This is a genomic window from Marinobacter sp. MBR-105, assembly GCF_053628895.1.
Genome location: NZ_JBRJHG010000015.1, coordinates 1 through 115,343 on the forward strand (window position 1 = coordinate 1; position 115,343 = coordinate 115,343).

The window sequence follows — 115,343 nt, forward strand, 5'->3', positions numbered from 1 at the left end:
TGATCGCAGATCTGAAAGAAACCCTGCTTGGTTGGAAAGCGTACTTCGACGCAGCCGAAGTACTGAGCCCGCTGCGGGACCTGGACAAGTGGATACGGCGGAGAATGAGAAGTTACGTGTGGAAGCAATGGGGCCGAAGGGGGTATCGTGAGCTGAGAAAGCGGGGTGTCTCGGTCAAATTGGCCTGGAACACCGCGAAATCGGCCCACGGCCCGTGGCGGCTGAGTCATTCGCCGGCACTGCGACAAGCCTTACCGGCCCGATTGTTCCGGAGTTATGGACTGCCGGAGCTGGCAGTACGGTAACGGGTTGAGTCAAGTCACTGAATCGCCGTGGTACGTGATCCGTATGCCCGGTGATGTGGGAGGAGGGGCATCGTGAGGTGCCTCCCTATCCCAATTAGCCAAAAAGAAACGGTAGAGATTTATGGAAGGTGATTTCGAAAAATATAAAGAGGAGATGACCGACGACATCGCCACTTGCCTCGATAGCATGGGCGTTCAGCCTATCTTATTCGTCGGTTCAGGAATGTCTCAGCGTTACTTTGGCGGCCCGAACTGGGATAATTTGCTCAAGGCCCTTGCTGAAGAGTGTCCTATTCTCGATAAAAGCTACGCATACTATAAACAAAAAAACAATTCGTTAATTGAGGTGGGAACCGAGTTCTCAGAAGCTTACCGAGAATGGGCCTGGGGTGACGGAAACGACCAGTTTCCAAAGGAGCTATTCACAGATTCGCAGCCACCTGATATCTATTTTAAGTACAAGGTTTCAGAATACTTTGAAGAGGTTATAAAGCCTGACTTTGACCAGGTTTTTGCAGGTGAATTTTCTGACGAAATAGAGGCCTTGAAGAGTGTCAGGCCACATGCCTTGATAACAACTAATTATGATCGCTTTTTTGAGCAGGTGTTTTCTGATTACTCAAGCATAATTGGGCAATCTATACTCAAAGCAAATTATACCGATGTTGGGGAAATACTCAAAATACACGGCTGCTCTTCAGAGCCTGAGAGCATAGTCATAACATCATCAGATTATGAAGACTTCAAGGCTAAGAAGAAGTATTTGAGTGCTAAGCTACTAACCTTTTTTGCTGAGCATCCCCTAGTCTTTCTTGGTTATAGCGCCGAAGACCCAAATATAAGGTCTATATTGTCCGACATCGATGAAATTCTTGCTCCCGATAACGACTTGATTCCAAATATATATCTTGTGGAATGGAACAAGAATGTTGCCAGCATGACGTCATACCCAAGAGAGAAGCTTATTACAATCGATCATGAGCGCAGTGTCCGTGTGAAAAGCATTGTAGCGGATGATTTTACGTGGGTTTATGAGGCATTTGGATCATCAGACGCTATTACAGCGATTAATCCAAAAATATTGAGAGCATTGCTTGCTAGGACTTACTCATTAGTAAGACATGATATCCCAAAGCGTACTGTAGAGGTTAACTATCAAACTCTGGAGCATGCTGTTTCTGAAGAGGGCGAATTAGCGAAACTTTACGGTATAACTACCCTCGATGACCCTACTGCAGTCAACGCAATGTATCCTTTCTCTTTAACTCAGGTGGCGAAAGCACTGGGCTATGCAAGCTGGCATCATGCAAATCAATTAATCATGAGAGTTGAGCAAGAAAAAGGAGTGAATATTAAACAGAGCGACAATAAATATCACGTCGCGATCATGGCAGGCCAAGTCATGCAAACTCACAAATATTCGCAGGCAGCCATAGATTTACTTGAGTTAGTCAAAAATGGAGAGGATTACGAGATCCAAGTGTAATGGCTAACCAGTGCGTCAACGGGACCGCTTTGTTCCGCTGCCGCTCCACAAATCGGCCCGTTACGCCGGCGTTAGCGAGAAAATGGCTTAATCCTAAATGGCAGGAGGCTGCGATTAACATAATGAGAAAACCAAGAATATTTATCGCATCTGCGGCCGAGAGCCTTGATGTTGCTGATGCGTTCAACGTCAATTTCGATCACCAGGCGGAAGTGACAGTCTGGAAGCACGGATTTGCGCTATCTCAAACGACTATCGAATCGCTCGTACAGATGGCAGATACGGTAGATTTTGCGATCTTTATTTTTACACCCGACGACGTCGCACGAATTCGAGACAAGGAAAAACAGGTTACTCGAGACAATGTAATCTATGAGCTTGGCCTATTCACCGGAACACTCGGGAAAGATAGGTGCTTCATCGTTAAGCCCCGCGATATTGATCTTCATTTGCCTACCGACCTACTGGGGCTCACCGCAGCAGATTATGATGGGAATCGCTCAGATAAAAACCTAGAAGCAGCAGTGAATCATCCGAGTGTCTTGATCAAAAAACGTGTTGCTGAACTGGGTTTAGTCTCCCAGGATCTTGATGTCCAAAAGAAGATCCGGCGGAAAATTGGATACAACTACAAGGTCGGAGAGACGGAACACCTCATCCTTACCAAAATATTGGAATCGTATGCTCGATCACCGGATGGAGTCGCGGCACATGTGGTCTTTAATGAAATCAGCGGAGTAAGTGACGGGCATCTCAGTCTTGCACTCATAAAGCTGGAGAGGCTCGGCTATTTGGATAAGAGCATTGTTGAAGATGGGGATTTCGAATACTACGGCTTCTCAATAACGGCTGATGGCATTGATTACCTATTAGAAAATGAAGACTCGTTGCCAAAAACGGAACCTGCTTCAGCACCAGCCAACACACCCGTCGATGATTTTGACGACGATATTCCATTTTAGTATCAGCGCTAACCAGGGGCTGCAGCGGACCGCTTTTCCGGCGCGGTGCGCCTCCAAATCGGCCGCTGAGCCCAGGCGTTAGGGCAATTGCAAGATGTTGAGACGTAGGCTCGTCTATTCCGGATTCACCGCTTCTGCGATTTACGGGGTCTTCTTGGCGGTGGTCGTTGTGGGAGCGGATTACTCCCTCAAGCCCTGGGTGGAAGCTCTTCCGGCAGCGCTTGCGGGCTTGGCCTTTGCTTTCGTTATTGGTGCGACACTTTTCGGATTTATTCCACATTACATGGGGATTTTCATGTCTGGTTCATCGAGCGTGCTCGATCTTATCAATAGGATCTCACTGGCAGTTGCCCTATGTTCAGTGCTGATTGGAGTCATTTCGGGTCTATTGCTGATCTTTGGCTCAAGCGATGCCATTAAACCATTGCTCGTTGCAATCACGCTTTTCTTAGGGGCGTCTGCGACAATGTGTTCTCTGAAGTTCTTCTACATCAATCGAGGCGCAGACTAAGCCCTAACAAATTGTTGTAGTTCGTTCGGGACTGCGGCCTCCGCCGGACGCCCTTTCCATAGCTCCTTCGGCGCCATGGAAAGGGCGCTGCCTTCAGGCGTTAGTTTTCAGGAGAAAGATTCATGGCGATCGAATCATGGATGGCGTTTGTCGTCGCATCGGTTGTTCTATTGGTGATTCCTGGCCCGACGATTCTGGCCGTCATCAGCTATTCAGTAACCCATGGTCGTCGAGCCAATGTTCCTCTGGTAGCGGCCGTTGCACTTGGTGACTCCACCGCGCTGTTTGCTTCGCTCGTGGGTTTAGGGGCGTTGCTTGTTGTATCTGCTTTTTGGTTCACAGCCGTAAAAGTAGCAGGTGGTATGTACCTGCTCTATCTTGGTATCAAATTGTTCAGGGCAGGATTTTCACCCACTGCAATGGCGGAGCCCACGTCTGACGCCTCGCACTTGAAGTTGTTCACCAACACGTATCTGGTAACTGCGCTCAATCCAAAGGGGATTGTTTTCTTCATGGCCTTTTTACCGCAATTCATTACGCCGGGCGAAAACGGGGTACTCCAAATGTGGTTGCTTGCAGTCACCTTTGTAGCTTTGGCGACAATCAATGCCACGCTCTATACGGTTTTCGCATCGTCTGCTCGCCGGCTGCTTGTATCGACCAAAGCGCAGCGTAGGTTTAATTTTGCTGGTGGAGCTCTGCTTTCGTCAGCTGGTGTGTGGGCGTTGCTAGCCAAGCGTCCAGCCGTGTAGACGCAAATAAATGGCTATTGTCGGACGCACCTTCGCTGGCTCTGCGGTATGTCTCAAAGCCCGGGCGATATGCGGAGTTTTTCGGGAACAAAGGAGCAGTGCAATGGAGTTTGAGATGCTGCCGCCATGGCTGAAATATCCTGAGATTCCTCTGGGGTCAATCGGCTGCCGAATGAGCCCAGCCTAAAGTGCCAAAGGAGCGATTGATGAAAGGTGAGTGTCTCTGCGGAAACGTGAAGTTCGCAATTGAGGAGGAGATTCGAAACTTCTATCAATGCCACTGCTCGTTATGCCGCAAAGCTACTGGATGGCGGGCCTGACAGCCTGGAATCACTTAACAAGTTATTGTAGTTCGTTCCGGACTGGAGCATACATCGGGTGCTCCTGTGGGGCGCGGTAAGGAGAGCAGATGAAAATTTACGGTGATGCCAAATCCGGCAACTGCTACAAAGTTCAGCTGGTGTGCAACCTCCTGAACATCGACCACGAGTGGATTGAGGTCGATATTCTGGCTGGCGACACCAGGTCCGACGAGTTCTTGCGAAAGAACCCCAATGGCAAAATACCTCTGCTGGAGCTCGATGAGGGCGAGACGCTTTCCGAGTCCAACGCCATTATCAACTTCCTGGCAGGCGGATCGGCGCTATACCCTGAGGGCGGGTTGGCTCAAGCGCTTATCCTGCAGTGGCAGTTTTTCGAACAATACAGCCATGAGCCTTATATCGCGGTAGCCCGCTTCATCAATAAGTACCTTGGGCTGCCTGATGACAGAGCTGCGGAATATGCGTCGAAGCAAGCCGGCGGCCACAAAGCGTTGCGAGTGATGGAGCAGCAGCTTCAGAAAACCCCTTATCTCACAGGGGAGCATGCGACCACGGCAGACATCTCGCTTTATGCCTACACCCACGTAGCTCACGAGGGCGGCTTTGAACTGGCAGACTATCCGGCGATTCTGGCATGGCTGAAACGGGTGGCTTCGTTGCCGAATTTCAAGCCGATGGCCTGAGGCCATTGGCTTTTCTGAGCTGTCCAATCCAGTGAACCGGATGCCCGCGTCGGGCGCTTAACAACAGCCTTGTATGAACCAAAGGGATTGTTTATGCATAAATCGATAGTGTTGGTTTTGTTGTCTTTCCTCCTGCTGACAGGCTGTGCCTCTCACCAGATACCTGTCAGGCACAAGGTTGCCCTGTCTTCTGACTCAGAACGAATCGCTTATGACGTGGTCGGGAGTGGAAAAACGGCTCTGGTGTTTATCCACGGCTGGAGTTGTGATGGACGCTACTGGCAGCAACAAATACCGGCGTTTGCCGGCGATTATCAGGTGATTACGGTTGATCTGGCGGGCCATGGGCACTCATCGGTTGGCCGCTCTGATTATTCGATGGTGGCTTTCGCTCACGATGTGAAGGCCATTGTCGATCAAGAGCGCATTGAACGTGCCATTCTTGTAGGGCATTCGATGGGCGGTGCGGTGATTGCCGAAGCAGCCAGATTGATGCCGGCCAGAGTTGTTGGTGTGATAGGGGTTGATACCTTACAGAACGTTGCGGAGCGAATTCCCCAAAGTGTCGTTGATGAAATGGCTCAGCCCTTTGAGGCTGACTTTACGACGGCGGTAAAGGATTTTGTCGCACCTATGTTTCCTGAAGGTGCCGATGAGCCATTGGTTTCCTGGGTGAAAGAAGATATGTCTTCTGCGCCAAAGGCCATTGCCTTGAACGCTTTCCGAAACTATCTCGGGCGATATGTCACTGGCGAAGCGGCCACTGCGTTTGATGAAGTCAGGGTGCCCGTCATCTCGATAAACGCCAGGTTATGGCCGACAGCGGTGGAAGAGAATAGAAAACACATTGATGATTACCAGCTTATGTACATTGAGGATGCTGGCCATTTCCCGATGTTGGAAAGGCCTGAGGCGTTCAATGAGCTTTTGAAACAGGCCATTGATTCGATCGAGGAAAAGGGCAGTAAACCCATTTAACTGCCGGGCAGGGCATGCTTGGTGGCACGCGGGAATTCTGAATGAGCAACCGCTCCAATAAACCATCCGAGTTGGCGCAAAGCTGGATAACGAATGCCGAACTCTGGACCTCGGCGGTCCGCGACGGCGATATAGAGAGTCGCCGCCTGGTGACTGACCAGGCCATGGTCAACGCCGTGCTCGCCCAACATCCGAGGCGGGTGCTTGACTTGGGGTGCGGAGAAGGTTGGCTGGTACGGGCGCTCGCCAGTCATGGTGTTGATTGCGTCGGGGTGGACGGCTCCCCCGGGTTGATTGAAGCGGCCCGGTCCCTTGGGGGAGGACGATTCCACGTCTGTACCTATTCTGAGCTTGTCGACGATGCCCGGAAGATAGGCCACGACTTTGATGTGGTGTCTGTGAACTTCGCGATCCTCCATGAAGACGTGGCCGGGTTATTGCGGGCTCTCCGGCCGTTGCTTGCTCCTCGGGGAAGAATGGTCATGCAGACGGTGCATCCCTGGTTGGTGAGCGGCCCCTATCTCGACGGTTGGCGCAATGAGGATTTTCGGGATTTCCCGGGAACATGGCAATCCATGCCCTGGTACTTTCGCACGCTCGGCTCCTGGGTAGCGTTGTTCCGGGACTGCGGTTACTCCATCATAGAACTAACCGAGCCTCGTCACCCATCCACGGAGCTGCCTTTGTCTCTTCTGGTCGTAGTGGAATAAAAAAGAAGAGCAACACCGCAATTTTATGAATAACTGAAGACTATGCTGTGAGTTCAGAACTGGGAGATGCCCCTCGTAATCAACGGGTTAAGCCGCATATGAAAAAGCTCATTGTCATCGCTTTTTTTTCGTTTTCTGCCTCGGCGGCGGAGCTGGCAACAGAGAGGTTCATCATCAATATAGAATCTCGCTGCGCTGAAGGCGAGGTTTCGTGCAACCAAATGACCTATCACGGTACAAGCAAGGCAACAGGAAATAGCATCATGCTGGAAGGGAGTTCCTGGCATACACTCTGTGCCGACGGCGATACTCCCTGCCGTTTTCTCGGGTATAAGTTTGAGAATGGAAATACCGCGTACTACGTGCATCAGGATGGATTGCTTGAAGTTATACGTAACCGGGATGAGGTATTAGTCCGGGAACGGGGTAGCTGGCGAAAGGAATGATCTATGAAAGGCGAATGTCTCTGTGGAAGTGTAAAGTTTGAAATCACAGAGGAAATCCGAAACCTTTATCAGTGCCACTGTTCGCTCTGCCGAAAAGCCACTGGAGCGGCGGCGAATGCCGCAACTTTTGTAAATGAGCATGCCTTTCGTTGGGTTTCCGGTGAGAGTGGTATACGCAGTTACAAGAAGCCCAGTGGGTTCAGAAGCGATTTTTGCTCGGTCTGTGGTAGTCCGGTTCCTAATAGTCTGAGGGACAGCGGGATGGTCTGGATTCCTGCTGGTTTGTTGGGAGAGACTCTTACGTCGAAGATATCTGTTCATCTTCACACAGAGTCTGCTGCATCCTGGGAAGAAGAATCGGCTCGGTGTGTGCGATTGGCCGGCGGGCCTGAAAGCTTGGAAACGCTTGATAGTATGTTGTAGCTCGTTCTAGCCTCCACTGAACTTTTTGATAGCAGCAACATCGATTTTTCCCATGGTCATCATGGTGTCGAAGGCAGGCTTGGCAACAGCGGGGTAGGTAATTGGTAATTCCATCTCCAGGTTCGGGGGGGCATTGAGCCGCTGAAGGTGTTCTCAGGGTTCTCCCGCCTGTAACTATTTGGATTCAAGGCAAACATGGAAGTCTTGGCTAAGATTGTAATCAGCGTGGTGGGTAGTTTTCTGACCTACTATATCGTCAGCAATGCGGCAAAGAGATCATCAACTGCTGAGACCGGCGGTAAGCTTTTCTTCGGTTGGTTCCTTATATTGACCAGCTTGGCGTCTACGCTGATTGCGGCAGGAATGCTCTGGTTGTTGTTTTTTGTTGACCATGGCGGTCAGGATATCCCCATCATCCTGATGTTGGAGATGTTTGGCGCCTTCGCGATTTATGGATGGGCCGAGGTGATCTGGACCAGAGGTTGCTTTGATGATGAGTCCCTGACGTTTCAAAGCCTTTGGCAGGGTAAACGGCGGTTTACGTGGAGCGAGTTAAGAAGCATAAGCTTTAACAAGCATCTGCATTGGTACGTTCTTCGTTTTCGCCATGGGAGGACGATTAGAATCTCAATCTATCTAAACGGCCATGGATTGCTGCTCGATAAGATCGAGAGCATGGGATATGACGTCTAGTAAAATCCACGTGGACGGGTTTAAAAAGGTTGTGCAGTGGCCGCTCAGGACTCCTGAATGACCATAAGCTCCTCGGGATTTCCAGGGAACTGCAGGAGGCAGTATGATTCGGGTTGTTTATCGTTGGAAAGTTAAGGAAGAGAACTTCGCGGACTTCAAGAAGGTTTGGGTTCGCACCACCAACCATATCCATGAAACCGTGCCCGGAGCCCTGGGTAGCTTTATGCTCCGCAGTCCTGAGGACAAAACCGAGGTGCTCACCGTCGCGAAATGGGATTCCGTGGAAAGCTGGAAAGCATTCTGGAGCGGGGAAAACCCTGCGCAGATGGTGGGCATGCGGGCACTGGGGGAGCGCGTTTCAGTGACGCACTATGAGGAAGTCGAAGACTTTACCCGTTAGCTCTGGCTGCAAAGCGTCAATCGACCAGCCAGTGGCGTTTCTTGCTCCCATCACTTGATCCAGGTGTGGCTCTCAGGGGCCAACCGCTGCCTCGATAGCAGCAATATCGATTTTTCCCATGGTCATCATGGCGTCGAAGGCACGCTTGGCAACACTGGGGTCCGGGTTATTGATCGCCTCAGTAAGGGCCACGGGGGTTATCTGCCACGAAAGTCCCCACTTGTCTTTGCACCATCCGCACGCACTTTCCTCGCCCCCGTTATCGACTATGGCATGCCAATAGCGATCTGTTTCTTCCTGATCCCAAGTCGCAATCTGGAAAGAAAAGGCCTCGTTATGCTGGAAGGCGGGGCCGCCGTTGAGCCCAAGACAGGGAACGCCAAGCACCGTAAATTCGACCGTTAAGACGTCGCCCCTGGATCCGGCGGGATAGTCCCCGGGTGCGCGCAATATCCTGCCAACTGAGGAATCGGGGAAGATGCTGGTATAAAACTGGGCGGCCTCCTCAGCCTGGCCGTTGAACCAGAGGCAAATGGTATTTTTCGGATGTGTCATTGCAATAACCCTCCTGGACGTTTGGTTTGTGTCTATGAGTCTAGTCGGTTGGGAATGGTCGAAATCGACAACGGCTATTGGCAACTATCCAGAAAGCGAGCGGCGTGCGCCTTTACCGAGTGTTTGAGCTCAGCAGGGGAATGGTGGGAAGTAAATCAAAGTTGTCGCTGGCTGAGGTTGGCGACTACGCTGACATTTGAATACATGGTTTACCATGATTTTCAGTCAGCGGAGGTGGCATGAGGTTTCCCTCAAGCACAGCATTCGCATTACTGGGCGCGGGGTTGATTGCGATCAGCTTCGGTCTTGCGCGCTTCGCCTTCGGTCTGTTTGTTCCGCCCATTCGTGCGGATCTGTCTTTGTCGCCCCATGTGATCGGTATCATCGGTGCACTCCCTCTGATCAGTTTTGCACTGACGTCGGTGGTGGCGCCCTGGTGTGCCGACCGTCTCGGCGCCCGGAATACGGCGATGGCCTCCGGCGTTTTTGGGGTAGTCGGACTGGCTTTGATCAGTCAGTCGGCCGGTGCCCTGTCACTGGGGCTGGGCGTATTTGCCTGTGGTATCTGCACGGGCCTGATGATGCCTGCCCTGACAGCGGCCATGCAGGCACTGGTGCGGCGCTCGATGCATGGCCGGGTCAGCTCGGTGATGAATGCTGGTACCAGCGTGGGGGTGATGGTCGCGGTGCCCACGGTTCTTTTTCTGGCCGGGGCGGCTGTCCATGGGGCCGGTGCTGCCATTCATGGCGGTGTCTCTGGGACAGGCAGCGGGCTCGCCTGTGGGCGGTATTCGATTATTGCTTCAGCCCCATTTCCTCAATCGAGATTTCCCGCATCTTGAACTTCTGGATCTTCCCGGTCACGGTCATCGGGAATGCATCCACAAACTTGTAGTTTTTGGGAATCTTGAAGTGGGCGATCTTGCCCTTGCAGAAGGCCTGCAGGTCCTCTGCGGTTACCGGGTCTGCATCGGGCCGCAGTTTCACCCAGGCAATCAGCTCTTCACCGTACTTCTCGTCCGGAATACCGGTTACCTGCACCTCTTCAATGGCCGGGTGAGTGTAGAGGAACTCTTCGATCTCTTTCGGGTAGATGTTTTCACCACCGCGGATCACCATGTCCTTGATGCGGCCCACGATCTGGATGTAACCATCCTCGTCCATGGTCGCCAGGTCGCCGGTGTGCATCCAGCCGGCATCGTCGATGGCTTCGCGGGTCTTTTCCTCGTTGTTCCAGTACTTCAGCATTACGCTGTAGCCGCGGGTACACAGTTCGCCAATCTCACCGCGGGGCATGACGTTGCCGGTGCCCGGGTCGACAATCTTGGTTTCCAGGTGCGGCTGGGTGCGGCCCACGGTGGTGACCTGCTTCTCGAACGGGTCGAGGGAACTGGTCTGGGTGGAAACCGGGCTGGTTTCCGTCATGCCGTAGGCAATCTGCACTTCTTTCATGTGCATTTTGCCGTTGACCTTCTTCATGACTTCGGCGGGGCAGATGGAACCTGCCATGATGCCGGTGCGCAGGGTGGAAAGGTCGTAGCTGTCGAACTCCGGGTCGGCCAGTTCGGCGATGAACATGGTGGGGACACCGTACAAGGCCGTGGCTTTTTCCTGGTGGACCGCCTGGAGTACGGTTTTCGGGTCAAAGCCTTCGCTCGGGTAGATCATGGCGGTGCCATGGGTGATGCAGCCCAGGTTGCCCATCACCATGCCGAAGCAATGGTAGAGCGGCACTGGAATCACCAGCCGGTCGTTCTCGGTCAGGCGCTGGCTTTCACCAACAAAATAGCCGTTGTTCAGAATGTTGTGGTGGGTGAGCGTGGCGCCTTTCGGGTTGCCGGTGGTACCGGAGGTGAACTGGATATTGATGGGGTCGTCGAACTGCAACTCATTCTGGCGCTTGGCAAGATCGGCTTCTGATACCTCGCCGGCAAAGCCCAGGAAATCCTGCCAGGTCCACATACCCTCGTGGTTATCCGGGTGTACGTTAATGACCGCCCGAAGATCGGGGACGTTGTCAGCTTTGAGTTTACCGGGTGCGCTGCGTTTCAGTTCCGGGGCCAGCTCGTAGATCATTTCCCGGTAGTTGGAGGTTTTGAAGCTGTCGGCGGTAACCAGAACGCTGATGCCGGCCAGATTCATGGCGTACTTCAGCTCGTGCACACCGTAGGCCGGGTTGATGTTTACCAGAATGGCGCCCACTTTCGCGGTCGCAAACTGGGTAACGGTCCATTCGTAACGGTTGGGTGACCAGATGCCCACGCGGTCGCCACGCTTGACGCCGATGGCCATGAACGCCCGGGCCGCCTCGTTCACCTTGTCGACGAACTCTTGGTAAGTCCAGCGAATGTCCTGGTGCAGGCACACCAGAGCCTCGTTGTCGGGAAACTGTTGGGCGGTGCGGTCCAGCATATCGCCGATGGTCATGCCCAGCAGTGGCTTTTCTGCGATACCACTGGTGTAACTTGGGAGAGTCTTGCTCATGTCTCTGCCTCCATTGTTTTTGTAGTTGAGGGCTGGAAAGTTACTGGCACAGGCCCCCGAGTGCCTGGCCCACTTTAGAGCCGTTATGACGTTTCAGTTGCGCGCAGATCCAGTCGCCGGTTTTCACCAGCTTGTTCAGATCCACGCCGGTATCGATGCCCAGGCCGTTAAGCAGGTATAGCACGTCTTCGGTGGCTACGTTGCCAGAGGCCCCTTTGGCATAAGGGCAGCCGCCCAGACCGGCTACAGAGGCGTCAATCACGCTTACACCCTCTTCCAGTACTGCGTACAGATTGGCCAGGGCCTGACCATAGGTGTCGTGGAAATGCGCCGCCAGTTTGTCCATGGGCACATGGGCAGCCACGGCTTCGAGCATGCGCTTGGCTTTCAGGGGCGTACCCACGCCGATGGTGTCGCCCAGGGAAATTTCGTGGCAGCCCATGTCGTACAGGGCCTTGGCCACGGTGGCCACCTGTGCCGGTTGGATATCGCCCTCGTACGGGCAGCCCATCACGGTAGACACGTAACCGCGCACGGGAATGCCGTGTTTGCGGGCTTCTTCAACCACCGGTGCAAAGCGCTCCAGGCTTTCAGCAATCGTGCAGTTGATGTTCTTTTGGGTGAAGGACTCCGATGCCGCACCGAATACCGCCACTTCGTCGGCCCCGGCCGCCAGGGCGCCCTCGAATCCTTTCAGGTTCGGGGTAAGGGCCGAGTAGCGAACGCCAGGTTTACGGGTGATGCCGGCCATCACTGCGGCCGCGTCGCCCATTTGCGGCACCCATTTGGGTGATACGAAGCTGGCGGCCTCGATGTGGCTGAGACCGCAATCGGCCAGCCGGTCGATCAGGCCGGTTTTGACCCCGGTGGCGATCACATCGCCGGGCTCATTCTGAAGCCCGTCCCTGGGGCTCATTTCCACCAACCGAGCCTGCTTCGGAAAGGCCATTATTCTGCCTCCCCGGTGTCGATGGCGATGAGTTCCGCACCCTCGGCCACCTGGTCACCCTCGGCGTAGAAAATCTCGGAAACCACACCATCGGCGGGTGCCTTGATGGCGTGTTCCATTTTCATGGCTTCCATGATCACCAGCGTCTGGCCGGCCGTTACCTTGTCGCCTACCTGGGCCTGAATCGCCACTACGGAGCCGTTCATGGGCGCCGCCAGGCTGCCTTCGCTGGCCATTTCCTCAAACCCGTAGGTTTCCCGGTATACGGTGCACTTGAAGGTATCGCCCTCGTAGAAGAGCACCAGTTCTTCGTTGTGCAGGTTGCCGTGCACGCTTAGCCGGTGGCCGTTGATCACCGCCTGCAGGTAATCGTCATTCAGTTTGGCGTTCAGGTGGTACACGCTGCCGCCCACGAAGACCTGGTAGCGGTCATCCCGTTCCAGGATCTTGAGCTCGTGTTTATCGTCGCCCACCTGAAGGGTGAGAGGCTGGGCGTATTCGGAGTTCATGCGCCAGCTGTTCTTGCGGCCGAACGGCGACCAGGGATCGCCGGTAACCGGTTCCGCTGATTTGCGTTGCTCCAGAATGAATCCAGCGGCAAGCACCAGTGCCTTGTCCAGATCCAGTCTGGATTTCGGGAACAGCAGGTCGTTGTGAGTGGCAATGAAGTTGGTGGTCAGCTCGGCTTCGCGGAATGGCTGCGCATCCACCGCCGCGTGCAGGAACCGGATATTGGTTTTCAGCCCGGCGATACGGTAGTGCTCCAGGGCCTGAACCATGCGGTTGACCGCCTGTTCGCGGGTCTCGTCCCATACGATCAGTTTGGCGATCATCGGGTCATAGTGGATGCTGATTTCATCGCCTTCGGTCACGCCGGTATCTACCCGCACGTGGGCGGATTCATCCGGAGTGCTCAGATAACGCAGAGTACCCGTAGCGGGCAGGAAGTCCTGATCCGGGTCTTCGGCGTAAATACGCGCCTCGATGGCGTGGCCTCGGGTTTTTACCTGGTCCTGGGTCAGCGGCAGGGGCTCACCCCAGGCCACTTTCAGTTGCCATTCCACCAGATCCTGGCCGGTGACCATTTCGGTGACCGGGTGTTCTACCTGCAGGCGGGTGTTCATTTCCATGAAGAAGAAGGAACCGTCCACGTCGTACAGAAACTCGACGGTGCCGGCGCCCACGTAGTTGATGGCCTGGGCCGCCCGCACCGCGGCTTCGCCCATGGCTTTGCGGGTGTCTTCACTGAGGCCGGGGGCGGGCGCTTCTTCCAGCACTTTCTGGTGCCGGCGCTGCACGGAGCAGTCCCGCTCGGCCAGATAGATGCCGTTGCCGGACTGATCGCAGAACACCTGGATTTCAACATGACGAGGCTGGGTCAGGTAGCGCTCGATCAGCATGTCCGGGTTGCCGAACGCATTTTTTGCCTCGCGCTGGGCCGCGGCCAGGGCATCGTCGAATTCGGCCATGTTTTCGACCACCCGCATGCCTTTGCCGCCACCGCCGGCAACCGCTTTCAGCAGCAGCGGGAAACCGCATTTTTCGGCTTCAGCCCGCAGCAAGTCCGGCGACTGGTCCTTGCCGTGGTAGCCCGGCACCAGCGGTACACCGGCGTCTTCCATGATCGCTTTTGCCGCGGACTTGGAGCCCATGGCGGCGATGGCGGAAGAGGGCGGGCCGATGAAGACGATACCGTTGGCTTCGCAGGCTTCTGCGAAGTCGGTGTTTTCAGACAGGAAGCCGTACCCCGGGTGGATGGCCTGGGCGCCGCTTTCTTTGGCAATCTCGATAATCTTGTCGGCCCGCAGGTAGCTCTCAGAGCTGGGGGCGGGGCCGATGTAGAAGGCCTCATCGGCCATGGCCACGTGCCGGGCGTTGGCGTCGGCTTCGGAATAGACCGCTACGCAGCGGATGCCCATTCGATGGGCCGTCTGGATGATCCGGCAGGCGATTTCGCCCCGGTTGGCTATCAGGATCTTGTTAAACATTATTGTGTCTCCGGAATCCAACTGGCCTTTCGTTTGTTCAGGAAAGCGCTGAGCCCTTCCTGGCCTTCTTCGCCCAAACGAATATCGGCGATGCGCTGCGCGGTTTCGTCAATCACTTCGGAGGTGATGGTCTTGTGGCTGACCGCAAAGACCAGTTCTTTGGCTGCTTTCATGGCTTGGGGACCGTTCAGCGCAAGTTGCAGTAGCAGCTCGTCGCAACGCTGGTGCATGGCCTGTTCGTCTTCGCACACCAGGTGAACCAGGCCGTAGTGCTGCGCCTCCTGAGCACTGAAGACTTCCGCCGACAGGAAGTAGCGCCGGGCCTGACGTTCGCCGATGGCTCGCACCACATAGGGGCTGATCACGGCCGGAATCAGGCCGAGTTTGACTTCGCTCAGGCAGAAGCTGGCTTTTTCAGTGGCCAGCACGATGTCGCAGCAGGCCGCTAGGCCGACCGCGCCGCCGAAGGCCGCTCCCTGCACCAGGCCGATCACGGGCTTGGACAGGTGGTTCAGGGTGTTCATCAGACGGGCCAGTTCCCGGGAGTCGTCCAGGTTTTCCTGGCGGGTGTTGTCCGCCATGCGGCGCATCCAGCCCAGGTCGGCACCGGCGGAAAAGTGTTTGCCCTCTGAGCGCAGGATAACAATCTGGGTTTGCTCATCCCGGTCCACGTGTTCCAGCGCCTGAATCAGCTGCTGGATGATCACGTCGTCGAAGGCATTGCGTTTGTCCGGGCGGTTCAACACCACTTCTGAGACGCCATCGCCCCGTTGGTGCAGCAGAACCGCTGTGTCTTGCTGTGACATGGCTGCGCTCCTTTACATGCGGAACACGCCGAAGCGCGTTGGCTTGGCGGGCCGGTTGAGGGTGGCAGACAGGCTCAGGGCAACCACTTCCCGGGTCTGGGCCGGGTCGATCACGCCGTCATCCCACAGGCGGGCGCTGGCGTAGTAGGGGTGGCCCTGGTGTTCGTAGGTTTCGGTAATGGGCTTCTTGAACTCGGCTTCTTCCTCGGCGCTCCAGCTCTGGCCTTTACGCTCCAGGCCTTCCCGGCGTACCTGCGCCAGCACGCCGGCTGCCTGTTCGCCGCCCATGACGGAGATCCGGGCATTCGGCCACATCCACAGGAAGTCCGGGCTGTAGGCGCGGCCACACATGCCGTAGTTGCCGGCACCGTAGCTACCGCCAATCAGAACGGTAATCTTGGGCACGTTGGCACAGGCCACGGCCATCACCATCTTGGCGCCATGTTTGGCGATGCCCTCGGCTTCGTATTTCTGGCCGACCATGAAGCCGGTAATGTTCTGCAGGAACAGCAGCGGTATGTTGCGCTGGCAACACAGTTCAATAAAGTGCGCGCCTTTCTGAGCGGATTCGCTGAACAGGATGCCGTTGTTGGCGATGATGCCCACGGGGTAGCCGTGGATGTGGGCGAACCCGGTCACCAGGGTGGAGCCGTAGTAGCGCTTGAATTCGTCGAATTCTGAGCCGTCGACGATGCGGGCGATGACGTCGCGCGCATCAAACTGCTTGCGCAGGTCGGTGCCGACGATGCCGTAGATTTCTTCCTGATCGTACAGCGGGGCGCGGGGCTTCTGGACCTCAACCGGTACCGGTTTGCGACGGTTCAGGTTGGCCACGCATCGGCGGGCGATTGCCAGGCCGTGGGCGTCGTTCTCGGCGTAATGGTCGGCGACACCGGAGATTTTACAGTGCACATCGGCGCCCCCCAGGTCTTCCGCGCTGACCACTTCACCTGTGGCGGCTTTTACCAGCGGAGGGCCGGCCAGGAATATGGTGCCCTGGTTACGGACGATGATGGATTCGTCGGCCATGGCGGGTACGTAGGCGCCCCCGGCGGTACACAGGCCCATGACGACGGCGATCTGGGGAATGTCGTCTGCGCTCATGCGGGCCTGGTTGTAGAAGATGCGGCCGAAGTGGTCGCGGTCGGGGAAGACTTCGTCCTGTTGGGGCAGGTTGGCGCCACCGGAATCCACCAGGTAGATGCAGGGCAGGCGGTTGGCCATGGCGATTTCCTGGGCCCGCAGGTGTTTTTTCACGGTCAGCGGGAAGTAGGTGCCGCCTTTGACAGTGGCGTCGTTGGCGATAATCATGCACTCGGTGCCGGAGACGCGGCCGATGCCGGCGATGACGCCAGCGGCGGGCACTTCTTCCTTATAGACGTTGTAGGCGGCGAACTGGCCGATTTCGAGGAAGGGGGAGCCTTCGTCGATGAGGGTGTTGATGCGCTCGCGGGGCAGGAGTTTGCCTCGGTCGGTGTGGCGCTTCTGGTAGTCGGGGCCGCCGCCCTGGTGGATCTTTTCGACTTTTTCCCGGAGGTCGGCGACGGCTTGTTGCATGGCCTGGTGGTTGGCCTGGAATTCGTCGGACCTTGGGTTGATTTTGCTTTGGAGCACGGTCATTGGTTCGTATCCCTCGGTTTGGGGGCGTCCGGGTCTGGCGGGGTGTGCTTTCCGGGAAATGCTACGAGCATTCCGCCAAGCCCTTGTCCAACCTCGTCAATTCATGTGTTGTTGCTGCGGGGCTGGAGGGGGAGCCTTCCGAAAACCGCTACAAGCACATCCATGTGCGCTTCTCTCCGGCCATCCATGGCCTCCGACATTTTCGGAAGGCTCCCCCTCCAGCCCCTTGTCGTACATTGGGAGCTGGAGTCCGCGCTTCGTTACTTGTTCAGGAACAGCTCGCGACCGATCAGCATCCGTCGGATTTCAGACGTTCCAGCGCCGATTTCGTAGAGTTTCGCGTCCCGCAGCAGGCGGCCGGTCGGGTATTCGTTGATGTAGCCGTTGCCGCCCAGCAGCTGGATGGCGTCCAGGGCCAGTTTGGTGGCCATTTCGGCGGAGTAGAGGATGGCGCCGGCGGCGTCTTTGCGGGTGGTTTCGCCGCGGTCGGCGGACTGGGCCACCATGTAGACGTAGGATTTCGCGGTGTTCATCCAGGTGTACATGTCGGCGACTTTGCCCTGTACCAGTTCGAATTCACCGATGGCCTGGCCGAATTGTTTGCGCTCGCGGATGTAGGGGACGACCACGTCCATAGCAGCCTGCATGATGCCCAGCGGGCCGCCGGAGAGGACGAGGCGTTCGTAGTCGAGGCCGCTCATGAGGACTTTGGCACCGTTGCCCACGCCGCCGAGGACGTTTTCTTTGGGAACTTTGCAGTCCTGGAACACCAGTTCACAGGTGTTGGAGCCGCGCATGCCGAGTTTGTCGAGTTTCTGGTGGCGACTGAAGCCCGGGTAGTCGCGCTCCACGATAAAGGCGGTGACGCCTTTGGAACCGCCTTTCGGGTCGGTCTTGGCGTAGATAACGTAAGTGTGTGCGTCCGGGCCGTTGGTGATCCACATTTTGTTGCCGTTGAGGACGTAGTGGTCGCCTTCGTCGCGGGCGTGGAGTTTCATGGAGATTACGTCGGAGCCGGCGTTGGGCTCGGACATGGCCAGGGCGCCGATGTGTTCACCGGTAACCAGCTTGGGCAGGTATTTCTGCTTTTGTTCTTCGGTGCCGTTGCGGTGAATCTGGTTCACGCACAGGTTGGAGTGGGCACCGTAAGAGAGGCCAACGGAGGCCGAGGCGCGGCTGATTTCTTCCATGGCGATGACGTGGGCCACATAGCCCATGTCGGAGCCGCCGTACTCTTCGCTGACGGTAATGCCCAGCAGGCCCATGTCGCCCAGTTTGCGCCACAGGTCCATGGGGAATTCGTTGTTTTTGTCGATTTCCTCGGCCCGCGGGGCGATTTCGGTGGCGGCGAAGTTATTCACCTGTTCCCGGAGCATGTCCAGGGTCTCGCCGAGGCCGAAATTGAGCTCTGAGTACTGTGATTTCATCGTTTGCTACCTTTTTGTTTTTAACGTCGGGTATCCGTTGGCTGCCAGGTTCTATTTGCTGACAGCGGTTTCTTTGGTGTTCGTCGTCAGGCCCTGCTCTTCCTTTTTCTTCTGCAGTTCGGTCAGGGCCTCGCGGCACCGTGCTTCGGCGGTGTCCATTTCCATCTCTGCCATGGCAATGTCTTCTTTCTGCTGTTCCAGCTGTTCCCGTCTTGCGCTGAGGATTTCCAGCATCTTCAGCAGCTGCTTTTCATTGCCGGTCAGCGTTTCGTCCCAGAGGTCGAACAGTTCTTTCGTTTCGGCCAGGGAAAAGCCCATGCGCTTGCCCCGGAGAATCAGCTTCAAGCGAACGCGGTCCTTGGTGCTGAAGATCCGGGTTTGCCCGCGCCGGGTGGGCTTGAGCAGCCCCTGGTCTTCATAGAACCGGATGCTCCGGGTGGTTACATCGAACTCCTGGGAAAGCTCGCTGATGCTGAAAGTTCGTTTTTCGCTCATGACGGATTTCCTTTTTTCACCAAGGTTAGTTAAAGTTTACGTAAACGTAAAGTTTTTTTGTGGTCCGAATGAATACCCGCGGATCAGACTTCGATCATTGTTAATAAGGAGTACCCGATGGAATTCCAGAATGTGCCGGCAATTGTAACAGGCGGTGCCTCCGGTCTGGGTGAGGGCTCTGCCCGTGCTCTGGCGGCGGCTGGCTGCAAGGTTGCGATTCTTGATGTGAACAAGGAGCAGGGCGAAAAGGTTGCGGCTGAGCTCGGCGGTATCTTCCTGCATTGCGATGTGACTTCGGCCGACAGTGCTGAGGCTGCTGTCAGTGCTGCGCGAGAGGCTCACGGCCCCTGCGGTGTCGCCGTGAACTGCGCGGGTATTGCGCCGGCGGCCAAGATTCTGGGCCGGGAAGGTGTGATGCCGCTGGAAAGCTTTAGCAAGGTGGTCCAGGTTAATCTGATCGGCACCTTCAATATCCTGCGGCTGGCGGCTGCCGATATGGCGCAACGGGAACCGAACGGTGACGGCGAGCGCGGTGTCATCATCAATACCGCTTCGGTTGCTGCCTACGAAGGCCAGATTGGCCAGGCGGCTTACAGCGCATCCAAAGGCGGTGTGGTGTCCCTGACCCTGCAGGCGGCCCGCGAACTGGCCCGTGAAGGGATTCGGGTGAATACCATTGCTCCTGGCCTGTTTATGACACCAATGCTGGCGGGTATGCCCCAGGAAGTGCAGGACAGCCTTGCAGCCACGTTGCCGTTCCCGAAACGTCTCGGTAAACCGGAAGAGTTCGGGATGATGGTGGACCAGATGGTGCGCAACCCGATTCTGAATGGCGAAGTCATCCGGCTTGATTGTGCCCTGCGGATGGCGCCAAAGTGACATTGGAATAACCTGCCAAAAGCAGGTTTCTGTAATGGTGTTCGCCAAAAGCGAACCGGTAACCACAGGTGAGTGATATGACTAACCCTGTCGATCAGGAAGAACTGGCTCTTTTCCGGGAGTCTGTGATCAAGGCTCTGGAAACCGAAGTGGCCCCGCATTACGAGGCCTGGGAGAAAAGCGGCATTGTGCCACGGGAGCTTTGGAACACTCTGGGCGATGCAGGCATGCTGTGCGTCGATGTGCCGGAAAACTGCGGCGGCTGCGGCGCACCCTTCCAGTACTCGGTCGTGGTGGGTGAGGAGCTTGCCCGGCTGGGATTTGGTGCGCTTTCCACCAACGTGATGGTGCATTCCGACATTGTCGCGCCCTATCTCAGCCATATCGGCAATGAACAGCAGAAACAGCAGTGGCTGCCGAAGATGGTATCAGGTGAGGCGGTGGGCGCCATTGCCATGACCGAACCGGGCGCCGGCAGCGACTTGCAGGCCATGCGCACCAGCGCTGTAAAAGACGGCGACGACTACATCCTCAATGGCTCCAAGACCTTCATCACCAACGGCCAACACGCCGATATGGTGATCGTCGCCGCCAAAACCGATCCCAAAGCCGGAGCCAAAGGGATCAGCCTGTTTCTGGTCGATACGTCGTTGCCAGGATTCAGCAAAGGCCGGAACCTGGACAAGATTGGCCAGCACTCTGGCGATACCTCCGAGCTGTTTTTCTCCGACATGCGCGTACCTGCCTCGGCGTTGCTGGGCGAGGAAGGGCAGGGTTTCGTTTACCTGATGCGCGAACTGCCCCGTGAGCGACTGGTGATCGGAGCGCTGGGGGTGGCAGCGGCCCGGGGCTCGCTGGACATGACGATCCAGTATGCCCAGGAGCGTGAGCTGTTTGGCCAGAAGCTCAGCCAGTTGCAGAACACACGCTTCGAAATTGCCCGCATGGAAACGGATTACCGCATCAACAAAGCGTTTGTGGACCAGTGCATTCGGGAATACGAAGAGGGCAAATTGGATGCCCCCACGGCGTCCATGGCCAAGTACAGCGCTACCGAGATGCAGTGTCGTGTTGCTGATGGCTGTTTGCAGCTGTTTGGCGGCTACGGCTACACCACGGAGTACCCGATTTCCAGGAACTTTATTGATGCCCGGGTGCAGCGGATTTATGGCGGCACGTCGGAAGTAATGAAGGAAATCATTGCCCGGTCGGTACTCGGAAGATAGTACCTCCTGAATCCAGCGCTAATTCTTTTTGAAGGCGACTGAAATGTATGGGGTTCGAGCAGGGGGGTACCTTTCCGGGACCGTCAAAAGCCATGGATGGCTTTTGTCGAGCGTACAGGGATGTATTCACAGCGTGTCTCGGAAAGGTATCCCCCTGATCGAACCTGACTCCCAACATGGAGACCAGATTCAATGAACAACAATGACATCGTTATAGCAGGCTCCGCCCGAACCCCCATGGGCGGAATGATGGGCTCCCTGAGCTCGGTACGTTCCCCGGACCTGGGCGCCGTCGCCATAAAGGCCGCCATTGAGCGCTCTGGCCTTCAGCCGGCAGACATCCAGGAAGTGATCATGGGCTGCGTATTGCCCGGCGGTCTGGGCCAGGCACCAGCTCGCCAGGCCTCAAGGGCCTCTGGTATCCCGGACAGCTCAGGTTGTACCACCATCAACAAAATGTGCGGCTCCGGCATGCAGGCCGTCATCATGGCCCACGACCAGATCAAAGCTGGCACCAACAACATCATGATCGCCGGCGGCATGGAAAACATGAGCCAGGCACCGTACCTGTTGCCGAAAGCCCGTGCCGGCATGCGCATGGGCCATGGCCAGGTACTCGACAGCATGTTCCTGGACGGTCTGGAAGATGCCTACGAAGGTGGGCTGATGGGAGTATTCGCGCAGCGCACGGCTGACAAATTCGACATCACCCGCCAGGCCATGGATGAATTCGCCATCGGCTCCCTTCAGAAATCCCTGGCGGCCATCGAAAACGGCTGGTTCCGGGACGAAATCGTACCGGTAACCGTCCCGCGCCGGGGCGGTGACACCGAAGTGGATACCGATGAACAGCCGGGCAACGCCAAACCGGAGAAAATTCCACATCTCAAACCCGCGTTCGCCAAAGACGGTTCCGTCACCGCCGCCAACTCCAGCTCCATCAGTGATGGTGCTTCCGCGCTGGTACTGGCCGCTGCCGCCGAAGCCGATGCTCGGGGCCTGACCCCGCAGGCCCGCATAGTGGCCCACGCTACCAACGCACGCCTGCCGTCCGAATTCACCATCGCACCGATCGGCTCCATCGAGAAGGTGCTCAAGAAAGCGGGGTGGACGCTGGACGATGTCGATTTGTTCGAGATCAACGAAGCTTTCGCCGTGGTCACCCTGGCGGCGATCAATGAGCTGAAGCTTCCTGCGGAGAAGGTCAACGTGCACGGCGGCGCCTGCGCCCTCGGTCACCCGATTGGTTCCTCCGGCTCCCGGATTATCGTCACCCTGATCAATGCGTTGAAACAGCGTGGGCTTAAGCGTGGTGTAGCCTCGCTCTGCATCGGTGGTGGTGAAGCCACGGCTGTGGCTATTGAACTGATCTGATTTGGTTTACTGTTTCTCGTAGCCTTCCGGTTTTGGGGCGGGCTTGCGGGTGGCCGGGTTAAAGATCCCGTTCCTGGAATTGTCGCGGTTCGATTTTCAGCTTTTTCAGGCGTGAGGACAGGGTGGTCGGTTTGACGCCCAGCAGCGCAGCGGCGCCATCGTCGCCGAACACCCGGCCGCCACTGATTTTCAGGGCTCGTCTCAGGTTGTGTGTCTCAAGCTCCCTGAGTTCGTGCTCTGTCATCAGTTCACCGTCGAAATGCCTGGCCGGCGGCATGGGTTCCAGCGTGTGTCTCGCGACAGAATCCGGACCCTGCAGGTCCAGATCCAGCCGGCCATCGGCTGTGATCACCTGACGTTCAATAACGTTTTCCAACTCCCGAACATTGCCTGGCCACGGGTAAGCTTTGAGCGTTTCCACGTCCCGCTCCCGGAGTGCCAGCAGTGGCCGGTTGAATTTCTGGCACGCCCGGTTCAGAAACTCCTGGGCGAGAATGGGAATGTCCTCGATACGTCGGCGCAACGGCACCGACTCAATAGGGAACACATTCAGGCGAAAGTACAGATCCTCCCGGAAGTTCTTGTCCCGGACCTCGGTTTTCAGGTCGCGGTTGGTGGCGGCAATGACACGAACGTCCACGGCTCGGGTGTGGTTTTCCCCCACGCGTTCAAACTGTTGATCCTGCAAGACCCGCAGCAGCTTGCCCTGGAGCTCCAGTGGGATCTCGCCCACTTCATCCAGAAAAAGGGTGCCCCCATCGGCGAGCTCGAAGCGGCCAACCCGGTCGCTGACGGCTCCGGTAAAGGCGCCCTTTACATGGCCAAAGAACTCACTCTCAAAAAGATCCTTGGGAATCGCTGCGCAGTTTACCCGGATCAGGGGTCGATCCCGCCGGCTGCTTGACTGATGAATGGCCCGGGCAATGAGTTCCTTGCCGGTACCAGATTCCCCGGTGATCAACACGTTGGCATCGGTTGGGGCGACCATTCCGATTCTGCGAACGATGGCTTTGATAGCATCGCTCTGGCCTAAAATTTCGTGAAAGTGGTATTCCGCACTGAGTTCTTCCTGAAGATAGGCGTTTTCCATTTCAAGGCGGTGCTTCAGGGTTTCCACTTCCTCCAGTGCTTTTTGCAATTCCTTCTGAGTCTCAAGCCGGGCAGAGATATCGCGAAACACCACCACGGCACCAACCGGGTGGCCATTGTCTATAATGGGCGTACTGGTGTATTCCACCGGAAAGCCGGTGCCATCCTTGCGCCAGAACCAGTCCTCGCCAACCCGTTTTACACTGGCGTCCCGAAACGCGGCATAGATAGGGCATTCTTTCAGGGGGAAGATGCTGCCGTCTTCGTGGGAGTGGTGCACCACCCGGTGAATCACCCTTCCCATCAGCTCGTCAATGCGCCAGCCCAGCATGCGTTCCGCTGCCGGGTTGGCAAAGGTCGTCCGTCCCTCGGCATCCACCCCGTAAATGCCTTCGCCCACCGCGTGCAGGATCAACTGGTTTTCCCGCTCCATGTCCTTGAACAGTTCTTCTACCCGCCGCCATTCCAGCAGGCCACCCCGGTGGTAGTGGTTGGCGTCGTGTCGTTCCCGCAAGGTGCGCAGCTGGCGCCGGTCCCGAAGCAGTAGCAGGAGACTCTGGGATTCGGCTTCACCCACTCGCGAGGAAGAAATCTCCAGTTCCACGTTGCGCCCATCCCGATGCTGCAGGATGAAATCCCGGCTCCAGCCATGACTGCGAAACAGGGTTTCCTCGGTAAAGGCGATGAGCTGAGGCCGCTGGTCGGTGAACAGGTGGGTACAGGGAGTGCCAATCAGTGACTGTCTGTCGGTTCCGACCAGCCGCCCCATGGCACTGTTGGCAGCGATGACGAGATCGCGCCCGGCATCCACCAGCAGCGCCGCCTCCGGCAGGTGGTCAATCCAGCTGGTGGTACTGGTGGATGTTATCGCGGCTTTGATTGTCATCGGGTTGTCCTTTCTCTGGCCTGACAGAGACAGAACAAACCTTGTGCCAACTCTGAAATTTCGTAGTGGAGGCTACGAAATATCGTTAATTACGAAAGTTCGTAATTGGCAGGAAGCACCAAAGAAAAATAAAAGCAATATAAAACAAGGTGTTAAATATTTTTTTGGGGTTGGCACAAACCCTGCGATATCTCCTCCAGAACGTGTTGTCGGCCCGGGAGCAGATTCTCTCCGGGAGCCGAGCCACCACTTTACTGCACCGCAAGAGTGCATAAACGACCCGTACTTCAGGAGAGTGCCCCATGACGACAAAGAGCCTTGGTAATCCGTTTGATGGAGACAAATCGCTGATCCACGCCAAAACCTGTGGCTGCCCGGACTGCAAGCCCGGCCAGGACGCCCCGGCAATGTCGCTGGATCTCAAATCTTCCGTCAGCAGGCAGGACGCATCGGAGGCGCCACTGAATTCAGAAGAGATGATGGACCGAGCCATCGAGAGCGCCGTTGTCCGCTCCGTATTCGGCCACAACGAGCACAGCCGCCGCAGCTTCATGAAAATGATGGGGGCGGGCACCGCCGCTGCGCTGCTGGGCAGCGTGTTCCCGATGGAGAAGGCCAAGGCCGCAGTGAAGGAGTCGCTGGGCAAGCTCGAGAAAACCAAACTGAACGTCGGCTTTGTACCCATTACCTGCGCCACGCCGATCATCATGGCTCACCCCATGGGCTTCTATGAGCGCTACGGCCTGGACGTGACCGTAACCAAGACCGCGGGCTGGGCGGTGGCCCGGGACAAGTCCCTGGCCGGCGAATACGACGCGTCCCATATGCTCACCCCAATGCCCCTGGCCATGACCATGGGTGCCGGCTCCACACCGGAACCGTTCATCATGCCGGCCGTGGAGAACATCAACGGCCAGGCCATCGTGCTGCACGTGGACCACAAGGACAAGCGAGATCCCAGGCAGTGGAAGGGCTTCAAGTTCGGGGTGCCGTTCGAATACTCCATGCACAACTTCCTGCTGCGTTACTACCTGGCCGAGAACGGTATCGACCCGGACAAGGACGTGCAGATTCGAGTGGTTCCGCCACCCGAGATGGTGGCCAACCTGCGTGCCGGTAACCTCGATGGCTACCTGTCACCGGACCCGTTCAACCAGCGTGCCGTGTGGGAGAAGGTGGGCTTCATTCACATGCTTACCAAGGATATCTGGGAAGGCCACCCCTGCTGCGCCTTCGCCTGCAGCCAGCAGTTTGCGACTCAGAATCCGAATACCTATGGAGCCCTGCTGCGCGCCATCATTGATGCCACCCAATACTCCAACAACCCGGAGAACCGCAAGGAAATCTCCGAAGCCATCGCGCCCAAGAACTACCTGAACCAGCCGGTCCCGGTCATCCAGCAGGTGCTGACCGGGTACTACGCGGACGGCCTGGGCGAGGTGAAGAATGTGCCGGATCGGATCGATTTCGATCCGTTCCCCTGGCATTCCATGGGCGTGTGGATCCTCACCCAGATGAAGCGCTGGGGCTACATCGAGGGCGACGTGGATTACAAGGGCATCGCCGAGCAGGTCTACCTGGCCGGAGAAACCGGCAAGCTCATGGAGGAGATGGGCTACAGCGCGCCGGACAAGACCTACAAGACCCACACCATCATGGGCAAGACTTTTGATCCGGACAGCGCGGAAGAGTATGCCCGCAGCTTTGCCATCGGGAGGGTATAACCATGGCTTCCCTGAACATACGGGCGGCGTTGCTGTCGGTGTCGTTCCTGATTGTGGCCCTGGGGCTATGGGAAATGGCAACCCAGCCGCCGGAAGCCCAGACCGGAATGAGCGAATACGAAATGCTCATGGGTGGCGCCGACCAGGAATCCCGGGTACCGCCACCTTCAGCGGTGATCAAGCTGGCCTGGGCCGAGCTGTCGAATCCGTTCTACGACGCCGGCGCCAACGACAAGGGTATCGGCATCCAGCTGGCCTATTCGGTGTACCGGGTACTTACCGGCTACCTGGCGGCCATGGCCATCGCCTTGCCCCTGGGGTTCCTGATCGGTATGTCTCCGCTGATGTACAAGGCCCTGAACCCCTACATCCAGGTTTTGCGGCCGATTTCGCCGCTGGCCTGGATGCCCCTGGCCCTGTTCATCATCCAGGACTCGGACGCCTCGGCCATCTTCGTGATCTTCATCTGCTCGATCTGGCCGATGCTGCTTAACACCGCCTTTGGTGTGGCCAATGTCCGGCAGGATTGGGTGAACGTGGCTCGAACCCACGAACTGGGGCCGATCAAAACCGCGTTAACCGTGATTCTGCCGGCGGCCGCGCCCACCATCCTGACCGGCATGCGCATCTCCATCGGTATTGCCTGGCTGGTCATCGTGGCGGCGGAAATGCTCGTGGGCGGCACCGGCATTGGCTACTACGTGTGGAACGAATGGAACAACCTGGATCTGGCCAGTGTGATCTTCTCCATCCTGATGATCGGGGTGGTGGGCATGCTGCTCGACCTGGCCCTGGGCAAGGCCCAGAAACTGGTGGAGTACAAAGAATGAGCGGCCCGGCACCGGCCGACGATGCCGGCCTCAACCCTCCGAACGGAGACCTGTTATGAGTAAACCATTCCTGGAAGTAGATGGTCTGTCCAAAGTCTATCCGGATGGCCAGGGCGGTGAACTGACCGTCTTCGAGGATATCCGCTTTGCCCTGGAGAAAGGCGAGTTCGTCTGCATCATCGGCCACTCCGGCTGCGGCAAATCCACCATCCTGAACGTGCTGGCAGGCCTGGACGAAGCCAGTGCCGGCAACGTGGTGATGAACGGCAAGGAAGTAAAGGGCCCGGGCCTGGAGCGCGGGGTGGTGTTTCAGAACTACAGCCTGCTGCCCTGGAAAACCGCCCTGAACAACATCGTATTTGCGGTGAAAGCCCGTTGGCCCGGCTGGTCCAAGGAAAAGGTGAGGGAGCACAGCGAGCGCTACCTGAAAATGGTGGGCCTGGAGCACGCCATGAACCGCAAGCCCTCGCAGCTCTCAGGTGGCATGCGCCAACGGGTGAGCATCGCCCGGGCCTTCGCTACCCAGCCGGAACTCCTGCTGCTGGATGAACCCTTCGGCGCGCTGGATGCCCTTACGCGAGGAGTGATTCAGGATGAACTGGTGAAGATCTGGGAAGAAACCCGCCAGACCGTGTTCATGATCACCCACGATGTCGATGAAGCCATTCTCCTGTCCGACCGCATCTTTCTGATGTCCAACGGCCCCAATGCTCGCATCGCCGAGAGTGTGAAAGTGGACATCCCGCATCCGCGGGCGCGGGCCACCATTTTCCAGAACCCGGCATACCACAAGACCCGGGACTACCTGGTTGACTTCCTGGTCAACCGAAGCGGCTCGGCCCTGCCGGAACAAGATGGCAGCCCGAAAGTTGTCGAGCCTGCCAAAGGTACCGCTCAGCCGGAACCGGCGGCGGCCGAACCTGAAACCGAATCCGAAACTGCCGCTCGTGCGGTGAATGCCTGACGTTAAAAGTGAAGAGAGGAACCAACCATGATGAACAAAGAACTGATGACCGCAAAAATCCTTGAAGCCAAAGTTGTCAAGGGCATGACCTGGGAAGCGATTGCCGAGGCAGTGGGGCTGTCGCCGGTGTTCACCACCTCTGCGGCTCTCGGGATGAACAGCCTCACCGAGGATAAGGCTTTCGCCCTCTGCGAAACCCTCGGCCTCGACAAGCCGGTAGCCGAAGCTCTGCAGGTCTGCCCTAAAAAAGCGTGGGATGGCGCTGTTCCCCAAGATCCGCTGATCTATCGCCTGTATGAAGTGGTAGGCGTGTATGGCGATACCATGAAAGCGCTGATTCACGAGAAGTTCGGGGATGGCATCATGAGTGCCATTGACTTCACCATGGACATTGAGAAGGAAGAGAATCCGAAGGGCGACCGGGTGGTGGTTACCATGAACGGGAAGTTCCTGCCTTACAAGGCCTGGTAATCGTTGAGCTTTGAGTTTGTCCTTCTCGTAGCCTTCTGGCTGCGGGGCGGGCTTGCGGGGTGGCCGGTGGATTTTTCTTGGAAAAAGAACTCGCTTCGCTCAGACACCTTTTTCCGGCGAAAAACCCACCAACCACCCCGCGCCGACGGGCATTAGGGGTATAGCAGTGATGCAAGAGGGTGGGGGGGGTATATCTTTTCTGCACGTCGGTAGGGGGTATGGGGTATTTTTTCTGACAGGAAAAAGGTGTCTGAGCGAAGCGAGTTCTTTTTCCCGAAGAAAAAATACCCCATACCCCCGTACCTGCCCCTAGACGAGATGGCTGGGGACCCAAGCCCCACTAAGGCAGATCTGTTACCGCCCCAGTAGATGCAGAGCTCACCACACGGGCATATTTGGCCAGCACGCCCCGGGTAAATCTGGGTTCCGGCGGCGTCCAGGCTTTGCGCCGTTTTTCCATTTCCGCGTCAGAGATTTCCAGCACAATCGAGTTGCTCACGGCATCAATGGTGATGGTGTCGCCGTCTTCCACCAGCGCAATTGGCCCGCCCACGGCGGCCTCTGGTGTGATATGGCCAACCACAAAACCATGGCTGCCACCGGAGAAGCGGCCGTCTGTAATCAGAGCTACATCACTGCCAAGACCTTTGCCCATAATCGCCGAGGTGGGGCTGAGCATTTCCCGCATGCCAGGCCCGCCCTTCGGGCCTTCGTATCGGATCACCAGCACGTCGCCAGCGACCACGGTGCCATCCAGGATTCGCTCCTGGGCTTCCTCTTCAGAGTGAAACACTCGGGCTCGACCGGAAAAATGCGTGCCTTCCTTACCGGTGATTTTCGCTACCGAGCCTTCCGGAGCGAGGTTGCCATAGAGAATGCGTAGATGACTGTCGGCTTTGATCGGGTTGTCGAAGGCGTGGATGATCTGCTGGTCTTCGGGGTAGGGCGCCACAGTCTCGAGATTCTCTGCCAGGGTCTTACCGGTCACCGTGAGGCAGTCCCCATGCAGCAGCCCCCGGTCGAGCAGCATCTTCATTAGCGGTTGAATGCCACCAATGGCCACCAGCTCGGACATCATGTAGTGGCCGGAGGGGCGAAGGTCCGCCAGGACCGGTACCCGTTTGCCGATGCGTACGAAATCGTCCAGTGACAGCTCCACTCCCACGGTACTGGCCATACCCAGAAGGTGCAGCACGGCGTTGGTGGAACCGCCCAGCGAGATCACCACGGTGATGGCGTTCTCGAACGCTTCCCGGGTCATGATGTCGGAGGGCTTGATATCGGCCTCGAGCAGTTTCAGCACCGCGGCGCCTGCGGCTTCGCAATCCGCCAGTTTGCTGTCGGAAACGGCGTTCTGGGCGGAGCTGCCTGGCAGGCTCATGCCCATGGCCTCAATGGCGGAGGCCATGGTGTTGGCGGTGTACATGCCGCCACAGGAGCCTGGGCCGGGAATCGCGGTTTCCTCGATCTGTTTGACTTCGATCAGCTCCATGTTACCGCGGGCATGGGCGCCCACCGCCTCAAACACGGAGATGATGTCGGTATGGTTTTCGCCGGGCATGATGGTGCCGCCGTAAACGAAGACCGAGGGCCGGTTCAGCCGGGCCAGGCCCATCATGCAGCCGGGCATATTCTTGTCGCAGCCACCGATGGCGACCAGTCCGTCGAAGCCCTCACAACCGGCCACGGTCTCAATGGAATCGGCAATCACCTCGCGCGACACCAGAGAATATTTCATGCCCTCGGTGCCGTTGGCGATGCCATCAGAGATGGTGATGGTGTTGAAGATCAGGCTCTTGCCCCCGGCTCCGTCGGCACCCTTGGCGGCCTCCCGGGCCAGGCCGTCAATGTGCATGTTGCAGGGCGTGAGGTTGCTCCAGGTGGAGGCAATGCCAATCTGAGGTTTTCGGAAATCCTCGTCGGTAAAACCTACCGCCCGGAGCATGGCCCGGCTGGCGGATTTATTGATACCGTCTACCACCGGTGCCGAGTGTCGGCGTCGTTTATCGGTTGTCATGCGTTATCCCTCTCCGTCGTTTCAAGCCGATCGCGACCGTGCCATGGTATCGGAGACCAGTTCAACTCCGGCAACGGTATGCAGTTTCTCCAGCTGAGATTGAAGCATAGCAACTGGCCGGGAACCCTCCAGCGTGAGGGCAATGTCGAGGGTATCGCCAGTTGATTCCATGGCCATCCTGGAAATACGGAAGCCGCGCACCCGTACCACCCGGCACAGCCGCTCCAGAGCTGCCGCTTCCTGGTTCATGCGGCAATTCAGGGTATATCGTTGACTGGCGCTTTCATGATTCGGCTTCATGCTACCTGCTCCTTGCGGCTGTTCGTTTTACGGGGTTCGTCAATCATTTCCTTGTTGCTGGCGCCGGCTTTGACGATGGGCCAGACGTTCTCTTCGCGGCTGATGGCAACGTGCAGCAGCATCGGGCCGTTGTACGCCAGAATGGTCTCGATGCCGCGGCGGATCTGGTCGGTCCGCTCAATGTGCAGGGCCGGGATATCGAACGCCCGGGCCATGGCGACAAAGTCCGGATTGTCATCCAGATCGATCTGGCTTTCGCGGTTGTTGTAGAACAGTTCCTGTTGCTGACGAACCATGCCCAGGCACTGGTTGTCCAGAATGATCAGCTTCAACGGCAGGTTGTAGCGCCGTATGGTGGCCAGTTCCTGTGCGTTCATCATGAACGAGCCATCACCGGTCACGTTGATGACGGTGCGTGTTCGGTCCGAGAACTGGGCGCCGATGGCCGCCGGAAGCCCGAAGCCCATGGTGCCCAGACCTCCGCTGGTCAGGTGGTGGCGTGGATGGGCGAACTGGTAATACTGGGCAACCCACATCTGGTGCTGGCCAACATCGCAGGCGATGACGGTGTCGTCGCCGGTGATGCCGGAAAGCTGACGGATGAATGCGGGGCCGGTAATGGGTGCCAACGGTTCCTCGTTATCTGCGGCGCGAAAGCCTCCGGTGGTATGCCAGGTGCGACATTGTTTCTGCCAGGCGTCGATAGCCAGTGGCTCAGCCGCAATGGCATCGGTCAATGCCGCCAGAATGGCGTTCAGGTCACCACGCAGAGACAGGTCTGCCGGCCGCAGTTTGTTGATCTCGGCGGCATCGGCATCAATATGGATCATCCGGGCATTCGGCGCGAACCCGTCCAGCTTGCCGGTGGCTCGGTCATCCAGCCGGGCACCGATCACGAACAGGAGGTCGCACTCGTCAACCGCCTTGTTGGCCGCCCGGGAACCGTGCATGCCGAGCATGCCCAGATCATTCGGGTTGTTTCGGCCGGCGTTGCCAATGCCTTTGAGGGTAACGACGCCCGGCAGCCCCGAGACTTCGGCAAAGGTACGAAAACGGTCTTCGGCTCCGGCCAGAGACACACCGCCACCACTGTAGAGCAGAGGCCGCCTGGCTGATTTCAGCATGGCCAGGGCCGGGCCGATCTCCGGGCAATCCGCTGGCGGTGCCTCGGTGCAGGCCGGGGCTGGAGCCTCAATCTCGGACAACAGAATGTCTTTGGGAATATCAATCCATACCGGCCCGGGGCGGCCAGCCTGGGCCAGGTCGATGGCTTTCTCCAGAATGCCCGGCAGGTCTTCGGGGTCATCCACCAGGTAGCTGTGTTTGACGATGCCCAGGGTCATGCCAAGGATGTCGGTTTCCTGAAAGGCGTCGGTGCCAATCAATCCGGAGGGGACCTGCCCGGTGATCACCAGCAGGGGAATGGAATCCATGTAGGCGTTGGCAACGCCAGTGATCAGGTTGGTGGCGCCGGGGCCGGAGGTGGCAATACAAACCCCCAGTTGGCCACTGGCCCGGGCGTAACCGTCTGCCGCCAGGGCGCAGGCCTGCTCGTGGCGGCACAGCACATGCTCCATTCCCACGTCATCCACCAGCGCGTCATACAGGGGCATGATGCAGCCACCCGGATACCCGAAAACCGTGCTGATGTTATGGCGGTGGAACGCTGCAAGAATGTGCTGTGAGCCGTTCATGGTCGTTTTTCCCTTTTTCTTTGCCGCAAAAAAGAAACCCCCGGGACCTTGCGGTGCCGGGGGTTTCTGGTATCGTTGTCAGGTTGTCGCTATCTCACCCGCTTGTCCACGCAAAAGCCCCCGGACGGTACCACGACCACCAGGACTAGCTTCACAAGGACCATAACTGCGTTGAGATTCATGAAATCGACAATCTGCTCTGAATTGAGTTGAACAATGTGTGTAGAATCTAACCCACGTTTTCAGGCGGATGCAAGGGCTTATTTCCGGAAATTCAACCGGTGCCGGCTTTTTCGCTTTCTCAAACCAAATCTGTTCACGGCGAGTGGTGCATGACAAGAGCAAAATGGAGCTCCCTGGGATTATCCCTTCTGGTCATCGTCTTATTGGTTATCTGGATGGCAACGGGTGAGGTAAAAGTTGCCAGTGATGAGGCGCCGGAGGAGCCGGCCTCCGAACAGGTAGCCATAACTCGGGTAGAGGTAACACCGGTCAGCGCCCGGACTTATCAGCCAGCCCTGAAACTTCAGGGCCAGCTGAAGCCCTGGCAGTCGGTTCAGGTCAGTGCCCGGGTGGATGGCACCGTTGAGCAACTGAAGGTTCAACTGGGGCAACAGGTGAAAGCGGGTACGGTGCTTGCGACCTTGTCGACGGATGGTCGGGATACGGTGGTACAGCGCTGGCAGGCCAGTATTCGCAAGTTGGAAGCGGATCTGGCCGCCGCCCGGAAGCTGCGTTCCAGCAATCTGGCCGCCGAAACTGAAATACTGCGCCTTCAGAGTGAACTCGCCGCGGCTCGAGCAGAACTCGCCGCGGCTGAACTGGCGCTGAATCACCTCAAGCCCATCGCACCGTTTGATGCCACTGTGAATCGTCGCGAAGTGGACGAAGGCAGTCTGGTGCAGGTGGGAACGCCCCTGTTTGAGCTGGTACAGATAGACCGCCTGAAAGCCACCGGACAGATCCCGCAACAATCGGCGGCGCTGGTTCAACCGGGGCAGGCCGTCGATATACAACTGCTGGACGGCTCCCGGCTGGCCGGCGTTGTCAGTTTTGTGGCCAGCGCTGCCAATTCGGACACCCGAAGTTTTGCGGTGGAAGTGGTGGTGGAGAATCCTGAATTGAAGCGGGCTGCGGGCGGCTCTGCCAGCCTGAGTATTCAACTGCCGGAACAACAGGCCACCTTCATATCGCCGGCTTATCTGGGGCTGGATGACGATGGCCGGCCCGGCGTGAAGTATGTCGATGCCGATAATCGAGTGGTGTTTGAGACCGTGCGGCTGCTGAGCGTCTCGACCGACGGTGCCTGGGTTGCCGGCTTGCCGCCGGAGATCCGCCTGATTACCCGGGGCGCCGGATTTGTCTCGCCGGGTGAGCAGGTGCGCCCTGTTGATACCTCAGACCAGCGGGGCTGACCGTCATGCGAGCTTTGATTGCCGCGGCCATGGACCGAAGCCGCACCACGCTGTTGTTGTTCCTGTTCCTGCTGTTGGGCGGTATGGCGGCCTACCAGGTGATTCCCAAGGAATCCAATCCGGACGTCACCATCCCGATGATCTATGTCTCGATGACGCTTGAAGGCATCAGCCCGGAAGACGCTGAGCGCCTGCTGGTCCGGCCCATGGAGCAGGAGCTGCGCTCGCTGGAAGGCATCAAGGAAATGCGGGGTACCGCCTCAGAAGGCCATGCCTCGGTGATGCTTGAATTCGACGCCGGTTTCGATCCGGACAAGGCCCTGCAGGATGTCCGGGAGAAGGTGGATACCGCCCGCAGCAAGCTACCCCAGGAAGCCGACGAACCCCGGGTCAATGAAATCAACGTGTCGCTGTTCCCGGTGTTGTCGGTAGGCCTGTCCGGTCCGCTGTCGGAACGCGAGCTGATTACCATTGCGCGCCGACTTCAGGATGCCATCGAAGCCATTCCCGAAGTGCTGGAGGTGGAAATTGGCGGCGACCGGGAGGATCTGCTGGAGATCGTGGTGGATCCCCAGGTGCTGGAAAGCTACGGCATCGATTTTGATCAGTTGGCCTCCCTGGTTACCCGGAACAACCAGCTGGTGGCTGCCGGCTCACTGGACACGGGTAATGGTCGGATGGCGCTGAAAGTGCCGGGAGTAATCGAAACCATCGAAGATGTGATGTCGATGCCTGTTAAGGTAGACGGCGACACTGTGGTTACCTTCGGTGATGTGGCCATGCTGCAGCGCACCTTCAAAGACCCGACCGGCTTCGCCCGCATCAACGGGGAGCCAGCCTTGGTACTGGAAGTTTCCAAGCGCTCGGGCGCCAACATTATTGAAACCATTGAGCAGATTCGCACCCTGATTGATGAGGCCCGGCCCCGGTTGCCGGAGACCCTCGATATCCGCTTCATCATGGACCAGTCCGAGGAAGTGCGCGATATCCTCTCGGATCTGCTCAACAACGTGCTGACTGCCATTGTGCTGGTAATCATCGTGGTGATCGCGGCCATGGGCCCACGATCAGCTGTGCTGGTGGGGCTCACCATCCCCGGGGCGTTTCTGACCGGCATCCTGGTGATCTGGAGCATGGGCCTGACGCTCAATATCGTCGTGCTGTTCAGCCTGATCCTCGTGGCGGGCATGCTGGTGGATGGCGCCATTGTGGTGTCTGAGCTGGCAGACCGGAATCTGTCGGACGGGCAGCCGGTCAAAGCCGCCTGGGTGGAAGCAGCCTCGCGCATGGCCTGGCCGGTTATTGCCTCCACGGCGACGACGCTTGCGGTCTTCGTGCCGCTGCTGTTCTGGCCCGGAGTGGTGGGCGAATTCATGAAATACCTGCCGATGACCGTGTTGATCTGCCTGATTGCTTCGCTGGCCATGGCGCTGGTTTTCCTCCCGGTTTTGGGTGGCGTGAGCGGTGGTCGCCGGCACCACGAGGATGCCAGTGAAGGGCGTTTCATGCGGGGCTACCGACAGGTGCTGGCCGCTCTTCTGCAGCGCCCGGGCCTGACCTTGCTCGGCACCCTGATGGTGATTGTTGTGATCTACGCCGCCTATGGGCGCTTTAACCATGGTGTCGAGTTTTTCCCGAGTGTCGAGCCCGAGTCGGCCCAGGTTCAGGTGCGGGCTCGTGGCGATCTTTCGGTGTGGGAACGGGATGCCATTGTGCGTGAAGTGGAGTCTCAGCTGCAGAATATGCCGGAGGTAAAGGCCCTGTATGCGCGCTCCATGGTGACCGCCAGCTCCCAGATGGCTCCGGATGTGATCGGCGTTCTGCAGTTCCAGTTCACGGACTGGTACACCCGCCGCACTGCCACGGATATTCTGGAAGACTTTCGGGAACGTACGGCAGATATCGCCGGTATTGAACTGGAGTTCCGCAAGCAGGAGGGTGGCCCGGCTGAAGGCAAGCCCATCGAGCTGCAGGTCAGCAGTATGGACAGCACACAGCTGGATGGCTATGTCGACAGCATTGAGAACCGCATGCGCGAACTCGGTGGTTTTGTCGATATTGAAGACGACCGGAGCCTGCCCGGGATCGAGTGGCGCCTGAATGTGGATCGTGAGGCGGCCGCTCGATTCGGTACCGATGTGTTGAGCATCGGCAGTGCGGTTCGGCTGGTAACCAATGGCCTGGTGCTGGCCACCTACCGGCCGGAAGATGTTCGCGATGAGGTGGACATTGCGGTGCGGGTGCCCAACAACTGGCGGGAGCTGGATCACCTGGAGCGCCAGACACTGAACACCCCTCGCGGTCAGGTGCCGCTGTCGGAATTCGTGGACCTGGAGCCAGGCGACAAGACCGGCTCAATCGTGCGGGTTGATGGCCAGCGCACGATCACCATCAAATCGGATATTGCGCCGGGCAGGCGAATGGACGAGCTGCTGCGGACCCTGCAGGCTGAGATGCCTGAGCCACCGGAAGGGGTGAGCGTGCGCTTTGCCGGCGAAAACGAGGATCAGCAGCAGGCCGCCAACTTCCTGACCTCCGCTTTTCTGGTTGCGGTTGGCCTGATGTTGCTGATTCTGGTGACCCAGTTCAATTCTCTTTACCAGACCCTTCTGATCCTGTCGGCGATTGTATTGTCCACCGCCGGAGTGCTGCTGGGCTTGCTGTTTTCCGGTCAGTCTTTCGGCGTGGTGATGGTGGGCATGGGCATTATTGCGCTGGCGGGTATTGTGGTGAACAACAACATCATCCTGATCGATACCTTCAACCAGATGAAGCGGGAGGGCAAAGCCGCCTACGAGGCCGCCCTGGAGACCGGATGTCTGCGTTTCCGGCCGGTGTTGCTGACGGCCATCACCACAATCCTTGGGCTTACCCCCATGGTGTTGGGGGTAAATGTGAATCTGTTGGAGCCATCATTGGGGCTAGGTGCGCCATCCACTCAGTGGTGGACGCAGCTGTCCAGCGCCATTGCAGGCGGCCTGGCCTTTGCGACGCTGCTCACTCTATTACTGACGCCGGCTTTGCTGGTTCTGGGAGAACGCACCGGCCAGCGGGTCAGGGGGCTGGTCCGGCGCATTTCACAGCGTGATCAGTAGCGGATTCGCCCAGCCAACTCCTGGGCCTTCCGGGCCATAGCCTCGAGCTCCGGAACCGTGCGCAGGTTCTGCTCTGCGGCATCGTGCATGGCTTCGGATATTTCGGCCACTTCTGTGACATTTCGGTTGATGTCTTCGCTGACACTGGTCTGCTCTTCAGCGGCGGTGGCCACCTGCGTTGTGGCGTCGTTTACCTTGATCATCCTCTGGGTAATGTCTGCCAGTGTGGTTCGTACTGCATCCACGGATTCGCTGCTCTCTTTGGCGACCACCTCAGAGGCCTGCATGTACTCTGTGGCGTCCCGGGAGCCATTCTGAATGGAGGCAATGATCTCATCTATTTCCACGGTGGCGTCCTGAGTTTTGGCTGCCAGGTTGCGAACCTCATCGGCAACGACCGCAAAACCCCTCCCGGCTTCTCCAGCTCTGGCAGCCTCTATTGCGGCGTTGAGCGCCAGTAGATTGGTCTGGTCGGCAATTTCCCGGATTACCCGCATGACGTCGCCGACCTGTTGGCCGCTTTTGGCCAGTTCAGCAACGGTGGCCGCGGAACTGCGGATCTGATCGGTCAATCGATTCATGCTGGCAACCGCCTGGTTGATCTGTTCGTCGGCGTGTCGCGTCTGGTTAGCGGTTTCGTCCACCTGGCTGGCAACAGAACTTGCGTGCTGTGCGACGTCCTGAGCGGTGGCTGACATCTCGTTCATCGCCGTAGCTATCTGGTCAATGCGTTGGTGCGCTTTGTCAGACTGAGAGGACACTGCGTCGGCGTTGGACCGAATCATCGCTCCGGTGTCGGCCAGCTGAGACGCGTTGTGTTGCATCATTTCGCCGGTTTCCCGCAGGAACCGGTGCAGGGTTCGGGCGGTGTCCGCCAGTCGACCCAGCTCGTCCGGGCGTTTCAGGGTTACCGGGTCTGTCAGGTCGCCCTCACCAATTCTGCTCAGTTTGGCAATCAGCTCCTGGGTCGGACGTACCACGGATGTCACCAGAACACCAAGACAGGCCAGCGTGCCCATCACGATGGCAGCGAGCAGCAAGCCACCCATCAGCCAGGTGGTTTCCGTTGCGCTGTCCCGCAATTCGCCGGAGTGGGAGACGGCCACGTCACGAATTTTGTTGGCCGCCTGCTCAATCAGTTGCGCGGGTTCACGATCAATTCCGGTCACCGCTTCATCGCCCTCGGTATGATCGTACCCCGAGGCCACGAAATCCTGGTATCCCGTCCGGTACGCTTCGCCCATCCGTTGATGGGCGGCCCTGAACCGGTCCATCAGCGCGCGGGCTTCCTGATCAGCGATTCTTGGGATCAATTGGTCCAGCTGTTGTTGGATACGGGACTCGGTCTTCTGGAACCGTTGCCAGTATTTATCGCGCTGGGCATCGTCGGCGCCGCGAATCAGGACGTTCTTCCATTCCTGAACCTGTGTCTTGAAATCGCTGAGAATGTCTTGCGCTTGCAGGGCCAGGACAATCTCATCACTGATCAGGTGCTCGTATTCATCCTGGCTGGAGAGTGATCGGTTGAAGTAAATGCCTGCAACAATCGCAATCAGAAGGTTGGAGACCACGATGATGGTAAGGATCCGGTTAAGGATGCTTTTGTTGTACCAGCGCATGGGCGGGGTCCTGTAAGATGCTAGGGATAATGGAGTATCGTGGCGGCCTCTGGCGGGCTGCCTGACTGGTTTATCGGCCGACATTTTATATTATGAACCCGCTCACAGAAATTTATCGTGATTCCCAGCTTCTGGTGGTTCACAAACCGGCCGGGTTGCTTATGCATCGCAGCCCGATTGACCGCCATGAGACGGAATTCGCGTTGCAGTACGCCCGTTCTATGAACGGCGGAGCGCATGTCTATCCGGTGCATCGGCTGGACCGGCCGACCTCTGGCATCGTTTTGTTCGCCAGGGATCAGGCAACGGCGAGGGTACTGGGGCTTGCAATGATGGCGGGCGAATTCAAGAAGACCTACCTTGCGTTGGTTCGAGGCTGGACGCCGGAACAGGGCGTGATCGATCATCCACTCCGGGAAGAGCCCGAAGACCGCCGATTGAAGGGAGAAGAACAGCCCGTCCGGCCGGCCCTGACTCGCTACCGTTGCATCGCCACCACGGAGTTGCCGGTCTCTATTGAGCGTTACCCCACCAGTCGTTACAGCCTGGTGGAGCTGAAGCCCGAAACCGGCCGGAAACATCAGCTCCGGCGGCACATGAAGCATATTAGTCATCCGATTATCGGGGATGCCAATCACGGGCGTGGCCGGCACAACCGGTATTTTGCTGAACGGTTCGGCTATGGGCGGTTGATGTTAGCGGCCACTGAGCTGGAACTTTCACACCCGGCCACCGGGGAAGTCCTGCGGTTCTCTGCCCCTCCCGAGGAGAGCTTCCGAACTGTGCTGGAAATATTTGAACAGGATACGGTGACGGGTTAAGGGCCGACGCCAGCCAGATCGGACAACTTGTGTAGCTTTTTATGTCAATTTGCGACAAATAGTACTTTCAGCAGACGTTGTCGCTACCTTGGTGCATACTCAGTCGTAAGCTTATAACAAATAACAAGTGCGTTTGACGCCCGAGAGTGCTATGCCACGGCTTTTTGTCTTCCTGACGCTGTTCTTTTATTTGGTGCTCCCTTCCATTGCCCATGCAGATGCCGGAGAGTGGGGGCCCTTTTCAAAACGCCTTGAGCTTTCACGGTTCGTCGATTACTGGAAGGAAACAGGGGCGCCATCGGTTGCTGACATACGGAACCTTCCGGACCAGGCCTGGACCCGAAACGGCAGTGACAGTGTCAGTCTGGGGTATGGCGAGGACATCTACTGGTTTCGGGTAAAGCTCACCAACACGCTTAAATCGGAAGCCAGTAATTTTCTGGAGATCGGTTATCCCGTCCTGGACCATATTGAGATCTACCGTGAGGTCAGGGGGAAGCTCCTCGAACCGCTGATCCTTGGGGATAAGCGTCCTTTCTACGATCGGCCGATCCACCACCGCAATTTCATTGTCCCGCTGGTGATGCCCGCGGAATCGTCCACAACGGTTTATCTTCGGGTGGACACCACCAGCTCTATGCAGGTGCCCATGACGCTCTGGGAGCAGGATGCCTTCTACGCGGCCGAACAGGCCCGTAGCCTGTTTGAGGGAATCTACTACGGCATCGTCCTGGTGATGATGCTTTACAACCTTTTCGTCTTCATGGCCGTGGGAGAGCGCAGTTTTCTCTACTACGTTGGCTATATTGCGGCGATGCCACTTTTCCTGGCGTCACTGCACGGTGTGGCGTTCCAGTACCTCTGGCCTGAGGCGACCTGGTGGAACGACCAATCCATTATTGTGTTCCTGAATCTGGTGGTGCTGTTCGGGGGAGCCTTCAGTATTCGCTTCATCAGTGTGACAAGAAAAAACCACCCGTGGCTGAACCGGTGGACGATGGCGATGATCATGACGGCCGGTCTGCTTGCCCTGGCGGGCCTTCTGATTCCCTACAGGCTGATGATTCTTCCGACCATTCTGGTTGCCTTTGTGGGATGCTCCACCATGCTTATGCTGAGTGTGGTGCGCTGGCTGAAGCGTGACCCAGCTGCCCGGTATTACACGGTGGCCTGGGTGTTTATGCTGTTCGGGGGCATCGTATTGGCGCTGAGCAAATTTACCATGCTGCCAAGGAACCTGCTGACTGAGAATGCCACTCAGGTTGGCTCGGCCCTTGGTGTGATTCTGTTATCACTTGCGCTGGCTGACAGGCTGAACCGGGAGAAGAAGAAGTCGTTTGCGGCCCAGCAGAAGTTATTGCGTGAGGAACGCAAAGCTCGACTGGCCCAGGAAAAATCGTTGCGTGTTCAGCAAGAGGCTAATGCTCTGTTGGAGGAGAGGGTGCAGGAGCGGACCCGTGACCTGGAATCCCTGAACGAACAACTACTGGAACTGAGTGCGACGGATCCCCTTACCGGACTCAAAAACCGGGGGCACTTTGACAAAAAGTTTCAGGCTGACGTGGTCCATGCCTATCGGTTTGAGGAGACGCTGTCGCTGCTGGTGGTAGATATTGATCACTTCAAGAGCTTTAACGATACCTACGGCCATCTGGTGGGCGATGACTGCCTGAAAATGGTCGCCGACTGCATCAAACGGCACGTCACCCGGCCGCAGGATCTGGCCGCCCGGTATGGCGGCGAGGAGTTTGTCGTCCTGTTGCCGGACACCCCGGAAGCCGGAGCTGTTCGGGTCGCCGAGAGAATCCGCGAGGAGATTCAGAAAACAGCTTTCCGGGTCTCGGATCAGGTACTTCATCTCACCGTCAGTATTGGTGTTTGCAGCTGCGCGCCCGCCCGGGCGGACGCCACCAAAGCGTTGTTTGCCTGCGCCGATGACGCGCTTTACCAGGCCAAGGCGGAGGGTCGTAACCGGGTAATTTCAAATACCCAGGCCGGGCGGGACCACGCAGTCTGTCAGGCCTGATTTGACCGGGCTGCCTGGTTAAGGGTTGGCCAGGGGTGGTTGGCTTCCAGCGCGTAGGCAATCTCGAGCAGCGTGCGCTCATCGCCATGCCGACCCATAAACTGCACCGAAATAGGCAGGTGCTGACTGCTTTCCCCCATAGGTAAGGCGATAGCCGGAGCACCAGTGGCGTTGGCCAGCGGCGTAAAACTCACATAGCGGGTCAGACGTTCGAACAGGGTATCGAAAGGTACGCCGGGGCTTAGATGGCCGAGCGGCGGTGTGGTATGTCCCAGGACGGGGGTCAGCACCGCGTCATAATCATTCATGTGCCTCTGATAGTCGTGCCAGGAGCGTTTCAGCCGCCAGATGACAGCGGGCAGGCGCCAGAACTGGCGGCGGAACATTTTGTCCAGGCCATTGGTCAGACCGTCCACTCGGGATTTGTCGAAATCCGGGTGATAGAGCTTCTTACCGCGGGCTTTTACACCGAACGCGAGCATCCCCCAGTAAAGCGCAAAGTCATCCGGAAATGAGCTGGCGACCGGCACATCCATGGGCTCGATAATGTGCCCCAGCTTTTCCAGGTAGCGGGCCGTCTGCTCCACCGTTTGCCGGGTTTCCGGGTCGGTGGGGTGGCCGTTGATGGAGTCCAGCACCAGGCCAATGCGCAACTGTCGGCCAGAGGGGCCCTGCACATGCCCGATGGCGGGTAGTTTCCGGTTCCTGAACCAGGACTCGGCGTACGCCAGGAAGCCGGCGGTATCGCGCACTGAACGCGTGACGACACCATCACTGATGATGTTGACGGGCAAATCCCGGGCGGCATCATTGTCCACTACGCGCCCCCTCGTCGGCTTCAGGCCCACCAATCCGCAACAGGCCGCCGGTATCCGGATAGAGCCGCCACCGTCATTGGCGTGGGCAATGGGCACCACGCCGGCTGCCACCAGGGCGGCAGCGCCGCCGGAGGAAGCGCCACAGGAATAGTCCAGGCTCCATGGGTTGCGTGTCGGGTCTCCCTGGGCGGGCTCAGTTGAGGCGTTAAAACCGAATTCCGGCAGTGTGGACTTGCCCAGGCAAATAAAGCCCTGGGCCAGCATCTGTTCGGCAAAAGGGCTGGTTCTTTTCGCCACCCGGGGCGTGACAGCCTGTGAGCCGTGCCCGGTGGGCAAACCCTCAACGTCCGTGTTGTCCTTGATATAGGTAGGCACACCGGCAAAGGGGCCAGTCTGGGCGCCCGGTCGCTGGCTCTGTGTCAGCGCTGGCTGATAACGTTCGGCCACCACACCATTGATCACCGGCGCCGCCAGCTGTGCCCGCTCAATCGCCGCCGCCGTCACTTCCTGCGCCGAAACCTCGCCTGAACGAATCCGTTCAGCAAGTGCGGTAGCGTCGTTGTCGGCCATCGCGTCGTTGCGGAAACAATGGAAGCGGGTACTGGGTGGCTGATTCATGGCGGCTCCTGAAAGCAAAAACAGAGGCTTACTAACATAACCCAGGCTTAAACGTGACGATATGTCATTTCAGGTATGGCGTCACAAAATGGGTGCAAAATATGGCAGCAAAGGATTGATCGGTGTCTCTTTCAATGCAGCCTCAAGCACAGTAAGCTGTTTGCCAACCTACTGAACCAGAATGAATAATGGATCTGATCGAGCCTGCTGTCCGGGTTTTTCTCGGCGTTTTTTTCCTGATGATTGGTCTGCAGTTTGCGGCCCGTACGCTCGGCCTGTATTCACGATTAGGCTTCTCTCACATCAACTATGGCAGGGCCGGTACGGCTACCTGGTGGCATCGCCACACCTTTAACCTGTTCCGGGCTGCGATTCTGCTGGTTTGCCTGGCCAGGATCTGGGTTGATCTGGACGCCTGGCTGGGCGTTTTCCCCCTGCTGTACCACTGGCCGGTGGTACTGGCCGGGGCTGTGCTTCTGCTGGTTTCCTACACAGCCGTGAATTATCTGCAGGCCTACATGCATGAGGACTGGCGTTCCGGCATTGATGACCAGCATGGCAGTGGGCACCTTCTGACCGATGGACCATTTGGTCGCAGCCGGAACCCGCTGTTTCTGGCGGTGATGACGGGGCAGTTGGGGTTCTTTCTGGCGTTGCCCAGCGTGTTTTCGCTGGTGTGCCTGGTGACTGGCGTGCTGGTGATCATGCGCCAGGCCAGGGAGGAAGAGAAAGCCCTGGCCAGGCGTTTTGATGAACAGTACGAGGCCTATTGCAAACGGGTGCCCCGCTGGTTCTGACTGTCGGGTTCAGGACGCTTTGTTCCGCGCTTCCTTGATCACGTCGTAAGCGTGGCTGATTTCACGGGTTCGTTCTTCCGCCATTTCCCGCATACTTTCGGGCAAGCCGCGTCCGGCGAGTTTGTCCGGGTGGTTTTCACTCATCAGCTTGCGGTAAGCGCGCTTGATCTCGGCGTCTGAGGCCTCTGGCGAGACGCCAAGAACCTTGTAGGCATCATCGATCTGCTGGCTGCTGGAATAATTGCGGGTACCGCCCGCCTGGCCGGCATGGGCACCACGCAGCATAGCTTCAAGCTGGTCGACCTGACTTTCCGGCAGCCCCAGCCCACGGGCGATACGAACCAGCATTTCGTGCTCGGCCGGATGTACCTGCCCGTCTGCGGCAACCGCAGACACCTGTACCTGCAGAAACATCTGCAACAGCACCGGCTGGCGGCCGGAAGCCTGCATGAAGCGCTGGAGTTCGGCGTCCAGGTCGAAGTCCGATGCTTTACCCCGGTTGAACGCTTCCTTGGCCATGGCTTTCTGGGATTCGTTCAGGCGAAAGCGAACGAACATGGCCTCTGCCATCTGGATTTCATCCCGTGAGACCACACCATCGGCCTTGCACAGGGCGCCCATCACCGCGAACACGGATTCAATGAAACCGGCCTGCAGCCCCTGAAGCTTGCCCAGCAGTCGGCTTTTCATGCGCTGGAACAGGAACGCACCAATGGCTGCGCCAACCAGAAAGCCGGGGAATCGACCAAAGGCATAACCGATCAGACCGCCAAAAATGATTGCGAACAGCATTCTCTATCCTTCGTTGAGTAAACAGTCCTGAGAATATACGTGTTTTTGGTCAGGGCTTCATGAACAGGCTTTCATCCACGGTATCAATCTGCTCGGCCTTCAGGTGCTGGGCACCGTAGCGCCGATAGGTTCCGGAGCGTACGAAGAGCAGGAATACCTCCCGGTCTATATGGCCCTGTCTGGTCATGTTATCCATGATGTTCAGCGCTTCAGACAGTGTCTTGCCCTGCTTGTAAGGGCGATCCACGGCGGTCAGCGCCTCGAAGATGTCAGCCACGGCCATGATTTTCTCGGGAATGCTCATGTCCTCACCGCTCAGGCCGAAGGGGTAGCCCTTGCCGTCCACACGCTCGTGGTGGGTGCCGGCCAGCCGGGGCACACGGGCCAGACGGTCTGGCAGGGGCAGGGCATCCAGCATGCAGATGGTCTGCACGATGTGTTCGTTGATACGGAAGCGCTCTTCTTCCGTCAGGGTGCCGTACTGGATGGTCAGATTGTGGAGTTCTCCCCGGTTGTAGGCATACTCAGGCAGCTTCATGTCAAAGCCCCAGAGATTGCGCGGGTCGTCCCGCTGGACCGGAGGCACCCGGTCGCCCCAGGTGCGAATATGCCAGGGTTTGTCTGCCAGCAGTGGCTCTGTGGCGGGCAGTGCCGCTTCCGGAGAATCCGCCAGGGCTTGCTGCTCATCCCCGGAGAGGCCCAGCCGGTCACTGAAATGGCGTTGCCAGGTCTGGGCTCCGATCTGGCGAATACGCGCTACATCCTCGTCCGACATGGACTCACTGCCCACATTGGCGTTTGCCAGGAAGCCAAAGTCAGCCTGCAGTTTTGCCTGGGCCTCATCTCTGTAACGGGCAGCCTGGGTCGGGTCTTCTCCATTCAGGCAGGCTTGAAGGTAACGGACCTCGGCATCCCGGTGCAGGATTTCAAAGCGGGCCCGGATTTCGTGGATGCGGTTGTAGATGGTTTCCAGCTTTACGGCTTTGTCGACCACATATTCCGGGCTGGTGATCTTGCCGCAGTCGTGCAACCAGGCCGCCAGGTGAAATTCGTAACGTTCGTCTTCGTTCATGCGGAAATGGGCAAAAGGCCCTTCCGATGCCTGCTCTGCCACCTCCGTGATCATCTGGGCGAGCTTGGGCACCCGCTCGCAATGGCCGCCGGTGTAGGGCGACTTGGCATCAATGGCGCTGGCCACCAGGCGGATAAACCCATCGAGCAGGGCCTGCTGGCTTTCGATCAGTTCACGGGTTTCGATGGCAACTGCGGCGGAGCCGGCAATTTCATCCACGAAAACAATCAGGTCATCACTGAGGTGGGTGTGGTCGCCCACTTCCATCTCGATGATCAATGCACCAATGAGTTTCTTGCGTCGATTACGCAGGATGGCAAACACCGGGTGGCCGGATATGTGGTTTCTGAGCTGTCGAATGATCTCGTTATCGTCTGCCGCCTGGTTGATGGCTGGCAGGCTGGCGGGCAGTTCAAGTCCGCGGTTAACAGCCAGGTCGAGCTTATGTTCATGGCTGCTGTACAGGTAAATCGCGCCCCGTTCCTGGCTGACGATGGCGATGATCTGATCAAGAATGTCGCGTAACAACTGGTTCAGATCCTGGCCCCGGTTGAGCACCGTGGCGATGTTCTGGAAGCTTCGGATGGTGCGGGCCATGTCATCCAGGGCAATGCTGAGTTCCGAGGCTTCCCGGATATGGGACTCCGAGCGGATTGGCGTGTCAAAGCGGAAGCGGGAGAGGCTGCTGACCCGGTCGGTCAGGCGTTCAAGGGGTTTGCCCACCTGGCGCCCCATAAACCAGCCAAGTATCAACAGCAGAAGCGCTATGGCGCCGGCGATCGCGGTCTGGCGGGCAAGGGCAGCCCAGACATCGGCCAGCAGTTCATCCGAGGGAATGGCGACAACTACGGAGAGTGCTTCATCGGGCAGGGTTCCAAGTTGCTCGGCCATGCCATACCAGTCACGGCCCTGCTGATGAAAGCGGCGGATTTCCCGGTTGGTGCCCGGCTCAAGCACCTGGCGGATCACGGTATCGGGTTCGGTGTTACCGTCGGCGTCTGCAAGCAGTTCCCCGGAGGCGCTGACAATGGCCAGCCGGCTGCCTGGGGTCTGTTTCAGCTCCGCCAGTTGCGAGCCCAGGTCGGTCACGGTGACATCAACACCCAGCACGGTACCCGGGATACTGGCGGCCCTCTGAGACAGGGTCAGCCCGGTTTCCTGGGTGGTGAAAAACACATAAGGCGCTGATAGCTGGAGCGAATCTCCGGCCCTGGCTGCCTGATACCAAGGGCGCTGGCGGGGACCATAGTCGTAATCCGGCAGCGAGCGGCGTTCGAGCAGTTCCAGGTCGCTGTTATAGAATTGCCAGATGCCCTTGCGCAGGTTGCCCTGGTATTCCAGGCTTTGCAGCAGATAGCGACTGGTTGCGGGGGCGTCCGGAAACTGGAGTGAGCCCGAACTGCGAATCTTACGGAACAGGAAAAAATCGCCATTGTCATAGCCTGCGTATACCGCACTGACAATATCGCTGCTGGTGAGCACATCGGCAATCACCGGCAGGCGTTGCCGTCGTAGCTCAAGGGTGGAACTCCGGGTGAGTGGGTCGTGCCGCAACAAGGCCAGCGCCGTAGCCGGCGGTTGGGTAATGGCATTGATACGATCGTCCACGCTGAGAGCCAGCTGTCGGGCAGTGGCGGCGGCAGCGGTGACCTTGGCCTGTTCCATGCCCCGATAACTCTGGGCCACCAGTGTGATGGCCAGTATCAGCATTCCCAAGGTGATGGCAGAGGCTATCAGGAATGCCAGTGATACCCGGGCGGACTGTTTGTTGTGTGGCGGTTTTGTCTGTCTCACAGCGTCGGGATCCAACGACGGATGAAGGGTTCTCTAAGTGTAGACGCTCTGCGGGCGTTATTCTGATTTCAGAAGATAAACGGGTGGCTTATGACGCCAGATCTGTTTTCCGGGTTGAACGATCAACCGACAATGGAAGCCTTTGACGAGGGCGTGGTTGTGCTACGGCGCCATGCCGTGAAGCACCAGCAAGCCTTGATGCGAGATATAGAACAGGTGGCGCGACAGGCGCCGTTTCGCCACATGAAAACGCCGGGTGGCCATCAGATGTCGGCCGCCATGACCTGTTGCGGCCCCCTGGGATGGGTGACTGACGAGACAGGGTATCGCTACCAGCCTCAGGATCCCTTATCCGGGCTTCCGTGGCCGGCCATGCCCGAAAGCTTTGTCTCATTGGCCTGCAAGTCAGCCCGGGAAGCGGGATTTCCCGGCTTTGACCCGGATGCCTGCCTGATTAATCGCTATCAGCCTGGGGCCAAAATGGGACTGCATCAGGATAAGGACGAAAAAGACTTTGCCTGGCCCATTGTGTCGGTGTCTCTGGGCCTGCCCATTGTGTTTCAGTTTGGTGGACTCAAGCGCAGCGACCGCCCCGCGCGTATTCTGCTGGAACATGGTGATGTGGTGGTCTGGGGCGGCCCGGCCCGTTTGCGTTACCACGGCGTCCTGACTCTGAAAGCCGGTGAACACCCGGTGACCGGCTCGGCCCGCTACAATCTGACCTTCCGTAAGGCTGGCTGATACCTTATTGCAGCCAGGCCACCAACAGGCCTGCGGCCAGAGATAACACCATCGGGCCAGCCACCAGCAGACCGGTTTGTCGGTTGCCGATACTCCAGGCGATGCCCGATTTCACCAGATTATTCACCGCTGCCGCGATGACAATCCCCAGCACGGCTGCATCCATGCCCAGGCCATCGTTGGACATCCGGGTAAGAGACAGGGTGATGGCATCGACATCCGCCACGCCAGAGGTGGCGGCCAGGGCGTAAATGCCGACATCGCCAAAGGCATTCTTGAGGAATTCCCCCAGTAACAGAATGGCGGTCAGCAAGAAACCGAACACCAGTGCGGAAGAGAGATCCAGCGGGTTCTGGTTCATGGTGGGCTGGCTCACCTGCAGTTGCCGGGCGTTGCGGCGCCAAATGATCAGCGCGGGCACGTAGAGGAGGGCGGTCATCATGGCGACCGGCCAGATCAGGCTGGGTAGCAGTGCCTTGTTGATGACCAGGCAATAAACCAGAATCCGGGGGAACATGGTGCCGCAGGCAATCAGGATGCCGGCAGCAAACTGCGGGCTGAAGTCGGGATTCTTCGCCGATTGCCGGGCGAAGTGCAGGCTCAGGGCGGTAGATGAACTCAATCCGGCAAACAGACTGGTGAACAGAATGCCTTTGCGGGCTCCGGCCACCCGGATGGCAAAGTAACCGACAAATGAGATGGAGGCGATCATCACCACCATCCACCAGATTTCCCGGGGGTTGAGCACGCCACCCGGGCCCATAGCCTCGTTTGGTAGCAGAGGCAGCATCACCACCGAGATCAAGAGCAGTTTAAGGGCCGCGTCCAGTTCGCTGGCCTGAAGTTTGTGTACCCAGCCGTGGATTTCTTCCTTGTTGTCCAGAATGATGGCGGTGACCACCGCAGCAGCGGTGGCGATCACCGGATCCACCGCCACGGCAACGGCGCCAAAACAGAAGGTCAACAACATGCCGACCATGCCGGTAATGCTGAAATTGCGGATGTGTTCCAGGCGCTCGCTGTAGGCCACCAGCCCCATGGCCACTACACTGAGTAGCAATACCGGAAAGGCCCAGGGGGTAATCTGCTCCGACAATACGGCGGCAATACCGCCCAACAGCCCGACCAGTGAGAAGGTGCGGATACCGGCAATGCGTTCCCCGGATTTCTGCTCCCGGGCATCCCAGCCCCGCTCCAGGCCAATGATGGCTCCGAGCAGCAAGGCCACGGCCAGATTGATGGTGGTCTGGTTGGCGTTTAGGAACTGGCTTGCTACATCATCCATGTACTTGTCACCAAAAAGATTATTTAAACGCATTCTAGGCAATTAGCGGTCGTGGGGGCACCCCTGGGGTTTTGGATTCCGAGCCACGCCTTACTTTAAACACCGCATTCTGGTAAGCTTCGCGCCCCTGATTTCAAAGTAACCTGATTTTAATCAAAGCGTAGCTCGCCAAAACCGTGACGATCCTTCCGCCCTAGCGTTTCATCTTTCCTTCACTGGTTTCCGCCAGTATTCCGAGCAGACTTTCCTGTGTTTGCCTGGCCGCCCGTGGGCGCGCGAGACGACAGACTCTTTTCTGAACAGACTGGAATTACCCGACTATGGTCAATGCACTCAAGCAAAACTGGTTTTCGAACATTCGTGGCGATTTGCTCGCCGGTATCGTGGTGGCCCTGGCGTTGATCCCGGAGGCGATTGCCTTCTCGATCATTGCCGGTGTCGATCCAAAAGTAGGCCTGTATGCCTCCTTCTGTATTGCCGTGATTATTGCCTTTGTGGGTGGTCGTCCGGGAATGATCTCGGCGGCCACCGGCGCCATGGCGCTGCTGATGGTGACGCTGGTTAAAGAGCATGGCTTGCAATACCTGCTGGCCGCCACACTGCTGACTGGTGTGATCCAGATTGCCGCCGGCTATCTGAAACTGGGTGGTCTGATGCGGTTTGTGTCCCGATCGGTGGTGACCGGTTTTGTGAACGCTCTGGCCATCCTGATTTTTATGGCCCAGTTGCCGGAGCTCACCAACGTGACCTGGCACGTCTACGCCATGACCGCCGCTGGCCTGGCCATTATCTACCTGTTTCCGTTGATACCCACCGTGGGCAAACTGATTCCCTCGCCCCTGGTCTGCATTGTCGGCTTGACCATTGTGGCCATGGTCATGGGCCTGGATATTCGCACCGTGGGTGACATGGGAGAACTGCCGGATACCCTGCCAATTTTCCTGTGGCCAGAGGTGCCACTGACCCTTGAAACCCTGATGATCATCCTGCCGTACTCCATTGCCCTGGCTGTTGTGGGCCTGCTGGAATCCCTGATGACGGCGACGATTGTCGATGATCTGACGGACACCACCAGCGACCGTAACCGCGAGTGCAAGGGCCAGGGCATTGCCAATATCGGGTCCGGCTTGCTGGGCGGCATGGCCGGCTGCGCGATGATCGGCCAGTCCATCATCAACGTGAAATCCGGTGGTCGCACACGTTTGTCCACGCTCACGGCCGGTGTCTTCCTGCTGATTCTGGTGCTGGTGCTCGACAAGTGGCTGGTGCAGATTCCGATGGCTGCGCTGGTGGCGGTGATGATTATGGTCTCCATCGGTACGTTTAGCTGGGATTCCATTCGTAATCTCAGGGAGCACCCATTGTCCACCAATATCGTGATGCTGGTGACCGTCATTGTGGTGGTCGCCACCCATAACCTGGCTTTCGGCGTGCTGGCCGGTGTCCTGCTGGCGGCTCTGTTTTTCGCCAACAAGGTTGGCCACTACATGCTGGTGACCTCCGAGCTTGACGAGCAAACGGACACTCGTCGCTATACCGTGGTGGGCCAGGTGTTCTTCAGTTCCTCGGAAAAATTCCTGGAATCCTTTGACTTCAAGGAAGCGGTGGACAATGTTGTGATAGACCTCAGCCGCGCGCACTTCTGGGACATTACCGCCGTTGGCGCGCTGGACAAGGCGGTGATCAAGTTCCGCCGAGAGGGTGCGGATGTAGAAGTGATTGGCCTGAATGAGGCCAGTGCCACCATCGTTGACCGCTTCGGAGTGCACGACAAGCCCGACGCCGTTGACCAGCTGATGGGGCACTGATATGACTCAGACCAAAGAAAACTCTGATATTCGCAGCAATAATAACAACCAGAATCACGAGCAAGGCGAGGCAGCTATGACGGCAGACAAGTTGAGAATTGTGGCGTGTATTGACGGCTCCAGGGCCGCCCCTGCAGTGTGCGATTTTGCCGCCTGGGCCAGCCGACATATGGAAACGCCGTTGATGCTGCTGCACGTTCTGGATGAAGAGCGTTATCCGGCTGAGCCGGATCTGGCTGGCAGTATCGGCCTGGGTAGCCGCGAGCATTTGCTGGATGAGCTGGCGGAGCTGGACCGTAAGCGTTCCAAGCTTGCCCTGGAGCATGGCCACCACATGCTGGACGAAGCAGAGGCCAGGGTAAAAGCCGCGGGTATTGGCGAGACGGTCAAGCGCCAGCGCCATGACAACCTGGCCGAGGCTCTGACCGCGCTGGAAAAAGAAACCCGGCTGTTTGTGATGGGGTTGCACGGTGAAAGCAGTTCCGATCGGGATGCGCACATCGGTAGCCAGCTTGAGACCGTGATCCGTAGTGTGCATCGGCCGATTCTGCTGGTGCCGGATGAATACAGCGAGCCGAAAAGCGCCATGGTCGCCTTTGATGGCAGTGCGACGGCCTTCAAGGGCATTGAGATGATTGCGGCCAGCCCGGTGTTACGGGGTATGCCCCTGCACCTGGTGATGGTTGGGGCGGACACGGCTGATCGTTGGGAGCAGCTGAAGAAGGCGGAAAAAATGCTGGAAGGCCTAGGCGTGGAGATCACGCTGGCTATCCGGGCCGGCGATGTGGAGCCCACGCTGCATGCCTATCAGGAAGAGCACGGCATCGATATTCTGGTGATGGGGGCTTACGGCCACTCGCGAATCCGGCAGTTTCTGGTGGGCAGTACGACAACCACCATGCTGAAAACCGCGCACAAGCCGCTGGTTATTCTCAGATAAGGAGCAACCATTGCTCTCACAGGCAGCCGGGGAGGGAAACCGATGATCAGAGGGTTATTGACCCTGATATCCCTGGTTGTCCTTGCTGGCTGTGCAGGAGGAATCAAGCCCATGGAACACGGGCCGGCAATACCGGTCGTCTCGGAGCCAGACGTTTTTCTGCAGGCGCAGAGCGAAGAGCGGGTCGGCGCCGGGCTGCCGGCGGTAAAACTGCTGAACACCGGCCAGGATGCCTTCCTGGCCAGGGCCGCACTGATCGAGACCGCCAGCCAGCGCATCGACGCCCAGTATTACATCTGGAACGACGATGACAGCGGCCGCTACCTGGCCAGCAGGTTGGTTGCGGCCGCGGATCGCGGCGTGGTGATTCGCCTGCTGCTGGATGACATAAACGTCGCTGGCAAGGAATCCCTGTTCGCCCTCCTGGATGCCCATGCCAATATCCGCGTGCGTATTTTCAACCCATCCCGGTCCCGGGATGGCTTTGGTCGCTGGCTCTCGTTTATCACCGACTTTGATCGCATCAATCGGCGTATGCACAACAAGACCTTTGTGGTGGATGGTCTTGTGGGTATTGCCGGGGGCAGGAACATCGGGGATGAGTATTTCGATCAGCATCCGACACTGAATTTCCGGGATCGCGATGTTCTGGTGTTGGGGCCACTGGCGGGGGACATGACTGCCAATTTCGAGGCCTACTGGGACAGTCCCTGGACCCTGCCGCTGGCAGAGCTTTATTCGAAGCCTCAACAGCCGCAATCGAAACTCAGCGCCCTGATCGAGTCCGCCGCATCCAGGCATTACCAGGTCGAGCCGCCTGGAGACCGGGAAACGGCAAGGGGCTATCTGGAGACCTTGTTTGCCAACACCGTGTCCGCACCCGCCGAACTGGTGTTCGATCCGCCTCCCGAAGACCCGGATGCACCGGCAGAGGCTCCCCAGAGAACCGCACAAGCCCTGTATGATCTGGTAGAGGATGCTCGCTCCGAGATTTTGATTGAATCGGCGTATCTGATCCTCACCGACAACCAGCTGAAAGCGGTTGACGGAATTGGCAACGGTCGCCTGGAAGTCGCTGCACTGACCAACTCCCTGGCGACGAATGATCTGGTGACCAATCATTCGGGTTATGCCCGCTGGCGCCGGGCGATGCTGCAACAAGGTATTGAACTGCACGAATTGCGACCGGATGCCCCTGCCTGCCAACGTTGGGTGGCCGCCAGTGCGGCTTGTGACGGCGGTGAGGTAAGCCTTCACTCCAAAGCGGTGGTGTTTGACCGGGAAACGCTGTTTATCGGATCTTTCAACGTGAATCTGCGTTCCATTTATCTCAATGGCGAGACGGTGCTGGTGATCAAAAGCCCGGAGCTCGCGGGTGCGGTGGCGGACGATATCCGTTACGCCATGGAGCCGCGGAATAGCTGGAAGGTTGAACTGAACGGCCAGCAGGAGCTGGTCTGGCGGTCAGAGGGGCAGGAGGTGCAGCACGAACCGGAGGTGGGTTTCTGGCGTCGGGCCATGTCGCGGATGCTGTCTTGGCTGCCTATCGAGAAGTACCTGTAGCGGGGCTCAGGCCTCGTTGCCGGCAGCCACACCGGACGCCCAGGCCCACTGGAAATTGTGACCACCCAGGTGCCCGGTCACGTCCACCACTTCGCCAATAAAAAACAGATTCGGCCGGTCCAGAACCGCCATGGTTTTGGAGGAGAGCTGGCGCGTATCGACCCCGCCCAGGGTCACTTCCGCGGTTCGGTAGCCTTCGGTGCCGGCCGGTTTCACCGTCCAGTTGCCCAGAGTGTCGGCAATCTGCTCGATCTCCTGATTGCTGCAGCCCTGCAGTGGGCCCTGCCAGCCCTGAAGTTCATTAAATGCCTGGGCAAAGCGTTTGGGCAGATGCTGGTTGAGATACTGCGCCAGAGTGGATTGCGGCTTTTGCTTTCGAAGTGCCAGCAGGTCCTCCTGAATTGGCTGGCCGGGTAACAGGTTGATGTGCACCTCATCCCCCGGCCGCCAGTAGCTGGACACCTGTAACATGGCCGGGCCACTCAGCCCTCGGTGCGTCACCAGCATGGGCTCACGGAAGTGCTGGTTATGGCAGTGGGCATCGACCGGGCAACTGACCCCCGAGAGTGGGGCCAGTTGTTGTTTCAGCTCCGGTTGTAGGGTAAAGGGCACCAGCCCGGCCCGGGTCGACAGGATGTTCAACCCGAATTTTCTGGCAAGCTCATAGCCGAATCCGGTCGCGCCCATGGTGGGAATGGACAGGCCGCCGCAGGCAACCACCAGAGATTCGCAGCTCAGCACGCCGCTGCCAGTCACAACCTGATAGCCACCGCTCACCTCTCGCACATTCTGAATCTGGGTCTTCAGCCGGATCTCCGCGCCTGCCCATTCACATTCGGTCAGCAGAACATTGAGGACGTCTTTGGCGCTGTTCCGGCAGAACAACTGACCGGGCGCTTTCTCCTCGTACTCGACGCCGTGGCGATCCACGAGTTCTAGGAAATCCTGGGGCGTGTACCGCTTCAACGCCGAGATACAGTAATGGGGATTATCCGAGAGGAAATTGGCGGGTGTGCTGTTCAGATTGGTGAAATTGCAGCGCCCGCCGCCGGACATCAGAATCTTCTTGCCCGGTTTGTTGGCATGGTCCAGCACCAGCACACGCCGACCACGGTAGCCGGCGGTTGCTGCACACATCAGCCCTGCTGCGCCGGCGCCGATGATAATTACGTCATACGCTGAGGATGAACCTGCCATGAGACTGCCCGCCGTTGGTGAGAAACGCCGGGCAGTATACCAGCCTCATGGCAGCTGAACGGAACCCTCCATGTAGAAGGCTGCCTGGCCAGAGATGGCCACCCGCTCGCCCCGGAGCTCGCAGCGCAGTTCGCCGCCGCGGGCAGAAACCTGGCGGGCCCTGAGTCCGGTTTTACCGAGCTTCTCAGCCCAGTAAGGCACCAACACACTGTGGATGGAGCCGGTCACAGGGTCTTCGTCGATACCGGCACCGGGAGCAAAATAGCGGCTGACAAAATCGCAGTCCGTTCCCGGGGCGGTCACAATCAGGCCCTGGTTGCCCAGTTCGGCCAGCTTGCGGTTATCGGGGCTGGCGCTTCGCACCTCGTCTTCGGAACCCAGCACCACCATGTAATTGGTGTCGTTGGGCACGTAGAAAGACTCGGCCGGCGCCCCGGGCAAGGCCTCCAGAATCAGCGCCGGTGTTGGCCTGTGCTCGAAGGGCAGGTTCGGGAAATCCAGCTCCAGCCAGCCTTCTGCCCGGCGGGTAACGGCCAACGGGCCACTTTTGGAGTGAAAATGCACGGTGTCTGCCGACCAGTTCAGGCGGTTGAACACCACCCATGCCGAAGCCAGCGTGGCATGGCCACACAGCGGTACTTCCACCGTGGGGGTGAACCAGCGAATATGAAAATCCGCCGGGTCGGACTCTGACAGCGGCACCAGAAATGCGGTCTCGGACAAGTTGTTCTCGAGCGCTATTGCCTGCATCCGGTCGTCTGGCAGCCATTGATCCAGCGGCATAACGGCCGCCGGATTACCGCCGAACAGGGTATTGGTAAAGGCATCGACCTGATAAATCGGTGTGGTGTTCATAGGCTCTCCCTGTTGGGGGTGGTCAGATAATGTCTGGCCCGCGAACGGGCAAAGCGCTGCAATTCCTGCTCACTGTAGCAGTGGACTTCCGGCAGCGGGCGGTTGCCGGTGAGAATCCAGTGGTTGTGGCCGGCCGGGACTACCCGGATGCCCTCCCGGGCCAGGCCTTGTATGGTTTTGAGGTGAAGACCGCTGCCCGTGGTAGCGTCAGCACCGGCAAGGCTGAACAGATCCTTCTGACTGGCTCTGGATCTTTCCGGTTGCTGATCAAAACGCTCATGGGTTTTCTGTACCTGTGCCATGGTGAAACTCCTTCTTCAGTGGATGGCTCTATTGTTCGCTTATCCGTGTTGCCATAACAGATTCAGTTAACCAGGCATTGAATCGGTACAGATGGCCTATAATCTGAACTGTGCTGGCCGAAAAGTAGCCAATCTGTACTGCCTGAATTGGCGCCGGATCTGCTGCAATAGATTTTGACTGGCCCACTGCAATCAGGGAGAAGACCATGGGTGTGCTTTATAACCAGGTAGCAGATCAGCTGCAGGGGCTGATCCGGGATGGCGTTTACCGGGAGGGAGAGCGGTTGCCCGGGGTTCGGGTGCTCAGTCGCCAGTTCGGAGTCAGCATTTCCACGGTGCTTCAGGCCCACCAGACGCTGGAAGCCCGTGGCTATCTGCAGGCCAGGGAGCGCAGCGGCTATTTCGTAAGGCTGCCTGCCAGAGACGTGCCGGAGCCCAGGATGTCAGAACAACGCAGCCAGCCGCTGCCGGTGTCTGCCCGGGAAATGACGCTGGATCTGTGCGCGGACGAGCAGAAGCGCATGGTGCCGTTGGCAACCGCCATACCACACCCGGATTACCTGCCGTTGCGGCAGATCCAGCAGAGCACCCTGTGGGCTGCCAGGCGGGGCCTGGAAACCCTGGATTATGCCTTCCCCGGCAAGGAATCCTTCCGCCGGCAGATTGCCCAGCGCATGGCCACCCTCGGCGTGCCGATCTCGCCAGACGATGTGCTCGCCACCAACGGTGCCCAGGAAGCCATCATTCTGGCCCTGCGGGCTGTGACCCAGCCCGGTGACATTGTGGCGGTGGAATCGCCTTCCTTTCCGGGAATCCTGCAGGCGCTGGAGGTGGTGGGGCTCCGGGTAATTGAGATTCCAACCCATCCGTCTGATGGCATCAGTCTGGAGGGCCTGCAGCTGGCCCTGGAACAGTGGCCGCTGAAAGCCTGTGTGGTGGTGCCGAATCACAGTAATCCCATGGGTGCCCGGATGACGGACGAGCGCAAGCAGCAGCTGGTGGCCATGATGGCGGCTGCCAATGTGCCGTTGATTGAAGACGATATCTATGGCGACCTTTACCACACCGGTGAACGACCGCGGCCTGCCAAGGCCTTTGATCGCGCAGACAACGTGATCTACTGTAGCTCCTTTTCCAAAACCATTTCACCGGGCCTGAGACTGGGCTGGATGATTCCCGGCCGGCACATGGCCAGTGCCCGCCAGCACAAATATTTTGTGAATCTGGCAACCTCGTCCATACCACAGCTGGCGGTGGCGCATTTTCTGGAGCAGGGCGGTTACGACCGATATTTGCGCGGTGCCCGGCAACACTTCCGGGAGGCAACCGAGCGGCTGCGATCGTCCGTGGCCCGGTCGTTCCCGGAGGGTACGGCGGTCAGCCGACCCCAGGGTGGGTTTGTGCTCTGGGTGCAGCTGCCGGATGGCGTATCGGGTACCGAAGTGTATCGGCGAGCCCGGGCCGAAAACATCAACGTGGCGCCGGGGCTGATGTTCTCAACCACCAACAAGTTCGAGAACTGCCTGAGGCTGAACGGCGGCAATCCCTGGACGGATCGGCTGGAGACCGCGGTGATACGACTTGGCTCCCTGGCCCACGAAGTCCAGCGTCAGTCCGGCTGAGCGGGCTGCCTGAGTTCGAGCGGGTTCAACAGACCCGCGGCAATGGCCAGGCCGGTCACGTCTGGCAGGCGCTCTGCACCAAGGCGCTTCATTACCCGGGCCCGGTACAGGTCGATGGTCTTGACGCTGACATCCAGTTGCTCGGCAATTTCCTTGCTGGTGTAACCCTGGGCCAGGGGCAGGAATACATCCTTCTCCCGGCGGGTCATACTGGCAATCAATGCTTCGGTACCGGCAGCAGGCGTTGCGTTTGGTGCGGGATCGTCGGCGTCCTGAAGGGCCTGTTGCACACTGTCCAGCAACAATTGTTCGTTGAATGGTTTTTCGATGAAGTCAAAAGCCCCGGACTTGAAGGCCCGTACCACAATGGGCACGTCGGCGTGGCCGGAAACAAAGATGATCGGCACGTCCAGGCCTCGTTTCTGCAACTCTTCCTGTACGTTCAATCCTCCCAGCCCCGGCATACGGATATCCAGAACCACGCAGCCAGGCCGCTGGTCCTCCACCGCATCCAGAAACTGGCGGCCATCGCTGTAGGCTTTCACTTTCAGTCCCACTGACTCCAGTAGCCACTGGGTGGATTCAAGCATGCCGGCGTCGTCGTCGACCACGTAGACCGTGTTGTGCGTGTCTGGCATCAGGGTTTTTCTCCTGGCGGATGTGCGAAATCTGCGGTGCGATTTGGGGCGAGCCGGTGATGGTTGGGCGGGAACCGGCAGATCAATGACAGCCCGCCGGTTTCGGCGGGTATGGCGTCGAGAAAGCCGCCAAAACCTTCGATAATGGAACGGCTCATGGAAAGCCCGAGCCCCAGGCCTTTGGGTTTGCTGGTGAAAAACGGCTGGAACATCTGGCGTATGCCTTCGTCATCCAGGCCCGTACCCTCGTCGGTGACCTGGATCAGGGTTTCGCGCTGATCGTTGATGCAGGTGGTCACCACGATATGGGACAGCCGGCCGGTTTCGCCGCGGGCTTCGACATTGGCTTCTATGCCGTTACGAATCAGGTTGATCAACACCTGCTCCAGCAGAACCGGGTCTGCGGTAATCACGGGAGAATCGGCGGCCAGATACTCCTGCAACCGTACCCCGTTTTTTTCCGCTTCCCACTGGCACAGCTTTACCACGTCGCTGATGACGGCGTTGAGCGAGACCGGTGCCATGCGCTTCTGGCCCTTGCGCAGGAAAGCTCGCAGCCGTTTGATGACCTCCGAGGCCCGGTTGGCGTGATGCACGATCTTCTGCAGACCGTCGTCCACTTTCAGGAGACGGTCCGGATGCTTGTCGGCTTCCTTGAGAAAACGCTGACTGGCGCTGGCGAAATTGACGATTGAGGCCAGCGGCTGGTTCATCTCATGGGCAATGCTCGAGGCGAGCTCGCCCAGGGTGGCCAGGCGAGCGGTGTGGGCCAGTTCGTCTGCCAGACGGCGGTTCTGCTCTTCCGATTCTACCCGGGCCGTAATATCGCGGGAGACGCTGATCACTTCGACTACGGCACCGGTGTACGTCTCGCGAATGGCCCGGCTGGCAATCTCGAACCAGCGGCGGCTGCCATCCCGGTGATGGAGTTCAAGGGTGAGAGTGGCGTAGCCGTCTTCCCGCAGCCGGTGGCGGGTCTGTGCCAGCTCCTCGGCCAGATTCTCCCCCTGGAAGACGTCTTCCAGGGCCTTGCCGCGCAGCTCTTCGGGCCAGTATCCCAGTAGCCGCCAGGAGGCAGGCGTGGCGTCGATAAAACGGCCATCCGGGGCATGGCGAGAGATCAGGTCGGTGGTGTTTTCGGTGATCAGGCGGTAAAGCCGGTTGGAGCGCACCGCCCGCTCCTGATCCAGAATGTCGTTGGTGGCATCGCGCCCGCGCACCAGAACCTGCGTGCCCTCCTGCAAGGGAATAAAGCTCCACAGGACGATTCGGTCACTGAACCGTGACTCCACCTCTTCAATGGCCCGGCCCTGGCTGATGGCCGCCTGCACCAGCGCCGGAGTGTTTACCGGCAACAAAGTATCCGGTGAAGGTGCTTTACTGATAGTGAGCAACTCACGGGTGGCCCGGTTACAGTCGGATACCGTTGCGTCGGCCGCCAGAATCAGCGTGGGTTGCGGGTCGCTGTCCAGCAGGAGACTGATTTGTCGAGGATTGTTGGGATTTGTCATATATTATAGAAGTATTCCCATAATACCATGGTAGAGTTTCTAGTAATTTTGCTGTGGTCTACCATTTTCGGCAATGCTGAGTATAGCTGCTTTAGCGATTCTTCTGAATACGCCATAAGAACAACATTCGAGTTAGAGGACCACGCCAATGACGTCGATTTTTGACCAGGGCCTAGAGCCCCGGGACGCGAACTACGCTGTTCAATCCCCCATAGATTTTATCGAGCGCACGGCCAGTGTGTATCCGGATTACCCGGCCATCATTCACGGTGCTATTCGCCGCACCTGGGCTGAAACCTACGACCGTTGTCTGCGCCTGGCATCTGCCCTGAAGGGCCGTGGAATCGGCCGGGGCGATACCGTTGCCGTGATGCTGCCGAACATTCCGGCCATGGTGGAGTGCCATTTTGGCATCCCTATGATCGGTGCCGTGCTCAATACCCTGAACGTTCGCCTGGATGCCGAAGCCATCGCCTTCATGCTGGAGCATGGCGAGGCCAAGGTGGTCATTGCCGACCGTGAGTTCGGTCAGGTGATCAAGGATGCGGTGCGCCATCTGGAGCATAAGCCGCTGGTGATTGACGTGGACGACCCGGAGTATGGTGAGGGCGTTCAGGTCAGCGATCTGGATTACGAGGCCTTCCTGCAGGAAGGTGACCCACAGTTCCAGTGGAGCTTCCCGGATAATGAGTGGGATGCTATTTCCCTGAACTACACCTCCGGCACCACCGGTAACCCCAAGGGTGTTGTGTATCACCACCGCGGTGCCTATATCAACGCGCTGGGCAACCAGACGGTGTGGTCCATGGACATGCACCCGGTCTACCTGTGGACCCTGCCGATGTTCCACTGCAATGGCTGGTGTTTCCCCTGGACCATCACCGCCATGGCCGGCACCCACGTGTGCCTGCGCCGGGTAGACCCGGAGAAAATCCTGCAGTTAATTCGTGATCATCAGGTTACCCACATGTGTGGTGCTCCGATTGTTCTGAACGCCCTGTTGAATGCTTCACCGGAAGCCAAGGCGGGCATCGACCACGAAGTGAAATCCATGACCGCCGGCGCGGCGCCCCCCGCCCAGGTGATTGGTTCCATTGAAGAGATGGGCATCAAGGTCACTCACGTGTATGGCCTGACCGAAGTCTATGGCCCGGTCACCGTGTGTGCCTGGAAATCCGAATGGGACGAGCTGCCCCTGCATGATCGCGCCAAAATCAAGGCCCGCCAGGGTGTTCGTTATCACACGCTGGGCGGCACCATGGTGGCGGACCCCAACACCATGCAGCCGGTCCCCAAAGACGGTAAAACCATCGGTGAGATCTTCCTGCGCGGTAACACGGTGATGAAGGGTTACCTGAAAAACCCGACCGCCACGGAAGAGGCGTTCCGTGGTGGCTGGTTCCACACTGGCGACCTGGCGGTGTGGCACGAAGACGGCTACATGGAAATCAAGGATCGCCTGAAGGACATCATCATCTCCGGTGGCGAGAATATCTCCACCATCGAGGTGGAAGATACCCTCTATCGCCATCCGGCTGTACTGGAAGCGGCGGTGGTTGCCCGGCCTGATGAGAAGTGGGGCGAAACTCCCTGTGCCTTCATCACCCTGAAGCCGGAAGCCGGGGATGTGTCTGAAGACGACATCATCAACTTCTGCCGCGAGCACCTGGCCCGGTTCAAGGTGCCCAAGACCGTGGTCTTCACGGAGCTGCCGAAAACCTCAACCGGCAAGATCCAGAAGTTCGTACTGAGGGACCAGGCCAAAGACCTGAACTGAATCCCATGACGGCTGCGCCTGCCGGCGCAGCCACACCTCTCCACAAAAACAACACTGGCTGGCGCCTGAAACACGGTGTCTGGAGGTTTCTTTATGCAAATGTTCCACAGAAAAAATGGTGAAGAGCAGCCGTACTGGCCTGCTGGTCCCTTCAAAGTTCGTCTTCCGTTTGTGCATTACCGCTGGGAATTCGCGGAGATGGTGCAGGCGCTGATCATGTTCGTGGTCAGTCTGGCCATGATCCCTCTGCTGGAAAAATATCTCGGTGTTCCCTACGACGTGGCCCTGGCTTACGTGGTGATCTGCGGTATCGGCTTTATGCTGCCTGCCTTGCTGGGTGTGCCTCTGGTGCCCGGCTGGATTACCCCGGGTATTCCGGTGGTGCTGCTGTTCCTTTCCGATTATGAACCCGGTCCTGAGGCCATCCAGGCGCTGTTTGCATTGCAGTTCCTGGTGTTCCTGATCTTCCTGATTCTGGGTGTTACCCGGCTCGGCAGTAAACTGGTCAACTGGATTCCGCGCTCCATGAAGGGCGGTATCATTATCGGTGCCGGTATTGCAGCGCTGATGGGTGAAATCGAGGCTGGCGGCCGCCTGGCCAATACGCCGATCTCCCTGATCGTAGGCGGCCTGGTGTGTCTGTACCTGATGTTCTCGGTCTCGTTCAAAGGTTTCGTCGACAAGAACGTGATCGCCCGCAAGATTGCCAACTACGGCATGGTGCCGGGTATGGTGGTGGCCATTCTGGTGGGCTTTGCCACTGGCGAATACGCGGTGCCCAACGTGGAATGGGGCATCACCAAGCCGGCGTTTGACCAGCTGTGGAATTACCTGCCGTTTAGCGTCGGCTTCCCGGATCTGAATGTGTTCCTGTACGCCATCCCGACTGCAGTCATTGCCTATGTCATTGCCTTCGGTGACATCGTGGTGGGTCAGTCCCTGATGAATCGTGTTGACCATCTGCGCAAAGACGAAGACATCGACAACAGCGTGGACCGTGTCCATCTGGTCACAGCGATCCGTAACGGCGGCCACGCGTTCTTCGCGCCATACCCTGGCCTGGCTGGCCCGATCTGGACGGCGGTGACCGCCACCATGGCCGAGCGCTACAAGTATGGCCGTAATGCCATGGATTCCATCTACAGCGGTGGTGGCACCTTCTGGATTACCGGCTTTATCGCACTGTTTGTGCTGCCGCTGGTGAGCTTCTTTCAACCGGTACTGCCGATTGCCCTGTCGCTGACACTGCTGCTGACCGGCTACATCTGTCTGATGGTGGGCCTGGAGCAGCTGGAGAACAACACCGAGCGTGGTATTGCTGGCACGATGGGCGTAGTACTCGCGGTTTACGGCGCGGGCTGGGGCCTGGCCACTGGTGCGGTGTTGTACTTCCTGATCGAGCGCACCCACATTCTCGGCTTTACCCCAGATCCGGAAGCACCGGGTGTGGAGCCGGTCAAAGAGCACTGAACCTGATGCCGCCGTGTTCGGCGGCGGCATCTACCCACTGTGTGTCCTTGGGAGGCCTGAGCGCCTCCCTTTTTTGTTTCTGTTCGGGTTTCTGACAAGTTGTCATATTGTGACAAAGCGTCTTTTTTTCTTGAGGTATGCCTTCCGGTTTGCAGTTACGTGGGGGTAAACTGATTCCGTTGATTAAAAATTATCCGCAGTCAAACTCCCGATAACAACAAACAGACCACAGGAGGCTGCCATGACGATCAGCTCCACCCCCGATGGTGTCACGGTCAAACCCCGGCACCTGCGGTTCGATGTTCGTACCGAACTGAGAACGCTCTGGCATGGTAACGATGCCTTTCGAACGGCCTTTTTCAATGCCTTGTCCTTGCAGTTTCCGGATGGCGAGCAGCAGTTTATCAATGCGGTTCGACTCTACCGGGATCAGATTACAGATCCCAAATTGAAAGAAGAGATCAAGGGCTTTATCGGCCAGGAGGCATTGCACAGCCGCGAGCACAAGGAATACAACGAAGCCCTGAAAGCCCGGGGCTACGATATTGATGCCCTGGACCAACGATTCCGCAAACATATGGAGTGGGTCGGGCGCCTGCCGCCGAGTCGTCAGCTGGCCGGAACCTGTGGTGCGGAGCATTACACGGCGGTTCTGGCCAACGCCATTCTCAGTCACCCGGAGTGGATGGAAGGGGCGACTCCAACCATGAGGAGGCTGTGGCGCTGGCATGCCATTGAGGAAACTGAACACAAGTCGGTGGCCTTCGATGTTTACCGGGCCTGTGTTGGCAACGACAAGCTTCGCCGGATCGTGTTCCTGTTCGTAACCTGGAATTTCTTCCGCTACACCTTCCTCAATACCTGCAGTCTACTGAAAACCGACGGCAAGCTCTGGAGCCTGCGAACCTGGCTGGGTGGTCTCAATTTCCTGTGGGGCAAGCCGGGGGTTCTGCGCAAGTGCCTGCCGGACTTTCTGGCCTATTTTCGGCGGGATTTCCACCCGTGGCAGCAGGACAATCGCGGTTTGCTGGAAGCCAATCTGAGGGAACTGGAAGCCTGAGCCGGTTGCCGGGTTGCTGAAATTTTCATCAGCCTGTGTAACACTGAGGCGCTGCAAAATAATCATAAAAAAGGGCGCACTCGCCAGAGGACGCGCCCGAACCCGGAGACATTCAGCATGCGAGTTGGTCTGATCGTTGATAGCGCCTGTGATCTACCCTACGAATTCGCCCGCAAACACGACCTGTTTGTGCTGCCCGTTACAGCCATTATTGATGGCCAGACCTACATCGATAACCACGATCCTGTCCGCACCCAGGAGTTTTACCAGAGCGGCATGCTCGATAAAGGGCACGAAGCCGAGACGGAAGCGTTCAGCGCCGAGCAGATTCACGATCTGTTCATGGAAAAGATCGTCACCGAATTTGATGTGGCTATCTGCGAAACCGTCACCCGCAGCCGGAGCCTGATTTACCAGAATGCTTCCGAGGCCATGAACTCGGTGATGGCGCATTATGAAGAAGCGCGCAAAGCCGCAGGCCGGGATGGCAAGTTTTCCATGCGGGTGATCGACAGCAAACAGATCTTTGCCGGCCAGGGGCTGCTGGCGGCTCACACGCTGAAGCTGATTGGCCAGAAAGTTTCGAAGAATGCGCTTCGCCATGAAGTGGAAACCTTCACTGACAAAATCTACACCTGCGTTATTCCCCGGGATCTGCATTACATCCGTGAACGAGCCCGGCGCCGCGGTGACAAAAGCGTGTCTGCGGTGGCGGCCTTCCTGGGTAAGGCGCTGAACATCATCCCGGTGATTTTCGGGCAGGGCGTGGAAGGCAAACCTGTTGCCAAGACCCGTAACTTCGACATGGCCGTAGAGAAGGTTATGAATTACGCAGTCGCCCGGGTAGAAGCGGGTTTGCTGACGCCGTATGTCAGCCTTTCCTGTGGCCTGAGCTGGACCGAAATCGAGGATCTGCCGGGCCTGAATCGGCTTCGCGATGCCTGCGAGCAGAACGGCGTTGAGCTGTTGTTGTCACAGATGGGTATTACCAGTGCCATTTATGTGGGGCCGGGCAGTATTTGTCTGGCGCTGGCGGCGGAGCCTCACGAGTTCAGCGATTTTCAGTAAACCCTCCGGGACGGTTTCCGGACTGGCCCTGCATCATGTCGGAAACTGTAGTTCGGGCAAACCCGCCATGCCCCGGAACGTGTTAGCCTCTTTGCCTGACAAGAAAACCTGGCAAAGGAAAACAGGCTTATGACCGAGACCACTTCAACCCTGGCGGACCAATTACTCGAAGCCCACGTTCGGCACGAGCTGAATGCCCTGAAAGGCGCCAAACTGAAAAAGTTTCTGCATCAGGAAGTGGATGAGCTGCTGGAGTATGCCAACAGCATTACCCTGGAACGCGCTGTCAGTGCCGAGCAGATTATGGGCCTGATCCGGCGGGTGGTGGTGAGCATGGAGCTGGATGCCGGCATTCCCGAACTGGCGGCGGATCTGGCAACCGAAGTGTTGAATGCTCCGGTTCAGAGCCAGACCCGGTTGGGCGATATTCTGTCCCGTGAGCAGGCCAGTGCGTTTGTTGAGGAAGCTCTGGAGTTGCGCCACCAGCGGGAGCGGGTGATCAGCGAGATTATGGCTCACCCGGTTTATCAGGAGCTGGTCTCGAATGTGGTTTATCACGGCCTGGTGAACTATCTGTACGAAGATAATCTGATTACCCGCTCAGTACCCGGAGTGGGCTCGATGATGAAATTCGGCAAGAAAATGGCCAATAAGGCGGTACCGGGGCTGGATGAAACCTTTGAACGCCGGATCAAGGCCTGGCTCTCCGACAGCCTGCCGAGCCTGATTGCCCGGAGTGAGCAGTTCCTTCACAAGGCACTGAGCGACGATGAATTGCGTGACACGGTGATGGCGGCCTGGGTGTCTCTCGAAGACAGCACCATCGAGGATCTGCAGGACGGACTGGGCGATGTTCAGCTACAGGAGTTTGTGGTGCTGGGCTATGACTTCTGGCTGCATTTCCGCCAGACCCCGTATTTTGAGGGCTGTGTCCAGGCAGTGGTGGAAGGCTTGTATGCCCGCTATGGTAACCAACCGGTGATGAACCTGCTGGCGGATATCGGCGTCACGCGGGAGGTGATTGTCACAGAACTTGAAGCGGTGGGCTTGCCGCTGGTGGATCTGCTCAGGCAGGAGGGCTATCTGGAAGCGCTGTTGCGGCGACGGCTAGAACCGTTCTATCGCTCGGCGGCGACGAAAAAGCTGCTGGCGGCCACTGACTGAAAGACGGCAGGGCCGATAACGCAAAAGGCCGGAAGTGATCCCTCCGGCCTTTTTTGTATTTGTGCGGCCTGGCCTCAACGCTCCAGGTACTGGAGTTTGTCGGGCTTGCCGTCCCACTCTTCGGCGTCTGGCAGCGGGTCTTTCTTTTCAGTGATGTTGGGCCACTTGCCGGCCAGGTCTGCGTTAATTTCCACAAAGGCTTCCTGGCCTGCCGGCAGCTCGTCTTCCGAGAAGATGGCCTCGGCCGGGCACTCTGGCTCACACAGGGCGCAGTCAATGCACTCGTCCGGGTCGATCACCAGAAAGTTGGGGCCTTCGTAGAAGCAGTCCACGGGGCAGACTTCCACGCAGTCGGTGTATTTACACTTGATGCAGTTATCAGTAACGATAAACGCCATAGTCAGATCCCTGGTTCGTAGAAGATTCAGTCTCATCAGGAGCCTGTCAGTTACCCGGCCCCGTTTATAATTTGGAGCGATATTGTAGGGAGCCCCCCACACTGCCGCAAGCGTTGGCCTGCTATATCGTTATTACCCAGATCAAGTTTGGCGCAGAATGCTGTTATTTTTCCAGTAACCCCTTGAGTTCATAGAGCTGGTTCAGGGCGTCTCTCGGGGTGATGCCGTCCAGATCGAGCTTTTCCAGGGCCTGTTCCACCACGCTCGGCTCGGCCATGGCAAACATGTCGCCCTGGTACACCGCGTCGACACTGGCGGCCTTTGTCGCAGATGGTGCAGCCGGTTTCGGCTCGTTAACGCTCACGGGTGCCGGCGACGGGTTGCTGCCTGCTTCCAGGCCTTCCAGATGCGCCAGCTGGGTCTTGGCGTTGCGGATCACATCCTGGGGTACACCGGCCAGTTTTGCCACCTGCAGCCCGTAACTCTGGCTTGCCGGACCATCGTGCACATTGTGCAGAAACACGATGGAATCGTCGTGCTCGGTGGCGGTCAGATGCACATTAACCGCATGTTCCAGGTCATCGGCCAGCTGGGTCAGCTCGAAGTAGTGGGTGGCGAACAGGGTATAACACCGGATGTTCTTCGCCAGGTGCTCGGCCGTGGCCCAGGCCAGCGACAGGCCATCGAAGGTACTGGTGCCCCGGCCCACTTCATCCATCAACACCAGGCTGTGTTCGGTGGCATTGTGCAGGATATTGGCGGTTTCGGTCATTTCCACCATGAAGGTGGAGCGGCCACCGGCAATGTCATCCGAGGAGCCCATGCGGGTGAAGATCCGGTCCACCGGGCCAAGCACGGCGCGGTTGGCGGGCACGAAACTGCCGGTGTAGGCCAGCAGGGCAATCAGGGCGGCCTGGCGCATGTAGGTGGACTTACCGCCCATGTTCGGGCCGGTGATCACCAGCATGCGGCGTTTGGTATCCATCAACAGGTTGTTGGGCACAAACGGCTCGTCCAGCAGCTGCTCCACCACCGGGTGCCGGCCTTCCTCCACATCAAAACCTGGCTGGTCGGTAAATTCCGGCGCGGTGAAGCGCAGGGAGGTGGCGCGTTCGGCGAAGTTGCTCAGTACGTCGAGTTCGGCCAGGGCCTGGGCGGCGTCCTGCAGCGGGGCGAGTTGTTCGGCCACGGTTTCCAGTACGTCGTCGTACAGGCCTTTTTCCCGGGCCAGGGCCCGACTCTTGGCGCTCAGGGCCTTGTCTTCAAACTCTTTCAGTTCGGGCGTGATGAAGCGTTCGGCGTTTTTCAGGGTCTGGCGGCGGATATAGTCCACCGGCGCCTGCTCAGACTGGGCCCGGCTGATCTCGATATAGTAACCGTGCACCCGGTTGTAACCTACTTTCAGGGTGGAAATGCCGGTGCGTTCACGTTCCCGGGTTTCCACATCCAGCAGATACTGGCCGGCGTTTTCGCTGATGTTGCGGAGTTCGTCCAACTCTTCGTCGAAGCCTTCGGCAATCACACCGCCGTCACGAATCACCACCGGCGGGTTGTCGATGATGGCGCGTTCCAGCAGGTCTGCCAGTTCCGGGTATTCACCGATCACGGTCGCCAGCTTCACAATATGGTGTGAGTTGACCGGTTTCAGTGCCTCCTGCAGTTCCGGCAGGGCATGAAATGCGTCTCGCAGGCGCGCAAGGTCTCTCGGCCGGGCGGAACGCAGGGCAACCCGGGCCAGAATCCGTTCGATATCACCCACCCGTTTCAGCAGATCGTGCACCGGCTCATAGTGGAAGCCGTCCAGCAGCGCAGATACCGCCTGTTGGCGCTGGCGCACACGCTCGACATCCCGAAGCGGGCGATTCAGCCAGCGCCGAAGTTCCCGGGCTCCCATGGCGGTGGCGGTGCGGTCCATCACCCAGGCCAGGGTATGTTGTTGGCCACCCATCAGGTTGGTGTCGATTTCCAGATTGCGGCGGCTGGCGGCATCCAGTATCACCGCATCTTCCCGGCGCTCGCGGGTCAGTTTGCGGATATGGGGCAGCGCCGTGCGCTGGGTCTCCTTGGCGTATTGCAACAGGCAGCCGGCGGCGCACACTGCCAGGGTCAGGTCTTCGCAGCCAAAGCCGGTGAGGTCACGTACCTGCAACTGTTGGGTAATCACCCGGAGGGCGGTGTCCGATTCAAACAGCCAGGGGCCCTGGCGGCGTACGCCGGTGAAACCCTCAAGGATGTCGGTATAGGGAAAATCCTCGCTGATCAGGATTTCAGCGGGTCGCAGGCGCTGAAGTTCACCCTGCAGGGCTTCCAGGCTCTCCAGTTCCGACACTGCGAACCGGCCACTGGAAATATCCAGTGAGGCAAAGCCGAACTGCTCTTTGTGATGGTAGATGGCTGCCAGGAGGTTATCGCGGCGGTCTTCCAGAAAGGCCTCGTCACTCAGTGTACCGGGCGTGACAATGCGCACCACCTTGCGTTCCACCGGGCCCTTGCTGGTGGCAGGATCACCAATCTGCTCGCAGATAGCGATGGATTGGCCGGCACGAACCATGCGGGCAATGTAGCCCTCGGCCGAATGGAAGGGTACCCCTGCCATGGGAATCGGATTACCTCCGGACTGGCCCCGGGCGGTCAGGGTAATGTCCAGCAACTCTGCGGCTTTTTTAGCGTCGTCGTAAAACAGCTCGTAGAAGTCCCCCATGCGGTAGAACACCATCTCGTTCGGGTGTTCTCCCTTGATTTTCAGGTACTGCTGCATCATCGGGGTGTGCTTGGACAGGTCCGTCATAGTTCCTCAATTCTTCCGGGTAAACATCGGCAAGGGTGGTGGCACGCCGTTCGGGATACCAAAACCCGCGATGGTACCACGCTCCGGAGGTGTCGGCAGCCGGTCAGTCACTCAGGACATCATCAGCCCGGGATAGTCTGTCGCCAGCCATTGCAGGTCAGCTGGTTCGTCGACGTCGTGCAGGGTTTCGCTTTCCGCCAGAAGCCACCCCAGGGTCGCCAGACGCTGTCGGGTGATGGCGGCCACCTGTTCGGTGCTCCAGGGAATATCCGTAAAGAGGTCGCGGCTGAAACGCCGGAGCCCCAGCAGGGCATAGCCGCCATCGGCGACCGGGCAAAGGCAAGCATCGTGGTTCTGGAGTTCGCCGGCCATTTGCCTCAGTCGGTTGGCGTCAAGATCCGGGCAGTCCGTTCCGATCAGGATCACCGGCAAACCGGCTGTCAGGGCGTTTCTGGCGGCTTCCGCCATGCGATGGCCCAGGTCGCCTCCGGCCTGGGAAGACAGGATGGCTCGATCACCAAGATTCAATTGCTGCCAGTACTCTGCTGCGGGATCCGGGCTGACGCAGAGTTCCACCGGACCGATATTGGCGTCGAGGGCCTGTGTCAGTGTGTGCCGTAGCATTCGGTCCGCCAGACGGGCGGCGCCGATCTCGCCCAGGGCCGGGATCAGGCGGGTTTTTACCGTTCCGGGCAGGGGTTCTTTGGCAATAACAATGATGTGTGTCTGGTTCATCGGTAACGGGCTGCCAGTTGGTCTGCAGGAACGCCGCGCCAGTAAGCCCAGCGCAACTGCCACATTAAAACGATCGTCCGCCAGCCGCCGCGCTGGTCCCAGCGCCGGCCGGAGGTGACCACTTTGTCCCTCAGACACACCGGAGGCGTGATGTGTTTCAGGCGTTTGCAGATTTCCACATCTTCCATCAGCGGTTGTTCTGGAAACCCTCCGACCTGCTCGAACAGGGTTCGGGTCATGAACAGGGCCTGATCGCCCGTGGCAATGCCGGTCAGCCTGGAGCGCAGGTTCATCATGGCGCCAACGATCGGCAACAGGCGGGAGCGGCCGTCGATCCGGACATCAAAACGCCCCCAGGTGGATTGGGAGCATACAAGATGCCCGGTCACCCGCGCGTCTGCATTCTCAGGCAGCCGGGTGTCTGCGTGCAGAAACAGCAGGAAAGGCGATTGGCTGGAGCGGGCGCCGGCATTCATCTGGGTTGCGCGTCCGCGGGCAGACCGAAGCAGGGGAAATCCCCTTGCCTCGATGAGACTATCCGATTTGTCGTCGCTGCCACCATCCACCACAATGATTTCTGCACCCCGTTGACGCCAGGTTTCCAGGTGGCTCAGCAGTGGTTCGATACCGTCGATCTCGTTGAGGACGGGGACAATGATCGCCAGCCGGGGATCTTCTTCGTGTATCGGGTGTCGCAACATGGGGTTTGGGCGCCTCCTGATCTGAGCATATCAGAGCTCGGGGTGGTGAGTATGGCAGGCAGGAGATGAGAGCATGAAGCGACTGGTTTTGCTGGGTGCCGGCCACGCTCACATGGTGGCGTTGCGTCAGTTCACGCGGGATCCGTTGCCGGAGACTGAGCTGGTGGTGGTGTCACCGTCCCGGTGGCAGTACTACTCCGGGATGATCCCGGGCTGGCTGGCCGGACACTATCGCTTCGACCAGTGCCGTGTCCTGGTCGAGCCCACGGTGACCGCCGCCGGCGGCAGGCTGGTGCTCGATCGGGCTGTTGAATTGCGGGCGGCCGAGCAGGAGGTTGTGTTGGCAAGTGGTGAACGGCTGCCCTACGATTTGCTCTCGGTCGACGTTGGCTCGGCCAGTGACAGTGCCGAGCTGAACGAATCGGACAGCGTGATCCTGGGTGTCAAGCCCATCGAACGCTTTGCTGAAAACTGGCCGGCAACCGAGCGATCCCTGAATGCCAGGGCGCGCCCACGCATTGTTGTTCTTGGTGGGGGCGCTGGAGGTGCGGAGATCGCCATGGCCCTGGCCCGGCGGTCGGCGGACTGCGACCAGGCGGGCGCTGTTCTGGTGGCCGGCAGCAATGGCGTGGTACCGGGCTTTCGTCCCCGCTTTCGCCGCCTGGTGCGGCGGGCGCTGACGCGTGCCGGTGTCGAGATTGTTGAGGAGTATGGCGAGCCGGTGGCTGATGGGGTCCGGTTGGCCGGGGGGCGACGATTGCGGGCCGATGCGGTTCTGGTGTCTACCGGTGGCAGGGCTCTGCCCTTTCTGGGAGCCAGCGGCCTTGCCGTAGACGAAGCCGGGTTTGTCAGGGTAGACGCCTGCCATCGCAGCACGTCTCACCAAAATGTGTTTGTGGCCGGAGATGCCTGTAGCCGGGTTGACCAACGGCTGGACCGTTCCGGGGTACACGCGGTTCGGGCCGGGCCGATACTGGCCCACAATCTTGCTGCCGCGATATCGGGCAAACCGCTAACGCGTTTCTATCCGCGACGGTTTTCGTTGTACCTGCTGGCGGCGGGAGACTGCACGGCGATTGGCAACTACGGCCCTTTGACGTTTTCGGGCGCCTGGGTCTGGAAGTGGAAAGACCGGATTGATCGCGGGTTTGTCGACAGTTTTCCCGGAGCCTGAGGTTGGTTGGCGACGGGCATCAAAGTAAACGGGAGAGCAGGATGAATGTGACCGACGGGCAATTGGCCAAGGCTGGTGAGGCGCTGGCGGCGGTGCTTGAGCGCAAGGGCATGACCATCGCCACGGCGGAAAGCTGCACTGGTGGCTGGGTAGCCAAGGTGCTGACCGACCGGGCGGGTTCGTCCGCCTACGTTATGGCGGGCCTGGTGACATACAGCAATGCGGCCAAGCGGGCCATTCTAGGCGTTCAGGCCGATACCCTGGAGCAGGATGGGGCGGTCAGTGAGCCGGTGGTTCGCCAGATGGTGGCAGGCGCCATCCGCGCTACGGGTGTGGATATCGCTGTCGCTATCAGCGGTGTTGCCGGGCCGGGCGGCGGTAGCGCAGACAAGCCGGTTGGCACGGTCTGGTTTGCCTGGGGCAACGGTGTCGAAAACACTGAGACCAGTGTAGAGCATTTCGATGGTGACCGGGATCAGGTGCGCCGGCAGTCGGTTTTGTTTGTATTAGAAGGAGTTACCAGATTTGTCGAAACCCTGTGAGGATTTTCACCTTTCCGGGGGTTGGTCTCCTTCTGGCCATATGTTTTAATACTGTTCAAATATACAGGAAAACACTGGATGGCTATTCAGGTTTTCTCCGGATTCTGCCGCATTTGCCGCAAGGTTGAGCGGCCCAGGTAACGAGGGTTTGCAAGAATGGAAGATAACCGCAAGAAAGCACTCGGCGCAGCATTGAGCCAGATCGAACGCCAGTTCGGTAAAGGTGCCGTAATGAAGATGGGCGATCAGCCCCGTGAGGCGATTCCTGCCGTATCCACCGGCTCCCTGGGGCTGGATGTGGCTCTGGGTATTGGTGGCCTTCCTTACGGACGTATCGTCGAGATCTACGGCCCGGAAAGCTCCGGTAAAACCACGCTGACACTACAGGTTATCGCAGAAGCGCAAAAGCAGGGTAAAACCTGTGCCTTCGTCGATGCCGAGCACGCCCTGGACCCGGTTTATGCGGAAAAGCTGGGTGTTAACGTTGATGAGTTGCTGGTTTCCCAGCCGGACACCGGTGAGCAGGCTCTGGAAATCGCCGACATGCTGGTGCGCTCGAACGCGGTGGATGTGATCATCGTTGACTCGGTAGCGGCATTGACACCGAAAGCGGAAATTGAAGGCGAAATGGGCGACAGCCACGTGGGTCTTCAGGCCCGCCTGATGTCACAGGCCCTGCGCAAGCTCACCGGTAATGTGAAGCACGCCAATTGCCTGATGGTGTTCATCAACCAGATCCGTATGAAGATTGGCGTTATGTTCGGAAGTCCCGAGACCACCACCGGTGGTAACGCCCTGAAATTCTATTCCTCTGTGCGCCTGGATATTCGCCGCATCGGTTCGGTGAAAGATGGCGACGAAGTGGTGGGTAACGAAACCCGCGTAAAAGTCGTCAAGAACAAGGTGTCGCCTCCGTTCAGGCAGGCAGAATTCCAGATCATGTACGGCAAGGGCATCTACCACATGGCGGAAGTGCTCGACATGGGCGTGAAAGAAGGCTTTGTGGACAAGTCCGGCGCCTGGTACGCCTATAACGGCGACAAGATCGGCCAGGGCAAAGCAAACGCTTGTAAGTTCCTGGAAGAGAACCTGGATATCGCCAATGAAATCGAGGCTAAAGTGCGTGACAAGCTGATGCCCAAGCCGGTCAAGAAAGAGACGGCGGAGGCTCCTGCTGAAGCCAATGGCGAACTGCTGTAAATTCTAAAAAGAGAAAGATAGGGAGGCGTGACATGAAGCGACTGCTGATTGTGGCTCATGCCCCGTCTCCGAATACCCTGAGATTACGGAGCGCCATCGAAAATGGCGCTCGTAATCCGGACATCGAAGCGGTAGAGGTGGTGGTAAAGGCGCCTCTCGAAGCTGGCCCCGAAGACATCCTCGCATGCGACGCCATCATCCTGGGCACCACGGAAAACCTCGGCTACATGTCTGGCGCCCTGAAAGACTTTTTCGACCGCAGCTACTATCCCTGCCTGGAGAAAACCCAGGGCCTGCCTTTTGCCTTTTATATCCGTGCCGGCCATGATGGTACCGGGACCCGCCGAGCTATTGAGACCATAACCACAGGGCTGCGCTGGAAGCTGGTGCAGGATGCACTGGTATGCCGGGGTGAATTCCGGGACGAGTTCGAACAGCAGTGTTACGAGTTGGGTATGGCAGTGGCGGCCAGCCTTGACGCCGGCCTGATCTGATCAGCTGGCGTAGCGGTTGTAGAAGCCTTCAATACGGGACAGTGCGTTGTCCATCGTTCGTGAGTAGGCATTTTTATCCAGGCAATAGGCAAACTGCAGGCTGACCCGATATCCCGCCTGGTAGGGCTGGCAGGCGATAACCCGGGCACCGACCCGGGATTCACTGATGTACTTGCCTTCGATATCAAGGAACAGTCGCACACCTACATCCACTGGCCGGGGGCAGAGCACCGCCATACCGTAACGGTTCATGTCCAGGCAGGTAACTGTTACAGGCTGTTTGCCGCGGCCGAAGAAACCGCGCTCACGCAGCTGCACCCTCAGGCAGGACGCCGGAAAACGATCCTTGATACGGCGATCTGCGGAATTATTCGTCATGTTTTCAGTCATCACGTGTCTTGTACTTGTTGTGGCCGGATTCCGTCCGGGAGATGAAGTGTAGTAATCGACGGCCTGCATGAAAAATGACCACGGCCGGTTTTGTGACCGAGTTGGCACATGCTGCCGGCTCTGGCCCCTTTCGATAAAACCGGACGAGGTACGCGACAGACCCGGCCCCAGGCACTACAATGGCGGGCTTGAAATTCGACAAAACTGACCGTTACGGGAAGCCAATTTGAAGTCTCTGCCCCTGCATCAGCTGTACAAAGCCTGCGTCCTCAAAGACCTGCCATTCAAGACCACAAGGCAACTTGAGCCCCTGGCCGAAATTGTCGGCCAGAACCGTGCCCAGGAGGCGGTGCGTTTTGCCCTGGCCATGCCCCATGGCGGCTACAACGTCTACGCAGTTGGCCGGAATGGACTGGGCAAGCGGACCATGATGCTGCGCTATCTTGAGCATCATGTGGATACCCTGCAGCAAAGCCATGACTGGTGCTATGTCGCCAACTTCGAGGAGCCGCGTAATCCCAAGCTGTTGCAGCTGCCGGGAGGCATGGGTACCCAGCTGAAGCAGGACATGGAAAAGCTGATGACCCGGCTGGTGAAAACGATTCCCCAGACCTTCGACAGCGACAGCTTTCTGGAACGCTCGGAGCAGCTGAAGAACGAATACGGTAAGAAGCAGGAAGACGAGCTGGCCAAAGTGGCCGCCCAGGCCAAACGGAAAAAAGTGAGCCTGACGGTGACTACACCCGGGGGCTATCGCCTGGTTGCCATGAATGGTGACGAGCCGCACACCGCAGAAAGCTTTCAGGCGCTGACCGAGGAACAGAGGGACAAGTTTGAGGACTCGATCAACAAGCTTGAGAAGAAGCTGCGCCAGGCACTGCGGAAAATGGCGGACTGGGAACAGGAGTATGCCGACAAACAGCAGGCCCTGAACCAGGAGACCCTGGAAGGTATTTCTGGCCATCAGATTGACGAGCTGGTGGAGAAATACCGTGAGCAACCCGATGTGGTTGCTTACCTGGAGGCGGTTCGCAAAGACCTGGTGGATAACCTGGATATCTTCCTGGAAGACGACGAGGAGCAGGCCGCCATCGCCTGGGCCGCGTTGGACAAGAGAATGCCCCGGCGCTACCTGATCAACGTGCTGGTGCACCAGAAAACCAATGAAGTGCCGGTGGTGGTGGAAGATAATCCCACCTATCACAATCTGTTCGGCTACGTGGAAAACGTGACCTACAAGGGCACGGTCTTTACCGACTTCTCCCTGATTCGGTCCGGAAGCCTGCATCGGGCCAACGGTGGCTATCTGCTGATGGACGCCATCAAGGTGCTGGAGCAGCCGTTCGTGTGGGATGGCCTGAAGCGGGCATTGCGTTCGAAATCTATCCAGATCAATTCCCTGGAGCGGGAGCTGACCCTGTCTGGCACCATTTCCATCGAGCCGGAGGCGGTTCCTCTGAACGTCAAGATCGTGTTGTTCGGCGACCGGGAAACCTGGATGCTGCTGCAGGAATACGATTCCGAATTTGCCGAGCTGTTCCGGGTAACGGCGGATTTCGAAAACGAGATGTACCGCACCGAAGAAAGCCAGTTGCTGTACGCCAAATTCATCTCCAGCCTGGTGGTTGAGAAGAAGTTGTTGCATTGCACCAACAAGGCGGTGGCCCGCATTATCGAGCATAGTGCCCGTATGGCGGACCATCAGGACAGGCTGTCGTTGCATGCTGCCGACATCGCCAATCTGTTGCGCGAGTCGGATTTCTGGGCCCGCCAGGCTGGTGCCAAGCTGATTTCTGAGGTGCATGTCGAGCGTGCGCTGGAGAGTGCCCGTTACCGCAGCAGCCGCATCCGTGATCAGTTCTATGATTCCATCCGGGACGGTTCCACGCTGGTGACCACCACGGGCACCTGCGTTGGCCAGGTCAACGCACTTTCGGTATTGTCCACCGGTGGCTTCGAGTTTGGTTTGTCCAATCGGGTGACCGCAAGCTGCTACTATGGTGATGGCGGGGTCATGGACATCGAGCGCGATGTGAAGCTGGGCGGCAATATCCACTCCAAGGGCGTGATGATTCTGAGCTCCTGGCTGGCCTCTCATTTTGCGGTGAACGATCCCATGCACCTGTCTGCCAGCCTGACCTTCGAGCAGAACTATGGCGAGGTGGATGGCGACAGTGCCTCGTTGGCGGAACTTTGTGCGCTGATTTCGGCCTTGTCCGGGATTCCGGTGCGGCAGGATCTGGCGATTACCGGCTCTGTTAACCAGTTTGGCGAGGTGCAGCCGATTGGTGGCGTGAATGAAAAAGTGGAAGGCTTCTATGCCACCTGCGAGCTCAAAGGCGGCCTGACCGGCAGCCAGGGCGTTATCATTCCAACTACCAACGTCCAGAACCTGATGTTGGATAGCGAAGTGGTGCAGGCGGCCCGGGCAGGGCGGTTTGCGGTGTACCCGGTTGCCCGGGTGGAAGAGGCGATTACACTGTTACTGGGCAAGCCGGCGGGTAAAGCCGATGATAAAGGCAGGTACCCCAAGCAGAGTGTTTTTGGCATTATCCAGCAACGGCTCGAAAAAATGCGCGAGCATGAGCGGCAGGAACACGCCCGGGACGATCATAAAGATCCGTCCATTCACTGACCGGCACCATAATAAAACGGACAGGAGAGTACAGATCCATGACTGATATCCAGCAAACTGTGTACGTGGTAGAGGACGACGAAGCCGTTCGTGATTCACTGGAGTTGTTGCTGAAATCCGATAGCAAGCCGGTGAAAACCTACGAAAGCGCCAATGCCTTTCTGAAGGACTATTCCGACAAGATGGCCGGCTGCATCGTGCTGGATATCCGTATGCCCGGGATGGATGGCATGGAGCTGCAGAAGAAGCTTAACGACAAGCATTCAATCCTGCCCATCATCTTTGTTACCGGCCATGGTGATGTGCCGATGGCGGTGGATGCCATGAAAGAGGGCGCCGTGGACTTTATCCAGAAGCCCTATCGGGAAGAGGCTCTGCTCGAGAAAATCGAGGCGGCTCTGGAGCAGGACCGGGAGCAGCGTAAATCCCTGGACGAGAAACAGGAAATCATCCGTCGGGTGAAGAGCCTGACACCCCGCGAGCGGGAAATCATGGATCGCATGATTGCCGGCCAGGCCAACAAGGTCATCGCCATTGAGCTGGAGATCAGCCAGCGTACCGTAGAGATTCACCGTTCCCGCGTCATGCACAAAATGGGCACCCATTCCCTGGCCCATCTGGTACGTATGGTCCTGTCCGTAAAGGACCTTATCGACTAGGACGGCCGGCACCGTCATCATATCCGAACGTTTTTAACCGGCCTTATTTCTATGACTGAAACTGTCAGTGAGAACTCCGAGGTGACGGTTCTGTTGGTGGACGACAACCCGCAGAACCTGAAAGTCCTCTACGAGACCCTGAAAGACAAAGGCTACCGGTTGCTGATCGCCAACGAAGGCGAAAAAGCGCTGGACCTTGCCCACCGACACCACCCTGAAGTCATCCTTCTGGACATCATGATGCCGGAAATGGACGGCTATGAGGTGTGCGAGCGCCTGAAAGCCGATCCGCAAACGGCCGACTGCGCGGTGGTTTTTCTGTCGGCGCTGGATGATCTGCAGGCCAAGGTAAAAGGTTTCTCTCTTGGTGGCGCGGACTACATCTCCAAGCCGTTTCAGTCCCAGGAAGTGATTGCGCGGGTGAAAACCCATGCCCAGGTGATCCGCCTTGAGCGTGAACTGCAGGCCCGGAACCGCGAGCTCCAGGGTGATCAGGCACGGATTCTCAACTCCATCAGCGAGGGCATCTATGGTCTCGACGAGAATGGCATCATCGAATTTGCCAATCCCGCCGCGGGCATGATCATGGGCTGTCCGGTTGAAGACCTGATCGGCAGAAGCTTTTTTGAACTGCATTTCTCGACTGCGGCGGATTCGGAAGACAACTTGCCGGTGATGGCCACCTGCCGGCAAGGTGTGGCCGAGAATCAGCGCGATATCCGCATGCTGCGGGCTGATGGTTCCGGTTTCCCCGCGGAGTATCGCTCAACGCCAAAACTGGATGACGAAGAACTCCACGGTGCGGTGGTGGTGTTCCGGGATATCACCACCGAGCTGGAAAACGAACAGGCCCTGGAGGATGCCCGGGCCATGGTTCAGGAGCAGCGCGACCAGCTGGCTCACACCTCCCGTTTGAGTACCATGGGCGAAATGGCGGCCGGTTTTGCCCATGAGGTTAATCAGCCGCTGACGGCGATCACCAATTATGCCCGTGTGGCCAAGCGCATGATGGGCAAGGAACAGCCCGATCTGGGTTTGCTACAGGAAACCCTGGATAAGGTCGAGGCTCAGTCTCATCGCGCCAGTGAAATCATCCGCCGGATCCGGCGATTCATGAAAAAGCCTGCCACCGGTAAGGAAATACTCTCGGTTCCCGGCTTGCTGGAGGATACCCGCCAGTTTGCGGAAGTCGACATGCGCAACAATGAAGGTGGCATTGAGGTGCAGGTAGAGGATTCGTTGCCGGATGTGCTGGCCGATCCCATACAGGTGCAGCAGGTGGCACTGAACCTGATACGCAATGCGCTGGAAGCGACTCGCAGTGCCGGCGCCTCAACACCGGTGGAAGTGAGTGCCCGCCGTTGTGGCGACCACTGTGTCCGGGTTCAGGTTCGGGACCATGGCATCGGAGTCGCCGAGGAAGCCGAAGAGAAACTGTTTCATCCGTTTCATACCACCAAGGACGAGGGTATGGGCATCGGGCTGGCCACCTGTCGCTCCCTGATTCAGGCTCAGGGGGGCGAAATCGGATACGAGCGGCCGGACGACGGTGGCGCCTGCTTCTGGTTTACCCTGCCTGTTTCTGGAGCCGAGGGAGAACCCTGCGCTCCGGAGGAATAAACGCTACAGCCAGTCGATGCGCCCGGTCAGGTGGGGGGCATCGCCCTTCGCATTCAGTAACTGGAAATCCCAGCCATCCTTTCCAGTCTGCCAGTTGAGCATGGCATTCCCCGGCAGCAGCAGGGGTTTCTTGAACTGGCAACTGGCCCGCACCGGGCCATCCTTCCAACCTTCCTGATTCTCCAGCAGCGCCAGTGCCCGGGCTTTGCTCCACATGCCGTGGGCAATGGCCCGCGGAAAGCCGAAAGCTCTGGCGCTCAAGGCGTGCATGTGGATCGGGTTACGATCGCCGGACACTTTGGCGTATTGCCGGCCCAGGTTTTCCGGGGCCTTGATCGCTTCGGAGAATGGATAGGTTTCCAGCTCCGGTTTCGGTTTTGAGCCGGCTTTACTGTGCCCGTTGGCCATCCGGAACAGGTTGGTGCTGACTTCCTCCCAGACCAGGCGCCCTGAGGCCCTCGCTACCGTCACCAGGTCAAATTCCAGGCCCCGGTCGGTGCGTTGCTGGTTGTCCAGGATGATCCTGAGGTCCAGGTTTTCGCCTGCGGCCAGAGGGCGATGCTGGGTGATGCTGTTTCTCAGATGCACCAATCCCAGCAACGGCAGCGGGAATGCGGGTTCGGTCAGCAGTTTCAGATGCAGGGGGAACGCCAGGATATGCGGCCAGGTCACTGGCAGTCGGGTTCCCGGGTGAAAACCGCAGACCTTCAGATAATCACGGAGGGCGGGGGTGTCCGTTGTAACGCCCAGGAGGCTGGCCTCAAGTCTTGGAATCTGCACCGCTTCCGGGTGGTTCTTTCCGGATTTCGGCAGCAGTGCCTTGCCGTACAGAGGTAAGAGGGCAGGAGGCGTGTGGTGATAAACCAGTGGCGCGGACATCGTAGCGTTCTCCTTGGTCGGCCCGGGGCCGGCGTCCATGTGCATGTCTTGATGGCAATGTGGTTTTATTCTGGGCATTGCCAATTTCTGGTACAACTGTGCGTCTGTGGCCTGATATGCTCTAATGTACGACGAAAGTCTGGCAAACCCGGCCAGATCTGGCATTGACCTGGCGTGCTCCGGGCCCTGTCCGGCGGGTCAAAGTAGTAACCAATAAATAAAAAAGCGGGATACTATGCAGGAACTACGTGATGCAGGCGTGATGCTGCGCCTGATATACGAGGCGATGAAGCGAAGAGGTATTGATACCGACGCCATCTTCAGCCGCCTTGGCGTTAACGAGCAGTACGTATACACGGATCAGCTTAGGACTCCCCACAGCGCCCAGCTCTATTTCTGGCAGGCGGTGGAGGATGTTTCCGGTGATCCTGATGTTGGCTTGCACCTCGGGCCATTGCTCCCCGCCTACAAGGGGCAGGTGCTGGAATACCTGTTCCTGAGCAGTCCGACGTTTGGAGAGGGATTGCGCCGCGCCCAGAATTATCAGCGCTTGCTCAGCGATGCCGCCAACACGGATTTTTTCGTGGCTGGCGATGAAGCCTGCATGGTTCTGGATACCGCCTCAGACGATGTTCGCCGTCTGAAACACTTCAATGAGTGTTTTGTTCAAGGCCTGATTACCTTCTTCAAATCCATTACCGACGGCAATTTCTACCCATCCCGGATTGAGTTCGAGCATGATCGGCAGCAGGGTCAGGACCATGTTCGTGAGGTGTTGGGTTGTGACGTGGTGTTCGGTGCTGAGGAGAACCGGCTTTATTTCCCCGCCGAATTGCTGTCCCATGCATCGCCTCATGCGGAACCCGAACTGTTGGCCCTGCATGAACGCTTCGCCAGTGAGCAGGTGGCCCGGCTCGAGAAGAAGGACATTGTTGGCCAGGTGGAGCGCATCATCGCGGAATTGCTCGATAGCGGCGAAGTCACGCTCGATGCCGTGGCCGAGCGTTTGGGGATCAAGCCCCGGACCCTGCGCACCCGGCTGACCGAGGCCGAGACCAGTTTCAATCAGGTATTGGCGGATTTCCGTTACCGACTGGCGCGGCAGCTACTGGCGACCACCGACGAGTCCATCGACGAGATCGTCTACCTGACCGGCTTTTCCGAACCCAGCACGTTTTATCGGGCATTCAAGCGCTGGTCTGGCATGACACCGATTGAGTACCGCAAGACGGCCCAGGGCAAGGATGCCATGGTTGATGCCATGTAAGTGGCGATTCAGGTAAACCTGAAAAAAGTTTGGGAAAATCGTTGACATAAACGAGGGCCTCTTTATAATGCGCCCTCGTTGTCACAGAGCAGTCGCAAGATAGCTCAGGCAGCTACGCGGAGCGGTAGTTCAGTTGGTTAGAATACCGGCCTGTCACGCCGGGGGTCGCGGGTTCGAGTCCCGTCCGCTCCGCCATTTTTACCTCCCCCTGAAGTATTGTCAGTTTTCCTTGTTCCTCAGAATCTTTCGATGCTCTCCCGGGCTGATGCCATGCCATCGCTGGTATGCCTTGTGGAATGCCGGTGGATTGGCAAAACCAAGTAGCCAGGCAATTTCTGCCAGCGAGCTGTCGGTTTCCTTCAAGTAATCCCATGCCAGTTGTTGGCGGGTATCGTCCAGTAATTGCCGGAATCCACTGCCTTCTTCGGCCAGCTGTCGTTGCAGTGTCCAGGCTGTCAGGCCCATTTTGGCCGCCAGAGCTTCCAGTGACACCTTGCGTCCCACCAGCAGCGGCGCCATGTGATGACGGGCGCGATCGGCAATCCGCCAACCTCGCTGGATTCGCTGCAGTTCCTGTTCGCACAGGCTCACCAGTTTCTCATTCATGCCTCTCTGCGCCTGTGCCGGTACCAGCTCCCAGATTGTGTCCTTGATCTGGATATCGTTTGCCGGAGCCCCGAATTCTACCGGGCATCGGAACCAGCTCTCGAACAGGTCGTCCTGGCCAATGGATGGGTACTCAATGCGGACACGCTCCAGTACATCGTAGCGGCCGGTCATGTGTCGAATCAGTTGGGTCCAGGCGGCCAGCACGGAATCCACCACAAAATAGTTGTAGTGGTTGTAGGGGCGAATGGAATAGAAGCTTACGGTTTTCAGTGCGCGCTGAAAGCTGGGGGCGCCACGGGAATTATGGCTGGTGAGGAGTGAATATCGCACCAGCAATTCAAGCGCCCCGGCGACTGTCCCGGCGGTTTCGGCGGCAAGCCCCGCCATGCCAGCGTCGACCGGGCGAGACAGTGCCCCCATGCGCAGCCCCAGCGCCGGATTCCCCGTGGCTTTGATAGCGGCGTGCCCCAGTCGCATGAATCTTGGGATGCTGATGCGGGCATCAACGGCCGCCTGTTCCGGAGCGCTCAGGTGGAACCGTGCTTTCAGCTGTTCCGGATCTCCGCCTTCGGCAGCAACGGCCCTCAGCAGTACGGAGACATAGAGCAGGCTGATATCGCCCAGGGCATTCCGGGCCGGCGTTCGGGATTTGATCATAGGCTTATTATCAATGTTGTTCAGGGATAATCAAATGTTGTTTTTGGATATTGTTGGCAGTGGTCAGGCTCGGTAGTGTTATGCCCATAACAAATGGGCGTATGTCCCGATACCTGATCAGATGAGGAGAATTCCATGACCACAGCTTCCGGTGAGAGCAAATACCCCAATCTTCTGAAGCCTCTGGATCTGGGCTTTACCACGTTGCGCAACCGTACCCTGATGGGGTCCATGCATACCGGCCTTGAGGAAGTGAAAAACGGTTTTGAACGCCTGGCTGCTTTCTACGCGGAACGCGCCCGTGGCGGCGTTGGTCTTATCGTGACTGGTGGTATTGGCCCGAATACGGAAGGTGCGGTATTCCAGCATGCGGCCAAGATGAATACCGAGGAAGAGTCCGACAAGCACAAGATCATCACCAAGGCGGTTCACGACGAAGGTGGCAAGATCTGCATGCAGATTCTGCATGCTGGCCGCTACGCCTACTCTCCGGAGCTGGTGGCACCCTCTGCTATTCAGGCGCCCATCAACCCTTTCAAACCCAGGGAGCTGGACGAAGCCGGTATCCAGAAGCAGATCGACGATTACGTGAATTGCGCCGCTCTTGCGCAGCGGGCCGGCTATGACGGTGTCGAGATCATGGGTTCTGAAGGTTACTTCATCAACCAGTTTATCGTCGCTCACACCAACCACCGCACCGACCAGTGGGGCGGCAGCTACGAGAACCGTATCCGTCTGCCGCTGGAGATTGTGCGCCGGGTCCGTGAGCGGGTGGGTGAGAACTTTATTATCGTCTACCGGTTGTCCATGCTGGACCTGATTGAAGACGGCAGCACCTGGGAAGAAGTGGTTCACCTGGCCAAGGAAATCGAGAAAGCCGGAGCCACCATTATCAACACCGGTATCGGTTGGCACGAAGCCCGTGTTCCGACCATTGCCACCTCGGTGCCCCGGGCTGCATTTACCAAGGTAACAGCGCGCCTGAAGGGCGAGGTCAGCATTCCCCTGGTGACCACCAACCGGATTAACATGCCGGATGTCGCCGAAAAAGTCCTGGCGGACGGCGATGCCGACATGGTCTCCATGGCCCGGCCGTTCCTGGCCGATGCTGAGCTGGTGCTGAAGGCGGAGCAGGATCGTGCCGACGAGATCAATACCTGCATCGGCTGTAACCAGGCTTGCCTGGACCATACCTTCAGCGGCAAGCTGACCTCCTGCCTGGTCAACCCGCGGGCCTGCCATGAAACCGAGCTGGCTTACGTTAAAACGGCGCAGCCCAAGTCCATCGCGGTAGTCGGTGCCGGCCCTGCGGGCCTGGCGTTTTCCACCGTGGCCGCGGAGCGTGGTCACAAGGTGACCCTGTTTGATGCCGGCAGTGAAGTCGGTGGCCAGTTCAACGTGGCCAAGCGTATTCCGGGTAAGGAAGAATTCTACGAAACCCTGCGTTATTTCCGGAAAATGCTCGACAAGACCGGGGTCGATGTACGTCTGAATACCCGGGTTTCCGCCGAGGAACTCAAAGCGGGTGGTTTCGATGAAGTGGTTCTGGCTACTGGTGTGGAACCCCGCACTCCGGATATCGAGGGCATTGATCGCCCGAACGTTATCGGTTACCTCGACGCCCTGTTGGAGCGCAAGCCGGTGGGCCAGCGAGTGGCGGTGATCGGTGCCGGTGGTATCGGCTTCGATGTGTCCGAGTTTATCGTCCACAAGGGTGCTTCTCCCTCGCTGAACACCGAACACTTCATGAAGGAGTGGGGTGTGGATCTGTCGGTAGAGCATCGTGGCGGTATCCAGGGCGTTACAGCGGAAGTGCCGGCCCCGGCTCGCGAGGTCTATCTGCTGCAGCGTAAAGCTTCCAAGGTGGGCAAGAATCTGGGCAAGACCACGGGCTGGATTCACAGAACCTCGCTGAAGAATCGCCATGTGCAGATGGTGCCGGGGGTGACCTATCGCAAGATTGACGATGAAGGTCTGCACATCACGGTGACGCCGAAAGGCGCAGAGCAGGGTGAGGACAAAGTTCTGCCGGTGGATACCATCATTGTGTGTGCCGGTCAGGAACCTCTTCGCGAGCTGCAGGCGGGTGTCGAGGCGGCAGGCATTCCGGTGCACCTGATTGGTGGCGCCGATGTGGCGGCCGAGCTGGATGCCAAACGGGCCATTAACCAGGGCAGCCGACTCGCTGCGGAGATTTGATCACAAATCGTTGCAGTTTTTCTCTGTGCTTCGGCACTTGTCTGGCTAGACTATGTCGGAAAGTGTTTGAATTGGAACCAAAGGGCGCTGGCGAGCGTCCGGAACTGAGATTCCCGGGGCACGGAGAAGGTTGATGGTAAATGCCAGCCAGGCCGCTGAAGGTTATTCGGCGGTATTTTTTATGGACGGTAGCCAGGTTGCCCGGCAGATGAGGCTGTCGGAATTTGGCGCTTTCCTGGATGGCTATGTCGGTCTGTCAGACCTGGCCGAAACTGATGTCCGGGCGGTTCTCGTCAATCTCAGCTCCGATCTGAATGTGCGTTCTCTGGTGTTCTTCCGCATCTGGTTTGATGAGGAAGGGCGCGCAGACAGCCACTGGAATGTCCCCATTGAAGCGCTGGCTGAGCGGGGCGCCAAAGGCCCCAACATGGGGGGCGGACCCATCCAGCTGGTGTGTCGCAGTCAGTGCCCGGATCCAGAGTTTGCCAATGAACTCTGGGATCCGGATATGACTCCCGGAAACAATCATTTCCAGATGATCCGCAAGGCGGTCGACGCCAATTCCCTCCGTTTCCAGAAAATTGAACCGGAAGAAGAGAATATCCCGGTACTCACCGCCACGGCCGCTCAATCCGACAGCGACAACGGTAGCCGGGACCGCGCGCGTCTGGCTCAGGTGCTGCGTGAGCAGCGGCTCAGAATCAAGACGCTCCAGAGCGTCCATCGGGATTCACTGGCTGACCTTCAGCGTGAGCATCGCAATGAAATGCAGGGGCTGCGCAGTGAGCTGGCGGACCTGGAGCAGCGACACGAACGCCTGAAACTGACCAACGAGCAGTTGAAAAAACGCCTGTCCCAGCGCAATGAGCAATACCTGAGCATGCAGGAGAAAATGGCGGAGGGCAGTGCCGAACAAGGCAGGGAAGATGCCAACGCCAATGCCGAGACGGTGTTGTTGCGGGAACAGTTGGAGCGCAAACAACGGGAGCTGGAATTGCGAGACGACAAGATCGTGGCTCTGGAGCAGGAGAACCATGAACTCCGCCATCGCCAGCCTCCGGAAGATTCCCTGCTGGAGCAGCTGCGCACCCAGGCGGTATTCCTGGTGGGCTACCACCCCGGTGTCGGGCATATTACTTTGCCCTACGAAGACATCGACACTTACTTCGGGAACCCACTGGCCTATGCCGCAGAGCGCTGTGGCATGAATGAGCCAGCCTATCGGGAATGGCTTGCCCACTATGAACACCCCGTATGCAAACATGTTGATGACGAAGGCAAAGCCTGTGGCGAGCCCATCATGCGCGTGACCCAGCCTGCCGAATTCGAGCCCGGACAGGACGATCGCTGCGACCAGCACAAGGACTGACCGGTATCTTTTTTCAGAATCTGCCCGAGTTTCGTTAAACTGTTTCCTGTTTCATTCAGAGACCACGGGACACTTCATGGACCAGTTCAGGAATATCGGCATCGTCGGGCGCATGGGTAGCGTCAAGGTGGTGGAATCTTTACGGCAGCTCAAGCAGTACCTTACCGCCAACAATTACCATGTGATCATCGAGGAAGACACTTCCACCATGATTCCGGGCCATGGTCTGCAGGTGGCCAGCAAGAAGCTCCTGGGTGAGATCTGTGATCTGGTGATCGTGGTCGGGGGCGATGGTAGCCTGCTGGGCGCCGCCAGGGAGTTGGCCAAGTCCAAGATTCCGATTCTTGGCGTGAATCGCGGCCGACTGGGGTTTCTGACCGATATCTCGCCGTCAGATCTTGAAGAGCGCCTGGCCCGGGTTCTTGAGGGCGATTACATCGAAGAGTCCCGGTTTTTGCTGGATGGTCACGTTGAGCGCAATGGCCAGCCATTGGGGTATGGCTCGGCACTCAACGATGTGGTTCTGCATCCGGGCAAATCCACGCGCATGATTGGCTTTGATCTGTTTATCGACGGTCATTTCGTCTACAGCCAGCGTTCAGATGGTTTGATTGTGGCGACGCCGACCGGCTCTACAGCCTACTCCCTGTCGGCTGGTGGCCCGATTATGCATCCGAAGCTGGATGCGGTGGTGCTGGTGCCCATGTTCCCCCACACCCTGAGCAGTCGGCCGATCGTGGTGGATGGTAAAAGCGAGATCAAACTGGTGATCGGCGAAACCAATGAGACCTATCCACAGGTCAGCTTCGATGGTCAGATGAACATTGCCTGTGCCCCGGGGGATATCATCAGAATCACCAAAAAACCATTCAAGATCCGTCTGATTCATCCCACCGATCACAATTTTTACGCGACCTGCCGGGACAAGCTGGGCTGGGCAAGCGAAATAGCAGCGAGTTGATCATGGCGGCAATCAAGACAACCGCACATCGCGGCTACGACGTTATTGGTGACATCCACGGCTGCGCCCATACCCTGGAGCGATTGCTGGAGCAGATGGGGTATCGGAAGCGGAACGGCATTTACCAGCACCCCAGCCGGCAGGCCATTTTTATCGGCGATATTATTGATCGTGGGCCGAGAATCCGGGAAGCGTTGCACCTGGTGCGTGACATGGTGGAACATGGCTTTGCCCGAATTGTCATGGGCAACCACGAGTACAACGCACTGGGTTACTGCACCCGGGCACGGCCAGGCAGCGGCAAGAAATTTCTGCGGGAACACAATGCCCGCCACGATCGGCTGATCAAGGAAACCCTTGAGCAGTTTGATGCGTATCCACATGAATGGAACGAGTTTCTGGAGTGGTTTTATAGCATTCCGCTGTTCATTGATGAGGATGGCTTCCGCGTGGTGCATGCCTGCTGGGATCAGACCCTGATTGATCAGTTCCGCCAGAGCCAGGGCGGCGCCTGTATCGACGAGGATTTCCTGCACGCCTCGGCGGCCATCGAATCCTTTGCCGGGCAGGTGATGGACACCCTGCTGCGCGGAACCGACCTGCGCCTGCCGGAGGGGATGTCGATTACCGGTCGGGATGGCTACGTCCGGCAGTTCTTCCGTACCAAGTTCTGGGCAGACGACCCGCAAACCTATGCAGATGTGGTGTTCCAGCCGGACCCGCTGCCGCCGGAGGTGGCCAGCAGGACTTTGCGCGAGGAGGAGCGCAAGCAGCTGATTACCTATCCACTGGACGCACCACCGGTGTTTGTCGGGCATTACTGGATGGAGGGTGCCCCTGCTCCGCTCAAGCACAATGTGGCGTGTATTGATTTCAGCGCCGTGAAGTATGGCAAATTGGTGGCCTATCGGTTTGATGGGGAAAAAGTGCTCTCTTCGGACAAATTTGTCTGGGTTGATGTTGACCGGCCGGAGCAGCCCGATTACCCGACCAGCGAAGATAGTGTCGCCCGCTAACACCAGAGAGGTAGTTTTGGATAGTCCGTCGTCTTCTCCGATCACTCCTGGCGGCCGCTGGCAGCCGGCGCCCCGTCATGCCCCTTTTGTCATTGGCGTCATCGTGGTTGCCGTGGTGATGGTATGGCTGACCGGCATGGGGCAGAGCAATTTTGCCGCCGCTATGATGATTGTCGACCCCCGGCCGTTCAGCTGGGATACCTTCAGCACACTGGCAGGGCGCCTGGAAGCGCTCTCTATCACCCTTTCGGGAGGCCAGGTCTGGAGGCTGCTGACGCCGGATTTCCTGCATTTCAGCTGGACCCATATCATCTTCAACTCGGTGATGCTCTGGTTCCTGGGCAGTCAGATCGAATGGATGGACGGCCGGCCACGGCTGGTAGGACTGTTTCTGGTCACCAGTCTGGCGTCCAATCTTCTACAGTATCTGGTGTCCGGCCCGCTGTTCGGCGGGCTCTCGGGGGTGGTGTACGGTATTCTCGGTTATTGCTGGTTGAGCCAGCGAAGACTGCCGCGTTTCCAATTCCCGCCGGCACTCGTGACCTTTGCGCTGGTGTGGATGATCATTGGCTTTACGCCAGTGCCGGAGATGATTGGCGTGGGTCGCATGGCCAATGAGGCACACCTGGGCGGTTTTCTGGCCGGGTTGGCGATGGCGGCGATCATGCCTCCTCGTCGATACCGACGCTGAAACAAAAAAAAGCCCCACCAAAAGGTGAGGCTGTTAAAAGAGCTTTTAGCTCCTGATGAGAGAGACCAAATGATACGACCGTTGTCATTTGGTGAATTAATGATAATCGTTATCATTTTTAATTGTCAAACGGTCTTGGCATTTTTTTATATGAAGAAACGTTCAGGAGGCGGGAATGACATACGAAGAACTGATTGAGCGGCTGGACCCGACGGTTTACCGCAACCTGAAACGGGCCATTGAGCTTGGCAAATGGCCAGATGGTCGCGCGTTGACCCGTGAGCAGCGCGCTATCAGCCTGGAAGCGGTGATTTATTATGAAGAGAAGCACAACGTGCCGGAAGAACAGCGAGTGGGATACCTGGACCGTGGCGAGAAAGCCGGTACCGCTTGCGATCCGTCTGTGCAGTTCCGCAAAGATCGCCAGGGCAACAACGATGTGGACCCCGATCAGTTTGTTGAGGTCAAGGTTTGAGCGAATCCATTGATGTAACCGGCCGGCTTCGCAAGATGCCGGTCGAGGCCGGCGACCCGGTGGCCTATAACCTGGCCATCGGCGACAACCGCATTACCCTGAATGACCTTATTGGTCATAAGGTCCGGCTGAATTTTGATGGCGTGATTCGCTGTATTCATTGCGATCGCACCACCAAAAAGAGTTTCAATCAGGGCTACTGCTATCCGTGTTTCCGAAAGCTGGCCGCCTGCGACAGCTGCATCATGAGCCCGGAAAAATGCCACTATCACCTGGGTACCTGCCGGGAGCCGGAGTGGGGCGAGGCCAACTGCATGGTTGAACATGTCGTGTATCTGGCCAATTCCAGCGGCTTGAAAGTGGGTATAACCCGGGCCACCCAGGTACCGACCCGCTGGATTGATCAAGGGGCGGTAACGGCGATACCGATGCTGCGGGTCGCCAGCCGTTACCTGTCTGGTCTGGTAGAAGTAGCGTGCAAGAACCACGTGGCTGACCGCACCAACTGGCGAGCCATGCTAAAGGGTGATGTGCCGGAGCTGGATCTGGTGCAAGAGCGTGAGCGGCTGTTGGACTTGATCGCAGACGACCTGGCGCAATTGCGGGCGCAGCATGGTGAAGACAGCATACGAATTGTGGACGAAGCCACACTTGGGCTGGGTTATCCGGTTCAGGTATGGCCGGCCAAGGTGAAAACCCATAATCTGGACAAAACGCCGGAAGTGGAGGGCTTGCTGGAAGGTATCAAAGGCCAGTATCTGATGCTCGACACCGGTGTAATCAATATCCGCAAATTTACCGGCTATGAAGTCCGGTTCCGGGTTCTTGACTGAATCCGCCATGTCTTTTCTCTGGAGAGTATGAATGCGAACCAACCAGCCACAAACCATTTACCTGAGTGAATACAAGGTTCCTGCGTATCTGGTTGATCAGGTGGATCTGCGTTTTGAATTATTTGAAGACGGCGCACGTGTGCACAGTACCCTGACTGTGCGCCGCAACCCGGATTCCGCGGAGAGCGCTGCCCCTCTGTTTCTGCACGGTGATAGTCTGCAACTGGAATCGGTTTCCCTGAATGGCTCGCCTCTGGGCACTGGTGAGTTCGAAGACCGTGGCGATGCGCTGGTCGTGCCCTCGGTGCCGGAAGAATTCGAGCTGCAGGTAGTCACCTGGATCGAACCTCAGAACAACACCCGGCTGGAAGGTTTGTACAAGTCCTCCGGTATGTTCTGCACTCAGTGCGAGGCGGAAGGATTTCGCTGCATTACCTTCTATCCGGACCGGCCGGATGTCATGGCGCGCTTCCGTACCCGTATCGAGGCAGACAAAAGCGCCTATCCCGTGCTGCTCTCCAATGGTAACCCGGTGGATAAGGGCGAGCTGGAAAATGGTCGCCATTTTGTCACCTGGGAAGATCCGTTCCCCAAGCCGGCTTACCTCTTTGCCCTGGTAGCCGGAGACCTGGTGGAGAAAAAAGACACCTTCACCACCTGTTCCGGCCGCAACATTGATCTGCGCATGTATGTCGAGCCCCGCAACGCGAAGAAGTGTGATTTCGCCATGGATGCCCTCAAGCGTTCCATGCGCTGGGACGAAGAGGTCTATGGGCGGGAGTATGACCTGGATATCTTCATGATCGTGGCGGTGGACGACTTTAATATGGGCGCCATGGAGAACAAAGGGCTGAATATTTTCAACTCTTCCTGTGTCCTGGCCAGTCAGGAGACTGCTACGGACGCCGCCTTCCAGCGCATCGAGGCCATCGTCGCCCACGAATACTTCCATAACTGGTCCGGCAACCGGGTAACCTGCCGCGACTGGTTTCAGCTGAGCCTGAAAGAGGGTTTTACGGTGTTCCGGGATTCCCAGTTCTCTGCCGATATGGGATCGCCGACGGTGAAACGAATAGAGGATGCCACCCTGTTGCGCACAGCACAGTTTGCCGAGGATGCCGGCCCCATGGCCCACCCGGTGCGCCCGGCGTCTTACATGGAAATCTCCAACTTCTATACCCTGACCATCTACGAAAAGGGTGCCGAAGTGGTTCGGATGATCCACAACCTCCTTGGTGACGAGATGTTCCGTAAGGGCAGCGATCTGTACTTCCAGCGCCATGACGGGCAGGCGGTCACCACCGATGATTTTGTTCGCGCTATGGAAGACGCGTCCGGGCGGGACCTGGGCCAGTTCCGGCTATGGTATGAGCAGGCCGGCACGCCGGTGGTTTCGGTGTCTGATGAGTACGACGAGTCGCGCGGTGTCTATCGGCTTACCGTGCGCCAGAGTATTCCTGACACGCCGGGCCAGACCGACAAGAAGCCGCAGCATATTCCGTTTGCGCTCGGGCTTCTGGGCGCTGACGGCCAGCCTCTGCCCTTGCACCTGAGTGGTGAGAGTGGCGAAGCGCCTCTGGAGCGGGTGCTGGAGCTGAGTCAGGCGGAACAGTGCTTTGAGTTTGAGGGCCTGTCAGAGTGCCCGATACCTTCTCTGCTGAGAGATTTTTCTGCCCCCGTGCGGGTGCACTACCCCTGGACGCGGGAACAACTACTGTTCCTGATGAGCCATGATCCGGACGGTTTTAACCGCTGGGACGCAGGCCAGCGCCTGGCCGTGGATGTGATTCAGTCTCTGGTGGGAGAGTTTGAGTCTGCCGGGGTGGAGCCGCGCCTGGTGGATGCCTATCGGTCGTTGCTGCAGGACAGCGAGCTGGATCAGGCTCTGATGGCAAAGATGCTGCAGTTGCCTTCCGAGGCCTATCTCATTGAGCTGGCGGAGCAGGCTGATGTTGCTGCCATTCACCAGGCCCGTGAAAAGGTGCTTGGTTATTTGGCTGAAGGCCTGCGGGATGAACTCATGGCCTGTTATCAGCGTAACGCCGGGCAGGGCGATTACCAGCTGACGCCCGAGGCCATTGCCCGCCGCAGTCTCCGTAACACCGCGCTGGGCTGGTTGCTGCATATTGGTGATCAGGAAGCGCTGGCGCTGGCCAAAGAGCAGTTCCGGGGTGCTGATAACATGACTGACCGGCTCGGCGCACTGCGAGCGTTGGTGAATTCTGATTTCGCGGAAGATCGAACACAGGCCCTGGAAGCCTTTTACAAGCGATTCAGCGACGACCCGCAAGTGGTAGAGTTGTGGTTCTCGGTGCAGGCTTCCAGCGATCGTGCAGGTCAGCTGCCGCAGATACGGCAGTTGCTCGATCACCCGGCGTTTGACTGGAAGAATCCGAACAAGGTGCGCTCTGTCGTGGGTGCCTTTGCGGCCCAGAACCTGGCGGCATTCCACAATCCTGACGGCAGCGGGTATGAATTCCTTGCCGAGCAGGTATGCCGACTGGATGACAGCAATCCCCAGATTGCGGCGCGACTGGTGGCACCGCTGACCCGTTGGCGGAAGTTCGCTCCCGGGTATAGCAAACAGATGAAATCGGCACTGGAGCGGATTCGCGATAAAGCCGAGTTGTCCAGAGACGTGTATGAAGTAGTACACAAGAGCCTGGCAGACTGACGCCGGAGCCTGGCCCCGCGACTGATGCCGTGGGGCCCTTTGTCTGGCTGTGATTGTAAAGCCGTCGTCACAGCCGGATACAAAATCGCACTTTCGGTCGATAGACAATGTTGCCGGATCGGCTAATCTGTCAGAAAGTCTGCGATTGCATCAGACGATAACAAAAAGGCCCACAGAGGCTTCTAGACGGATTTAAGGTTGCACAATGAGATACAACAAAAACGTTTTGTTTGGCGGGTTGCTGGCTCTGTCCTTTGCTGCTTCGCCACTTCAGGCGGCAGTGTCTTCATCCGAGGCAGCGCGCCTTGGCCAGGATCTCACCCCGTTCGGTTCACCCAAGGCCGGTAACGATGCCGGCACCATTCCGGCGTGGGATGGCGGCCTGACGGAGCCGCCGGCTGGCTACGAGGGCAGCGGGCAGCACCATATCAATCCATTCCCCGACGACGAAGTGCTGTTTACCATTACAGCCTCCAACATGGATCAGTACAGCGAGTATCTGACCGATGGCGTCCGGGCGATGCTGGAAACCTACCCGACTACCTTCCGCATACCCGTGTATCAGTCCCGGCGCACCCACGCGGTGCCCGAATGGGTGGCTGAAAACACCCGTAAGAACGCGGTGAATGCCGAGATTGTGGGTGAGGCAGAGGGTATTGAGGGTGCCTTTGGTGGCTATCCTTTCCCGATTCTTCACGGCAATGACGAAGAAAAGGCCTGGCAGGTAATCTGGAACCACCTGACCCGTTGGCGCGGTGTGTCTGTCACCCGGCGCTCCAGTGAGGTGGCGGTTCAGACCAACGGCGACTACAGCCTGGTGACCTCTCAGCAGGAAGCGTTCTTCAACTTCTACAACCCTGAGGGTGGTGAAGAAGATCTGGACAACGTGATCTTCTACTATCTCTCGTTCACTCAGTCGCCACCTCGTCTTGCCGGTGGCGCCATTCTGATTCACGAAACCCTGAACCAGATCATCAATCCGCGCAATGGCTGGGGCTATAACGCTGGTCAACGTCGTGTCCGCCGTGCTCCGAACCTGGGCTACGACTCACCGATTGCGGCCTCTGATAACCTGCGTACCGCTGATGACACCGATATCTTCAACGGTGCCATGGATCGCTATAACTGGGATTACGAAGGTGTTCGGGAAATCTACATTCCCTACAACAATTACCGGATCGGTGAGAAGGGTACGCCTTACTCTGAAATTCTGGGTATGTCCCACCTCAATCCTGATCTGACCCGCTGGGAGCTGCACCGCGTGCACGTGGTCGAAGCGACCCTCAAGGATGGTGAGCGTCACATCTATGGTAAGCGTCGCTTCTATGTGGATGAAGACAGCTGGAACACCGTATTGCTCGACCAGTATGACGGTCGCGGCAATCTCTGGCGTGTGACCATGGGTATTCCCAAGAACTACTACGAGTTGCCGGGGGTTTGGACGGTGCTTGATGTGTATCACGATCTCCAGGCCCGTCGATATCACGTGTTGGGTCTGGATACCGAAGAGCCGAATACCCGTGTATTTACCAATGATGTACCAAACACACGGTACTTCTCGCCAGCTTCTTTGCGCAGGCGAAGCGTACGCTGAGGCTTCGGCGCCGGTTTGATCCGGCGCCTGAGGCCACAAGCAGGATGTCGACCGGCGGCCCAGGGGGCTGCCGGTTTGTTTGCGAAGGCTGCTGCCAGTCGTGCAGCAGGCGCATCAGGATTTAACCAACGTAAAGGCAATCTGAATGGCTAAAAGGTTCATGTGCGAGACACTGGGAACTGCCTGCCTTGGCCTCTCTATGGCACTGGCAGCTCCAGCGGCATTTGCACTCGCGGATATTATCGAGACACCGGCGAGGCCAACAGAACTGGCTCCCCAGTCACTACTGACCGACGCAACCCGCGCAGGCGATCGAATCGTGTCAGTGGGTGAGCGTGGGCACGTAATCTATTCTGACGATCAGGGCCAGTCGTGGACGCAGGCCGAAGTGCCGGTGGCGGTCACTTTGACCGCCGTTGATTTTGGCACCGAGCAGCATGGCTGGGTGGTTGGCCACAGCGGTGTTGTGCTGCATTCCAGCGATTCCGGGGAGACCTGGGAGCTGCAGCTCGATGGTATTCAGGCCGCCGAGCTGGTGATTGCCAGCAAGGAAGACCAGATTGCTGAGCTGGAAGAGCGCATTGAACAGGCTCCGGAAGAAGAGAAGGCTGACCTGGAGTGGGCGCTTGACGATCTGTTCTTCGCCCTCGAAAACACCCAGGCAGATATGGAAATCGGGCCGGTTAACCCGTTCCTTGATGTCTGGTTCGAAGACGAGAACCACGGTTTTGTGGTGGGTGCCTATGGCATGATTCTGCGAACCCAGGATGGTGGGCAGACCTGGGAAGACTGGGCGCCGAAACTCGATAACCCAACCAACTTCCACTACAACAGCATTACCGAGGTAGCCGGTGGCGCGCTGGTGGTGGTCGGTGAAGCTGGTCAGATTCACGTTTCTGTTGACGGCGGCGAATCCTGGGAGAAGCGGGAAAGCCCATACGATGGCTCCCTGTTTGGCGTCACCGGAACCGGACGGGTGAACGAGGTGCTGGCGTTCGGGTTGCGGGGCAACACTCTGCTGTCGACCGATCTTGGCCGTAGCTGGACCATGGTGCCCAATGAGGGCGGCGCCACCCTGAATAACGCGGCGGTGGCCGAGGATGGACGCATTACCCTGGTGGGAAATGGCGGCGCAGTGCTGATGAGCACCAACAATGGTGAAAGCTTCCGCCCCTACTTCCGCAATGACCGGGAAGGTGTCATGGGTGTGGTTCCATTGCCGGGAACCAATCTATTGCTGGTCGGCGAAGGCGGTGTTGAGATTACCGACGCTCGCGGCCGGAACCTGAATTAACGCCCTGGTGTGGCATCAACGGATTAATGGATAGAGGGGTTTTTTAATGTCTGACCCGATGCATGACAGGGGTGAACATTACCTGACAACGCCCAAGGCGGAACCGTTCCTTGAGCGTTTACTTTTCAACAACCGGGCGCTGATCCTGGTCGCCTTTTTTGTGCTGACGCTGTTTCTTGGCTACAACGCCATCAAAATTCAGCCGGATGCCAGTTTTGAGCGGATGATTCCGCTGGAACATCCGTACATCGTCAATATGCTGGATCACCGGGACGACCTGGACAACCTGGGTAACTTTGTCCGGATTGCGGTTGCCGTGGAAGAAGGAGATATCTTTACTGCCGAATATATGGAAACCCTCAAGCAGATCACCGATGAGGTGTTCTATCTGAATGGGGTGGACCGTTCCGGCCTGAAAACCTTGTGGACATCGAACGTTCGCTGGGTAGAGGTTACCGAGCAGGGCTTCCAGGGCGGTACGGTTATTCCGGATGGCTACGATGGCTCCCGGGAGAGCCTGGAGCAGTTGCGCCAGAACGTATTGCGTTCGAACGAAGTGGGTCGTCTGATATCAGACAACTTCAAATCCACGATTGTGTATGCGCCACTGTATGAGAAAAATCCGGAAACCGGCGAGGCTCTGGATTACGCAGCATTCTCCCGTGAGCTGGAAGAGAAGATCCGGGAGAAGTACGAAGCACAGAATCCGAACGTCAATATTCACATTGTTGGTTTCGCCAAGAAAGTCGGTGACCTGATTGAGGGCATCGGCTCCATTGCCTGGTTTGCCGGCATTACCATTCTGCTGACCACGCTGCTGCTGTTCTGGTATTCCCGCTGCATCGCCGGAACACTGGTGCCGATCTTTACCTCAATCATTGCCGTGTTCTGGCAGTTGGGGGCCCTGCGGCTGCTGGGCTATGGCCTGGATCCATACTCGGTACTGGTGCCGTTTCTGGTGTTCGCGATCGGTATCAGTCATGGTGTTCAGATCGTTAATGCCATGGCGGTTGAGTCGGCCAAAGGTTTCGATGCCGTCACCTCAGCACGTCTGGCGTTCCGGGCTCTTTATATTCCGGGCATGCTGGCGTTGATTTCTGACGCTGTCGGCTTCCTCACGCTGGTGTTTATCGAAATCGACGTTATTCGTGATCTGGCTGTGGCGGCCGGTCTGGGTGTGGCGTTCGTCATTATCACCAACCTGGTGCTGCACGTTCTGATCATGTCTTACATCGGCATCTCCAAAGGCGGTGTCCAGCATGTTCAGAATCATGGTGAAAAGCAGGACCGCAAGTGGCGGGTCATGTCCTACTTCTCCCATCCGGGGGTTGCGCCGATTTCCCTGCTGATCGCGGTGATCGGCCTGGGGCTGGGCATGTACTACAAGCAGGACCTGAAAGTGGGGGACCTGGACCAGGGTGCGCCCGAATTGCGCCCGGATTCCCGCTACAACAAGGATAACGCCTACATCATCAACAATTATTCCACCAGTGCAGACGTGCTTGTGGTGATGGTGAAGACCCCGGAAGAACAATGTACCCAGTACAACGTACTCCGGGCCATGGACAGTCTGCAGTGGGAGCTGCAGAACACTCCGGGTGTGCAGAGCTCCGCCTCCCTGGCTGATGTCTCCAAGCTGGTTACCAAGGCTCTGAACGAGGGTAACTGGAAGTGGTACGAGATTTCCCGCAACCAGACCATCATCAATGCCTCCATTCGTGACGCGCCGGCAGGTTTGATTAATACCAACTGCAGTCTCACGCCGGTTCTGGTGTTCCTGGAAGATCACAAGGCGGAAACTCTGGAAACGGTAGTCGAGCGGGTCGAACAGTTCGCCGATGCCAACAGCAACGAAGAGCATACCTTCCTGCTGGCAGCTGGTAACGCCGGTATCGAAGCGGCGACTAACGAGGTGATCTCGAACGCCAAGGACATGATGCTGCTGCTGGTGTATGGCGTAGTGAGTTTGCTCTGCTTCCTGACCTTCCGCTCCATCAGGGCTGTGGCCTGTATTGTGATTCCGCTGGGCCTGACCTCCATCCTGTGTGAGGCGATCATGGCGGTGTCCGGTATCGGTATCAAGGTGGCCACGCTGCCGGTGATTGCGTTGGGTGTGGGTATCGGTGTGGACTACGGTATCTATATCTACAGCAAACTTGAAAAGTTCCTGCTGGAGGGCAAGACGCTGCAGGAGGCGTACTATGAAACCCTGCGCTCCACCGGTAAGGCGGTTATCTTTACCGGTGTGACTCTGGGTCTTGGTGTTGTGACCTGGATATTCTCTCCGATCAAGTTCCAGGCGGACATGGGCTTCCTGCTGTTCTTCATGTTCCTGTGGAACATGGTAGGGGCAATCTGGCTGCTGCCGGCCCTGGCGAGATTCCTGCTTCGCCCGGACAAGATGCTGGCGAAAGCACGGGCTGCGAAGTCCTGAAAATCGCCCTGAACCAGCAAAAAAGCCCGCCTGTGCGGGCTTTTTTGTTGATAGGTCAGCTGGTTAGCGTGCTAATCCTTCCTTTATTTATGGCCAGAAGTGTTCTATGTTCTAGAACGAACCGGATGTTTGCCCGTATACCCGTGCGGGTAATCGACTATAACTATCAAGAAAAGGAAGAGCACACATGACACTGAAACTCAAAGCGTCCGCTTTTGCCGTTGCAGCCGCCGTGAGCCTGGGTGCCGCGTCCTCTGCGGTTTCCGCGCAGGAACAGCGCTTCGTGACCATCGGTACCGGTGGTGTTACCGGCGTTTATTATCCGGCGGGTGGCGCTATCTGTCGCCTGGTGAATATGGATCGCAAGGAGCATGGTATCCGTTGCTCGGTTGAGAGTACCGGTGGCTCCGTTTACAACCTGAACGCCATTCGCCAGGGCGAGCTGGATCTGGCTGTTGCCCAGTCCGACTGGCAATACCACGCCTACAATGGCACCAGCCAGTTTGAAGATGCGGGCAAAAACGAGAAGCTGCGTGCGGTCTTCTCGCTGCACCCTGAGCCGTTCACCGTGGTTGCCAGCAAAGGTTCCGGCATCAAGACCTTTGAAGACCTGGAAGGCAAGCGCGTGTCTGTGGGTAATCCGGGTTCTGGCCAACGCGCCACAGCAGAAGTGCTGATGGATGAAATGGGCTGGACCATGGATAAGTTCTCGCTGGCGGCTGAGATCAAGGCTGCCGAGCAGTCCCAGGCGCTGTGCGATGGCAACATTGACGCTTTCTTCTACACCGTTGGCCACCCCTCCGGTGCCATCAAGGAAGCCACCACGTCCTGTGACAGTGTAATTGTTGCCGTTGACAACAAGGCGACGGAAGCGTTGATCAAGGAAAACCCCTACTACCGTAAGGCAGTGATTCCGGGTGGTATGTACCGTGGTTCCGACGAAGATGTAACTACCTTCGGTGTGGCTGCTACGTTCGTTTCCTCAACTGACGTTCCGGAAGATGTCGTGTACGAAGTGGTCAAGGCCGTGTTCGAGAACTTCGACAGCTTCAAGCGTCTGCACCCTGCCTTCGGCAACCTGAAGAAAGAAGAAATGGTCTCTGATGCCCTGAGTGCGCCGCTGCACCCGGGCGCGGCCAAGTACTATCGCGAGGCTGGCCTGATCGACTGATCGGCCAGGAATATCAACAGAGCGGGCTGAGGCCCGCTCTGTTGATTCAGTAAGGTTATTTCCCATCACAGGAACATTCTATGGCAAAGAATGACCCCGGTACCGGGGCGGGAGTTGATGCCAGCAAGGTAGAACAGGTATTGCAGACCGAAACCGGAGGCCGGGCGCTGACCGGGCCTGCAGCGGTTATCCTGTTCATCGTTCCGGTGTGCTGGTCGTTGTTCCAGCTCTGGATTGCATCACCCCTGCCGTTCATTCTGAATTTCGGAATATTCAACTCCACCGAAGCGCGGTCAATTCACCTGGCGTTTGCGGTGTTTCTCGCTTTCTCGGCATTCCCGATGATCAAGGGGGTGCATGCCAACAAGGTCCCCCTATACGACTGGGTACTGGCTTTGGCTGCTGCGTTTGCGGCTTCCTATCTTTATGTTTTTTATGATGCTCTTTCGCAGAGGCCGGGGGCACCAACCACCATGGATCTCTGGGTGGCGTTGGGTGGCCTGGTATTGCTGCTGGAAGCTACCCGGAGGGCCCTTGGGCTCCCGCTGACTGTTGTTGCGGCGGTTTTTATTGCCTATTCACTGGCCGGCCCTTACATGCCGGATGTGATTTCTCATAAAGGCGTGAGCCTGAACAAGCTGGCTTCCCACCAATGGCTCGGAACCGAGGGGGTATTCGGGGTTGCTCTTGGGGTATCTACCAGCTTTGTTTTCCTGTTTGTGTTGTTCGGTGCCTTGCTTGAGCGGGCGGGAGCCGGTAACTACTTTATCAAGGTGGCTTACGCCATGCTGGGGCATATGCGCGGAGGCCCGGCCAAGGCGGCGGTGGTTTCCAGTGGTCTGAGTGGGGTGATTTCCGGCTCCTCCATCGCCAATGTGGTGACCACCGGTACCTTCACCATTCCCCTGATGAAACGGGTCGGTTTCCCGGCTACCAAAGCCGGCGCGGTTGAAGTGGCTGCGTCCACCAACGGCCAGCTTACCCCGCCCATCATGGGGGCCGCGGCCTTCCTGATGGTCGAGTACGTGGGGATTTCCTATCTCGAGGTGATCAAGCACGCCATTCTGCCGGCACTGATTTCCTATGTTGCCCTGATTTACATCGTCCATCTGGAAGCCTGCAAGCTGAAGATGGAAGGGGTAGAGCGGCTGAATCGTCCAACCCTGGCCCAGCGCATGCTGAACTGGGTGGTCATTCTGATTGGCCTGATCGTACTGACCTTCGCGGTTTATTACGGGGTTGGCTGGACCAAAGGGGTGTTGGGTGAGGCCGCGCCCTGGGTGCTTGGGCCGATTCTGGTGATGATATATGTCGGCCTGGTAGGTTATGCCACCCGCTTCCCGGAGCTGGAGGAAGACGATCCCAATAAAGAAATGAACGAGTTGCCAGAGGTAGGCCCCACCGTTAAAACCGGACTCTATTATCTGCTGCCGGTGGTGGTGCTGGTCTGGTGTCTGACGGTTGAACGCTTTTCGCCCCAGCTGTCTGCCTTCTGGGCGACCTTGTTCATGATCTTTATCGTTATTACCCAGCGGCCGCTGAAGGCCTTTTTCCGCAAGCATGGCGGATTGGTTTCTGAGTTCACCGGCGGCATCAGTGATTTGTTCCATTCGCTGGCGACCGGCGCCAGGAACATGGTGGGTATCGGCGTTGCGACAGCAACGGCCGGCATCGTAGTTGGTACGGTGACGCTGACCGGTATCGGCCTGGTGATGACTCAGTTCGTGGAATTCCTGTCTGGCGGAAATCTGCTGCTGATGCTCATCTTCACTGCTGTGATCAGTCTGATTCTGGGGATGGGATTGCCGACAACCGCCAACTACATTGTGGTTTCCACCTTGATGGCGCCGGTTATCGTAACCCTGGGGGCCCAGAATGGCCTGATCGTTCCGCTGATTGCGGTGCACCTGTTCGTGTTCTATTTCGGGATACTGGCGGATGATACGCCGCCCGTGGGGTTGGCCGCCTACGCGGCGGCGGCAATCTCAGGGGCAGACCCGATCCGAACGGGTGTCCAGGGTTTTACCTACGATATTCGAACCGCCATCCTGCCGTTCATGTTCATCTTCAATACGCAGCTGTTGTTGATTGGCCTGACTGGCTGGTTTGATCTGCTGGTTACGGTGTTCAGTGCCGTCACGGCCATGCTGGTGTTCTCGGCGGCAACTCAGGGCTTCTGGTTCACCCGGAGCCGGAAGTGGGAAACCCTGTTGTTGTTGCTGATTACCTTCACCATGTTCCGGCCCGGTTTCTGGTGGGACATGATCTATCCGCCGAACGAAGAGCGGCCGGGGACCGCCGTTATGGAATACGTGGCGGATGTGCCTGCTGATGGTGAGGTGGTGCTGAAGGTGTCAGGCATGGCGCTGGATGGCAGTGATGTCACCACCTACGTCGAGCTTGAGATCCCTGGAGGTGAAACCGCGCAGGAGCGCCTGGCGGGTGCAGGCCTGGAAGTGTCAGAGCAGGGCGGTGATCTGGTGGTGGATTTCGTCAACTTTGGCAGTGCTGCGGAAGATGCCGGTATCCAGTTTGGCTGGACCATTGATGCAGTCCAGATTGAGCTGGAGCGGCCACCAAAAGAGTTGATGTTTATCCCGGCACTGTTACTGTTGGGCCTGGTCGCTTTCGGACAGCTCAGGCGCAAGGCGCGGGAGGATGCTCAACCCCAGCCGGCCTGATTGGCTTCGGCTCCGTAAAAACCCGGCGTTGCTGCCGGGTTTTTTTCTGTTAGACTCGCCCTCAAATCCGGCTCGCGGTTTGTGTCGCGCAGCCCGGCAACCAAGTGATCTTTGGTATAGATCACCGCTGAGAAACCACGAGGAGATCATCATGCCCGTCATTACCCTGCCAGATGGCAGTCATCGCAGTTTTGCTGAACCCGTAACCGTACACGACGTTGCCGCAGACATTGGCGCGGGCCTGGCCAAAGCGGCCCTGGCCGGAAAGGTTAACGGAAAGCTTGTGGATACCAGCCACCTGATTGAAAACGATACAGAGCTGGCGATTGTGACGGAGCGTGATGAAGAAGGCGTGGATATTATTCGCCACTCCACTGCTCACCTGATGGCCATGGCGGTTCAGGAGCTGTTCCCTGGCGCCCAGGTCACCATCGGTCCGGTAATCGAGAACGGCTTCTACTACGACTTCAAATATGAGCGCCCGTTTACCAACGAAGACATGGCGCGTATCGAGAAGCGCATGGAAGAGCTGGCCAAGCAGGATCTGCCGGTATCCCGTTCCATTATGTCCCGGGACGAAGCGATCAAGCTGTTTAACGAGATGGGCGAGGAGTACAAGGTTCGCATCATCGAGGATATTCCGGGAGAGGAAGACCTGTCGTTCTATCGTCAGGGCGACTTCATCGATCTTTGCCGTGGTCCTCACGTGCCCAGCACCGGTAAGCTCAAGGCCTTCAAGCTGACCAAGGTGGCCGGGGCCTATTGGCGTGGCGATACCAGCAATGAGCAGTTGCAGCGTATCTACGGTACGGCCTGGGGTAACAAGAAAGACCTCAAGGCCTACCTGCACCGCCTGGAAGAAGCTGAAAAAAGGGATCATCGCAAGATTGGCAAGAAGCTGGGCCTGTTCCACATGCAGGAAGAAGCCCCGGGTATGGTGTTCTGGCATCCGGATGGCTGGTCCCTCTATCAGGAGGTGGAACAGTACATGCGTGCCCAGCAGCATAAGCATGGCTACAAGGAGATCAAGACACCTCAGGTGGTGTCGCGGACCCTGTGGGAAAAGTCCGGCCACTGGGACAAGTTCAAGGACGACATGTTTACCACTGAGTCCGAGAAGCACGATTACGCCATCAAGCCCATGAACTGTCCGTGTCACGTGCAGGTGTTTAATCAGGGGCTGAAAAGCTACAAGGATCTGCCACTGCGCCTGGCCGAGTTTGGCTCCTGTCACCGGAATGAAGCTTCTGGCGCGTTGCATGGCCTGATGCGGGTGCGTGGTTTTACCCAGGATGATGCCCATATCTTCTGTGAGGAAGATGCTATCCAGGAAGAAGTGTCTGCATTTATTGCCATGTTGCACGAGATATATGCAGACTTCGGCTTCAGTGAAATTCTTTACAAGCTGTCCACCCGCCCTGAAAAGCGGGTAGGGTCGGACGAAGTCTGGGACAAAGCCGAGGCAGCGCTCGAGCAGGCGCTGAACCGTGAAGGGGTTGACTGGGAGCTGTTGCCGGGCGAAGGTGCCTTCTACGGCCCGAAGATCGAATTTTCTCTGAAAGATTGCCTCGGTCGGGTATGGCAGTGTGGTACCATCCAGGTCGACTTCTCGATGCCGGGTCGTCTGGGGGCGCAGTATGTGGCCGACAATTCCGAGCGCAAAACGCCGGTTATGCTGCATCGGGCTGTACTGGGTTCCTTTGAGCGCTTCATCGGTATCCTGATCGAGGAGTACGAGGGTGCTTTCCCGACCTGGCTGGCACCGACACAGGTTGCTGTCCTGAATATTACCGATAAACAGCGTGATTACTGTCAGAATCTGGCCAAAAAACTGGATTCTTTAGGCTATCGGGTTAATGCTGACTTGAGAAACGAGAAGATCGGCTTTAAAATCCGCGAGCATACTCTAAATAAGGTTCCCTATCTGGTTGTTGTTGGCGATAAAGAAATCGAGAACAACGCCGTTGCCGTCCGGACACGTAAGGGCGAAGACCTGGGAACCATGTCGGTCGACGATTTTGAAAAGCTGCTTGCAGCGGACGTCGAGCGCAAAGGTAGAACCAAAACGGAGATCTGATTATTAAACAGCGAGCGAATCGGGGTGGGCGCGCACCCAAGGCGCCTATCAATGAGAACATTGACGCAACTGAAGTCCGACTGATTGATGCCGAAGGCAATCAGGTCGGGATTGTTCCGATCGAAGACGCCCTGCGTATGGCGGAAGAGGCGACCCTGGATCTGGTGCAGGTTACGGATTCCGATCCGATCGTCTGTAAGATAATGGACTACGGCAAGAAGATCTTTGAAGAGAAAAAGGCCAAGGCGGCTGCCAAGAAAAAGCAGAAGCAGACGCAGGTCAAAGAGCTGAAGTTCCGACCAGGAACGGAAGAAGGGGATTATCAGGTCAAACTACGCAACCTGGTACGTTTCCTTGAGAACGGGGACCGCGGCAAGATCACAATCCGGTTCCGTGGACGTGAGATGGCTCACCAGGAAATTGGTATGAAGCTCATGCAGCGGATTGAGGAAGATGTGGCAGAAATAGCCCAGGTTGAGATGCGGCCGAAAATGGAAGGCCGGCAGATGACCATGGTTATCGCACCCCGCAAGAAGAAGTGAACCTGATCCCGTGACGGGTCCCCCGCATTAGCGGGGGATTTGTCGTTCAGGGGCACAATTGTTTATCCAAAATAGAATGCGGAGTTTTAAAAATGCCGAAGATGAAAACCAAGAGCGGAGCTACCAAGCGGTTCAAGAAGACCGCCACTGGCTTCAAGCACAAGCAGTCCTTCACCAGCCACATCCTGACCAAGAAGAGCCCGAAGCGTAAGCGTCAGCTGCGCGGTACCAAGCTCATCGCCAAGTCGGACGTAGCGTCTATCAAGCGCATGACCGCGTGCTGATTCAGCCGCGCGAATCATTCCTTAGAAAGTAAAGGTAGAAGGATTAAAGTATGGCTCGTGTAAAGCGTGGCGTGGTAGCACGTCGTCGTCACAAGAAGATTCTCAATCAGGCCAAAGGTTACTACGGTGCCCGTAGCCGTGTTTACCGCGTTGCCAAGCAAGCGGTTATCAAGGCCGGTCAGTATGCCTACCGTGACCGTCGCAACCGTAAGCGTGCATTCCGCGCTCTGTGGATTGCCCGTATCAACGCTGGCGCCCGTGCAAACGGTCTGTCTTACAGCCGTCTGATCGCTGGTCTGAAGAAGGCGAATGTTGAAATCGATCGTAAGGTTCTGGCTGATCTGGCCATGAACGAACAGCAGGCGTTTGCCGCTGTTGTTGAGAAGGCCAAAGCGTCCCTGTGATCGCTTAAGCTCTTTCATCGATTGCTGATCGATCCGGGCGCCCCATGTTTCATGACGGCGCCTTCTGATAGGGGAAGGGCACGCTCTTCCCCTATTTTTGTTTTAACCTACCCCATTTCTGGTTTGGAGCAGGGTCAATGGAAAACCTGGAGCAACTGGTTCAGGACGGGTTGAATGCCGTAGAAAAGGCCGACAACCTGCAGGCGCTTGATCAAATTCGTGTGGAATACCTCGGCAAAAAGGGTGTGATTACCCAGCAGGCAAAAACTCTGGGCAAGCTCTCTGCGGAGGAGCGCCCTGCGGCCGGCCAGAAGATCAATGAAGCCAAGGGGCAGGTGGAGCAAGCCATCAACGCACGGCGGGCAGATCTTGAGAAAGCGGCCATTGAAGCCAGGCTTGCGGCGGAATCCATTGACGTAACACTGCCGGGAAGGGGGCAGGACCTGGGTGGTTTGCATCCGGTAACCCGCACCCTGCAGCGCATTGAGGAAATCTTTGCCCGTGCCGGTTATAGCGTAGAGCAGGGGCCTGAAATCGAAGACGATTACCACAACTTCGAAGCTCTGAATATTCCCGGGCACCACCCGGCTCGTGCCATGCACGATACTTTCTATTTCAATCCGGGTACCTTGCTTCGTACCCACACCTCGCCGGTACAGATCCGGACCATGGAGGCAGGCAAGCCACCGTTCCGCATGATCTGCCCCGGACGGGTCTATCGCTGTGATTCCGATATGACTCACACCCCTATGTTCCATCAGGTGGAAGGTCTGCTGGTGGAGAAGAATGTCAGCTTCGCGGACCTGAAAAGCACGGTGGAGGAATTCCTCAGGGTTTTCTTTGAGCGGGATCTGAAAGTTCGCTTCCGTCCCTCCTACTTCCCGTTCACCGAACCATCGGCGGAAGTGGATATTGAATGGGGACGTGAGCCGGATGGCAGCATCAAGTGGCTGGAAGTGATGGGCTGCGGCATGGTGCATCCGAAAGTGTTCGAATATTGCGGTATTGATTCCGAGGAATATCGCGGGTTTGCTTTTGGTCTGGGTGTCGAGCGCCTGGCCATGCTTCGTTATGGAGTAAAAGACCTGCGTATGTTCTTCGAAAACGACCTGCGTTTCCTTCGTCAGTTCCGTTGATACGACACCAGGAATTGGCGTAACAGGCTCAGAATCAACCGAATCAGGACAGGACCAGGATAATGAAATTCAGTGAACAGTGGCTGCGCGAGTGGGTAAACCCGAACATTGGCTCTCAGGAGTTGATGGACCAGATCACCATGGCGGGGCTGGAAGTCGACGGCTTTGAGACCGTGGCTGGCGAATTTTCCGGCGTGGTTGTGGGTGAGGTTATTTCCGTTGCGCCCCATCCGGATGCCGACAAGCTGCGGGTATGTCAGGTGAGCAATGGCGAGCAGACCGTGCAGGTGGTCTGTGGTGCCCCCAATGTTCGCGACGGGCTGAAGGTGCCTTTTGCCGAGGTGGGCGCTGTGCTGCCCGGCAATTTCAAGATCAAGAAAGCCAAGCTCCGGGGTCAGCCCTCCGAGGGTATGCTGTGTTCGGAATCCGAGCTGGGCTTGTCAGATAACCATGACGGCCTGATGGAGCTCCCGGAGGATGCCCCGGTTGGGCAGCCGGTGGTTGACTATCTGAAGCTGAATGACATCACCATTGATGTGGATCTGACCCCGAATCGCAGCGACTGTCTGTCCATCAAGGGCCTGGCCCGGGAAGTGGGCGTGTTGAACCGCCTGGTCACCAATGCGCCTTCCATTCCGCACGTGGAAGCGGTGCACTCGGAAGTGCCTGATATCCGGGTGGAAGCCCCTGAGGGTTGCCCCCGTTATCTGGGGCGTGTTCTGCGAAACGTCAATCTGCAGGCAGAAACGCCGCTCTGGATGCAGGAGAAGCTGCGTCGTTCCGGTATCCGTTCCATTGATGCGGCGGTGGATGTCACCAACTACGTCATGCTGGAACTGGGCCAGCCCATGCATGCCTTTGACCGGGATGAGATCAAAGGTGGGATTGTTGTGCGTATGGCTGGCTCGGGCGAAAAGCTGGTATTGCTGGACGGTCAGGAGGTCGAGCTTACTCCGGAAACGCTGGTGATTGCCGACCACGAGAAGCCAGTGGCCATTGCCGGTGTGATGGGGGGCGAGCATTCCGGGGTGAGTGAGAAAACCCGGGATCTGGTGCTTGAATCCGCCTATTTTGACCCGATCACGCTGGCCGGCAAGGCTCGTCAATATGGCTTGCATACAGATGCCTCCCACCGTTTTGAGCGGGGCGTGGATTATGAGCTGGCACGGGATGCCATGGAGCGGGCAACCGGTCTGCTGATGGCTATTGTCGGGGGTGAGCCCGGCGAAATTGTCGAAGTGGCCAGCAAGGAACACCTGCCAAAGGCGCGGGTGATTGATCTGCGTGAGCAGCGCCTGGCGGATGTGTTGGGGCTTAGAATTGACCGCACTACCGTTGAAGAGATTCTCAGCCGGCTTGGCCTGCACATCGACAAGCTGTTGAAAGACGGCTGGCGTATCAGTGTGCCCAGCTTCCGGCCGGATATTTCCATCGAAGAAGACCTGATCGAAGAGGTCGGTCGCATTTTTGGTTATAACAATCTGCCGGTCACCGAGCCAACCGGCTCGCTTGGGCTGCGGGCCCGGGAAGAAGCGGTTCGGCCGCTGTCTGCTGTGCGTAACTTTTTCGTCGCCCAGGGCTACCAGGAAGCGGTGACCTACAGCTTTGTTGATCCCAGGGTTCAACAGCTCGTGGATCCGGAACGTGAGGGGATTGCGTTGGCCAATCCCATCTCGTCGGATCTTTCGGTGATGCGCACGACGCTGTGGAGCGGCCTGCTTAAAACCGTGGGCTACAACCAGAACCGGCAGCAGCCCCGTATTCGCCTGTTTGAGACCGGTTTGCGATTCGTTCAGGATGCCGATGGCATCAGTCAGCAGCCGATGCTGGCAGGGGTGGTGGTTGGTAACCAGAATCCTGAAAACTGGGTAAACGGTCGCAGAACCACGGATTTCTTTGATGTAAAAGGGGAATTGGAAAGCCTGTTCCGACTGCTTGGCATCGAGGTTGATTTTATTGCCAGCCAGCACCCTGCGCTGCATCCGGGCCAGACGGCGGAACTGTTGAGGGATGGCGAGCATGTGGGCTGGCTGGGTGCACTGCATCCACAAGTTCAGAAAAATCTTGAACTTAATGGCACGATCCTGATGTTTGAGCTATTCTTGAATTCGATCGTTGCCGGTTATGTGCCTAATTTCAAAGATATTTCAAAATTCCCGGAAGTTCGCCGGGATTTGGCTATCATTATCGGGAGCGATGTGGCGTTCGCCCAGGTAGAACATGTGGCCCGTAAACATGCTGGCGAGCACCTCACGGCGTTGCGTGTGTTTGATGTCTATGAAGGTGAAAGCCTGGGTGAGGGTAACCGAAGCCTGGCTCTGAGCCTGTTCTGGCAGCATCCTGAACGCACGCTTAACGAGGACGAAGTGCATTCGCTCTTCAACGGGGTTATCGATGCCCTTAAAGAAGAGTTGGGGGCAACACTGAGGAGTTGACAGATGGCGGCTTTGACGAAAGCGGACATGGCGGAGCGCTTGTACGAGGAGTTGGGGCTTAACAAGCGGGAAGCCAAGGAAATGGTGGAAGCTTTCTTCGACGAAATCAGAGGCGCACTCAGCCACAACGAGCAGGTGAAGTTGTCGGGTTTCGGCAACTTCGATCTCAGGGACAAGAAGCAGCGACCGGGACGGAACCCGAAAACGGGTGAGGAAATTCCCATCAGTGCACGGCGCGTAGTTACGTTTCGACCAGGTCAGAAACTGAAGCAGAAAGTAGAAGCGTATGCTGGAACCCAGTCATAACAATGAGCTCCCGGTTATTCCGGGGAAGCGTTATTTCACCATTGGTGAAGTAGCCGAGCTATGTGCGGTCAAGGCGCATGTGTTGCGCTATTGGGAGCAGGAATTCCCGCAGCTGTCGCCGGTCAAGCGCCGGGGCAATCGCCGTTACTATCAACGCGCGGATGTGATCACCATCCGCCAGATCCGCAGCCTGCTGTACGATCAGGGCTACACCATTGGTGGTGCCAAACAGAAGCTCAGCAGCAGCGAAGTGAAGGATGATACCTCACAGTACAAGCAGTTGATCCGTCAGATGATCACCGAGCTTGAGGAAGTGCTGGATGTGCTGAACACGCCGGTGCGTTGAGGCAGCCGTAAGCCTGTCTGCATTGAAGAACGACAAAAGGCCAGAGTGGCGCGAGCTGCTCTGGCCTTTGTGTTTCTGGAGCTTGCAGGCCTATTTTGTTTTGCAGGTCTTGATGCCGAGCAGGGAATAGGCAGGGCAGTTACCCACCAGTGCTGTGGCCAGCGGTACAATGCCAATCCAGCCCCAGGGTGTCTGAGGGCCAACAAAGACCAGGGCCAGCAGGACAACACCCACGATGGCACGAATAATACGATCAGCGGAACCCATGTTTACCGTCATCTTGGTCTCTCCTGTGTGATGTCGGATGATGGTTTGACTATAGGCCTGTTATTGGTCGGGTTCAGTGATAAAGTCACACAGGCAGACGACTTTCGATACAAGGCAATGCGGAATGGCCAGGCACAGTATTCTCGACACACTACACGACTCCCTGCGCAAAGATGCCCTGGAGGGTCTCCAGGCCATGCGTTTCCCTCCCGGGCAGGTGCTGTTCAGTGCCGGAGAACATTGCCGGGGGCTTCCCCTGGTGCTGGATGGCAGTATCAAGGTGCAGATGACCGGAGCATCTGGCCACAGCATCGTGCTCTACCGTATGGGCGCTGACGATATCTGCACGTTGTCCATTGGCTGTCTGATGACGGGGCGTGGCTACCGGGCTGAAGCCATCGTTGAAGATGAGGCAGAAGCCGCCATTATCCCGCGCGGATTGTTCGATCGGCTGATGGATCAGTCGGCAGAGTTCCGGCTGGGGATTATGGAGTCCTATGGCCGTCGACTTGACGATCTGATGTTGTTGGTTGAAGAAGTAGCGTTTCACCGTATGGATGAGCGTCTGGCGGAGTGGCTTCAGGCACGTGCGGCTGATGGTCAGAGTGTACTGAATATTACCCATCAGGAGCTGGCCGTGGAGCTGGGAACGGCCAGGGAAGTGGTCAGCCGACTGCTGAAAGAACTCGAACGCCGGGGCCAGGTTCGGTTGGCCCGCGGCCGGGTAGAACTCACCGGATTACGGAAAACCGCTTCACCGGCGTGATAAACTGTGCGACAGGCGCGCCAGCTGTTCTGAAGACTTCTCGAGGTTCGCTTCTGCCCGGCCATAGGCTTCCGTCAGGGTGATGGGCGCGGGGGTGATCGAGAAAGCCGCTGTTAACCCAACGCTATGGAGCGGAGCCAGTTCAGCCCCTAATTTTCCACACAGGCCAATCACTGGTACACCGCAGGCATGTGCCAGTCTGGACACCCCGGCCGGCGTTTTTCCAAAGGCGCTTTGAGCATCGATGGCACCTTCCGCGGTGATCACCAGATCCGCGTTGCGGATATGCTGCTCCAGTTTGACGGCCTCCATCACCAGCTCTATTCCCGGTTGGAGTCGGGCGCCCAGAATACCCTTGACCGTGCCACCGATACCCCCGGCCGCGCCACTGCCGGGAAAGCTGGCAATGTCCAGCCCCTGCGCCTTAACCAGACGGGAAAAATGCGCAAGACTGGCGTCCAGCTGACGAACGTCGTCTTCATTGGCGCCTTTCTGTGGCCCGAAAACCGCTGCCGCTCCCTCCGGGCCCAGCAACGGATTGGTGACATCACAGGCCACAATCAACTGGATGCCGTTGAGTCTGCGAATGGCAGGTTCAAGGTCTGCCGTGGCCAGTCGTGCCAGGCCCGCACCGCCGGGCCCGATTTCCTCGCCCTGGTTATCCAGCAGGCGCGCCCCCAGAGCCTGTAACATACCAGCGCCGCCATCCGTTGTGGCGCTTCCTCCCAGGCCCATGATCAATGTTTTCGGCCGGTGTTTCAGGGCTGCCAGAATCAAGTCTCCAGTACCACGGCTGGTTGCCCGGAGCGCATCACGGGCCCCGGCGGGTACACAATGCAAGCCACTGGCTTCAGCTACCTCGATCACGGCGGTTTCGTTGTTATTGGCCAGGCCAAAGCGGGCCTCTAGATGCTCACCCAGCGGGCCCGTGACGGCCACCGTATGCAGTTGCCCGCCCAGAGCCTCTGTCAGGGCCACTGTGGTTCCTTCACCCCCATCGGCGAGGGGGATTTCTACAATCTCATCCTCCGGGGCAGCGTTGCGCCAACCACGGGCGATGGCAGAGGCAACTTGCTGCGCTGAGAGACATTCCTTGAAAGAGTCGGGGGCAACAACGATCCGCATCTTACTGTCCTCGGTCTTTAACGTTTTCCATCACGACAAAAGTGCTGGTCTGGAGTACGTGGGGCAGGCTGGAGATCTGTTCTCCCAGAACCTGGCGGTATTCAGCCATGTTGCGGGTACGTATTTTCAGAAGATAGTCGAAATTCGCCGCCATCATATGACACTGCTCCACCGCGGAGATTTGCCGGACGGCCTCATTGAACGCCGCCAGTGCCTTGCTGCTGGTGTCATTCAGGGTGACCTGGGCGAACGCAACATGAGAGAGCCCCAGCTTGGTCTGATTCACCATGGCGCTGTAGCCGGTAATGTATCCCTGATCTTCCAGCCGTTTCATTCGTACCTGACAGGGAGTCTTTGATAAACCGACCCGGGAAGCAAGGTCTGTCACGGTAATACGGCCGTTCTTCTGCAGTTCCCGGATGATGGAAAGATCGATTCTGTCGAGATCTGCCATGACTGCTATCCTTTGAGATAGTGGATGAATTTTTTTAAAAGGCCGAAACGTCCAATATTAGCGAAAGTGCAGGCTTATAGATAATTTTTAGGGTACTAAAAAAGGAAAATAATAATCTATTGTGATGCTGAACAGGCTAATTGCATGTACCTGCTTCGCTAAAATGCGGTCAGTATTCAAACAATCAGGAGGGTACACCATGAGTCTTCAGCAATCTGTGGCACCGGAACTTAACGACATTCGCCAGGCGATCCGTGCAAACTACCTGGCAGATGAACATGAAGTGATTCACCGGCTGATTGCTGAGGCCCAGTTGTCGGATGAAACCCGAAAGGCGATCTCGGTCCGGGCGGCAGAGCTGGTGCGGGATGTCCGCAACAGCGCACGCCCGACCATCATGGAAAAGTTTCTCGCCGAATATGGGCTGACCACCAAAGAAGGTGTGGCTCTTATGTGCCTGGCGGAGGCTTTGCTGCGGGTACCCGACAACCTCACCATCCAGGACCTGATCGAAGACAAGATCACCTCTGGCAACTGGGGTGCTCACGTGGGCAAAGCCAAATCCGGAATGATCAACTCGGCCACCCTGGCGCTGCTGATGACCAGCAACCTGCTGAAGGATTCCGAGCGCCAGAGTGTGGGGGATACCTTGCGCAAGCTGGTAAAGCGCCTGGGCGAACCGGTTGTGCGCACCGTGGCGGGCCAGGCCATGAAGGAAATGGGGCGCCAGTTTGTACTGGGTCGTACCATTGAAGAGGCACAGGACCGCGGCAAGTCCCAGGAAGAGAGGGGCTATACCTATTCCTATGACATGCTGGGCGAAGCGGCGCGCACCGATGCCGATGCTCAGCGTTATTACCAGGCGTACTCTGATGCCATTGACAGCATCAGCAAGCGCTGCAAAGGCGATGTGAGGACGAATCCGGGTATCTCGGTGAAGCTGTCGGCGCTGCTGGCACGCTATGAGTACGGGCATAAAGAGCGGGTGATGAATGAGCTCATGCCCCGGGCACTCAAGCTCGCCAGAAAGGCGGCAGCGGCCAACATGGGCTTCAATATTGATGCCGAAGAGCAGGATCGTCTTGATCTCTCCCTGGATGTGATTGAGGCCATCCTGTCCGACCCGGAACTGAAAGACTGGCAAGGTTTTGGTGTTGTTGTTCAGGCGTTCGGCAAGCGCGCCTCGCAGACCCTCGACTGGCTCTATGCGCTTTCTGAAAAACTGGATCGCCGCATCATGGTGCGGCTGGTTAAAGGTGCTTACTGGGATGCCGAGATCAAGCGTGCCCAGGTGATGGGCCTGTCAGACTTTCCGGTCTTCACCCGCAAGGCCTGCAGCGACGTCGCTTACCTGGCCGGTGCTCGCAAGCTTCTGGGCATGACCGACCGTATCTACCCGCAGTTTGCCACCCACAATGCCCATTCGGTGTCAGCGGTGCTGGAACTGGCCAAGGATCTGAGTCGGGATAAATTCGAATTCCAGCGCCTGCATGGTATGGGCGAATCCCTGCACGATCAGGTTCTGGAGGACAGTGGTGTGCCTTGCCGGATCTACGCGCCGGTGGGCGCCCACAAAGACCTGCTGGCTTACCTGGTTCGCCGGTTGCTGGAGAACGGTGCCAACAGTTCCTTTGTTAACCAGATTGTGGATACCAGCATCACCCCGGAAGAAATCGCCAAAGACCCTATTGACGTGGTGGTGGGCCTTGGCCAAAACCTGTCCAGCAAAGCGATTGTGCACCCGTCGAAAATCTTTGGTGAGCAGCGTCGAAACTCCAAAGGATGGGATATTACGGATCCGGTGACGGTGGCCGAGATTGATGAAGGTCGTAATCGTTACAAGAGCCATCAGTGGAAAGGTGGCCCGATACTGGCCGTGGATTCTGTCAGTGACGAAGTGGTTGAGGTACGGAATCCTGCAAACCCGGACGACCTGGTCGGTCACATCACCTATACCTCAGACGTGGATATTTCGTCAGCTCTGGACGCCGCTCAGGACGGCTTCAAACAGTGGTCTTCGGTACCGGCGGAAGAGCGTGCGGCCATGATTCGCAGGGTCGGCGACCTTTACGAAGAGAATGTGCACGAGCTGTTTGCGTTGACCACCCGAGAAGCAGGCAAATCCCTGCTGGATGCCGTGGCCGAGATTCGTGAGGCCGTGGATTTTGCCATGTTCTATGCCAATGAAGGCATTCGTTACAAGAATGACGGCGAAGCCCGTGGTGTGATGTGCTGCATCTCGCCCTGGAACTTCCCGCTGGCGATCTTTACTGGCCAGATTCTGGCGAACCTGGCGGCCGGTAACGCGGTGGTGGCCAAGCCGGCAGAACAAACCTCGCTGCTGGCCTTCCGGGCCGTGGAGCTGATGCATCAGGCGGGCATCCCCCGGGCTGCGATCCAGCTATTGCCTGGTACCGGCGCCACCGTGGGTTCCGGACTGACCTCAGATGCCCGGGTGACCGGCGTGTGTTTCACGGGTTCAACCGCCACGGCGCAGCGGATCAACAAGGCCATGACTGAACACATGGAGCCGGATGCACCGCTGGTGGCAGAAACCGGTGGCCTGAACGCCATGATCGTGGATTCCACCGCGTTGCCGGAGCAGGTGGTGCGTGACGTGCTGGCATCCTCCTTCCAGAGTGCCGGTCAGCGCTGTTCTGCACTTCGCATGCTGTATGTACAGAAGGACATTGCCGATAATCTCCTGGACATGCTCTACGGTGCCATGGAGGAACTTGGTATT

The 115,343-nt window shown here is 57.8% G+C and carries 99 protein-coding genes and 1 tRNA gene (1 of these 100 running past the window's edge); 68 read left to right on the plus strand and 32 right to left on the minus strand.

Annotation, left to right across the window (positions count from 1 at the left end; genetic code table 11):
• The 13 genes from ACSSVV_RS16150 to ACSSVV_RS16210 all read left to right on the plus strand — a co-directional run.
• Window positions 1–305: group II intron maturase-specific domain-containing protein (locus ACSSVV_RS16150; RefSeq protein WP_454106557.1), on the plus strand; the 305-nt coding region annotated here is incomplete at its 5' end.
• A gap of 121 nt (window positions 306–426) precedes the next feature.
• Entirely contained in the window at window positions 427–1,791 is a 1,365-nt protein-coding gene (locus ACSSVV_RS16155) for an SIR2 family protein (RefSeq protein ID WP_454106558.1), read from the plus strand.
• The gene (locus ACSSVV_RS16160) at window positions 1,791–2,753 is read left to right on the plus strand and encodes a TIR domain-containing protein (RefSeq protein WP_454106559.1); all 963 of its coding nucleotides are present in this window, start codon (window positions 1,791–1,793) and stop codon (window positions 2,751–2,753) included. Before ACSSVV_RS16155 ends, ACSSVV_RS16160 begins: the two co-directional genes overlap by 1 nt.
• 154 nt (window positions 2,754–2,907) lie before the next feature.
• Complete coding sequence (locus tag ACSSVV_RS16165) at window positions 2,908–3,264, plus strand: hypothetical protein (protein ID WP_454106560.1); 357 nt, start codon at window positions 2,908–2,910, stop codon at window positions 3,262–3,264.
• Window positions 3,265–3,386: 122 nt separating this feature from the next.
• Window positions 3,387–4,016, plus strand: a complete 630-nt coding sequence (locus ACSSVV_RS16170; RefSeq protein WP_023010733.1) for a LysE family translocator — start codon at window positions 3,387–3,389, stop codon at window positions 4,014–4,016.
• Between the two features lie 206 nt (window positions 4,017–4,222).
• A complete protein-coding gene (locus ACSSVV_RS16175; RefSeq protein WP_454106561.1) occupies window positions 4,223–4,336 on the plus strand; it encodes a GFA family protein in 114 nt (37 codons plus the stop codon).
• 89 nt (window positions 4,337–4,425) lie between these two features.
• Entirely contained in the window at window positions 4,426–5,022 is a 597-nt protein-coding gene (locus ACSSVV_RS16180) for a glutathione S-transferase family protein (RefSeq protein ID WP_023010734.1), read from the plus strand.
• 69 nt (window positions 5,023–5,091) lie between these two features.
• The gene (locus ACSSVV_RS16185) at window positions 5,092–6,000 is read left to right on the plus strand and encodes an alpha/beta fold hydrolase (protein ID WP_227499505.1); all 909 of its coding nucleotides are present in this window, start codon (window positions 5,092–5,094) and stop codon (window positions 5,998–6,000) included.
• Between the two features lie 41 nt (window positions 6,001–6,041).
• The gene (locus tag ACSSVV_RS16190) at window positions 6,042–6,710 is read left to right on the plus strand and encodes a class I SAM-dependent methyltransferase (RefSeq protein ID WP_023010736.1); all 669 of its coding nucleotides are present in this window, start codon (window positions 6,042–6,044) and stop codon (window positions 6,708–6,710) included.
• Window positions 6,711–6,757: 47 nt separating this feature from the next.
• Complete coding sequence (locus tag ACSSVV_RS16195) at window positions 6,758–7,156, plus strand: hypothetical protein (protein WP_227499506.1); 399 nt, start codon at window positions 6,758–6,760, stop codon at window positions 7,154–7,156.
• Between the two features lie 3 nt (window positions 7,157–7,159).
• Complete coding sequence (locus ACSSVV_RS16200; RefSeq protein WP_081698837.1) at window positions 7,160–7,579, plus strand: GFA family protein; 420 nt, start codon at window positions 7,160–7,162, stop codon at window positions 7,577–7,579.
• Between the two features lie 195 nt (window positions 7,580–7,774).
• Window positions 7,775–8,272 (plus strand): PH domain-containing protein, encoded by a 498-nt coding sequence (locus tag ACSSVV_RS16205; protein ID WP_023010739.1) that lies wholly within the window; start codon window positions 7,775–7,777, stop codon window positions 8,270–8,272.
• Window positions 8,273–8,375: 103 nt separating this feature from the next.
• On the plus strand, window positions 8,376–8,672 hold the full coding sequence (locus ACSSVV_RS16210; protein WP_014420910.1) for an antibiotic biosynthesis monooxygenase family protein: 297 nt from the start codon (window positions 8,376–8,378) through the stop codon (window positions 8,670–8,672).
• Window positions 8,673–8,744: 72 nt separating this feature from the next.
• On the opposite strand, the gene ACSSVV_RS16215 is transcribed toward ACSSVV_RS16210, so the two are convergent.
• Window positions 8,745–9,227, minus strand: a complete 483-nt coding sequence (locus ACSSVV_RS16215; RefSeq protein WP_022990988.1) for a VOC family protein — start codon at window positions 9,225–9,227, stop codon at window positions 8,745–8,747.
• Between the two features lie 239 nt (window positions 9,228–9,466).
• Between ACSSVV_RS16215 and ACSSVV_RS16220 the strand changes: the two genes are divergently transcribed.
• Window positions 9,467–10,069, plus strand: coding sequence for an MFS transporter (locus tag ACSSVV_RS16220; protein WP_454106562.1), 603 nt, complete (start codon window positions 9,467–9,469; stop codon window positions 10,067–10,069).
• Here the strand turns inward: ACSSVV_RS16220 and ACSSVV_RS16225 are convergent.
• The 7 genes from ACSSVV_RS16225 to ACSSVV_RS16255 form a co-directional block, all read right to left on the minus strand.
• Window positions 10,023–11,711, minus strand: coding sequence for an AMP-binding protein (locus ACSSVV_RS16225; RefSeq protein WP_454106563.1), 1,689 nt, complete (start codon window positions 11,709–11,711; stop codon window positions 10,023–10,025). The genes ACSSVV_RS16220 and ACSSVV_RS16225 overlap by 47 nt on opposite strands.
• Before the next feature lie 40 nt (window positions 11,712–11,751).
• Window positions 11,752–12,660, minus strand: a complete 909-nt coding sequence (locus ACSSVV_RS16230) for a hydroxymethylglutaryl-CoA lyase (protein WP_022990984.1) — start codon at window positions 12,658–12,660, stop codon at window positions 11,752–11,754.
• Window positions 12,660–14,648 (minus strand): acetyl/propionyl/methylcrotonyl-CoA carboxylase subunit alpha, encoded by a 1,989-nt coding sequence (locus ACSSVV_RS16235; RefSeq protein WP_141067551.1) that lies wholly within the window; start codon window positions 14,646–14,648, stop codon window positions 12,660–12,662. The genes ACSSVV_RS16230 and ACSSVV_RS16235 overlap by 1 nt, the downstream gene beginning before the upstream one ends.
• A complete protein-coding gene (locus ACSSVV_RS16240) occupies window positions 14,648–15,454 on the minus strand; it encodes an enoyl-CoA hydratase-related protein (RefSeq protein ID WP_454106564.1) in 807 nt (268 codons plus the stop codon). Before ACSSVV_RS16240 ends, ACSSVV_RS16235 begins: the two co-directional genes overlap by 1 nt.
• Window positions 15,455–15,466: 12 nt before the next feature.
• On the minus strand, window positions 15,467–17,074 hold the full coding sequence (locus ACSSVV_RS16245) for a carboxyl transferase domain-containing protein (protein WP_022990981.1): 1,608 nt from the start codon (window positions 17,072–17,074) through the stop codon (window positions 15,467–15,469).
• A 260-nt stretch (window positions 17,075–17,334) separates the two neighbouring features.
• Window positions 17,335–18,501 carry an isovaleryl-CoA dehydrogenase gene (locus tag ACSSVV_RS16250; RefSeq protein ID WP_014420930.1) on the minus strand — a complete coding sequence of 389 codons (1,167 nt, stop codon included), beginning with the start codon at window positions 18,499–18,501 and terminating at the stop codon, window positions 17,335–17,337.
• 51 nt (window positions 18,502–18,552) lie between these two features.
• The gene (locus tag ACSSVV_RS16255) at window positions 18,553–18,996 is read right to left on the minus strand and encodes a MerR family transcriptional regulator (protein WP_011785591.1); all 444 of its coding nucleotides are present in this window, start codon (window positions 18,994–18,996) and stop codon (window positions 18,553–18,555) included.
• A gap of 117 nt (window positions 18,997–19,113) precedes the next feature.
• On the opposite strand from ACSSVV_RS16255, the gene ACSSVV_RS16260 reads away from it, so the two are divergent.
• The 3 genes from ACSSVV_RS16260 to ACSSVV_RS16270 all read left to right on the plus strand — a co-directional run bounded on the left by ACSSVV_RS16260 (window position 19,114) and on the right by ACSSVV_RS16270 (window position 22,475).
• Complete coding sequence (locus ACSSVV_RS16260) at window positions 19,114–19,875, plus strand: 3-hydroxyacyl-CoA dehydrogenase (protein ID WP_022990980.1); 762 nt, start codon at window positions 19,114–19,116, stop codon at window positions 19,873–19,875.
• Window positions 19,876–19,952: 77 nt separating this feature from the next.
• Window positions 19,953–21,101 carry an acyl-CoA dehydrogenase family protein gene (locus ACSSVV_RS16265; protein WP_022990979.1) on the plus strand — a complete coding sequence of 383 codons (1,149 nt, stop codon included), beginning with the start codon at window positions 19,953–19,955 and terminating at the stop codon, window positions 21,099–21,101.
• Between the two features lie 192 nt (window positions 21,102–21,293).
• Window positions 21,294–22,475 carry an acetyl-CoA C-acyltransferase gene (locus ACSSVV_RS16270; protein ID WP_454106565.1) on the plus strand — a complete coding sequence of 394 codons (1,182 nt, stop codon included), beginning with the start codon at window positions 21,294–21,296 and terminating at the stop codon, window positions 22,473–22,475.
• Window positions 22,476–22,533: 58 nt separating this feature from the next.
• Here the strand turns inward: ACSSVV_RS16270 and ACSSVV_RS16275 are convergent, their stop codons facing one another.
• A complete protein-coding gene (locus ACSSVV_RS16275) occupies window positions 22,534–24,450 on the minus strand; it encodes a sigma 54-interacting transcriptional regulator (protein WP_454106566.1) in 1,917 nt (638 codons plus the stop codon).
• 302 nt (window positions 24,451–24,752) lie between these two features.
• Between ACSSVV_RS16275 and ACSSVV_RS16280 the strand changes: the two genes are divergently transcribed.
• From ACSSVV_RS16280 to cynS, 4 genes are read left to right on the plus strand one after another with little or no spacing between them, the layout of a single operon-like run.
• Window positions 24,753–26,174 carry an ABC transporter substrate-binding protein gene (locus ACSSVV_RS16280; RefSeq protein ID WP_454106567.1) on the plus strand — a complete coding sequence of 474 codons (1,422 nt, stop codon included), beginning with the start codon at window positions 24,753–24,755 and terminating at the stop codon, window positions 26,172–26,174.
• Between the two features lie 2 nt (window positions 26,175–26,176).
• The gene (gene ntrB / locus ACSSVV_RS16285; protein WP_014420936.1) at window positions 26,177–27,004 is read left to right on the plus strand and encodes a nitrate ABC transporter permease; all 828 of its coding nucleotides are present in this window, start codon (window positions 26,177–26,179) and stop codon (window positions 27,002–27,004) included.
• Between the two features lie 55 nt (window positions 27,005–27,059).
• Window positions 27,060–27,968, plus strand: a complete 909-nt coding sequence (locus tag ACSSVV_RS16290; RefSeq protein WP_023010751.1) for an ABC transporter ATP-binding protein — start codon at window positions 27,060–27,062, stop codon at window positions 27,966–27,968.
• 27 nt (window positions 27,969–27,995) lie between these two features.
• Window positions 27,996–28,439 (plus strand): cyanase, encoded by a 444-nt coding sequence (cynS, locus tag ACSSVV_RS16295; protein ID WP_023010752.1) that lies wholly within the window; start codon window positions 27,996–27,998, stop codon window positions 28,437–28,439.
• Window positions 28,440–28,779: 340 nt separating this feature from the next.
• Here cynS and ilvD read toward each other — a convergent pair whose 3' ends face one another.
• From ilvD to ilvG, 3 genes are read right to left on the minus strand one after another with little or no spacing between them, the layout of a single operon-like run.
• Window positions 28,780–30,456, minus strand: a complete 1,677-nt coding sequence (ilvD, locus tag ACSSVV_RS16300) for a dihydroxy-acid dehydratase (RefSeq protein WP_454106568.1) — start codon at window positions 30,454–30,456, stop codon at window positions 28,780–28,782.
• Window positions 30,457–30,477: 21 nt separating this feature from the next.
• Window positions 30,478–30,756, minus strand: a complete 279-nt coding sequence (locus ACSSVV_RS16305) for an ACT domain-containing protein (protein WP_011785586.1) — start codon at window positions 30,754–30,756, stop codon at window positions 30,478–30,480.
• Window positions 30,753–32,450: an acetolactate synthase 2 catalytic subunit gene (gene ilvG / locus ACSSVV_RS16310; protein ID WP_454106569.1), complete on the minus strand. Its 1,698-nt coding sequence runs from the start codon at window positions 32,448–32,450 to the stop codon at window positions 30,753–30,755. Before ilvG ends, ACSSVV_RS16305 begins: the two co-directional genes overlap by 4 nt.
• Before the next feature lie 332 nt (window positions 32,451–32,782).
• Between ilvG and ACSSVV_RS16315 the strand changes: the two genes are divergently transcribed.
• Both ACSSVV_RS16315 and ACSSVV_RS16320 read left to right on the plus strand, forming a co-directional pair.
• Window positions 32,783–33,865, plus strand: coding sequence for an efflux RND transporter periplasmic adaptor subunit (locus ACSSVV_RS16315; protein ID WP_454106570.1), 1,083 nt, complete (start codon window positions 32,783–32,785; stop codon window positions 33,863–33,865).
• Window positions 33,866–33,870: 5 nt separating this feature from the next.
• The gene (locus ACSSVV_RS16320; protein ID WP_023009348.1) at window positions 33,871–36,960 is read left to right on the plus strand and encodes an efflux RND transporter permease subunit; all 3,090 of its coding nucleotides are present in this window, start codon (window positions 33,871–33,873) and stop codon (window positions 36,958–36,960) included.
• Here the strand turns inward: ACSSVV_RS16320 and ACSSVV_RS16325 are convergent.
• On the minus strand, window positions 36,954–38,579 hold the full coding sequence (locus tag ACSSVV_RS16325; RefSeq protein ID WP_454106571.1) for a methyl-accepting chemotaxis protein: 1,626 nt from the start codon (window positions 38,577–38,579) through the stop codon (window positions 36,954–36,956). The two genes, ACSSVV_RS16320 and ACSSVV_RS16325, sit on opposite strands and share 7 nt — an antisense overlap.
• A 92-nt stretch (window positions 38,580–38,671) precedes the next feature.
• On the opposite strand from ACSSVV_RS16325, the gene ACSSVV_RS16330 reads away from it, so the two are divergent.
• The gene (locus ACSSVV_RS16330; protein WP_023009346.1) at window positions 38,672–39,400 is read left to right on the plus strand and encodes a pseudouridine synthase; all 729 of its coding nucleotides are present in this window, start codon (window positions 38,672–38,674) and stop codon (window positions 39,398–39,400) included.
• Between the two features lie 151 nt (window positions 39,401–39,551).
• On the plus strand, window positions 39,552–41,426 hold the full coding sequence (locus ACSSVV_RS16335) for a sensor domain-containing diguanylate cyclase (RefSeq protein WP_023009345.1): 1,875 nt from the start codon (window positions 39,552–39,554) through the stop codon (window positions 41,424–41,426).
• Here the strand turns inward: ACSSVV_RS16335 and ACSSVV_RS16340 are convergent.
• Complete coding sequence (locus ACSSVV_RS16340; protein WP_023009344.1) at window positions 41,417–42,862, minus strand: amidase; 1,446 nt, start codon at window positions 42,860–42,862, stop codon at window positions 41,417–41,419. The two genes, ACSSVV_RS16335 and ACSSVV_RS16340, sit on opposite strands and share 10 nt — an antisense overlap.
• Before the next feature lie 188 nt (window positions 42,863–43,050).
• On the opposite strand from ACSSVV_RS16340, the gene ACSSVV_RS16345 reads away from it, so the two are divergent.
• Window positions 43,051–43,659 (plus strand): methyltransferase family protein, encoded by a 609-nt coding sequence (locus ACSSVV_RS16345; protein ID WP_113878868.1) that lies wholly within the window; start codon window positions 43,051–43,053, stop codon window positions 43,657–43,659.
• A 9-nt stretch (window positions 43,660–43,668) separates the two neighbouring features.
• On the opposite strand, the gene djlA is transcribed toward ACSSVV_RS16345, so the two are convergent.
• Together djlA and ACSSVV_RS16355 are read right to left on the minus strand one after the other, a co-directional pair.
• Window positions 43,669–44,451 carry a co-chaperone DjlA gene (djlA, locus tag ACSSVV_RS16350; protein WP_011785578.1) on the minus strand — a complete coding sequence of 261 codons (783 nt, stop codon included), beginning with the start codon at window positions 44,449–44,451 and terminating at the stop codon, window positions 43,669–43,671.
• A gap of 49 nt (window positions 44,452–44,500) precedes the next feature.
• A complete protein-coding gene (locus tag ACSSVV_RS16355; protein WP_454106572.1) occupies window positions 44,501–47,317 on the minus strand; it encodes an HD domain-containing phosphohydrolase in 2,817 nt (938 codons plus the stop codon).
• A 90-nt stretch (window positions 47,318–47,407) separates the two neighbouring features.
• Here ACSSVV_RS16355 and alkB point away from each other — a divergent pair, with 90 nt between their 5' ends.
• Window positions 47,408–48,058, plus strand: coding sequence for a DNA oxidative demethylase AlkB (gene alkB / locus ACSSVV_RS16360; RefSeq protein WP_011785576.1), 651 nt, complete (start codon window positions 47,408–47,410; stop codon window positions 48,056–48,058).
• Between the two features lie 4 nt (window positions 48,059–48,062).
• On the opposite strand, the gene ACSSVV_RS16365 is transcribed toward alkB, so the two are convergent.
• Window positions 48,063–49,343, minus strand: coding sequence for an MgtC/SapB family protein (locus tag ACSSVV_RS16365; protein WP_022990968.1), 1,281 nt, complete (start codon window positions 49,341–49,343; stop codon window positions 48,063–48,065).
• Window positions 49,344–49,663: 320 nt separating this feature from the next.
• Here ACSSVV_RS16365 and ACSSVV_RS16370 point away from each other — a divergent pair, with 320 nt between their 5' ends.
• The 3 genes from ACSSVV_RS16370 (at window position 49,664) to ACSSVV_RS16380 (ending at window position 53,654) form a co-directional block, all read left to right on the plus strand.
• Entirely contained in the window at window positions 49,664–51,151 is a 1,488-nt protein-coding gene (locus ACSSVV_RS16370; RefSeq protein ID WP_454106573.1) for a SulP family inorganic anion transporter, read from the plus strand.
• A 1-nt stretch (window position 51,152) separates the two neighbouring features.
• Entirely contained in the window at window positions 51,153–52,091 is a 939-nt protein-coding gene (locus tag ACSSVV_RS16375) for a universal stress protein (RefSeq protein WP_454106574.1), read from the plus strand.
• Window positions 52,092–52,202: 111 nt separating this feature from the next.
• Complete coding sequence (locus ACSSVV_RS16380) at window positions 52,203–53,654, plus strand: phospholipase D family protein (protein WP_454106575.1); 1,452 nt, start codon at window positions 52,203–52,205, stop codon at window positions 53,652–53,654.
• Window positions 53,655–53,660: 6 nt separating this feature from the next.
• Here the strand turns inward: ACSSVV_RS16380 and ACSSVV_RS16385 are convergent, their stop codons facing one another.
• The 3 genes from ACSSVV_RS16385 to ACSSVV_RS16395 are packed head-to-tail and all read right to left on the minus strand — an operon-like array spanning window position 53,661 to window position 56,008.
• Window positions 53,661–54,851 carry an NAD(P)/FAD-dependent oxidoreductase gene (locus ACSSVV_RS16385; protein ID WP_454106576.1) on the minus strand — a complete coding sequence of 397 codons (1,191 nt, stop codon included), beginning with the start codon at window positions 54,849–54,851 and terminating at the stop codon, window positions 53,661–53,663.
• 45 nt (window positions 54,852–54,896) lie between these two features.
• On the minus strand, window positions 54,897–55,706 hold the full coding sequence (locus ACSSVV_RS16390; protein WP_454106577.1) for a PhzF family phenazine biosynthesis protein: 810 nt from the start codon (window positions 55,704–55,706) through the stop codon (window positions 54,897–54,899).
• Entirely contained in the window at window positions 55,703–56,008 is a 306-nt protein-coding gene (locus ACSSVV_RS16395; protein ID WP_454106578.1) for a hypothetical protein, read from the minus strand. Before ACSSVV_RS16395 ends, ACSSVV_RS16390 begins: the two co-directional genes overlap by 4 nt.
• Window positions 56,009–56,214: 206 nt before the next feature.
• Here ACSSVV_RS16395 and ACSSVV_RS16400 point away from each other — a divergent pair, with 206 nt between their 5' ends.
• A complete protein-coding gene (locus ACSSVV_RS16400) occupies window positions 56,215–57,630 on the plus strand; it encodes an aminotransferase-like domain-containing protein (protein WP_023010767.1) in 1,416 nt (471 codons plus the stop codon).
• Here ACSSVV_RS16400 and ACSSVV_RS16405 read toward each other — a convergent pair.
• A complete protein-coding gene (locus ACSSVV_RS16405; protein ID WP_023010768.1) occupies window positions 57,618–58,268 on the minus strand; it encodes a response regulator transcription factor in 651 nt (216 codons plus the stop codon). The genes ACSSVV_RS16400 and ACSSVV_RS16405 overlap by 13 nt on opposite strands.
• Window positions 58,268–59,779 (minus strand): PAS domain-containing sensor histidine kinase, encoded by a 1,512-nt coding sequence (locus tag ACSSVV_RS16410; protein ID WP_023010769.1) that lies wholly within the window; start codon window positions 59,777–59,779, stop codon window positions 58,268–58,270. Before ACSSVV_RS16410 ends, ACSSVV_RS16405 begins: the two co-directional genes overlap by 1 nt.
• Window positions 59,780–59,927: 148 nt before the next feature.
• Here ACSSVV_RS16410 and ACSSVV_RS16415 point away from each other — a divergent pair, with 148 nt between their 5' ends.
• The 5 genes from ACSSVV_RS16415 (at window position 59,928) to ACSSVV_RS16435 (ending at window position 66,318) form a co-directional block, all read left to right on the plus strand.
• Complete coding sequence (locus ACSSVV_RS16415) at window positions 59,928–61,556, plus strand: acyl-CoA synthetase (protein ID WP_014420961.1); 1,629 nt, start codon at window positions 59,928–59,930, stop codon at window positions 61,554–61,556.
• Between the two features lie 93 nt (window positions 61,557–61,649).
• On the plus strand, window positions 61,650–63,026 hold the full coding sequence (locus ACSSVV_RS16420) for a solute carrier family 23 protein (protein WP_023010770.1): 1,377 nt from the start codon (window positions 61,650–61,652) through the stop codon (window positions 63,024–63,026).
• A 241-nt stretch (window positions 63,027–63,267) separates the two neighbouring features.
• A complete protein-coding gene (locus ACSSVV_RS16425; protein ID WP_023010771.1) occupies window positions 63,268–64,086 on the plus strand; it encodes a metal-dependent hydrolase in 819 nt (272 codons plus the stop codon).
• A 117-nt stretch (window positions 64,087–64,203) separates the two neighbouring features.
• Complete coding sequence (locus ACSSVV_RS16430; protein WP_023010772.1) at window positions 64,204–65,154, plus strand: DegV family protein; 951 nt, start codon at window positions 64,204–64,206, stop codon at window positions 65,152–65,154.
• Between the two features lie 129 nt (window positions 65,155–65,283).
• Window positions 65,284–66,318: a hypothetical protein gene (locus tag ACSSVV_RS16435; protein WP_454106579.1), complete on the plus strand. Its 1,035-nt coding sequence runs from the start codon at window positions 65,284–65,286 to the stop codon at window positions 66,316–66,318.
• A 74-nt stretch (window positions 66,319–66,392) separates the two neighbouring features.
• Here the strand turns inward: ACSSVV_RS16435 and fdxA are convergent, their stop codons facing one another.
• From fdxA to ACSSVV_RS16455, 4 genes are all read right to left on the minus strand, one after another.
• Window positions 66,393–66,716 carry a ferredoxin FdxA gene (fdxA, locus tag ACSSVV_RS16440; RefSeq protein ID WP_023009330.1) on the minus strand — a complete coding sequence of 108 codons (324 nt, stop codon included), beginning with the start codon at window positions 66,714–66,716 and terminating at the stop codon, window positions 66,393–66,395.
• Between the two features lie 163 nt (window positions 66,717–66,879).
• Window positions 66,880–69,504, minus strand: a complete 2,625-nt coding sequence (gene mutS / locus ACSSVV_RS16445; RefSeq protein WP_454106580.1) for a DNA mismatch repair protein MutS — start codon at window positions 69,502–69,504, stop codon at window positions 66,880–66,882.
• A gap of 111 nt (window positions 69,505–69,615) precedes the next feature.
• On the minus strand, window positions 69,616–70,239 hold the full coding sequence (locus ACSSVV_RS16450; protein WP_454106581.1) for a TIGR04282 family arsenosugar biosynthesis glycosyltransferase: 624 nt from the start codon (window positions 70,237–70,239) through the stop codon (window positions 69,616–69,618).
• The gene (locus ACSSVV_RS16455) at window positions 70,236–70,940 is read right to left on the minus strand and encodes a TIGR04283 family arsenosugar biosynthesis glycosyltransferase (protein ID WP_454106582.1); all 705 of its coding nucleotides are present in this window, start codon (window positions 70,938–70,940) and stop codon (window positions 70,236–70,238) included. The genes ACSSVV_RS16450 and ACSSVV_RS16455 overlap by 4 nt, the downstream gene beginning before the upstream one ends.
• Before the next feature lie 73 nt (window positions 70,941–71,013).
• On the opposite strand from ACSSVV_RS16455, the gene ACSSVV_RS16460 reads away from it, so the two are divergent.
• The 4 genes from ACSSVV_RS16460 to ACSSVV_RS16475 all read left to right on the plus strand — a co-directional run bounded on the left by ACSSVV_RS16460 (window position 71,014) and on the right by ACSSVV_RS16475 (window position 74,350).
• Window positions 71,014–72,114, plus strand: coding sequence for an FAD-dependent oxidoreductase (locus ACSSVV_RS16460; protein ID WP_454106583.1), 1,101 nt, complete (start codon window positions 71,014–71,016; stop codon window positions 72,112–72,114).
• A gap of 41 nt (window positions 72,115–72,155) precedes the next feature.
• Entirely contained in the window at window positions 72,156–72,656 is a 501-nt protein-coding gene (locus ACSSVV_RS16465; protein ID WP_454106584.1) for a CinA family protein, read from the plus strand.
• A 156-nt stretch (window positions 72,657–72,812) separates the two neighbouring features.
• Window positions 72,813–73,856: a recombinase RecA gene (recA, locus tag ACSSVV_RS16470; RefSeq protein WP_011785554.1), complete on the plus strand. Its 1,044-nt coding sequence runs from the start codon at window positions 72,813–72,815 to the stop codon at window positions 73,854–73,856.
• Between the two features lie 32 nt (window positions 73,857–73,888).
• Window positions 73,889–74,350 (plus strand): flavodoxin family protein, encoded by a 462-nt coding sequence (locus ACSSVV_RS16475; RefSeq protein ID WP_454106585.1) that lies wholly within the window; start codon window positions 73,889–73,891, stop codon window positions 74,348–74,350.
• Here ACSSVV_RS16475 and ACSSVV_RS16480 read toward each other — a convergent pair whose 3' ends face one another.
• A complete protein-coding gene (locus ACSSVV_RS16480; protein ID WP_454106586.1) occupies window positions 74,351–74,728 on the minus strand; it encodes a PilZ domain-containing protein in 378 nt (125 codons plus the stop codon).
• A gap of 238 nt (window positions 74,729–74,966) precedes the next feature.
• Here ACSSVV_RS16480 and ACSSVV_RS16485 point away from each other — a divergent pair, with 238 nt between their 5' ends.
• From ACSSVV_RS16485 to ACSSVV_RS16495, 3 genes are read left to right on the plus strand one after another with little or no spacing between them, the layout of a single operon-like run.
• Window positions 74,967–77,375 carry a Lon protease family protein gene (locus tag ACSSVV_RS16485; protein ID WP_454106587.1) on the plus strand — a complete coding sequence of 803 codons (2,409 nt, stop codon included), beginning with the start codon at window positions 74,967–74,969 and terminating at the stop codon, window positions 77,373–77,375.
• Window positions 77,376–77,413: 38 nt separating this feature from the next.
• Window positions 77,414–78,034 (plus strand): response regulator FixJ, encoded by a 621-nt coding sequence (fixJ, locus tag ACSSVV_RS16490; RefSeq protein ID WP_396622807.1) that lies wholly within the window; start codon window positions 77,414–77,416, stop codon window positions 78,032–78,034.
• Window positions 78,035–78,085: 51 nt separating this feature from the next.
• Complete coding sequence (locus ACSSVV_RS16495; protein WP_454106588.1) at window positions 78,086–79,654, plus strand: ATP-binding response regulator; 1,569 nt, start codon at window positions 78,086–78,088, stop codon at window positions 79,652–79,654.
• Between the two features lie 3 nt (window positions 79,655–79,657).
• On the opposite strand, the gene ACSSVV_RS16500 is transcribed toward ACSSVV_RS16495, so the two are convergent.
• Window positions 79,658–80,533 (minus strand): MaoC family dehydratase, encoded by an 876-nt coding sequence (locus ACSSVV_RS16500; RefSeq protein ID WP_454106589.1) that lies wholly within the window; start codon window positions 80,531–80,533, stop codon window positions 79,658–79,660.
• Between the two features lie 235 nt (window positions 80,534–80,768).
• Here ACSSVV_RS16500 and ACSSVV_RS16505 point away from each other — a divergent pair, with 235 nt between their 5' ends.
• Both ACSSVV_RS16505 and ACSSVV_RS16510 read left to right on the plus strand, forming a co-directional pair.
• Entirely contained in the window at window positions 80,769–81,800 is a 1,032-nt protein-coding gene (locus ACSSVV_RS16505; protein WP_031211009.1) for an AraC family transcriptional regulator, read from the plus strand.
• A 118-nt stretch (window positions 81,801–81,918) separates the two neighbouring features.
• Window positions 81,919–81,995: transfer RNA gene (locus tag ACSSVV_RS16510), tRNA-Asp, on the plus strand.
• A gap of 24 nt (window positions 81,996–82,019) precedes the next feature.
• On the opposite strand, the gene ACSSVV_RS16515 is transcribed toward ACSSVV_RS16510, so the two are convergent.
• Window positions 82,020–83,066, minus strand: a complete 1,047-nt coding sequence (locus ACSSVV_RS16515) for an AraC family transcriptional regulator (protein ID WP_454106590.1) — start codon at window positions 83,064–83,066, stop codon at window positions 82,020–82,022.
• Window positions 83,067–83,201: 135 nt separating this feature from the next.
• Between ACSSVV_RS16515 and ACSSVV_RS16520 the strand changes: the two genes are divergently transcribed.
• The 21 genes from ACSSVV_RS16520 (at window position 83,202) to ACSSVV_RS16620 (ending at window position 109,988) form a co-directional block, all read left to right on the plus strand.
• Window positions 83,202–85,265 carry an oxidoreductase gene (locus ACSSVV_RS16520; RefSeq protein WP_454106591.1) on the plus strand — a complete coding sequence of 688 codons (2,064 nt, stop codon included), beginning with the start codon at window positions 83,202–83,204 and terminating at the stop codon, window positions 85,263–85,265.
• 133 nt (window positions 85,266–85,398) lie between these two features.
• Window positions 85,399–86,634, plus strand: coding sequence for a DNA repair protein (locus tag ACSSVV_RS16525; RefSeq protein WP_454106592.1), 1,236 nt, complete (start codon window positions 85,399–85,401; stop codon window positions 86,632–86,634).
• 76 nt (window positions 86,635–86,710) lie between these two features.
• Complete coding sequence (locus ACSSVV_RS16530) at window positions 86,711–87,595, plus strand: NAD(+) kinase (protein ID WP_011785545.1); 885 nt, start codon at window positions 86,711–86,713, stop codon at window positions 87,593–87,595.
• A 2-nt stretch (window positions 87,596–87,597) separates the two neighbouring features.
• Window positions 87,598–88,611, plus strand: coding sequence for a metallophosphoesterase (locus ACSSVV_RS16535; RefSeq protein ID WP_011785544.1), 1,014 nt, complete (start codon window positions 87,598–87,600; stop codon window positions 88,609–88,611).
• Window positions 88,612–88,627: 16 nt separating this feature from the next.
• Window positions 88,628–89,302 (plus strand): rhomboid family intramembrane serine protease, encoded by a 675-nt coding sequence (locus ACSSVV_RS16540; protein ID WP_445481288.1) that lies wholly within the window; start codon window positions 88,628–88,630, stop codon window positions 89,300–89,302.
• 175 nt (window positions 89,303–89,477) lie between these two features.
• The gene (locus ACSSVV_RS16545; protein WP_011785542.1) at window positions 89,478–89,777 is read left to right on the plus strand and encodes a YeaC family protein; all 300 of its coding nucleotides are present in this window, start codon (window positions 89,478–89,480) and stop codon (window positions 89,775–89,777) included.
• Window positions 89,774–90,610, plus strand: coding sequence for a DUF2797 domain-containing protein (locus ACSSVV_RS16550; RefSeq protein WP_273030610.1), 837 nt, complete (start codon window positions 89,774–89,776; stop codon window positions 90,608–90,610). The genes ACSSVV_RS16545 and ACSSVV_RS16550 overlap by 4 nt, the downstream gene beginning before the upstream one ends.
• A 31-nt stretch (window positions 90,611–90,641) precedes the next feature.
• Window positions 90,642–93,284 carry an aminopeptidase N gene (gene pepN, locus ACSSVV_RS16555; RefSeq protein ID WP_454106593.1) on the plus strand — a complete coding sequence of 881 codons (2,643 nt, stop codon included), beginning with the start codon at window positions 90,642–90,644 and terminating at the stop codon, window positions 93,282–93,284.
• Between the two features lie 205 nt (window positions 93,285–93,489).
• A complete protein-coding gene (locus tag ACSSVV_RS16560; protein WP_121206947.1) occupies window positions 93,490–94,878 on the plus strand; it encodes a DUF1329 domain-containing protein in 1,389 nt (462 codons plus the stop codon).
• Between the two features lie 145 nt (window positions 94,879–95,023).
• Window positions 95,024–96,172 carry a WD40/YVTN/BNR-like repeat-containing protein gene (locus ACSSVV_RS16565; RefSeq protein WP_023010629.1) on the plus strand — a complete coding sequence of 383 codons (1,149 nt, stop codon included), beginning with the start codon at window positions 95,024–95,026 and terminating at the stop codon, window positions 96,170–96,172.
• 46 nt (window positions 96,173–96,218) lie between these two features.
• Window positions 96,219–98,606, plus strand: coding sequence for an efflux RND transporter permease subunit (locus ACSSVV_RS16570; protein ID WP_011785537.1), 2,388 nt, complete (start codon window positions 96,219–96,221; stop codon window positions 98,604–98,606).
• A gap of 187 nt (window positions 98,607–98,793) precedes the next feature.
• Entirely contained in the window at window positions 98,794–99,777 is a 984-nt protein-coding gene (locus ACSSVV_RS16575; RefSeq protein WP_011785536.1) for a TAXI family TRAP transporter solute-binding subunit, read from the plus strand.
• A gap of 80 nt (window positions 99,778–99,857) precedes the next feature.
• Complete coding sequence (locus ACSSVV_RS16580) at window positions 99,858–102,458, plus strand: TRAP transporter permease (protein ID WP_199453301.1); 2,601 nt, start codon at window positions 99,858–99,860, stop codon at window positions 102,456–102,458.
• 151 nt (window positions 102,459–102,609) lie between these two features.
• Window positions 102,610–104,535 (plus strand): threonine--tRNA ligase, encoded by a 1,926-nt coding sequence (thrS, locus tag ACSSVV_RS16585; RefSeq protein WP_286715365.1) that lies wholly within the window; start codon window positions 102,610–102,612, stop codon window positions 104,533–104,535.
• Complete coding sequence (infC, locus tag ACSSVV_RS16590; RefSeq protein ID WP_081432078.1) at window positions 104,532–105,077, plus strand: translation initiation factor IF-3; 546 nt, start codon at window positions 104,532–104,534, stop codon at window positions 105,075–105,077. Before thrS ends, infC begins: the two co-directional genes overlap by 4 nt.
• A gap of 92 nt (window positions 105,078–105,169) precedes the next feature.
• Window positions 105,170–105,361 (plus strand): 50S ribosomal protein L35, encoded by a 192-nt coding sequence (gene rpmI, locus ACSSVV_RS16595; protein ID WP_007151842.1) that lies wholly within the window; start codon window positions 105,170–105,172, stop codon window positions 105,359–105,361.
• 50 nt (window positions 105,362–105,411) lie between these two features.
• Window positions 105,412–105,765 (plus strand): 50S ribosomal protein L20, encoded by a 354-nt coding sequence (gene rplT, locus ACSSVV_RS16600; protein WP_011785532.1) that lies wholly within the window; start codon window positions 105,412–105,414, stop codon window positions 105,763–105,765.
• A 137-nt stretch (window positions 105,766–105,902) separates the two neighbouring features.
• Entirely contained in the window at window positions 105,903–106,901 is a 999-nt protein-coding gene (gene pheS, locus ACSSVV_RS16605; RefSeq protein WP_011785531.1) for a phenylalanine--tRNA ligase subunit alpha, read from the plus strand.
• A gap of 62 nt (window positions 106,902–106,963) precedes the next feature.
• Window positions 106,964–109,336 carry a phenylalanine--tRNA ligase subunit beta gene (gene pheT, locus ACSSVV_RS16610; protein WP_022990939.1) on the plus strand — a complete coding sequence of 791 codons (2,373 nt, stop codon included), beginning with the start codon at window positions 106,964–106,966 and terminating at the stop codon, window positions 109,334–109,336.
• Between the two features lie 3 nt (window positions 109,337–109,339).
• Complete coding sequence (gene ihfA, locus ACSSVV_RS16615; RefSeq protein ID WP_011785529.1) at window positions 109,340–109,642, plus strand: integration host factor subunit alpha; 303 nt, start codon at window positions 109,340–109,342, stop codon at window positions 109,640–109,642.
• The gene (locus ACSSVV_RS16620) at window positions 109,623–109,988 is read left to right on the plus strand and encodes a MerR family transcriptional regulator (protein WP_011785528.1); all 366 of its coding nucleotides are present in this window, start codon (window positions 109,623–109,625) and stop codon (window positions 109,986–109,988) included. The genes ihfA and ACSSVV_RS16620 overlap by 20 nt, the downstream gene beginning before the upstream one ends.
• A gap of 90 nt (window positions 109,989–110,078) precedes the next feature.
• Here ACSSVV_RS16620 and ACSSVV_RS16625 read toward each other — a convergent pair whose 3' ends face one another.
• Window positions 110,079–110,267 (minus strand): YgaP family membrane protein, encoded by a 189-nt coding sequence (locus tag ACSSVV_RS16625; RefSeq protein ID WP_011785527.1) that lies wholly within the window; start codon window positions 110,265–110,267, stop codon window positions 110,079–110,081.
• Between the two features lie 112 nt (window positions 110,268–110,379).
• Here ACSSVV_RS16625 and ACSSVV_RS16630 point away from each other — a divergent pair, with 112 nt between their 5' ends.
• Window positions 110,380–111,021, plus strand: a complete 642-nt coding sequence (locus ACSSVV_RS16630) for a Crp/Fnr family transcriptional regulator (RefSeq protein WP_022990937.1) — start codon at window positions 110,380–110,382, stop codon at window positions 111,019–111,021.
• On the opposite strand, the gene ACSSVV_RS16635 is transcribed toward ACSSVV_RS16630, so the two are convergent.
• Both ACSSVV_RS16635 and ACSSVV_RS16640 read right to left on the minus strand, forming a co-directional pair.
• Window positions 111,010–112,146, minus strand: a complete 1,137-nt coding sequence (locus ACSSVV_RS16635; protein ID WP_022990936.1) for a glycerate kinase — start codon at window positions 112,144–112,146, stop codon at window positions 111,010–111,012. The genes ACSSVV_RS16630 and ACSSVV_RS16635 overlap by 12 nt on opposite strands.
• A 1-nt stretch (window position 112,147) precedes the next feature.
• The gene (locus ACSSVV_RS16640; protein WP_011785524.1) at window positions 112,148–112,600 is read right to left on the minus strand and encodes a winged helix-turn-helix transcriptional regulator; all 453 of its coding nucleotides are present in this window, start codon (window positions 112,598–112,600) and stop codon (window positions 112,148–112,150) included.
• A 199-nt stretch (window positions 112,601–112,799) separates the two neighbouring features.
• Between ACSSVV_RS16640 and putA the strand changes: the two genes are divergently transcribed.
• A protein-coding gene (putA, locus tag ACSSVV_RS16645; RefSeq protein ID WP_454106594.1) for a bifunctional proline dehydrogenase/L-glutamate gamma-semialdehyde dehydrogenase PutA crosses the window boundary here: on the plus strand, window positions 112,800–115,343 show its 5' portion. 1,086 nt of this gene lie beyond the right edge of the window; the window shows 2,544 of its 3,630 coding nt (coding positions 1–2,544); its start codon is at window positions 112,800–112,802; the stop codon falls past the right edge of the window.

Coding starts and splice junctions, on each gene's coding strand:
- ACSSVV_RS16155 (WP_454106558.1), top strand. CDS start 427: ATGGAAGGTGATTTCGAAAAATATAAAGAGGAGATGACCGACGACATC.
- ACSSVV_RS16160 (WP_454106559.1), top strand. CDS start 1,791: ATGGCTAACCAGTGCGTCAACGGGACCGCTTTGTTCCGCTGCCGCTCC.
- ACSSVV_RS16170 (WP_023010733.1), top strand. CDS start 3,387: ATGGCGATCGAATCATGGATGGCGTTTGTCGTCGCATCGGTTGTTCTA.
- ACSSVV_RS16175 (WP_454106561.1), top strand. CDS start 4,223: ATGAAAGGTGAGTGTCTCTGCGGAAACGTGAAGTTCGCAATTGAGGAG.
- ACSSVV_RS16180 (WP_023010734.1), top strand. CDS start 4,426: ATGAAAATTTACGGTGATGCCAAATCCGGCAACTGCTACAAAGTTCAG.
- ACSSVV_RS16190 (WP_023010736.1), top strand. CDS start 6,042: ATGAGCAACCGCTCCAATAAACCATCCGAGTTGGCGCAAAGCTGGATA.
- ACSSVV_RS16200 (WP_081698837.1), top strand. CDS start 7,160: ATGAAAGGCGAATGTCTCTGTGGAAGTGTAAAGTTTGAAATCACAGAG.
- ACSSVV_RS16205 (WP_023010739.1), top strand. CDS start 7,775: ATGGAAGTCTTGGCTAAGATTGTAATCAGCGTGGTGGGTAGTTTTCTG.
- ACSSVV_RS16210 (WP_014420910.1), top strand. CDS start 8,376: ATGATTCGGGTTGTTTATCGTTGGAAAGTTAAGGAAGAGAACTTCGCG.
- ACSSVV_RS16215 (WP_022990988.1), bottom strand. CDS start 9,227: ATGACACATCCGAAAAATACCATTTGCCTCTGGTTCAACGGCCAGGCT.
- ACSSVV_RS16220 (WP_454106562.1), top strand. CDS start 9,467: ATGAGGTTTCCCTCAAGCACAGCATTCGCATTACTGGGCGCGGGGTTG.
- ACSSVV_RS16225 (WP_454106563.1), bottom strand. CDS start 11,711: ATGAGCAAGACTCTCCCAAGTTACACCAGTGGTATCGCAGAAAAGCCA.
- ACSSVV_RS16230 (WP_022990984.1), bottom strand. CDS start 12,660: ATGGCCTTTCCGAAGCAGGCTCGGTTGGTGGAAATGAGCCCCAGGGAC.
- ACSSVV_RS16235 (WP_141067551.1), bottom strand. CDS start 14,648: ATGTTTAACAAGATCCTGATAGCCAACCGGGGCGAAATCGCCTGCCGG.
- ACSSVV_RS16240 (WP_454106564.1), bottom strand. CDS start 15,454: ATGTCACAGCAAGACACAGCGGTTCTGCTGCACCAACGGGGCGATGGC.
- ACSSVV_RS16245 (WP_022990981.1), bottom strand. CDS start 17,074: ATGACCGTGCTCCAAAGCAAAATCAACCCAAGGTCCGACGAATTCCAG.
- ACSSVV_RS16250 (WP_014420930.1), bottom strand. CDS start 18,501: ATGAAATCACAGTACTCAGAGCTCAATTTCGGCCTCGGCGAGACCCTG.
- ACSSVV_RS16255 (WP_011785591.1), bottom strand. CDS start 18,996: ATGAGCGAAAAACGAACTTTCAGCATCAGCGAGCTTTCCCAGGAGTTC.
- ACSSVV_RS16260 (WP_022990980.1), top strand. CDS start 19,114: ATGGAATTCCAGAATGTGCCGGCAATTGTAACAGGCGGTGCCTCCGGT.
- ACSSVV_RS16265 (WP_022990979.1), top strand. CDS start 19,953: ATGACTAACCCTGTCGATCAGGAAGAACTGGCTCTTTTCCGGGAGTCT.
- ACSSVV_RS16270 (WP_454106565.1), top strand. CDS start 21,294: ATGAACAACAATGACATCGTTATAGCAGGCTCCGCCCGAACCCCCATG.
- ACSSVV_RS16275 (WP_454106566.1), bottom strand. CDS start 24,450: ATGACAATCAAAGCCGCGATAACATCCACCAGTACCACCAGCTGGATT.
- ACSSVV_RS16280 (WP_454106567.1), top strand. CDS start 24,753: ATGACGACAAAGAGCCTTGGTAATCCGTTTGATGGAGACAAATCGCTG.
- ntrB (WP_014420936.1), top strand. CDS start 26,177: ATGGCTTCCCTGAACATACGGGCGGCGTTGCTGTCGGTGTCGTTCCTG.
- ACSSVV_RS16290 (WP_023010751.1), top strand. CDS start 27,060: ATGAGTAAACCATTCCTGGAAGTAGATGGTCTGTCCAAAGTCTATCCG.
- cynS (WP_023010752.1), top strand. CDS start 27,996: ATGATGAACAAAGAACTGATGACCGCAAAAATCCTTGAAGCCAAAGTT.
- ilvD (WP_454106568.1), bottom strand. CDS start 30,456: ATGACAACCGATAAACGACGCCGACACTCGGCACCGGTGGTAGACGGT.
- ACSSVV_RS16305 (WP_011785586.1), bottom strand. CDS start 30,756: ATGAAGCCGAATCATGAAAGCGCCAGTCAACGATATACCCTGAATTGC.
- ilvG (WP_454106569.1), bottom strand. CDS start 32,450: ATGAACGGCTCACAGCACATTCTTGCAGCGTTCCACCGCCATAACATC.
- ACSSVV_RS16315 (WP_454106570.1), top strand. CDS start 32,783: ATGACAAGAGCAAAATGGAGCTCCCTGGGATTATCCCTTCTGGTCATC.
- ACSSVV_RS16320 (WP_023009348.1), top strand. CDS start 33,871: ATGCGAGCTTTGATTGCCGCGGCCATGGACCGAAGCCGCACCACGCTG.
- ACSSVV_RS16325 (WP_454106571.1), bottom strand. CDS start 38,579: ATGCGCTGGTACAACAAAAGCATCCTTAACCGGATCCTTACCATCATC.
- ACSSVV_RS16330 (WP_023009346.1), top strand. CDS start 38,672: ATGAACCCGCTCACAGAAATTTATCGTGATTCCCAGCTTCTGGTGGTT.
- ACSSVV_RS16335 (WP_023009345.1), top strand. CDS start 39,552: ATGCCACGGCTTTTTGTCTTCCTGACGCTGTTCTTTTATTTGGTGCTC.
- ACSSVV_RS16340 (WP_023009344.1), bottom strand. CDS start 42,862: ATGAATCAGCCACCCAGTACCCGCTTCCATTGTTTCCGCAACGACGCG.
- ACSSVV_RS16345 (WP_113878868.1), top strand. CDS start 43,051: ATGGATCTGATCGAGCCTGCTGTCCGGGTTTTTCTCGGCGTTTTTTTC.
- djlA (WP_011785578.1), bottom strand. CDS start 44,451: ATGCTGTTCGCAATCATTTTTGGCGGTCTGATCGGTTATGCCTTTGGT.
- alkB (WP_011785576.1), top strand. CDS start 47,408: ATGACGCCAGATCTGTTTTCCGGGTTGAACGATCAACCGACAATGGAA.
- ACSSVV_RS16365 (WP_022990968.1), bottom strand. CDS start 49,343: ATGGATGATGTAGCAAGCCAGTTCCTAAACGCCAACCAGACCACCATC.
- ACSSVV_RS16370 (WP_454106573.1), top strand. CDS start 49,664: ATGGTCAATGCACTCAAGCAAAACTGGTTTTCGAACATTCGTGGCGAT.
- ACSSVV_RS16375 (WP_454106574.1), top strand. CDS start 51,153: ATGACTCAGACCAAAGAAAACTCTGATATTCGCAGCAATAATAACAAC.
- ACSSVV_RS16380 (WP_454106575.1), top strand. CDS start 52,203: ATGGAACACGGGCCGGCAATACCGGTCGTCTCGGAGCCAGACGTTTTT.
- ACSSVV_RS16385 (WP_454106576.1), bottom strand. CDS start 54,851: ATGGCAGGTTCATCCTCAGCGTATGACGTAATTATCATCGGCGCCGGC.
- ACSSVV_RS16390 (WP_454106577.1), bottom strand. CDS start 55,706: ATGAACACCACACCGATTTATCAGGTCGATGCCTTTACCAATACCCTG.
- ACSSVV_RS16395 (WP_454106578.1), bottom strand. CDS start 56,008: ATGGCACAGGTACAGAAAACCCATGAGCGTTTTGATCAGCAACCGGAA.
- ACSSVV_RS16400 (WP_023010767.1), top strand. CDS start 56,215: ATGGGTGTGCTTTATAACCAGGTAGCAGATCAGCTGCAGGGGCTGATC.
- ACSSVV_RS16405 (WP_023010768.1), bottom strand. CDS start 58,268: ATGCCAGACACGCACAACACGGTCTACGTGGTCGACGACGACGCCGGC.
- ACSSVV_RS16410 (WP_023010769.1), bottom strand. CDS start 59,779: ATGACAAATCCCAACAATCCTCGACAAATCAGTCTCCTGCTGGACAGC.
- ACSSVV_RS16415 (WP_014420961.1), top strand. CDS start 59,928: ATGACGTCGATTTTTGACCAGGGCCTAGAGCCCCGGGACGCGAACTAC.
- ACSSVV_RS16420 (WP_023010770.1), top strand. CDS start 61,650: ATGCAAATGTTCCACAGAAAAAATGGTGAAGAGCAGCCGTACTGGCCT.
- ACSSVV_RS16425 (WP_023010771.1), top strand. CDS start 63,268: ATGACGATCAGCTCCACCCCCGATGGTGTCACGGTCAAACCCCGGCAC.
- ACSSVV_RS16430 (WP_023010772.1), top strand. CDS start 64,204: ATGCGAGTTGGTCTGATCGTTGATAGCGCCTGTGATCTACCCTACGAA.
- ACSSVV_RS16435 (WP_454106579.1), top strand. CDS start 65,284: ATGACCGAGACCACTTCAACCCTGGCGGACCAATTACTCGAAGCCCAC.
- fdxA (WP_023009330.1), bottom strand. CDS start 66,716: ATGGCGTTTATCGTTACTGATAACTGCATCAAGTGTAAATACACCGAC.
- mutS (WP_454106580.1), bottom strand. CDS start 69,504: ATGACGGACCTGTCCAAGCACACCCCGATGATGCAGCAGTACCTGAAA.
- ACSSVV_RS16450 (WP_454106581.1), bottom strand. CDS start 70,239: ATGAACCAGACACACATCATTGTTATTGCCAAAGAACCCCTGCCCGGA.
- ACSSVV_RS16455 (WP_454106582.1), bottom strand. CDS start 70,940: ATGTTGCGACACCCGATACACGAAGAAGATCCCCGGCTGGCGATCATT.
- ACSSVV_RS16460 (WP_454106583.1), top strand. CDS start 71,014: ATGAAGCGACTGGTTTTGCTGGGTGCCGGCCACGCTCACATGGTGGCG.
- ACSSVV_RS16465 (WP_454106584.1), top strand. CDS start 72,156: ATGAATGTGACCGACGGGCAATTGGCCAAGGCTGGTGAGGCGCTGGCG.
- recA (WP_011785554.1), top strand. CDS start 72,813: ATGGAAGATAACCGCAAGAAAGCACTCGGCGCAGCATTGAGCCAGATC.
- ACSSVV_RS16475 (WP_454106585.1), top strand. CDS start 73,889: ATGAAGCGACTGCTGATTGTGGCTCATGCCCCGTCTCCGAATACCCTG.
- ACSSVV_RS16480 (WP_454106586.1), bottom strand. CDS start 74,728: ATGACGAATAATTCCGCAGATCGCCGTATCAAGGATCGTTTTCCGGCG.
- fixJ (WP_396622807.1), top strand. CDS start 77,414: ATGACTGATATCCAGCAAACTGTGTACGTGGTAGAGGACGACGAAGCC.
- ACSSVV_RS16495 (WP_454106588.1), top strand. CDS start 78,086: ATGACTGAAACTGTCAGTGAGAACTCCGAGGTGACGGTTCTGTTGGTG.
- ACSSVV_RS16500 (WP_454106589.1), bottom strand. CDS start 80,533: ATGTCCGCGCCACTGGTTTATCACCACACGCCTCCTGCCCTCTTACCT.
- ACSSVV_RS16505 (WP_031211009.1), top strand. CDS start 80,769: ATGCAGGAACTACGTGATGCAGGCGTGATGCTGCGCCTGATATACGAG.
- ACSSVV_RS16515 (WP_454106590.1), bottom strand. CDS start 83,066: ATGATCAAATCCCGAACGCCGGCCCGGAATGCCCTGGGCGATATCAGC.
- ACSSVV_RS16520 (WP_454106591.1), top strand. CDS start 83,202: ATGACCACAGCTTCCGGTGAGAGCAAATACCCCAATCTTCTGAAGCCT.
- ACSSVV_RS16525 (WP_454106592.1), top strand. CDS start 85,399: ATGGTAAATGCCAGCCAGGCCGCTGAAGGTTATTCGGCGGTATTTTTT.
- ACSSVV_RS16530 (WP_011785545.1), top strand. CDS start 86,711: ATGGACCAGTTCAGGAATATCGGCATCGTCGGGCGCATGGGTAGCGTC.
- ACSSVV_RS16535 (WP_011785544.1), top strand. CDS start 87,598: ATGGCGGCAATCAAGACAACCGCACATCGCGGCTACGACGTTATTGGT.
- ACSSVV_RS16545 (WP_011785542.1), top strand. CDS start 89,478: ATGACATACGAAGAACTGATTGAGCGGCTGGACCCGACGGTTTACCGC.
- pepN (WP_454106593.1), top strand. CDS start 90,642: ATGCGAACCAACCAGCCACAAACCATTTACCTGAGTGAATACAAGGTT.
- ACSSVV_RS16560 (WP_121206947.1), top strand. CDS start 93,490: ATGAGATACAACAAAAACGTTTTGTTTGGCGGGTTGCTGGCTCTGTCC.
- ACSSVV_RS16565 (WP_023010629.1), top strand. CDS start 95,024: ATGGCTAAAAGGTTCATGTGCGAGACACTGGGAACTGCCTGCCTTGGC.
- ACSSVV_RS16570 (WP_011785537.1), top strand. CDS start 96,219: ATGTCTGACCCGATGCATGACAGGGGTGAACATTACCTGACAACGCCC.
- ACSSVV_RS16575 (WP_011785536.1), top strand. CDS start 98,794: ATGACACTGAAACTCAAAGCGTCCGCTTTTGCCGTTGCAGCCGCCGTG.
- ACSSVV_RS16580 (WP_199453301.1), top strand. CDS start 99,858: ATGGCAAAGAATGACCCCGGTACCGGGGCGGGAGTTGATGCCAGCAAG.
- thrS (WP_286715365.1), top strand. CDS start 102,610: ATGCCCGTCATTACCCTGCCAGATGGCAGTCATCGCAGTTTTGCTGAA.
- rpmI (WP_007151842.1), top strand. CDS start 105,170: ATGCCGAAGATGAAAACCAAGAGCGGAGCTACCAAGCGGTTCAAGAAG.
- rplT (WP_011785532.1), top strand. CDS start 105,412: ATGGCTCGTGTAAAGCGTGGCGTGGTAGCACGTCGTCGTCACAAGAAG.
- pheS (WP_011785531.1), top strand. CDS start 105,903: ATGGAAAACCTGGAGCAACTGGTTCAGGACGGGTTGAATGCCGTAGAA.
- pheT (WP_022990939.1), top strand. CDS start 106,964: ATGAAATTCAGTGAACAGTGGCTGCGCGAGTGGGTAAACCCGAACATT.
- ihfA (WP_011785529.1), top strand. CDS start 109,340: ATGGCGGCTTTGACGAAAGCGGACATGGCGGAGCGCTTGTACGAGGAG.
- ACSSVV_RS16620 (WP_011785528.1), top strand. CDS start 109,623: ATGCTGGAACCCAGTCATAACAATGAGCTCCCGGTTATTCCGGGGAAG.
- ACSSVV_RS16625 (WP_011785527.1), bottom strand. CDS start 110,267: ATGACGGTAAACATGGGTTCCGCTGATCGTATTATTCGTGCCATCGTG.
- ACSSVV_RS16630 (WP_022990937.1), top strand. CDS start 110,380: ATGGCCAGGCACAGTATTCTCGACACACTACACGACTCCCTGCGCAAA.
- ACSSVV_RS16635 (WP_022990936.1), bottom strand. CDS start 112,146: ATGCGGATCGTTGTTGCCCCCGACTCTTTCAAGGAATGTCTCTCAGCG.
- ACSSVV_RS16640 (WP_011785524.1), bottom strand. CDS start 112,600: ATGGCAGATCTCGACAGAATCGATCTTTCCATCATCCGGGAACTGCAG.